Source organism: Nocardia sp. NPDC023733, from assembly GCF_040639775.1.
Taxonomy (GTDB): domain Bacteria; phylum Actinomycetota; class Actinomycetes; order Mycobacteriales; family Mycobacteriaceae; genus Nocardia; species Nocardia rosealba.
Map to the genome: position 1 here is coordinate 113,496 of NZ_JBFAAN010000007.1, position 115,343 is coordinate 228,838.

The 115,343-nt window shown below is 68.3% G+C and carries 77 protein-coding genes and 3 pseudogenes (2 of these 80 cut by a window edge); 44 read left to right on the forward strand and 36 right to left on the reverse strand.

The annotated features are described in order from the left end of the window. From AB0F86_RS24430 to AB0F86_RS24460, 7 genes are all read left to right on the forward strand, one after another. Positions 1-167 carry the 3' portion of a M23 family metallopeptidase gene (locus AB0F86_RS24430; protein ID WP_356985962.1) on the forward strand. The gene continues 694 nt to the left of window position 1, outside the view, so only the last 167 of its 861 coding nucleotides appear in the window; its start codon lies off the left edge, out of view; its stop codon occupies positions 165-167. A 235-nt stretch (positions 168-402) separates the two neighbouring features. Further along, positions 403-7,680 (forward strand): amino acid adenylation domain-containing protein, encoded by a 7,278-nt coding sequence (locus AB0F86_RS24435; RefSeq protein ID WP_356985961.1) that lies wholly within the window; start codon positions 403-405, stop codon positions 7,678-7,680. A gap of 45 nt (positions 7,681-7,725) precedes the next feature. Next, on the forward strand, positions 7,726-13,557 hold the full coding sequence (locus tag AB0F86_RS24440) for an amino acid adenylation domain-containing protein (RefSeq protein ID WP_356985960.1): 5,832 nt from the start codon (positions 7,726-7,728) through the stop codon (positions 13,555-13,557). 140 nt (positions 13,558-13,697) lie between these two features. After that, positions 13,698-21,035 (forward strand): amino acid adenylation domain-containing protein, encoded by a 7,338-nt coding sequence (locus AB0F86_RS24445; RefSeq protein WP_356985959.1) that lies wholly within the window; start codon positions 13,698-13,700, stop codon positions 21,033-21,035. A gap of 62 nt (positions 21,036-21,097) precedes the next feature. Further along, on the forward strand, positions 21,098-38,785 hold the full coding sequence (locus AB0F86_RS24450) for an amino acid adenylation domain-containing protein (RefSeq protein ID WP_356985958.1): 17,688 nt from the start codon (positions 21,098-21,100) through the stop codon (positions 38,783-38,785). A gap of 205 nt (positions 38,786-38,990) precedes the next feature. Beyond that, positions 38,991-40,013 carry an alpha/beta hydrolase family protein gene (locus AB0F86_RS24455; RefSeq protein ID WP_067491167.1) on the forward strand — a complete coding sequence of 341 codons (1,023 nt, stop codon included), beginning with the start codon at positions 38,991-38,993 and terminating at the stop codon, positions 40,011-40,013. Between the two features lie 181 nt (positions 40,014-40,194). Beyond that, positions 40,195-41,433 (forward strand): TetR/AcrR family transcriptional regulator, encoded by a 1,239-nt coding sequence (locus AB0F86_RS24460; RefSeq protein ID WP_225281827.1) that lies wholly within the window; start codon positions 40,195-40,197, stop codon positions 41,431-41,433. Here AB0F86_RS24460 and AB0F86_RS24465 read toward each other — a convergent pair. Then, complete coding sequence (locus tag AB0F86_RS24465; protein WP_356985957.1) at positions 41,416-42,915, reverse strand: aldehyde dehydrogenase family protein; 1,500 nt, start codon at positions 42,913-42,915, stop codon at positions 41,416-41,418. The two genes, AB0F86_RS24460 and AB0F86_RS24465, sit on opposite strands and share 18 nt — an antisense overlap. 211 nt (positions 42,916-43,126) lie before the next feature. Here AB0F86_RS24465 and AB0F86_RS24470 point away from each other — a divergent pair, with 211 nt between their 5' ends. The 3 genes from AB0F86_RS24470 to AB0F86_RS24480 are packed head-to-tail and all read left to right on the forward strand — an operon-like array spanning position 43,127 to position 45,761. Then, positions 43,127-44,128: an ATP-binding cassette domain-containing protein gene (locus tag AB0F86_RS24470; RefSeq protein ID WP_225281829.1), complete on the forward strand. Its 1,002-nt coding sequence runs from the start codon at positions 43,127-43,129 to the stop codon at positions 44,126-44,128. A gap of 5 nt (positions 44,129-44,133) precedes the next feature. Beyond that, positions 44,134-44,937 carry an ABC transporter permease gene (locus tag AB0F86_RS24475; protein ID WP_356985956.1) on the forward strand — a complete coding sequence of 268 codons (804 nt, stop codon included), beginning with the start codon at positions 44,134-44,136 and terminating at the stop codon, positions 44,935-44,937. Then, a complete protein-coding gene (locus AB0F86_RS24480) occupies positions 44,934-45,761 on the forward strand; it encodes an ABC transporter permease (protein ID WP_067641594.1) in 828 nt (275 codons plus the stop codon). Before AB0F86_RS24475 ends, AB0F86_RS24480 begins: the two co-directional genes overlap by 4 nt. A gap of 39 nt (positions 45,762-45,800) precedes the next feature. Here AB0F86_RS24480 and AB0F86_RS24485 read toward each other — a convergent pair whose 3' ends face one another. From AB0F86_RS24485 to AB0F86_RS24500, 4 genes are all read right to left on the reverse strand, one after another. Continuing rightward, entirely contained in the window at positions 45,801-46,976 is a 1,176-nt protein-coding gene (locus AB0F86_RS24485) for a lycopene cyclase family protein (RefSeq protein ID WP_356985955.1), read from the reverse strand. Between the two features lie 48 nt (positions 46,977-47,024). Further along, on the reverse strand, positions 47,025-48,188 hold the full coding sequence (locus AB0F86_RS24490; RefSeq protein ID WP_356985954.1) for an ABC transporter permease: 1,164 nt from the start codon (positions 48,186-48,188) through the stop codon (positions 47,025-47,027). Positions 48,189-48,258: 70 nt separating this feature from the next. Continuing rightward, positions 48,259-49,131, reverse strand: a complete 873-nt coding sequence (locus tag AB0F86_RS24495; protein ID WP_356985953.1) for an ATP-binding cassette domain-containing protein — start codon at positions 49,129-49,131, stop codon at positions 48,259-48,261. 49 nt (positions 49,132-49,180) lie between these two features. Continuing rightward, positions 49,181-49,657 (reverse strand): hotdog fold domain-containing protein, encoded by a 477-nt coding sequence (locus tag AB0F86_RS24500; protein ID WP_067491156.1) that lies wholly within the window; start codon positions 49,655-49,657, stop codon positions 49,181-49,183. A 448-nt stretch (positions 49,658-50,105) separates the two neighbouring features. On the opposite strand from AB0F86_RS24500, the gene rpsJ reads away from it, so the two are divergent. The 12 genes from rpsJ (at position 50,106) to AB0F86_RS24560 (ending at position 55,680) form a co-directional block, all read left to right on the forward strand. Next, the gene (rpsJ, locus tag AB0F86_RS24505; RefSeq protein ID WP_003938093.1) at positions 50,106-50,411 is read left to right on the forward strand and encodes a 30S ribosomal protein S10; all 306 of its coding nucleotides are present in this window, start codon (positions 50,106-50,108) and stop codon (positions 50,409-50,411) included. Between the two features lie 14 nt (positions 50,412-50,425). Then, positions 50,426-51,091 (forward strand): 50S ribosomal protein L3, encoded by a 666-nt coding sequence (rplC, locus tag AB0F86_RS24510; RefSeq protein WP_067491154.1) that lies wholly within the window; start codon positions 50,426-50,428, stop codon positions 51,089-51,091. Then, positions 51,088-51,777, forward strand: coding sequence for a 50S ribosomal protein L4 (gene rplD, locus AB0F86_RS24515; protein WP_225281835.1), 690 nt, complete (start codon positions 51,088-51,090; stop codon positions 51,775-51,777). The genes rplC and rplD overlap by 4 nt, the downstream gene beginning before the upstream one ends. Then, positions 51,774-52,079 carry a 50S ribosomal protein L23 gene (gene rplW, locus AB0F86_RS24520; protein ID WP_019045018.1) on the forward strand — a complete coding sequence of 102 codons (306 nt, stop codon included), beginning with the start codon at positions 51,774-51,776 and terminating at the stop codon, positions 52,077-52,079. The genes rplD and rplW overlap by 4 nt, the downstream gene beginning before the upstream one ends. A 33-nt stretch (positions 52,080-52,112) precedes the next feature. Further along, positions 52,113-52,949 (forward strand): 50S ribosomal protein L2, encoded by an 837-nt coding sequence (rplB, locus tag AB0F86_RS24525; RefSeq protein WP_067491152.1) that lies wholly within the window; start codon positions 52,113-52,115, stop codon positions 52,947-52,949. 15 nt (positions 52,950-52,964) lie between these two features. Further along, on the forward strand, positions 52,965-53,246 hold the full coding sequence (gene rpsS / locus AB0F86_RS24530) for a 30S ribosomal protein S19 (protein WP_067491151.1): 282 nt from the start codon (positions 52,965-52,967) through the stop codon (positions 53,244-53,246). After that, positions 53,243-53,656, forward strand: a complete 414-nt coding sequence (gene rplV, locus AB0F86_RS24535; protein ID WP_067491149.1) for a 50S ribosomal protein L22 — start codon at positions 53,243-53,245, stop codon at positions 53,654-53,656. Before rpsS ends, rplV begins: the two co-directional genes overlap by 4 nt. Next, the gene (gene rpsC, locus AB0F86_RS24540) at positions 53,657-54,454 is read left to right on the forward strand and encodes a 30S ribosomal protein S3 (protein WP_067491148.1); all 798 of its coding nucleotides are present in this window, start codon (positions 53,657-53,659) and stop codon (positions 54,452-54,454) included. It begins immediately after the preceding gene. A 3-nt stretch (positions 54,455-54,457) separates the two neighbouring features. Beyond that, on the forward strand, positions 54,458-54,874 hold the full coding sequence (gene rplP, locus AB0F86_RS24545; RefSeq protein ID WP_067491147.1) for a 50S ribosomal protein L16: 417 nt from the start codon (positions 54,458-54,460) through the stop codon (positions 54,872-54,874). Next, positions 54,874-55,113, forward strand: a complete 240-nt coding sequence (gene rpmC / locus AB0F86_RS24550) for a 50S ribosomal protein L29 (protein ID WP_019045024.1) — start codon at positions 54,874-54,876, stop codon at positions 55,111-55,113. Before rplP ends, rpmC begins: the two co-directional genes overlap by 1 nt. Beyond that, positions 55,110-55,379, forward strand: a complete 270-nt coding sequence (rpsQ, locus tag AB0F86_RS24555; RefSeq protein ID WP_067491145.1) for a 30S ribosomal protein S17 — start codon at positions 55,110-55,112, stop codon at positions 55,377-55,379. Before rpmC ends, rpsQ begins: the two co-directional genes overlap by 4 nt. A 109-nt stretch (positions 55,380-55,488) precedes the next feature. Continuing rightward, entirely contained in the window at positions 55,489-55,680 is a 192-nt protein-coding gene (locus AB0F86_RS24560; protein ID WP_225281836.1) for a ribbon-helix-helix domain-containing protein, read from the forward strand. Between the two features lie 77 nt (positions 55,681-55,757). Here the strand turns inward: AB0F86_RS24560 and AB0F86_RS24565 are convergent, their stop codons facing one another. The 6 genes from AB0F86_RS24565 to AB0F86_RS24590 form a co-directional block, all read right to left on the reverse strand. Beyond that, positions 55,758-57,875 (reverse strand): hypothetical protein, encoded by a 2,118-nt coding sequence (locus AB0F86_RS24565; protein WP_356985952.1) that lies wholly within the window; start codon positions 57,873-57,875, stop codon positions 55,758-55,760. Positions 57,876-57,997: 122 nt separating this feature from the next. Next, entirely contained in the window at positions 57,998-58,834 is an 837-nt protein-coding gene (locus tag AB0F86_RS24570; RefSeq protein WP_356985951.1) for an SDR family oxidoreductase, read from the reverse strand. 10 nt (positions 58,835-58,844) lie between these two features. Further along, complete coding sequence (locus AB0F86_RS24575) at positions 58,845-59,573, reverse strand: CPBP family intramembrane glutamic endopeptidase (protein ID WP_133733959.1); 729 nt, start codon at positions 59,571-59,573, stop codon at positions 58,845-58,847. Positions 59,574-59,619: 46 nt separating this feature from the next. After that, positions 59,620-60,561, reverse strand: a complete 942-nt coding sequence (locus AB0F86_RS24580; RefSeq protein ID WP_356985950.1) for an RluA family pseudouridine synthase — start codon at positions 60,559-60,561, stop codon at positions 59,620-59,622. 48 nt (positions 60,562-60,609) lie between these two features. Continuing rightward, a complete protein-coding gene (locus AB0F86_RS24585) occupies positions 60,610-61,188 on the reverse strand; it encodes a putative glycolipid-binding domain-containing protein (RefSeq protein WP_225281840.1) in 579 nt (192 codons plus the stop codon). 35 nt (positions 61,189-61,223) lie between these two features. Continuing rightward, positions 61,224-61,415 carry a hypothetical protein gene (locus tag AB0F86_RS24590; protein ID WP_067491136.1) on the reverse strand — a complete coding sequence of 64 codons (192 nt, stop codon included), beginning with the start codon at positions 61,413-61,415 and terminating at the stop codon, positions 61,224-61,226. A gap of 180 nt (positions 61,416-61,595) precedes the next feature. Between AB0F86_RS24590 and AB0F86_RS24595 the strand changes: the two genes are divergently transcribed. Continuing rightward, positions 61,596-63,434: an ABC transporter ATP-binding protein gene (locus AB0F86_RS24595; protein ID WP_356985949.1), complete on the forward strand. Its 1,839-nt coding sequence runs from the start codon at positions 61,596-61,598 to the stop codon at positions 63,432-63,434. Further along, on the forward strand, positions 63,431-65,167 hold the full coding sequence (locus tag AB0F86_RS24600) for an ABC transporter ATP-binding protein (RefSeq protein ID WP_356985948.1): 1,737 nt from the start codon (positions 63,431-63,433) through the stop codon (positions 65,165-65,167). Before AB0F86_RS24595 ends, AB0F86_RS24600 begins: the two co-directional genes overlap by 4 nt. 50 nt (positions 65,168-65,217) lie before the next feature. Here AB0F86_RS24600 and AB0F86_RS24605 read toward each other — a convergent pair whose 3' ends face one another. Together AB0F86_RS24605 and AB0F86_RS24610 are read right to left on the reverse strand one after the other, a co-directional pair. Continuing rightward, on the reverse strand, positions 65,218-65,637 hold the full coding sequence (locus AB0F86_RS24605; protein ID WP_356985947.1) for a TIGR03667 family PPOX class F420-dependent oxidoreductase: 420 nt from the start codon (positions 65,635-65,637) through the stop codon (positions 65,218-65,220). 63 nt (positions 65,638-65,700) lie between these two features. After that, entirely contained in the window at positions 65,701-66,408 is a 708-nt protein-coding gene (locus AB0F86_RS24610) for a siderophore-interacting protein (protein WP_067641069.1), read from the reverse strand. 105 nt (positions 66,409-66,513) lie between these two features. On the opposite strand from AB0F86_RS24610, the gene AB0F86_RS24615 reads away from it, so the two are divergent. Continuing rightward, a complete protein-coding gene (locus tag AB0F86_RS24615; RefSeq protein WP_356986026.1) occupies positions 66,514-67,788 on the forward strand; it encodes a SidA/IucD/PvdA family monooxygenase in 1,275 nt (424 codons plus the stop codon). Positions 67,789-67,908: 120 nt separating this feature from the next. Here the strand turns inward: AB0F86_RS24615 and AB0F86_RS24620 are convergent, their stop codons facing one another. Further along, complete coding sequence (locus AB0F86_RS24620) at positions 67,909-68,583, reverse strand: GNAT family N-acetyltransferase (protein ID WP_356986025.1); 675 nt, start codon at positions 68,581-68,583, stop codon at positions 67,909-67,911. 254 nt (positions 68,584-68,837) lie between these two features. Here AB0F86_RS24620 and AB0F86_RS24625 point away from each other — a divergent pair, with 254 nt between their 5' ends. The 7 genes from AB0F86_RS24625 (at position 68,838) to AB0F86_RS24655 (ending at position 85,073) form a co-directional block, all read left to right on the forward strand. Beyond that, entirely contained in the window at positions 68,838-69,590 is a 753-nt protein-coding gene (locus AB0F86_RS24625) for an alpha/beta fold hydrolase (protein WP_356985946.1), read from the forward strand. After that, a complete protein-coding gene (locus tag AB0F86_RS24630) occupies positions 69,587-70,900 on the forward strand; it encodes a polyketide synthase (RefSeq protein ID WP_356985945.1) in 1,314 nt (437 codons plus the stop codon). Before AB0F86_RS24625 ends, AB0F86_RS24630 begins: the two co-directional genes overlap by 4 nt. Beyond that, positions 70,893-74,150: a nocobactin polyketide synthase NbtC gene (gene nbtC / locus AB0F86_RS24635; RefSeq protein WP_356985944.1), complete on the forward strand. Its 3,258-nt coding sequence runs from the start codon at positions 70,893-70,895 to the stop codon at positions 74,148-74,150. Before AB0F86_RS24630 ends, nbtC begins: the two co-directional genes overlap by 8 nt. 13 nt (positions 74,151-74,163) lie before the next feature. After that, entirely contained in the window at positions 74,164-79,323 is a 5,160-nt protein-coding gene (locus AB0F86_RS24640; protein ID WP_356985943.1) for an amino acid adenylation domain-containing protein, read from the forward strand. A 112-nt stretch (positions 79,324-79,435) separates the two neighbouring features. After that, positions 79,436-84,046 carry an amino acid adenylation domain-containing protein gene (locus tag AB0F86_RS24645; protein ID WP_356985942.1) on the forward strand — a complete coding sequence of 1,537 codons (4,611 nt, stop codon included), beginning with the start codon at positions 79,436-79,438 and terminating at the stop codon, positions 84,044-84,046. A gap of 61 nt (positions 84,047-84,107) precedes the next feature. Further along, positions 84,108-84,623: a hypothetical protein gene (locus AB0F86_RS24650; RefSeq protein ID WP_356985941.1), complete on the forward strand. Its 516-nt coding sequence runs from the start codon at positions 84,108-84,110 to the stop codon at positions 84,621-84,623. 117 nt (positions 84,624-84,740) lie between these two features. Then, complete coding sequence (locus tag AB0F86_RS24655; protein ID WP_067491115.1) at positions 84,741-85,073, forward strand: VOC family protein; 333 nt, start codon at positions 84,741-84,743, stop codon at positions 85,071-85,073. A 1-nt stretch (position 85,074) separates the two neighbouring features. On the opposite strand, the gene AB0F86_RS24660 is transcribed toward AB0F86_RS24655, so the two are convergent. Next, complete coding sequence (locus tag AB0F86_RS24660; RefSeq protein WP_356985940.1) at positions 85,075-85,776, reverse strand: TetR/AcrR family transcriptional regulator; 702 nt, start codon at positions 85,774-85,776, stop codon at positions 85,075-85,077. 55 nt (positions 85,777-85,831) lie between these two features. Between AB0F86_RS24660 and AB0F86_RS24665 the strand changes: the two genes are divergently transcribed. Further along, the gene (locus AB0F86_RS24665) at positions 85,832-86,452 is read left to right on the forward strand and encodes a DUF998 domain-containing protein (protein WP_356985939.1); all 621 of its coding nucleotides are present in this window, start codon (positions 85,832-85,834) and stop codon (positions 86,450-86,452) included. A gap of 114 nt (positions 86,453-86,566) precedes the next feature. Then, a complete protein-coding gene (locus tag AB0F86_RS24670; RefSeq protein ID WP_356985938.1) occupies positions 86,567-87,271 on the forward strand; it encodes a histidine phosphatase family protein in 705 nt (234 codons plus the stop codon). A gap of 56 nt (positions 87,272-87,327) precedes the next feature. Here the strand turns inward: AB0F86_RS24670 and AB0F86_RS24675 are convergent, their stop codons facing one another. The 9 genes and pseudogenes from AB0F86_RS24675 to AB0F86_RS24715 all read right to left on the reverse strand — a co-directional run. Then, positions 87,328-88,101 (reverse strand): ESX secretion-associated protein EspG, encoded by a 774-nt coding sequence (locus tag AB0F86_RS24675; RefSeq protein WP_356985937.1) that lies wholly within the window; start codon positions 88,099-88,101, stop codon positions 87,328-87,330. Next, positions 88,098-89,477, reverse strand: a complete 1,380-nt coding sequence (locus AB0F86_RS24680) for a hypothetical protein (RefSeq protein ID WP_356985936.1) — start codon at positions 89,475-89,477, stop codon at positions 88,098-88,100. Before AB0F86_RS24680 ends, AB0F86_RS24675 begins: the two co-directional genes overlap by 4 nt. Then, positions 89,477-89,836 (reverse strand): hypothetical protein, encoded by a 360-nt coding sequence (locus AB0F86_RS24685; protein WP_356985935.1) that lies wholly within the window; start codon positions 89,834-89,836, stop codon positions 89,477-89,479. Before AB0F86_RS24685 ends, AB0F86_RS24680 begins: the two co-directional genes overlap by 1 nt. 46 nt (positions 89,837-89,882) lie before the next feature. Further along, positions 89,883-90,431: a DUF3558 domain-containing protein gene (locus AB0F86_RS24690; protein ID WP_356986024.1), complete on the reverse strand. Its 549-nt coding sequence runs from the start codon at positions 90,429-90,431 to the stop codon at positions 89,883-89,885. 172 nt (positions 90,432-90,603) lie between these two features. Further along, positions 90,604-92,031, reverse strand: a complete 1,428-nt coding sequence (locus AB0F86_RS24695) for an ATP-binding protein (protein ID WP_356985934.1) — start codon at positions 92,029-92,031, stop codon at positions 90,604-90,606. Positions 92,032-92,696: 665 nt separating this feature from the next. Next, positions 92,697-93,785, reverse strand: a complete 1,089-nt coding sequence (locus AB0F86_RS24700; protein WP_356985933.1) for a hypothetical protein — start codon at positions 93,783-93,785, stop codon at positions 92,697-92,699. Positions 93,786-93,799: 14 nt separating this feature from the next. Next, on the reverse strand, positions 93,800-94,195 hold the full coding sequence (locus AB0F86_RS24705) for a hypothetical protein (protein ID WP_356986037.1): 396 nt from the start codon (positions 94,193-94,195) through the stop codon (positions 93,800-93,802). Between the two features lie 1,088 nt (positions 94,196-95,283). Next, entirely contained in the window at positions 95,284-95,739 is a 456-nt protein-coding gene (locus AB0F86_RS24710; protein WP_356986036.1) for a hypothetical protein, read from the reverse strand. Between the two features lie 184 nt (positions 95,740-95,923). Continuing rightward, a pseudogene (locus AB0F86_RS24715) lies at positions 95,924-96,334 on the reverse strand (toxin glutamine deamidase domain-containing protein); the annotation flags it as partial. Positions 96,335-96,370: 36 nt separating this feature from the next. On the opposite strand from AB0F86_RS24715, the gene AB0F86_RS24720 reads away from it, so the two are divergent. Then, complete coding sequence (locus AB0F86_RS24720; RefSeq protein ID WP_356986035.1) at positions 96,371-96,709, forward strand: hypothetical protein; 339 nt, start codon at positions 96,371-96,373, stop codon at positions 96,707-96,709. A 515-nt stretch (positions 96,710-97,224) separates the two neighbouring features. On the opposite strand, the gene AB0F86_RS24725 is transcribed toward AB0F86_RS24720, so the two are convergent. The 5 genes and pseudogenes from AB0F86_RS24725 to AB0F86_RS24745 form a co-directional block, all read right to left on the reverse strand. Further along, a complete protein-coding gene (locus tag AB0F86_RS24725; protein WP_356986034.1) occupies positions 97,225-97,755 on the reverse strand; it encodes a hypothetical protein in 531 nt (176 codons plus the stop codon). 100 nt (positions 97,756-97,855) lie between these two features. Further along, positions 97,856-98,590, reverse strand: a pseudogene (locus AB0F86_RS24730) (toxin glutamine deamidase domain-containing protein); the annotation flags it as partial. A gap of 506 nt (positions 98,591-99,096) precedes the next feature. Further along, a complete protein-coding gene (locus tag AB0F86_RS24735; RefSeq protein WP_356986033.1) occupies positions 99,097-99,627 on the reverse strand; it encodes a hypothetical protein in 531 nt (176 codons plus the stop codon). Positions 99,628-99,657: 30 nt separating this feature from the next. Beyond that, positions 99,658-100,188 (reverse strand): hypothetical protein, encoded by a 531-nt coding sequence (locus AB0F86_RS24740; RefSeq protein ID WP_356986032.1) that lies wholly within the window; start codon positions 100,186-100,188, stop codon positions 99,658-99,660. Between the two features lie 100 nt (positions 100,189-100,288). Continuing rightward, positions 100,289-101,023, reverse strand: a pseudogene (locus AB0F86_RS24745) (toxin glutamine deamidase domain-containing protein); the annotation flags it as partial. Between AB0F86_RS24745 and AB0F86_RS24750 the strand changes: the two are divergent. Then, positions 100,958-101,164, forward strand: a complete 207-nt coding sequence (locus AB0F86_RS24750; RefSeq protein WP_356986031.1) for a hypothetical protein — start codon at positions 100,958-100,960, stop codon at positions 101,162-101,164. The pseudogene AB0F86_RS24745 and the gene AB0F86_RS24750 sit on opposite strands and share 66 nt — an antisense overlap. A gap of 2,433 nt (positions 101,165-103,597) precedes the next feature. Here AB0F86_RS24750 and AB0F86_RS24755 read toward each other — a convergent pair. The 6 genes from AB0F86_RS24755 to AB0F86_RS24780 all read right to left on the reverse strand — a co-directional run bounded on the left by AB0F86_RS24755 (position 103,598) and on the right by AB0F86_RS24780 (position 109,497). Next, positions 103,598-103,918, reverse strand: a complete 321-nt coding sequence (locus AB0F86_RS24755) for a type VII secretion target (RefSeq protein WP_067641115.1) — start codon at positions 103,916-103,918, stop codon at positions 103,598-103,600. Next, positions 103,915-104,418: a YbaB/EbfC family nucleoid-associated protein gene (locus AB0F86_RS24760; protein ID WP_225281863.1), complete on the reverse strand. Its 504-nt coding sequence runs from the start codon at positions 104,416-104,418 to the stop codon at positions 103,915-103,917. Before AB0F86_RS24760 ends, AB0F86_RS24755 begins: the two co-directional genes overlap by 4 nt. 95 nt (positions 104,419-104,513) lie before the next feature. Then, positions 104,514-105,863 carry a SagB family peptide dehydrogenase gene (locus AB0F86_RS24765; RefSeq protein WP_225281864.1) on the reverse strand — a complete coding sequence of 450 codons (1,350 nt, stop codon included), beginning with the start codon at positions 105,861-105,863 and terminating at the stop codon, positions 104,514-104,516. Positions 105,864-105,890: 27 nt separating this feature from the next. After that, positions 105,891-106,868, reverse strand: coding sequence for an ABC transporter substrate-binding protein (locus tag AB0F86_RS24770; protein ID WP_356985932.1), 978 nt, complete (start codon positions 106,866-106,868; stop codon positions 105,891-105,893). A 75-nt stretch (positions 106,869-106,943) separates the two neighbouring features. After that, positions 106,944-108,980 carry a M13 family metallopeptidase gene (locus AB0F86_RS24775; protein ID WP_356985931.1) on the reverse strand — a complete coding sequence of 679 codons (2,037 nt, stop codon included), beginning with the start codon at positions 108,978-108,980 and terminating at the stop codon, positions 106,944-106,946. Between the two features lie 97 nt (positions 108,981-109,077). Continuing rightward, on the reverse strand, positions 109,078-109,497 hold the full coding sequence (locus AB0F86_RS24780) for a hypothetical protein (protein WP_067491087.1): 420 nt from the start codon (positions 109,495-109,497) through the stop codon (positions 109,078-109,080). A gap of 301 nt (positions 109,498-109,798) precedes the next feature. On the opposite strand from AB0F86_RS24780, the gene rplN reads away from it, so the two are divergent. The 4 genes from rplN to AB0F86_RS24800 are packed head-to-tail and all read left to right on the forward strand — an operon-like array spanning position 109,799 to position 111,241. Then, positions 109,799-110,167 (forward strand): 50S ribosomal protein L14, encoded by a 369-nt coding sequence (gene rplN / locus AB0F86_RS24785; protein ID WP_019045060.1) that lies wholly within the window; start codon positions 109,799-109,801, stop codon positions 110,165-110,167. Between the two features lies 1 nt (position 110,168). After that, positions 110,169-110,486 carry a 50S ribosomal protein L24 gene (gene rplX, locus AB0F86_RS24790; RefSeq protein ID WP_067491085.1) on the forward strand — a complete coding sequence of 106 codons (318 nt, stop codon included), beginning with the start codon at positions 110,169-110,171 and terminating at the stop codon, positions 110,484-110,486. 1 nt (position 110,487) lies between these two features. Continuing rightward, entirely contained in the window at positions 110,488-111,051 is a 564-nt protein-coding gene (gene rplE, locus AB0F86_RS24795) for a 50S ribosomal protein L5 (RefSeq protein WP_067491083.1), read from the forward strand. Positions 111,052-111,055: 4 nt separating this feature from the next. Further along, positions 111,056-111,241 (forward strand): type Z 30S ribosomal protein S14, encoded by a 186-nt coding sequence (locus AB0F86_RS24800; protein ID WP_040731429.1) that lies wholly within the window; start codon positions 111,056-111,058, stop codon positions 111,239-111,241. Positions 111,242-111,381: 140 nt separating this feature from the next. On the opposite strand, the gene AB0F86_RS24805 is transcribed toward AB0F86_RS24800, so the two are convergent. Beyond that, entirely contained in the window at positions 111,382-112,953 is a 1,572-nt protein-coding gene (locus AB0F86_RS24805) for an alpha/beta hydrolase (protein WP_356985930.1), read from the reverse strand. A 390-nt stretch (positions 112,954-113,343) separates the two neighbouring features. Here AB0F86_RS24805 and AB0F86_RS24810 point away from each other — a divergent pair, with 390 nt between their 5' ends. The 4 genes from AB0F86_RS24810 to rplR all read left to right on the forward strand — a co-directional run. Continuing rightward, complete coding sequence (locus AB0F86_RS24810; protein WP_356986023.1) at positions 113,344-113,988, forward strand: YoaK family protein; 645 nt, start codon at positions 113,344-113,346, stop codon at positions 113,986-113,988. Positions 113,989-114,229: 241 nt separating this feature from the next. Beyond that, positions 114,230-114,628 (forward strand): 30S ribosomal protein S8, encoded by a 399-nt coding sequence (rpsH, locus tag AB0F86_RS24815; RefSeq protein WP_067491077.1) that lies wholly within the window; start codon positions 114,230-114,232, stop codon positions 114,626-114,628. Positions 114,629-114,643: 15 nt separating this feature from the next. Then, positions 114,644-115,183, forward strand: coding sequence for a 50S ribosomal protein L6 (gene rplF, locus AB0F86_RS24820; protein WP_067491075.1), 540 nt, complete (start codon positions 114,644-114,646; stop codon positions 115,181-115,183). 2 nt (positions 115,184-115,185) lie between these two features. Then, on the forward strand, positions 115,186-115,343 hold the 5' end (the start) of the coding sequence (rplR, locus tag AB0F86_RS24825) for a 50S ribosomal protein L18 (protein WP_067491072.1). The gene runs 250 nt beyond the window's last position; the window shows 158 of its 408 coding nt (coding positions 1-158); its start codon is at positions 115,186-115,188; its stop codon lies off the right edge, out of view.

Genomic DNA, 115,343 nt, shown 5'->3' on the forward strand with positions numbered 1-115,343 from the left:
AGCGGGTGAACGCGGGCCAGGTCATCGCGACCGTCGGCAACCGCGGCCAGTCCACCGGCCCGCACCTGCACCTCGAGATCTGGGATCAGGGCGGCGCCAAGATCGACCCGCTGCCGTACCTGGCTTCCAAGGGCGTTCCGATGGAATGGGGCCCGTCGGCTCACTGAGCGGATATCGCCCGCAAACAGGCACGATCTAGTGACGGTGGTTCGTATGAGCCCCGTCACTTTGCCGTTGAAGCGGCAACAGCGACAAAGCCGGCGCCGATACTCCTCTGGGCCCGAGATTCTGGGGGCTACCGGCGCGATCCCGGTATGTGTGTGGACGGTCGATATGATGGCTCGATCTGCACGGTGCGGTTGTGGCCGCGCGTCAGGCTCGATGAGAGGTGAATGATCCCGCATGGAAACTGCCCGTCGTTCTGCCCGCGGTAACCGCCGTCGCCGGTCGAGCAGTCCGACTTTCGGGCAGTTGCTGACCGCCGCTGTCGAGTCGTCGGCCGATCGGGTGGCAGTCCGGTTCAATCCCACGGGCGAGCCCGCCGATCAGCGCGAGCTCACCTATTCGGAGTTCGACCAGCGGTCGGCCCAGCTGGCGCGGGAACTGATCGGGCGCGGCATCGGCCCCGGCGACGTGGTCGCCATCGGCATCGCCCGCAGCATCGAATCGGTGCTCGCGGTGTGGGCCATCGCCAAGACCGGTGCGGCCTATGTGCCGGTCGACCCGAACTACCCGGCCGACCGCATCGCTCACATCCTGTCCGACTCCGGCGCGGTCCTCGGCCTCACCACCACCGCGCACCGCGCGGTCCTCGGCACCACGCTGCCGTGGCTCGAGCTCGACGACACCGCGACCGCCGAGCGGATCGCCGCCCAGCCCGCGCACCCGGTGTCCTACGCCGACCGCGTCCGCACGCTCGACGAGCGTCATCCGGCGTACCTGATCTACACCTCCGGCTCCACCGGCAAGCCCAAGGGCGTCGTGGTCACCCACACCGGCCTCGCCCCGCTGGTCGCCGCCGAACGCGAGCACTACGGCGTCACCGCCGACTCGCGCGTGCTGCACGTGTGCTCGCCGAACTTCGACGTGTCGGTGCTCGAGCTGCTGCTGGCGTTCTCGGCGGGCGCCACCCTGGTGATCGCGCCGCCGCAGGTGTTCGGCGGTTTCGAACTGGCCGACCTGCTGCGCCGCGAGCGGGTGTCGCACATGCTCATCACGCCCGGTGCGCTGGAATCGGTGGAGGCGGCCGATCTCGACGATCTGAAGGTCGTCGTGGTCGCGGGTGACAAGTTCGGCCCGGAACTGGTGGGCCGCTGGGCCGTCGGCGATCGCCGCTTCTACAACGGTTACGGTCCGACCGAGGCGACCATCCTCGCCACCAGCACCGCGCCGATGGATCCCACCGCCCCGGTGACGATCGGTTCGGCCATCGCCGGAATCGGTGCGTTCGTGCTCGATTCGCGGCTGCGACCGGTGCCCGCCGGGGTGATCGGTGAGCTGTACCTGTCCGGTCCCGCGCTGGCGCAGGGTTATCTGAACCGGCCCGCACTGACTGCGGAGCGTTTCGTCGCGAGCCCGTTCGGCGCACAGGCGGGCGACGCCAACGCCCGGCTGTACCGCACCGGCGACCTGGTGCGCCGCAGCGAATCCGGTGACGGTGTCATCGAATACATGGGCCGCTCGGACTTCCAGGTGAAGATCCGCGGCTTCCGCATCGAACTCGGCGAGATCGACAACGCCCTCACCGCCCACCCCGATATCGACTTCGCGGCCACCCTCGGCAAGACCCTGCCCTCCGGCGTCACCGCGCTGGTGTCGTATGTGCTGCCGCGCACGGGCGCCACCCTCGACATCCCCGCCGTCGACGCCTTCCTCTCGGAGTCGTTGCCCGGCTACATGATTCCGGCCGCCATCATGGTGCTCGACCGGATCCCGCTCACCCCGGTGGGCAAGCTCGACCGCAACGCGCTGCCGGAACCGGTGTTCGCCGCGCGCGAGTTCCGCGCACCGTCCACTCCGGTCGAGGAGATCGTCGCCGACGTCTTCGCCGCCCTGCTCACCACCGGTGGCGACGAGGAGATCCGGGTCGGCGCCGACGACGACTTCTTCGAACTCGGCGGCAACTCGCTGCTCGCGGCCCAGGCGGCCACCCGCATCGGCGCCGCGCTCGACACCAGGGTGCCGGTGCAGGTGCTGTTCGAGGCGAGCACCGTGTCGGCGCTTGCCGAACGGGTGGAACGCCACATCGGCACCGGTTCCGGTCAGGAGCTCGTGCCCCAGGAGCGGCCCGAGATCATTCCGCTGTCGTTCGCGCAGCAGCGGATGTGGTTCCTGAACCGGTTCGATCCGGCCAGTGCCGTGAACAACATGCCCATCGCGGTGCGGCTGTCGGGCGCGCTCGACGTCGACGCCTTGCGCGCGGCGGTACGCGACCTGGTGACCAGGCACGAGGTGCTGCGCACCATGTATCCGCAGGTCGACGGCGCCGGTCAGCAGCTGATCCTGCCGGTGTCCGATCCGCGCGCGGTGCCGGAGATGGCCTGCGAGCAGGTCACCGAGGAGCAGGTGCCCGGGCTCGTCGCCGAGACTGTGGGTGTCGGCTTCGATGTGTCGCTCGCGCCGCCGATCCGGCTGCGGCTGCTGCGGCTCACCGCGCAGGAGCATGTGCTGATCTGCGTGGTCCACCACATCGCCGGTGACGGTGTGTCGATGGGCCCGCTCACCCGCGACCTGATGACCGCCTATGTGCAGCGCAGCGCGGGGTCCGAACCCCAATTGCCACCGCTGCGTGTGCAATACGCTGACTTCACGCTGTGGCAGCGCGCCGTGCTCGGCACCGAGGACGACCCGGAATCGGTACTGGCTCAGCAGATCGGCTACTGGCGCACCCAGCTCGCCGGCCTGCCCGACCAGCTCGCCCTCCCGGCCGACCGGCCGCGCCCCTCGGTGGCCACCTACCGTGGCGCCACCTTCGACTTCCGCATCCCCGCCGACGTGCACGCCGGGCTGGACAAACTCGCGCACACCCACAACTCGACGCTGTTCATGGTGGTGCACGCGGCGCTGTCGGCGCTGCTCGCGCGGCTGTCGGGCAGCACCGATATCGCGATCGGCACGCCGGTCGCCGGCCGTGGTGACGCCGCCCTCGACGACCTCATCGGCATGTTCGTCAACACCCTCGTGCTGCGCACCGAGGTGGATCCGGCGATGGGCTTCGAGGAACTGCTCGCCCAGGCGCGCGCCACCGATGTGGCCGCGTTCGGCCACGCCGACGTGCCGTTCGAGCGGCTGGTCGAGCTGCTGGACCCGGCCCGTTCCACCGCTCGGCATCCGCTGTTCCAGGTGATGCTCGCCTTCCAGAACATGGCGCGCACCGCGCTCGAGCTGCCGGGGATGACCGTCAGCGGGGTGGACCTGAGCATCCCGTTCGCCAAGTTCGACCTGCAGTTCGAGATGGTCGAGGACACCGACCGTCACGGCGTGCCGCACGGCATCGTGGTCGGCCTGACCTATGCGACCGACCTGTTCGACGCGGCGACCGTGGAAGGTATCGCCGCCCGGTTCGTCCGGCTGCTCACCGCCATCGTCGCCGACCCGGCGGCCCCGCTCGGCGGGCACGAGCTGATGGAGCAGGCCGAGCTGGATCGAATCCTGCTGGGCTGGAACGACACTCGTCACGAGTTGGCGCCCGCGCTACTGCTCGACGGTTACCGCCGTGCGGTGGCCGAGTACCCCGACGCGGTCGCGCTCGCCTACGAGGGCAGCGAACTGACGTACCGGGAGTTCGACGAGCGGGTCAACCGGTTGGCGCGCAAACTCGTCGCCGACGGTGTCGGACCGGAATCGTATGTGGCGCTGGCCGTTCGGCGTTCGCTCGATCTGGTTGTCGGCATGTACGCCATCGTCACGGCCGGTGGCGCGTACGTGCCGCTCGACCCGGATCACCCCGCCGAGCGCATCGCCCACATTCTCGACACCGCGCAGCCGGTGTGCGTGCTCACCACCACCGCCGACGCGGTCGAGGTGCCCGCGGGAACGCCGGTGATCTCGATCGATACCGTTGCGCTGCAGGGCTTCTCGGCCGAACCGTTGACCGCGGCCGAGCTGGCGCGTCCGGTGCTGCCGCAGCACCCCGCCTACGTCATCTTCACCTCCGGCTCCACCGGCAGACCCAAGGGCGTCGCGGTGTCGCACGCGGCGATCGAGAACCAGATCGCCTGGATGCTCGCCGAATACCCGCTCGGCCCCGGCGATGTGTACCTGCAGAAGACCGCCACCACCTTCGACGTGTCGCTGTGGGGCTACTTCATGCCGCTGCGCACCGGCGCGAAGCTGGTCGTCGCCACCCACGACGGCCACCGCGACCCGGCCTACATCGCCGAAACCATTGCGGCACAACGTGTCACGATGACCGACTTCGTGCCCTCGATGCTCACCGTCTTCGCCGCGCACACCGCCCCGGGCAGCATTCCCACCCTGCGCGACGTGTTCGCGATCGGTGAGGCGCTGCCGCCGGAGACCGTCGCCGCCATGCGCGCGGTCTCGGATGCCCGCGTGCACAACCTGTACGGGCCCACCGAGGCCGCCGTCTCGGTGACCTACTGGCCCGCCGACGACCCTGGCCGCGGCTCGGTGCCGATCGGTGTGCCGGAGTGGAATACCCAGGTGTACGTACTGGATTCGCGGCTGCGCCCGGTTCCCGCGGGCGTCGTCGGCGAGCTCTACCTCGCCGGTGATCAACTCGCACGCGGGTATGTCGCCAGGCCGGACCTCACCGCCGACCGCTTCGTCGCCAATCCCTTCGGCGCGAACGCGCGCATGTACCGCACCGGCGACCTGGTGGTGTGGCGCACGCAGGCCGACGGCCGTGGCACGCTGGAATACTTGGGCCGCACCGACTTCCAGGTGAAGTTCCGTGGTCAGCGCATCGAACTCGGCGAGATCGAGACCGCGCTGCTCGGCCAGCCCGCCGTAAGCCAGGCCGTGGCGATCGTCGCGGATTCGCCTGCGGGAGAACAGCTCGTGGCGTACGCGGTGCCGAAGCCGGGCGCCACGATCGAACCGGCGCCACTGCTGGCCGCCATCGGTGAGATCCTGCCGTCCTACATGGTTCCGGCCGCGCTGGTCGCGCTCGACGAACTGCCACTCAACCCCAGCGGCAAACTCGATCGCAAGGCCCTGCCCGCCCCCACCTTCACCGCGGGTGAGTTCCGGGCACCGGCCACACCCACCGAGGAGATCGTGGCGGGCGTCTACGCCGAACTGCTCGGCATGGCCCGGGTCGGCGCCGACGACGACTACTTCGCCCTCGGCGGCAACTCGCTGCTGGCCACCCGCGCGATCGCCAGGATCAACGAGGCGCTCGACGCCGACATCAGCATCCGCGACCTGTTCGAGGCGCCGACGGTGACCGCGCTGGCCGCCCGGATCAGCGCGAGCGGTGCCGGCGCACGGCCCGCCCTCGTCCCGGCCGCCCGCCCACAGCGGATTCCGCTGTCGCTGGCACAGCAGCGCATGTGGGTGCTCAACCAGGTCGACCCTGGCTCGGGCGCCTACAACCTGCCCTTCGCGCTTCGCCTCACCGGGGACCTCGATGTGGCCGCGCTCGACGCCGCCATCGCCGATGTGCTCGGCAGGCACGAGTCGCTGCGCACCCGTTTCCCCGCCACCGAGCAGACCGGTGCGTACCAGGAGATCCTGGCGGTCATCGATGTGCTGCCCGACGGCCTCGTGGTGGAGACCACCGACGACGTGCTCGGCCGCGTCGCCGAACTCGTGAGCGCCGGCTTCGACGTCACCCGCGAGGTGCCCGTGCGGACGCGGCTGCTCACCGACGGATCGTCGGATTCGCTGCTGGTGTTCGTGGTGCACCACATCTCCGCCGACGGCGCCTCGCTCGCCCCGCTGGCGCGCGACCTGATCACCGCCTACGTCGCCCGCACGGGTGGGCAGAGCCCGGCGTGGACGCCGCTGCCGGTGCAGTACGCGGACTTCGCGCTCTGGCAGCGCGAAGTGGTCGGCGCCGACGACGAGCCGGGTTCGGTGGCCGCCGCCCAGCTGGACTACTGGCGCACCCAGCTGGCCGGGATGCCGCCGCTGCTCGAGCTGCCCCAGGACCGTCCGCGTCCCTCGGTGCCGAGCCTGCGCGGCGCGACCACCGAGCTGCGGCTGCCCGCCGAGGTGCACGAGCAGCTGAATCACCTTGCGCGCGAACACAAGTCGTCGCTGTTCATGGTTGTGCACGCGGCGCTGGCCGTACTGCTCGCCCGGCTGTCGGGCAGCACCGACATCGCGATCGGTACCGCGGTCGCCGGTCGTGGTGAGCGGGCGCTCGACGAGTTGGTCGGCATGTTCGTCAACACGCTCACGCTGCGCACCGCCCTCGACCCGGCCGGTTCGTTCGACGAGGCCGTCGACCTGGCCCGCGAAACCGACCTCGGCGCCTTCGCCAATGCCGATCTGCCGTTCGAGCGGGTCGTCGAGGTGGTGGCGCCGGGCAAGAGCAGCACGCACAACCCGCTGTTCCAGGTGGCGCTGACCTTCAGCAACAACGAGACCGCCGCACTCGAACTGCCCGGCCTCACCGTCGCCGCGCTCGACACCGGAGTGTCGGCCAAGTTCGACCTGCAGGTCGACGTGGAGCCGCGCTACACCGACGAGGGCGCGCCCGGTGAGCTGGTCGCGCTGTTCAACTACGCCATCGACCTGTTCGACGAGGCGACCGTTCGCTCCATCGGTACGCGCTTCGCTCGTATCCTCACGGCGGTGGCCGCCGACCCGCAGGTCCGCGTCGGCGACATCGACATCCTCGACGAGAGCGAACGCGCCCGGTTGCTCGCAGGCGCCGCCCAGGCGCCCGCGCCGACCACGGCGACCGGCGGAACCACGCTCACCCAGGCGTTCACCGCCGCCGCCGAGGACGACCCGGACGGTCCCGCGCTGGTCTGGGGCGACGAGCAGGTCGCTTTCGAACAGCTCGACGCCCGCTCCTCGCGCCTGGCACGCCTGTTGATCGCGCGTGGCTTCGGACCGGGTTCCGGTGTGGCCCTCGCCCTTCCGCGTGGCGCCGACTGGGCCGTCGCGGTGTGGGCGGTGCTCAAGGCGGGCGCGGCGATCGTGCCGTTCTCGCGGGAGACGGCGGCCGAGCCGACGGCCAAGATCGGCATCACCACCGGCACCGCACCCTCGTCCGAGCTGGACTGGGTGGTGCTCGACGATCCCGCCGTGCGCACCGAACTGTCCACGCAGTCGGCCCGCCCGGTGACCTACGCCGACCGCACCCGCGCCCTGCGTGGCAGCGACCCGGCCTTCGTCGGTGCCGAGGGTGTGCGCAGCTACGACGACCTCGCCACCGCGGGCGCGCGGGTGCGCACCGAGGCCGAGCTCACCTTCGAATCGCGGACCTTCGCCACCGCGACCGACACCTTCGCGGCCGTCGTCGAACCGGTCGCGGCCGGTGTGGCCGGTGCGTCGATGGTGCTGGTCACCGGCGATCCGTCGGCGGCGCTCGCCGAGGAATGGGTGAGCCACCTGTTCGGTGACCGGGCCGGTCTCGACTCGGTCGACACGGGCGAGCTCGAGGATCTGCGCGCGGTGATCGCCGACGACGCGGCACCCGGCGACGCGGGCCGGGCCGAGGTGGTCCTGGTACTCGCCGAGCTGAGCGCCGCCGCGGTCTGAAACCATGACCGAGGCAGTTTCGGTGACGGATGAGGTGGATTCGCGATGACACGACCGGTACGCACCCGCCCGGTGCGCACACGCCGCACCCGGGTGACCGCGCTGCCGCAGCTGCTGGCCACCGCCGTGGAGACCGCTCCCGACGGTGTCGCCGTGGTGCTGGCCGATGCCACCCGCACCCTCGGTAGCCTCACCTACGCCGAGCTCGACGAGCGGTCCAGCCGCATCGCGCGCCTGCTCATCGCGCGCGGGATCGGCGCGGGCGACCTGGTGGCCCTGGGGATTCCGCGCTCGATCGAGTCGGTGCTCGCGGTGTGGGCGGTGGCCAAGACCGGTGCCGGTTTCGTGCCCGTCGACCCGAACTACCCGCCGGATCGGGTGTCGCACATGGTCACCGACTCCGGGGCGGTGTTCGGGCTGACCGTCGCGAGCGCGGCCGAGCGGCTGCCCGCGCAGGTGCAGTGGCTGGCCATCGACGACGCGGCAACGGTGGCGCGGCTCGACGAGTTCTCCGGTGTGCCGGTCACCAACGCCGACCGGGTGCGCCAGATCCGCGCCGAGGACCTCGCCTACGTCATCTACACCTCGGGCTCGACGGGTCTGCCCAAGGGTGTGGCGGTTTCGCAGGCCGGGCTCGCCGGGTTCAGCGCCGAACAGCGCAAGCACTACGGGGTCGAAGCGCACTCGCGGACACTGCATTTCGCGTCCCCGTCGTTCGACGCGTCCATTCTCGAACTGCTGCTCGCGGTCGGTGCGGGCGCGACGATGGTGATCGTCGATCCGAGTGTGTTCGGCGGTGACGAACTGGCCGCGCTGCTGCGCCGCGAGCGGGTGAGTCACGCCTTCATCACCCCGGCCGCGCTCGCCTCGATCGACCCCGCCGGTCTCGACGACTTCCGGGTGGTCGCGGTGGGTGGCGAGGCGTGTCCGCCGGATCTGCTGCGGCGCTGGGCGATTCCGCTGGCCGACGGCAGTCTTCGGCAGTTCCACAATGTGTACGGGCCGACCGAGACCACCATCGTCACCAACATCAGTGTGCCGCTGAAACCCGGTGACCCGCTCACCATCGGCGGACCGCTGGCCGGTGTGGCCGAATACGTGCTCGACGACCGGCTCGGCCCGGTGCCGCCCGGCGTCACCGGCGAGCTGTACATCACCGGCGCCCAGCTCACCCGCGGTTACCACGCGCGGCCGGGCCTCACCGCGTCACGTTTCGTGCCGAATCCGTTCGAGCCCGCCGGTTCCCGGCTCTACCGCACCGGTGACCTGGTCCGCTGGACCACCGACGGTGCCCTGGAGTACGTGGGGCGCAACGACTTCCAGGTGAAGATCCGTGGTTTCCGGATCGAGCTCGGCGAGATCGACGCTGTGCTCTCCGCCCACGAGAGTCTCGACTTCGCCGCGACTGTCGGACATGAACTCGACAGCGGTGCGACGATTCTCGTGTCCTATGTGCATGCCGCGCCGGGCGCCGTCGTCGACACCGCCGAGCTCACCGCGTTCGCCGAACGCAGCCTGCCCGCGCACATGGTGCCGACCGTGCTGATGGAACTCGACACCATCCCGCTCACCCCCGTGGGCAAGCTGGACCGCCGGGCGCTGCCCGCGCCGGTGCTCGAGCACGCCGAATTCCGCCCGCCCGTTACCCCAGTCGAGCAGATCGTGGCAGGCACCTTCGCCCAGGTGCTCGACGCCGACACCCAGCTCGGCCTCGACGACGACTTCTTCGCCCTCGGCGGCAACTCGCTGCTGGCCACCCAGGTCGCGGCCCGGCTCGGCGCCGCCCTCGACACCGAATTCCCGGTGCGGCTGCTGTTCGAGGCGCCGACGGTGGAGGCCCTGGCGCGTCGGCTCGCCGAATCCGCCGGTGCCGGTGCGCGTCCGGCGCTGGTGGCCCGCGAGCGACCCGACGGGATCCCGCTGTCGCTGGCCCAGCAGCGGATGTGGTTCCTCAACCAGTTCGATCCGCAGTCGGTGGCCTACAACATCCCGATGGCGGTGCGGCTCACCGGCGCCATCGACGTGGCCGCGCTCGACGCGGCCGTCGCCGACCTGGTGGCCAGGCACGAAACTCTGCGCACCGTCTACCCCGAGACCGACGAGGGGCCGGTGCAGCGGATCCTCGATCCGTCGGAGGCGACACCCCGGCTCGAGGTGCGCACCCTGACGGCCGACGAATTGCCAACAGCCATGCGGGAACTCGGCTCGCACGGTTTCGATGTGCGCAGTCAGGTGCCGCTGCGGGTCGCGCTGTTCCAGCTCGGCCCGGAGGAATCGGTGCTCGCGGTCGTCGTGCATCACATCGCCGGTGACGGCAGCTCGCTCGCCCCGCTCAGCCGGGATCTGATGCTTGCCTACGGCGCTCGTTCGGCCGGTACCGCGCCGGACTGGGCGCCCCTGCCCGTCCAGTACGCCGACTACGCGCTGTGGCAGCGCGAGCTGCTCGGCAGCGAGGACGACCCGGATTCGCTGGCCTCGGCCCAGCTCGAGTACTGGCGCACCGCCCTGGCCGGTCTGCCCGACCAGCTCGACCTGCCCGCCGACCACCCGCGCCCGGCCGTCCAGTCGCTGGCAGGTGGCCGCGTGCCGATCGAGATCGACGCCGAGACCCACCGCGCGCTGCTCACCCTGGCCCGTACCCAGGGCGCCACCCTGTTCATGGTTGTGCACGCCGCGCTCGCCGTGACGCTCGGCAGACTGGCCGGTACCGACGACCTGGCCATCGGAACCCCCATAGCCGGTCGTGGGGAGGCCGCGCTCGACGACCTCATCGGCATGTTCGTCAACACCCTCGTGTTCCGCACCACCCTGAACGCAGGCGAACCGTTCACCGATCTGCTGGCGCGGCAACGGGAAACGGACCTGCAGGTGTTCGCCCACGCCGACCTGCCGTTCGAACGCCTCGTCGAGGCGATCAACCCGGCTCGCTCCACCGCGCGGCACCCGCTGTTCCAGGTGGGCCTGTCCTTCCAGAACCTCACCCGCACCGGGCTCGAGCTGGGGGAGACCGACGTCGAAGGCGTCGACGTGGACCTGGCGGTCTCGCAGTTCGACCTGCACGCCATCGTCGCCGACGCCTACGACAGCGAAGGCGTCGCCCAGGGCATCAACGGTGTACTCACCTATGCCACCGATCTTTTCGAGCCCGAGACCGCACGGGTGTACGCCGACCGGTTCGCGCGGGTACTCGCCGGGATCGCGGCCGCACCCGAGCGGCCCGTCGACGAAATCGATCTGCTGTCCGAGGACGAACGCGCTCGGATCCTGCACGACTGGAACGACACTCGGCACGAAGGCCCGTCGACCACGCTGCCCGCGTTGTTCGACGAGACGGTCGCACGGCATCCCGGTCGGGTGGCGTTGGCCGCTCCCGACGGTGCCGAGCTGACCTACCGCGAATTCGCGACAAGGGTGAACCAGCTTGCACGGCACCTGATTTCGCAAGGCGTCGGTGTGGAGGACCGGGTGGGGCTCGCCATCCGGCGGTCCGTGGATCTCGTGGTGGCCATGTACGCGGTGGCTCAGGCGGGTGCGGCCTATGTCCCGCTCGATCCCGATCAGCCCGCCGACCGGGTGCGCCACGTCCTCGACACCGCCGCGCCGGTGTGCGTATTGACCACCGTGCGTGACGGTTTCGGCGATGCCGTCGCGATCGACACGCTCGACCTCGCCGGGTATCCGGCGAGCCCGATCGGGGCGCGTGAGCGGCGGGGTCACCTGCGGCCGGAGAACACGGCTTACGTCATCTTCACCTCCGGGTCCACCGGCAAGCCGAAGGGTGTCGCGGTGCCCCATGGCGCCATCGTCAACCAATTGCTGTGGAAGACCGAGCATTTCGGTCTCACCAGCGACGACTCCGTGCTGCTGAAGACCGCCGCCACCTTCGACCTCTCGGTCTGGGAGTTCTGGACCACCGCCGTGAGCGGCGGGAAACTGGTGATCGCCGCACCGGACGGGCACCGTGACCCGGCGTACCTGCTGCGGGTGCTCACCGATCAGCAGGTGAGCACGCTGCACGTGGTCCCGTCCATGCTCGACGCCCTGCTCACCGAATGCGCAGGCGCACTTCCGGTTTCGCTGCGCCGCGTGCTCGCCATCGGTGAAGCCCTCCCGGCCGACACGGCTCAGCGGTTCCTCGCCGCCACCGACGCCGCGCTGCACAACCTGTACGGGCCGACCGAGGCGGCGGTCTCGATCACCGACCACCGCGTCACCGCCGCCGACCGCACCACGTTGCCGATCGGCGCGCCCGAATGGAACAGCCGCGTCTACGTGCTCGACGCCCGCCTGCGGCCGGTGCCTCCGGGCGTGGCGGGGGAGCTGTATCTGGCAGGCGACCAGCTCGCCCGAGGCTACTTCGCCCGCCCCGATCTCACCACCGACCGCTTCGTCGCCAACCCCTTCGAACCGGGTGCCCGCATGTACCGCACCGGCGACCTGGTGGCCTGGAACGCGATCGGCGAACTCGACTACCGGGGGCGCACGGACTTCCAGGTGAAGATCCGCGGTTTCCGCATCGAACTCGGCGACATCGAGTCGGCCCTGCTCGCGGCGCCGCAGGTGGCCCAGGCGGCGGTGCTCGCCACCACCGACCCGCAACTCGGTGACCGGCTCGTGGCGTATGTGGTGCCCGCCCCCGGCGCCGAACTCACCGCGACCGTCGCCAGAAACGCGGTGGCGCAGGTGCTGCCGTCGTACATGGTGCCGTCGGCGTTCGTCGTCCTCGATCGGCTGCCGCTCAACGCGAACGGCAAGCTCGACCGAGCCGCCCTGCCCGCACCGGTCGTCGAACCGCGCCGGTACCGGGCGCCGGAAAGCGGCGACGAGATCGCGGTCGCCGAGGTCTTCGCCGAGGTGCTCGGTGTCGGCGACCCGGGCCTCGACGACGACTTCTTCGCCCTCGGCGGCAACTCCCTGCTCGCCACCCGCGTGGTCCACCGCCTGCACGAACGCACCGGAACCGCGCTCACCGTCGCCGCGTTCTTCGCCGACCCCACCGTGGGTGGCCTCGCCGAACGTCTCGGCGGTTCGGGACAGCAGGATCTGGCGGCCGCGCTGTCGGTCGTCCTGCCACTGAACGACGCCGCCCGCGGCGGCACGCGGGCAGGCGGTCCGGCGAGCGCGGAACCGCTGTTCTGTCTGCATCCGGTATCCGGGTTGGCCTGGGCGTATTCGTCGCTGGTCCCGTACCTGCCCGCCGACCGGCCGGTGATCGGCATCCAGTCACCCGCCCTGAGCGAACCCGGCTTCCGGCCCGGCACGGCCGACGAACTGATCGACCGCTATGTGGCCGAAATCCGCGCCGTCCAACCGCACGGCCCGTACCGGCTGCTCGGCTGGTCGCTCGGCGGTGTGCTCGCCCACGCCGTCGCCACCCGACTGCAGGCAGCGGACCAGACGGTGGCCTCGCTGACCATGCTCGACAGTGTGCCCGGCGCCGACCTCACCGACTTCCGCGCCGAACTGCGTCACGCCCTGCTCGACCTGGGCATCCCCGACGACAAGCTCCCCTCGGCCGACGACCTGGCCGACCTCGGTGACGACGCCGTGGCCGCGCTGCACACCACCCTCGCGGCCGACCTGCCGATCTCACGGGACGATTTCGTGGCGATGTACCGGGGCGCGCTGCGTTCGGTCGCGCTGGTGACCGAACTCGTGCCGGACCGGTTCGACGGCTCGCTCACTTACTTCACCGCCATGAACACCGGCGGCATCGACCGCGGCGGCGCTTCGCGGTGGCGGCGCCACATCAGCGGTGTCATCGTCGATCACCCTGTCGCCACCACTCATCAGCTCATGCTCGCCGACCCGGCACCGACCGTCATCGGACCGGTTCTGGGCCAGGTCATCAGCGGGTCTGGGCATAGCACCACGTAACGGGCCAGCGGCAGATTACGATTCTGTTGCCAGAGAGTCGGTGTGTCATGGCGCACACCTCGGCGACGGTCGGCGGTGCAATGTAGAGATCTATGCTGTGTCCCGTTCGGCCTCGTCGGACGCGAGAGGTGTATTGGTCTGTGGAAAGCCCCCGCCGCGCTGGCCGTGAACGTCGTCGAACCGGCGGCCGAGCGCTGTTCGGCCAATTGCTCACGGCTGCTGTCGAGTCCGCAGCCGATTCCGTCGCGCTGCGCTACAACCCGACCGGCATGCCCGGTGCCGAGCAGGTGCTCACCTACCGTGAGCTCGACGAACGCTCCTCGCGGCTGGCCCGTGAACTGATCGGCCGTGGTGTCGGCGCGGGCGACGTGGTCGCCGTCGGCATCTCCCGCTCCATCGAATCGGTGCTCGCGGTGTGGGCGATCGCCAAGACCGGCGCCGCCTACGTGCCCGTCGACCCGGCCTACCCCAGCGACCGGATCGCGCACATCGCCGTCGATTCCGGCGCCACCTTGGGCCTCACCACCGCCGCCCACCGGGCGAGCCTCGGGACCAGCCTGTACTGGATCGAACTGGACGACCCTGTCGTAGCCGAGCGCATCGCGGCCCACCCCGCGCACGCGGTGAGCTACGCCGACCGGGTGCGCCAGATCGACCCGGCCCACCCGGCCTACGTCATCTACACCTCCGGCTCCACCGGCAAACCCAAGGGCGTGGTGGTGACCCACGCGGGTCTGGCCTCGCTGGTCGCGGCCGAACGCGAGAACTTCGGGGTCGGCCCGGATTCGCGAGTACTGCACGTGTGCTCGCCGAACTTCGACGTCTCGGTGCTCGAGCTGCTGCTCACCTTCGCCACCGGTGCCACGCTGGTGATCTCGCCGCCGCGCGTGTTCGGCGGTTTCGAACTGTCGGATCTGCTGCGCCGCGAGCGCGTGACCCATCTGCTCATCACGCCCGGCGCCCTGGAGTCGGTCGACCCGGCCGGGCTGCCCGACCTGCGCACCGTCGTCGTGGCGGGCGACCGGTTCGGACCGGAACTGGTCGGCCGCTGGGCGGTCGAGGGCCGGAACTTCCACAACGGTTACGGGCCGACCGAGGCGACCATTCTCGCCACCAGCACCGCCGCCCTGCACCCGCACGAGCCGATCACCCTCGGCACCGCCGTGCCCGGCATGGGCCTGTTCGTGCTCGACGCGCGGCTGCGGCCGGTGCCCGCGGGCGTGGTCGGCGAGCTCTACCTCTCGGGTCCGGCGCTGGCGCAGGGGTATCTGGGCAAGCCAGGGCTCACCGCGCAGCGGTTCATCGCCTCGCCGTTCGGGCCGGGCAGGCTCTACCGCACCGGCGACCTGGTGCGTCGCGTGGAATCCGGTGCCACCCTGGAGTACCTCGGCCGCACCGACTTCCAGGTGAAGGTGCGTGGGTTCCGCATCGAGCTCGGCGAGATCGACAACGCCCTCACCGCCCATCCCGACCTCGACTACGCCGTCACCCTCGGCAAGTCCATGCCGTCGGGGGCCACCGGTCTCGTGTCGTATGTGCTGCCGCGGCTCGGACGCACGGTCGACACCGGCGAGCTGGCCGAATTCCTCGCCGAATCACTGCCCGCGTACATGATCCCGGCCGTCATCATGGTCCTGGACAAGCTGCCGCTGAACGCGGTCGGCAAACTCGACCGCGCCGCGCTGCCGACCCCGGTGTTCACCGCTCGCGGTTTCCGCGCGCCCGCCACCCCCGCCGAGCAGGCCGTCGCCGATGTGTTCGCCGCGCTGCTGTTGCGCGACGGCGCGGGCAGGGTCGGCGCCGACGACGACTTCTTCGAGCTCGGCGGCGACTCGCTGCTGGCCGCCCAGGCCGTCGCCCGCATCGGTGCCGCACTCGACGTGCGGGTGCCGGTGCAGGCCGTCTTCGAGGCGCCGACCGTCGCCGCGCTGGCCCAGCGCGCCGAACAGCAGCGGACCTCGGCGGGCGCGCTGGCGCTCGTCGCCCGGTCGCGACCCGCACAGATCCCGCTGTCCTACGCCCAGCAGCGGATGTGGTTCCTCAACCGGTTCGACCCGTCCTCGGCCGTCGACAACATCCCGCTCGTCATCCGCCTGAACGGGCGCCTGGATCTGCCTGCCCTGCAAGCCGCGATCGGTGACCTCGCCACCCGGCACGAGGTGCTGCGCACGGTGTACCCGGCCATCGAGGGTGTCGACGGGCCGGTGCTGGAAGGCCACGGCCACCAGCTCATCCTCGCGCCCGGCGATCCGCTGGCCACCCCGAATTTCGAGGTCGTCGCGATCGACGAGACCGAGCTGGCCGACGCTGTCGCCGACACCGTGCTCACCGGCTTCGACGTCACCGCCGCACCGCCCGTGCGGATCCGCATCTTCGAACTCGACGAGTCCGAACACGTCGTGGCGTGCGTGATTCACCACATCGCCGCCGACGGGTTCTCCTTCGCCCCGCTCACCAGGGACCTGCTCACCGCCTACGCCGAGCGACGCGGCGGCGGCGCACCGCAGTGGCCGCCGCTGCCGGTGCAGTACGCCGACTACACGCTGTGGCAGCGCGAACTGCTCGGCCGCGAAGACGACACGCATTCGCTGCTCGCCACCCAGATGGCGTTCTGGCGCGACACCCTCGCGGGCCTGCCCGAACAGCTGGAACTCCCCGCCGACCGGCCGCGCCCCGCCGTCGCGAGCCACGAGGGCGACCTGCACCACATCCACGTCCCGGCCTCGGTGCACGCGGGCCTGCAGAACCTCGCGCGCGAACACAACGCCACCGTGTTCATGGTGGTGCACACCGCGCTGGCGTTGCTGCTCGCGCGCCTGTCGGGCACTCGTGACATCGCCATCGGCACTCCGGTCGCGGGGCGCGGCGAGCAGGCGCTCGACGAGCTCATCGGCATGTTCGTCAACACCCTCGTGTTGCGCACCGAGATCGACCCGGCGGTGTCGTTCCGGCAACTGCTCATCGACGTCCGCGCCCGCGACCTGGCGGCTTTCGGCCACGCCGACGTGCCGTTCGAGCGTCTCGTCGAACTGCTCGAGCCGGTCCGTTCGACGTCGCGGCATCCGCTGTTCCAGGTGATGCTCACCTTCCAGAACCTGGCCCGCACCGACCTCGAATTGCCCGGGCTCACTGTCAGCGACGGTGATTTCACGGTGCCGATCGCCAAGTTCGATCTGCAGGTGGAGGTCGCCGAACACATCGGTGACGACGGCGCACCGCAGGGCATGGCCGTGTCGTTCGGGTACGCCACCGACCTGTTCGATCGCGGCACCGTCAGTGATTTCGCCGACCGCTGGGCGCGCGTACTCGGCACCGTGGTCGCCGATCCGACCCTGCCCGTCGGGGATATCGACGTCCTCGCTCCCGGTGAGCGTGAACTCGTGCTCCGGGAAGGCAATTCACCCGGCGTGCCGGTTCCCGAGGTGACCCTGGTCGACCTCCTCGCCGCCCAGGCGCGGCAGCAGCCCGACGCCGTCGCGGTGCGGGCGGGGGAGCGGTCGCTGAGCTTCGCCGATCTGTTCGGTCAGGCCTCGGCGCTGGCCCGCGCGCTCATCGCCCGCGGCGCGGGCCCGGAAACCCTTGTGGCCGTTGCTGTGCCACGAACCGAGGAGCTGCCGGTCGCGCTGCTCGCGGTCTTGCTGTCGGGCGCGGGCTATCTGCCGATCGACTCCGGGTACCCGGCGCAACGCCTCGCGTACGTGGTCGACGACGCGAAACCCGCTGTGCTGCTTGCCTCGTCGTCGGAATACGAAATCCTGCGCGCGGCCGGACACGGCTGGGCCTCGGCCTTGCCGGTGGTACTGCTCGACGAGCGCGCCCTGCATTCCGACGCCCCGCTGCACTCGTCCGAACGTCACGCCCCGCTGCGTCCGGACCATCTGGCCTACGTCATCTACACCTCCGGTTCCACCGGTCTGCCCAAGGGTGTGGCGGTGAGCCACCGCAATGTGCTCGAGCTGTTCGCCAATACCCAGGTGCTGTTCAGCTTCGACGTCGACGACGTGTGGACGGTGTTCCACTCCTTCGCCTTCGACTTCTCGGTGTGGGAGCTGTGGTGCGCGCTGGCCGGTGGCGCGTCGGTGGTGGTCGTCGACCACGTCACCTCGCGCTCGCCGATCGAGTTCCGTGCCCTGCTCGCCCGCGAACAGGTGACGGTGCTGAGCCAGACACCGACCGCGTTCGCCCAGCTCGACGAGGCCGACCGCGCCGCCCAGGCGGCGGGTGCCGCCCCGCTCGCGCTGCGCTACGTGATCTTCGGCGGCGAGGCGCTCGACCCGCGTAAACTCGTCCGCTGGTACGACCGGTACGGAAACAGCCCGGCCGCACCCGAACTGGTGAACATGTACGGCATCACCGAGACCACGGTGCACGTGTCGCACCTGGCCCTGGCGCCGCAGCCGTCGGCGACCGCGGGCAGCGTGATCGGTCGCGCCCTGCCCGGTCTTTCGGTCGCGGTGCTCGACGACCGGTTGCGCCCGGTGCCCTTCGGCGTGGCCGGCGAGCTCTACATCGCGGGCAACCAGCTGACGCGCGGCTACCTCGGCAAGCCGGGACTGACCGCGACCCGTTTCGTCGCCGACCCGTACGGGCCGCCCGGATCGCGGCGCTACCGTTCCGGCGACCTCGGCCGCTGGGTGAGCTTCCGAGGCGCCCCGACCCTCGAATACGGCGGTCGCGGCGACCAGCAGGTGCAGTTGCGCGGCTTTCGGATCGAGCCGGGCGAGATCGAGTCGGCGCTGCTCGGCGTCGCCGGTGTCGGGCAGGCCGCGGTGGTCGTGCGTGCCGACGAACACGCGGGCGACCGGCTGATCGCGTACGTGGTCCCGGTGGCGGGGGCAGACCTCGACCCGCTGACCGTCCGCGCGACCGTCGCCGAATTCCTCACCGGGTACATGGTTCCCGACGCCGTGATGGTGGTGGCCGGGTTGCCGCTGACCGCGAACGGCAAGCTCGACCGGGCCGCGCTGCCCGCCCCCGAGTTCACCTCGGCGGCGACGTTCCGCGCGCCGACCACCCCGATCGAACAGAGCGTGGCCGAAGTGTTCGCCACCCTGCTCGGCGTCCCCGAAGTCGGCCTGGACGACAACTTCTTCGATCGCGGCGGCAACTCGCTGCTGGCGACCCGGGCCATCGCCCGCATCGACGCCGCCCTGGCCGCCGACCTGGTGGTACGCGACCTCTTCGAGGCGCCGACCGTGGCCGCCCTGTCCGCGCGGGTGCGGCCCGGCGCGGTCACCAACCCGCGCCCGCCGCTGGTTCCCGCCCAGGATCGGGGCGTCATTCCGCTCTCGCCCGCCCAGCAGCGCATGTGGCTGCTCAACCGCATCGACCCGGATTCCCCGGCCTACAACATCCCGCTCGTGCTCCGCCTGCGCGGCGCGCTCGACACCTCGGCACTGCGCTACGCCGTGGCCGATGTGCTCGAGCGGCACGAGGCGCTGCGCACCCGCTTCCCGGCCGACGCGCCGGGCGAGCTGCCCTACCAGGAGGTCCTGCCGGTGAGCGCGGTGCTGCCGGGCGGGCTGCCGATCGAGACCTGCGACGACCCGGCCGAACGGTTGATGCGGCTGCTGGCCGGTGGTTTCGACGTCACCGAGCGAGTTCCGTTGCGCGCGTGCCTGTTCACCGTGCCCGACACCGACCCGCTGGCCGAGGAGGAGCATGTCCTCGCGGTGGTGGTGCAGCACATCATCGCCGACGGTGCCTCCCTCGCCCCGCTGGCCCGCGATCTGGTGATCGCCTACCGCGCCCGCGTGGAGGGGCGCTCGCCGAGCTGGGCACCGCTGCCGGTGCAGTACGCCGACTACGCGCTGTGGCAGCGCGCGGTGCTCGGCGACGAGAACGACGAGACATCAACCGCCGCACGCCAGCTCGCGTTCTGGCGGACCACCCTGGCCGGTCGCGCCGGCACCATCGAATTGCCGCACGACCACCCGCGTCCACCGCAGGCCTCGCTGCGCGGTGCCGATGTGCGAAGCACGCTGTCCGCCGACGTGCACGCCGGGCTGGCCGAGATCGCCCGCGAGCACAACGCGTCGCTGTTCATGGTCGTGCACGCGGCGCTGGCGGTGCTGCTCGCCCGGGTGAGCGGCGACACCGACATCGCCATCGGCACACCCATCGCCGGGCGGGGTGAACCGGAACTCGACGACCTGGTCGGCATGTTCGTCAACACCCTGACCCTGCGTACCGAGGTCACGCCGCAGCGCGGATTCGCCGAATTCGTCGACACCGTGCGCGAAGTCGACCTCACCGCGTTCGCCCACGCCGACCTGCCGTTCGAGCGGATCGTGGAGGAGGTGGCGCCCACCGGCGCCGTCTCGCACAACCCGCTGTTCCAGGTGGTGCTGTCGTTCCACAACAACGAGACACCGATCCTGCGGCTGCCCGGACTCACCATCGAGGCGGTGGACTCCGCCGCGCGCTCGGCCAAGTTCGACCTGCAGGTGAACGTGGAACCCATGCACACCGCCACCGGCGAACCCGCCGAGGTCGGTGTCGTGTTCACCTACGCGACAGACCTTTTCGAGGAACACACCGTCGCCGCGCTGGCGCGTGGCTTCGCCGAGATCGTCGCGGCCGTCGCCGCCGATCCCGCGGTGCGGGTGGGCGATATCGACCTGCGCGATGCCAGGGAGAAGGAACGCGAGCTCACCGCCGCGGCCTACGCGCCCGCCCCGTCGGCCAACGGTGCCGCGCTGGCCCAGGAACTCGCCGCAGCGGTGGAAGAGGATCCCGACGCGCCCGCCCTCGACCTGGGCGATACCGAACTCAGCTACCACCAGTTCGACGCCCGCTCCTCACAGCTGGCGCGCTCGCTGATCGCGCGCGGTGCGGGGCCGGGCAACGGTGTCGCGATCCGGCTCGACCGGGGCGCCGAGGCCGCCATCGCCGTGTGGGCGGTGCTCAAGGCGGGTGCGGCCGTGGTGCCGCTGCTCACCATCGACGCGCCGCTACCCGACGGGCTGGAGGTGAAGCTCGGACTGAGCCTCGACATCCTCGACCCGCCCGACGGTCTCGACTGGTACGACCTGGCCGACCCGGCCCTGCGCGCCGAACTGGCCGCCGAGTCGCCGCGTCCCATCGGCTACGCCCACCGCACCCGCGCCCTGCGCGGTGACGACGTGGCCTTCGTCGGTGGTGGCCGGGTGCTGAACTACGACGAGCTGGCCGGTGCGGCCGAGCGGATCGGGCAGCGTACGGGTCTGAATTTCGAATCACGGACCCGCACGGCGGGCAGGCCGGATTCGGTAGCCGGGGTACTGGAACTTGTCGCCGCCGGAATCGCCGGTGCGGCAGTCGTTCTGGGGTCCGGTGACGACGGCGCCGACGAGGTGAGCCATGTGTTCACCGAATCGGCGGTCGCTGTTGCCGAACCAGGGGAAGGTGCCGGTGCGACGATCGTCGCGTTGAGTGAGATGATCGGCAACGCCGGCCGGTCGCAGCAGCGGCGTGCGGTGGCTGGGATGGATGGATAGGTACGAGGTGCGTGCATGACCGGGCAGCGGCGAGTCGACTCCGGCGATCGGATGGGGCTGTCGTGACCAGGGCGTCGCGGGCGTCCGGGACCCGAGCCAGACAGCGGGGCAAGACGCTGCCGCAACTGCTGTCCGTCGCGGTGGAGTCCAACCCGGGTGGGTTGGCGCTGAGCTGGTCCGACGGTGTGTCGGCGCCGGTTCGCCTGACCTACGGCGAACTCGACGAGCGCGCCAACCGGTTGGCCCGGTTGCTGATCGAGCGTGGGGTCGGTCCCGAGGACGTGGTCGCCGTCGGTATCGGCCGCTCACCGGAGTCGGTACTCGCCATGTGGGCGGTGACCAAGGCCGGTGCGGCCTTCCTGCCCGTCGACCCGAACTACCCGCAGGCGCGGGTGTCGCACATGCTCGCCGACGCGGGCGCGGTGGTCGGGCTGTCGATGTCGGCGGCCGTCGATCGCCTGCCCGCCACCGTCGACTGGTTGTGTCTGGACGATCCCTCGGTGCGCCGCGCCGCCGAGGAACACCCCGGCGACCCGGTGACCTTCGCCGACCGGGTGCGCCCGCTGCGGCTGCAGCATCCCGCCTACGTGGTGTACACCTCCGGATCGACCGGTCTGCCCAAGGGCGTCGTGGTCACCCACGCCGGTCTCGCGGGCTACTGCGCCGAGCAACGCGCCCACTACGGCATCGAACCCACCTCGCGCACTCTGCATTTCGCGTCGCCGTCGTTCGACGCCGCCGTGCTGGAACTGCTGATGGCCGTGGGTGCGGGGGCGACCATGGTGATCGCGCCCGCGGGCATCCTCGGCGGTGCCGAGCTGGCCGAGGTGCTGCGCCGCGAGTCGGTGACGCACATGTTCATCACCACCGCCGCCCTTGCCTCGCTCGATCCCACCGGCCTCGACGAACTGGCCGTGGTCACCACCGGTGGTGAGGCGTGTCCGCCGGATCTGATCCGCCGCTGGGCTACCGGCACCCGGCGTTTCCACGATTGCTACGGGCCGACCGAGACCACCATCGTCACCAATATCAGTGCGCCGCTGGAGATCGGCGACACGGTGAACATCGGTGCCCCGCTGCGTGGGGTCACCGAGTACGTGCTCGACGAACGCCTCGTCCGCGTGCCCGACGGCATGATCGGCGAGCTGTACATCGCGGGTAACGGGCTGGCACGCGGCTACCACCGCAGGCCCGCACTCACCGCGTCCCGATTCGTCACCGATCCTTTCGACCCGGCGGGTGGGCGCATGTATCGCACCGGCGATCTGGTGCGCAGACGACCCGACGGCGCCATCGAATTCGTGGGACGCAACGACTTCCAGGTGAAGGTGCGCGGATTCCGCATCGAGCTCGGCGAGATCGACACCGTGCTCACCGCACACGAGTCCGTCGACTTCGCGGTGACCGTCGGCCACGAACTCGACAACGGCACAACGATTCTCGCCGCCTACGTGCATGCCGCGCCGGGTGCCTCGATCGATCTCGACGAGGTGCTCGCCCACGCCAAGGCCGGTCTGCCCGCCCACATGGTGCCGACCGCGCTGACGGTGCTCGACACCATCCCGCTCACGCCCGTCGGCAAGCTCGACCGCGCCGCGCTGCCCGCCCCCACCCTGCGCGCCGCCGAGTTCCGCAGGCCGTCCGGTGCGATGGAGGAGCTGGTCGCCGCGGTCTTCACCGACCTGCTGCACCCGGCCGACCCGATCGGCGCCGACGACGACTTCTTCGCCCTCGGCGGCAACTCCCTGCTCGCCACCCGGGTCGCGGCTCGGCTCGGCGCCGAACTGTCCACCCGTGTTCCGGCCGGGCATGTCTTCGAAAGTCCCACTGTCGCAGGGCTTGCCGCGCTGCTCGAGCCGCTGAAGGGTGCCGGAGGACACGCACCGTTGACCCGGCGTGGCCGGCCCGAGCTGATTCCGCTCTCGCCCGCGCAGCGGCGGATGTGGTTCCTCAACCAGTTCGACCCGAACTCCACGGCCGAGACGATCCCGTTCGCCCTGCGCCTGACCGGGCCGTTCGACGCGCACGCGCTGTACGCGGCGTTGTCGGATCTGGTCGGCAGGCACGAATCCCTGCGCACCTGGTACCCGGTGCTCACCGCCAATGAAACCGCCGACGGCGACGGTGTGGCCGAAGGTGTCGGGCACCAGGTGATCCTGCCCGCCTCCGAAGCGGTGCCCGAGGTGCTCGTAGACAGTTTGTCCGAGGACGAATTGCCGCTCTGGCTGGCCGAATTCGCCGCCAAGGGTTTCGATGTGGCGGCCGGGGTGCCGCTGCGGGTGGCGCTGGCCGAGCTCGGCCCGCGCGATCATGTGGTCGCGATCGCCCTGCACCACATCACCGCCGACGGTGCCTCCATCACCCCACTGCTGCGCGACCTGCTCGGTGCCTACCTGGCTCGGCGCAACCGGTCCCGGCCCAGCTGGGCGCCCCTGCCGGTGCAATACGCCGACTACACGCTGTGGCATCGCGAACTGCTCGGCGCCGAGGACGATCCCGACTCCCTGGCCGCCGCCCAGATCGCCTTCTGGCGCAACACCCTCGCCGCCCTGCCCGACCGCCTCGACCTGCCGACCGACCGTCCGCGGCCCCCCGTATTCAGCGGTCGCGGTGCCGAATTCGGCTTCCAGATCCCCGCCGCCGTGCACACCGCCCTCGCCGACCTGGCCCAACGTACCGGCACCTCGGAGTTCATGGTCGTGCACGCCGCGCTCGCGGTGCTGCTGAGCCGGGTGGCCCACACCGACGACATCGCCATCGGCACCCCGGTGGCCGGGCGCGGTGCCCGCGAACTCGACGACCTGATCGGCATGTTCGTCAACACCCTGGTCCTGCGCACCCAGGTGGACCAGCGGGCGAGCTTCCTCGAGCTGCTGCGGGCGACCAAACGCGCCGACCTGGCCGCGTTCGCCCATGCCGACCTGCCCTTCGAACGGCTCGTCGAGCTGCTCGACCCGGTGCGCTCGCAGGCGCATCATCCGCTGTTCCAGGTGGCGCTGTTCTTCCAGAACCTCGACCTGCCGACGCTGCGGCTGCCCGGCATGGAAGTGGCACCCGTCGAATTCGGTGGCGCGGTCGCACGTTTCGACCTGCAACTGACCGTCGTGCCCGGTACCGATCCGGCCGAACCGATGGCGGCGCTGTTCACCTACGCCACCGATCTGTTCGACGCGGCGTCCATCGAGAACCTGGCCGGCCGCTTCACCCGCCTGCTCTCGGCGGTGACCGCCGAGCCGTCGCTGAGTGTGGCCGAGGTCGACCTGCTCACCGACGAGGAACGTCACCAGAGCATCGTCGCCTGGAACGACACCACCCACCCGGTGGCGCCGGAGCTCGTGCTCGACGCCTATCGCCGTGCGGTGCAGGCACATCCGTCGGCAACGGCGCTGGTGTACGAGGGCGTCGCGCTCACCTATCGGCAGTTCGACGAGCGGGTCAACGCGCTGGCCCGCGTGCTGATCGGTGCGGGTGTCGGCCCGGAAAGCGTTGTCGGACTGGCTGTTCGGCGCTCGCCGAAACTGGTGATCGGCATGTACGCGGTGCTCACCGCCGGTGGCGCCTACGTGCCGCTCGACCCGGATCACCCGGCCGACCGCATCGCCTACATCCTCGACACCGCCCGCCCCGCCTGCGTGGTGAGCACCCGCGCCGACGCCACAGCCCTCCCCACGGGGATCGGCGTGGTGCTGGTCGACGAACTCGACACCACCGGTGTGTCCGTCGAGCCGGTGCGCCCCGAGGAACTCCTCGCCCCGCTGCACCCCGAGCACCCCGCCTACGTCATCTTCACCTCCGGTTCCACCGGCAAACCCAAGGGCGTGCTGATCTCGCACGCCGCCATCCACAACCAGCTGGTGTGGATGCTGGCGAAATACCCCCTGGTCCTGGGCGACGTCTACCTCCAGAAGACCGCGACCACCTTCGACGTGTCCCTCTGGGGTTACTTCCTCCCCTTGCGCGTGGGAGCCACTCTGCTGCTGGCCACCCCCGACGGCCACCGCGATCCGGCGTACCTCATCGATCTCATCGACACCCACCGCGTCACCGTCACCGACTTCGTGCCGTCGATGCTCACGGTCTTCGCGGCACAGGCTCGCGCCGACCGGCCGGAAGTCGAGTCCGCGACGAGCGGGTCGGCACCTGGCGACAACGCTGCCGGTGTGGTCGCCGACGCCACGCAGGCCTCGGGCGGACCCGCCGACTCGGCATCGCCGCGGGGCGTGGCGGGTGGGCTGCCGCAGCGTGTGCCCGGGAATTCCGCGGGGCTCCGAGGTGGTTCGGCGACGAGCGGTGGCGATGCCGGTCAGGCTTCGTCCGGGCTCGGTGGCTCGACGCGGTCCGGTTCGGGTTCGCGACAGGCGCACGGTCTGGGTGGTCCGTCCCCGGCGGCCCCGTCGGGATCCGTCGGGGATCGTGTCACCCGTGAGCGGCTCTTGCGTTCCGCGCTGGCTACCGCGCCCGCTCAGGAGGACGAGCCGCCCGCGTGGTCGCTGCGGGCCTCGCGGACCTCGGCCAACCCGCTGCCCGGGCCGGTCGGAGCCGAGCCTGCCAGCTTGTCGACATTGCGCGACGTGTTCGTGATCGGTGAGGCGTTGCCGCCGGAAACCGTCGATGCCATGGCCGAGGTGTGTTCGGCGCGGCTGCACAATCTGTACGGGCCGACCGAGGCCGCTGTCTCGGTGACCTACTGGCCCGCCAGGGCGGGGGAGCGGTCGGTGCCGATCGGCCTGCCGCAGTGGAACACCCGGGTGTACGTGCTCGACGAGCGGCTGCGGCCGGTGCCGCCGGGCGTCGCCGGTGAGCTCTATCTCGCGGGCGATCAGCTCGCGCGCGGGTATGTCGCGCGGCCCGGTCTCACCGCCGACCGGTTCGTCGCCGACCCGTTCGCCGCCGATTTCGGTGGCTCGGTGACCGGTGCCGCCCGCATGTACCGCACCGGTGACCTGGTGGTGTGGCGCAGGCCGACCGCCGGGGAGCCCCAGCGGCTCGACTACCTGGGACGCATCGACTTCCAGGTGAAGTTCCGTGGCCAGCGCATCGAGCTCGGTGAGATCGAAACCGCGCTGTTGGCAAGTGAATCCGTGAGCCAGGCAGTGTCGGTGGTTGCCGGGACCGAACTGGGCGATCAGCTGGTGGCCTATGTGGTTCCGGCGCCCGGCCACGCCGCCGATCCGGATCGTCTGCTGGCCCTGGTCTCCAAAACGCTTCCGGCGTACATGGTTCCGGCCGCCATCACCGTGCTCGACGAATTGCCACTCAACCCGAGCGGCAAACTCGACCGCAAAGCGCTGCCCACACCACATTTCACCACGCGCGCCTTCCGCGCCCCCGCGACCGCGGCTGAGCGGCTGGTCGCCGCGCTCTACGGAGAAGTGCTGGGGCGCAAGGACATCGGCGCCGAAGACGACTTCTTCGCCCTCGGCGGGAACTCCCTTGTCGCGACCCGGCTGGTCGCCCGTCTCGGCGCCGCCACCGGTAGCCGCATCCCCGTGCGCACCCTGTTCGAGCACCCGACGGTCGCGGCGCTCGCCGCCACCCTCGACCCGGCCGCCGTCGATGCGACGGCGGACACCGTCTCCACCCTCGGCAACCTGGACCGCCCGGCCGAACTCCCACTGTCACCGGCCCAGCGCCGCATGTGGTTCCTCAACCGCTTCGACCAGGGCGCCACCGGCGACGGCACCGCCGCCTACAACCTCCCCTTCGCCCTGCGCCTCACCGGCAACCTGGACGTCGCGGCCCTCACCACGGCCCTGCACGACGTCCTCGCCCGCCACGAGGTCCTGCGCACCGTCTACCCCGACACCGGCGACGGCCCGATCCAGCGGATCCTGCCCGCCGACGACGTCGACCTCGGCATCACGGTCCACCGCATCGGCGAACCCGCCGACCCCTTCGCCACCACCAAGCTCCCGGTCGTGAACATTGCCGCCGGTGCGGATCACCCGACCTCCGGCGTTTCCGGCTTCGGGGACGATCAGCCCGCCGGTGTGGGCGTCGCCGAGTCCGGGTCCGGCGCGGAGCTGGTCGAACAGATCACCGCACTGGCTTCGACCGCCTTCGATGTGACGGCCGAGGTGCCCTTGCGGGTGCGGTTGTTCGAGGTGACCGGTGCCGATCCGGACGCGCCGACGGAATACGTGCTCGCGGTGGTGGTGCATCACATCGCGGCCGACGCCTCGTCGAGGGCGCCGTTGGTGCGCGACATGACCACCGCCTATCTCGCACGGGCGGCCGGTCACGCGCCCGACTGGGCGAGTCTGCCGGTGCAGTACGCCGACTACGCGCTGTGGCAGGTAGACCGGCTGGGCGCCGAAAGCGACCCCGAATCGCTTGCCGCACAACAGGTTGCCTTCTGGCAGGCGGAACTGTCCGGGCTGCCGGACCTGCTGGAACTGCCCGCTGATCGCCCGCGCCCCGCCGTCGCCTCGCTCGCCGGTGACCGGGTGCCGGTGCGGATCGACGCCGACACCCACGCCGGGCTCGCGCGGATCGCGCAGCAGACCGGTTCGACGGTCTTCATGGTGCTGCACACGGCCTTCGCCGTGCTGCTCGCGCGGCTGGCCGGTACCGCCGACGTGGCGGTCGGGACACCCGTCGCCGGACGCGGGGAACGCGAACTCGACGACCTGATCGGCATGTTCGTCAACACCGTCGTCCTGCGCACCCGCTACGACGGGAGCGCGGCCTTCACCGAGCTGCTCGCCGACCAGCGCTCCCGCGATCTGGCCGCCTTCGCCGCCGCCGATGTGCCCTTCGAACGGCTCGTGGAGGTCCTCGATCCGCCGCGTTCCACGGCACGTCACCCGCTGTTCCAGGTCGGCCTGTCCTTCCAGAACGTGGACCACGCCACCCTCGAGCTGCCGGGTCTGCGGATCGCCGCGGTGCCCGCGGATCTCGCGGTCTCGCAATTCGACCTGCACCTGATCGTCGGTGACGGGTACGCCGCGGACGGCACCCCCACCGGTATCGAAGGATTCTTCACCTACGCCACCGACCTGTTCGACACCGCCACCGTGGCCGGGTTCGCCGAGCGGCTGAACCTGCTGCTCGACGCGATCGTGCGTGAACCGGCCCGGGTGGTCGGCGATGTCGATCTGCGCACGGCCGTCGAGCGGGCGAGCGAAATCGTCAGCGGTGCCGCCGATCTCGCGATGCCGACGGGCACCCTCGCCGATCTGCCCGCCGCCGCGCGGCCCGAAGCGATCGCCCTCGTCGCGGACCTGCCCGAGGGCCGTCTCGAACTGACCTATGCCGAGTTCGAGGCGCGCGCGAATCGTCTTGCCCGCCATCTCATCTCGCTCGGTGTCGGCCCGGAGTCGCTGGTCGCGCTCGCCCTGCCCCGCTCGGTGGACCTGGTGGTCGCCATGTACGCGGTGGCTCGTTCCGGCGGCGCCTACGTGCCGATCGACCCGGATCAACCCGCCGACCGCACCGACTACATCCTGCACACCGCAGCCCCGATCTGCGTGCTCACCAACGGCTTCCGTACCGACGCGGCGCCCGTGGTCCGGATGGACCATCCGGCGGTGCAGTCCGCCGATCCGGCCCCGGTGACCGATGCGGATCGTCGCGCGCCGCTGCGTCCGGAGAACACGGCCTACGTCATCTTCACCTCCGGGTCGACCGGGCGACCCAAGGGTGTCGCGGTCCCGCATGCGGCGGTGGTCAACCAATTGCAGTGGCTTCGAGCCGAATTCGAGACGACCGACGCCGATGCGTTCCTGCTGAAGACGCCCGCCACCTTCGACCTGTCGGTGTGGGAGTTCTGGTCGGCGGCCGTCTGTGGTGGACGCCTGGTGATCGCCGCACCCGACGGGCACCGCGATCCGGCCTACCTGGACGCGCTCATCGCCGACGCGGACGTCACCACCCTCACGGCGGTCCCGTCGCTGCTCGACACCTTGGTCGGCTACTGGGAGGCGGCAACGCCCCCGCTGCGCCGCATCCTGGCCATCGGCGAAACGCTGCCCGCGGCGCTGGCGCAGCGATTGCTGAATGCCCTGCCGGGCACCAGGATCGACAACCTCTACGGCCCCACCGAGGCGGCCGTCTCGATCACCGACCATCGGGTGACTTCCGCCGATACCGAGACCGTCCCCATCGGCGCGCCCGAGTGGAACAGCCGCGTCTACGTTCTCGACGAGCGTCTGCGTCCCGTCCCACCCGGCGTGCGTGGCGAGCTGTACCTCGGTGGTGTTCAGCTGGCCAGGGGTTACCTGCGCAAACCGGCCCTCACCGCTGAACGCTTCCTGGCCGACCCCTTCCAGCCGGGTGCCCGGATGTACCGAACCGGCGACCTGGTCGCCCGCACACCGGTGGACAGCGCGTCGCGTGGCGAACTGATCTACCTGGGCCGCACCGACTTCCAGATCAAGGTCCGTGGCTTCCGGGTGGAACCCGGCGAGGTCGAAGCCGCGCTCCTGGGCCTCCCGCAGGTCGCGCAAGTCGCCGTCCTGGCACGCACCGACGCCCACTACGGCGACCGCCTCGTCGCGTACGTGGTGCCGACGGACTCCCGCGCGGCCGAAGGTGGAGACATCACCGGGGCGTCCGGCGGCACCGCTCCAGGGGCGAGCACGTACCCGGCTGTCGGCGGCACCCGCTCTGAATCGGCCGCCGACCGCGCCGCGCATTTCGGTGCTGCCGAGAACTCGGTCGCGGCATCTGCCCCGGCCGTTCGCCCGGAACTCGATGTGGCGCAGGTCAAGTCCGCGCTGCGGGAGAAGTTGCCCGCGTACCTGGTACCCGAGGCATTCGTGGTGCTCGATGCGCTGCCCCGCACCGTCAACGGCAAACTGGACCGCAATGCGCTGCCCGCACCGGTCTTCGAATCCGCCGCTTTCCGGGCGCCCACGACGCCGACGGAACAGTTGATCGCCGGGGTCTACGCCGACATCCTCGCGGTGGACGAAGTCGGTGCCGATGACGACTTCTTCGCCCTCGGCGGGAACTCGCTGCTCGCGACCCGTGCGGCCGCCCGCATCGCCGAGGCGTTGAACCGCGCGGTTGGCGTGCGACTGCTGTTCGAGGCCTCGACGGTCACCGACCTCGCGTTGAGGGTGCACCGGGCCGACGAGTTGTCTGCCGCGCGCCCGGTCGCGGGACCGCGCCCGGCCCAGGTGCCGCTGTCGCTGGCCCAGCAGCGCATGTGGCTGCTCAACCAGCTCGACCCCGACGCGACCGTCTACAACATCCCCGCCGCCATCCGCCTCACCGGCACCCTCGACCTGCCCGCCCTCGAGGCCGCCGTCCGCGACCTGTTCACCCGCCACGAAGTCCTGCGCACCCGCTACCCGGCGACCCCGCACGATCGGACCCGGCAGCCTGCGGCGCTCACCAGGGGAACCGCCGTCGGGCAACCGGCGACCGGTGCGTCGGTGGATGCCAGCACAGCGCACCGTGGCACGGGGACGGCTGGGCAATCGGCGACCGGTGCGTCGGCGGGCGCCAGCACAGGGCATCCCGGCACGGGGACGGCTGGGCAACCGGCGACCGGTGCGTCGGCGGTCGCCACGGCCGGGCGCGGCACCGAATGGGGGCCTGCGCAGGAGGTGCTGACACCGGGCGCGGTCGAACTCGACCTCACACCTGTACCGGTCACCGCCGACGACGTGCTCGCCGAAGTGCGGTGCACCGCCTCGACCGGGTTCGATGTCACCGCCGCGCCACCGGTCCGGTTGCGTCTGCTCCGGCTGAGTGCCGACGAACACGTGTTGGTGTTCGTCGCGCATCACATCGCCGCCGACGGCTTCTCGATGGGCCCGCTCACCAGGGATCTGGTGCTCGCCTACACCGCGCGCACCTCGGGTGCCGCGCCCGCGTGGACGCCCCTGCCCCTCCAGTACGCCGATTACGCGGTATGGCAACGCGATACGCTCGGCGACGAGGCGGACCCGGCATCGATCGCCGCGAACCAGCTCGCCTACTGGACCACCGAACTCGCCGACCTCCCCGACGAGATCGACCTGCCGACCGACCGGCCGCGCCCGGCGGTGCAGTCCTTCGCCGGTGCCACAACAGGTTTCGACATCGACGCCGACCTGCACGCCGGACTCGCCGCACTGGCCCGCCGCGAAGGCGTCACCGTTTTCATGGTCGTGCAGGCCGCGCTCGCCACCCTCCTGGCCCGCCTGTCCGGCACCGACGATGTCGCCATCGGCACCCCGATCGCCGGTCGCGGCGCGCGCGAACTCGACGATCTCGTCGGCATGTTCGTCAACACCCTCGTGCTGCGCAGCCGCGTCGCGGGCGACGAACCGTTCACCGCGCTGCTCGCCGCCACCCGCGACACCGACCTGCGTGCCTTCGCCCACGCCGACGTCCCGTTCGAGCGGGTCGTCGACGCGGTCCGACCGGCCCGCTCGACCAGCAGGCACCCCCTGTTCCAGGTGGCGCTGTCGTTCGAGAACCTCGCCCCGGTGACCGTGGAACTGCCCGGTCTCGCCGTGCACGCCCTCGACGCCCGCACCGCCGACGCCAAGTTCGACCTGCTGCTCACCGTGCGCGAACAGCAGCGCAACGGCGGCATGTACGCCGAATTCACCTACGCCACCGACCTGTTCGACGAATCGACGGTCCGTACCCTCGGCGCCCGTTTCGCACGCCTGCTCGCCGCAGTCGTCGCCGACCCCACCGTGCCCGTCGGCGATATCGACTTGCTCGACGACCAGGAACTCGCCGCGCAGACAACCTTCGCGGGCCCACCCGCCGCGTCGCCGCGCACCCTCGCCCAGCTCATGGGCGACGCCGTCCGCGCCAACCCGTCGGGAATCGCGCTGCGCGGCGAAGGACGCGGCTTCACCTACACCGACCTCGACGCGGCCGCCAACCAGTTGGCCCGTGCGCTCATCGCGCGTGGCGCGGGCCCGGAAGTGCCGGTGGCCGTCGCCATCCGGCGATCGGTGGAATCCGTCCTCGCGCTGTGGGCCATCGCCCGCACCGGCGGGGTGATCGTGCCCATCGACCCCGGCTACCCCCTCGACCGGATCGCGCACATGGTCGCCGATTCGGGTGCGACCCTCGGCGTCACCCTGGCCGCCGAACTGGCCGACCTGCCCGCGTTGCCCGCCGCCGGTGGCTGGGTGGCGCTCGACGACCGCGCGTTCACCGCCGAGGTCGCCGCTAATCCCGGTGTCGGGCTGCGCGAGATCGAGCTCCTCGGCACCGCGCGCCCGGACGGCGCGGCGTACATGATCTACACCTCCGGGTCGACCGGTCTGCCCAAGGGCGTCGTGGTCACCCATGCCGGTGTCGCCAACTTCTGCGCCGAACAGGTCGAGCGCTACCGGCTCGACAAGTCCACGCGCGCACTGGCATTCGCCTCGCCATCGTTCGACGCGTCCATGCTGGAACTGCTGCTCGCCCTCGGTGGTGCGGGCACGCTCGTCGTCGCCCCGGCCGACAGTGTCGGCGGCACCGACCTGGCCGAACTGATCCGCACGGAAGGGGTGACCCATGCCTTCCTCACCCCGACCGTGCTCGCCACCCTGGAGCCCGAGGGCCTGCCCGACCTGCGCGTCCTGATCGTCGGCGGCGAGCACCTGCCCGCCGACCTCGCCGCCGGATGGGACGCGCTGCCGCAGCGCCGCCTGCACAACGCCTACGGCCCCACCGAGGCGACCATCGCCGCCACGATCAGCGCACCGCTGCACGGCACCGACGTGCACATGGGCGGACCGATCCGTGGCATCCGCGCACTGATCCTCGATCCGCGCCTGCACCCGGTGCCCGAAGGCACCACCGGTGAGCTCTACGTGGGCGGTATCCAGCTGGCCCGCGGTTACCACGAGCGGGCGGGCCTCACCGCCACCCGCTTCGTCGCCGACCCGTACGGGCCGGCCGGGTCCCGCCTCTACCGCACCGGCGACCTCGTCCGCCGTCGCGGCGAGGTGCTGGAATTCGTGGGCCGCAACGACTTCCAGGTGAAGATCCGCGGCCTGCGCATCGAACTTGGCGAGATCGATGCCGTGCTGGCCGGCGTCCCCGGCGTCGGCTGGGTCACCACCGTCGGTCGCGACAACGGCACCGGATCCACCATGCTGGTGTCATACGTGCAGGGCACCGACCTGGAACCGAGCGCGCTCACGGCCGCCGCCGCCAAGGTGCTACCGGACTACATGGTGCCCGCCGCCGTCGTCGTGCTCGACGACCTGCCGCTCACCCCGAGCGGCAAACTCGATCGCCGCGCCCTGCCCGATCCGGTGCTCGGCCGCCGCGAGTTCCGGTCGCCGCGTAGCTCGGCCGAACGCGCTGTCGCCCGCGTGATCGGTGAGGTGCTCGGCCACGACCGGGTCGGTGTGGACGACGACTTCTTCGCCCTCGGTGGCGACAGCATCACTGCCATCCAGGTGGTGTCGCGGGCCGCCGACGCGGGCGTCACCCTCCGTCCGCGCGACCTGTTCGCCGCGCGCACCGTGGCCGCTCTCGCCGAGCGCGCGCAACTCACCGCCGAGGCGACCACCCGCACCGGCGCCTTGCCGCTCACCGCCACCGCCGCCCAGCTCCTGGAAGCGGGGGAGCAGGCCGTCGAACCACGCGCACTGCTGCTCGACGTGCCTGCCGACTGCCCCCACGAGGCCGTCGCCGCCGTCGCGGCCGCGGTGATGAACCAGCACCCCATGCTGTGGGCGGTCCTCGACCGCACCGAACCCGACCCGGTACTGCGCATCCCGCCGCCTGCGGAACGCACCGGCGGCGCCTTCCGCAGACTGGCCGGTGAGGACGGCGAGGCCTCGCTGCCCGTGGACGACATCGTCGCCGCCGCGGCCGCCGCGCTCGACCCCGACGAGGGTCGCAACATCCACTTCATCCTCACCGGCGACGGCCCGTCCACCCTCGTCGTGGTCGCCAACGCGCTCGTGCTGGACGAGGTTTCCTGGCGAGCCGTGGTCGATCAGCTCACCACCGCCTGGAGCCGGGGCCGTCACGCCGCACCCTCGGCGCCCGACGCGGGTCTCGACGACCTGATCCGCCGCCTCGCCGACTACCCGTCCTCGCCCGCCGCCCGCGCCGAACGCGAGTACTGGCACCGCGCCGTGCGCGCCAGGGTGGCCGATTCGGGCGACCTGCGCCAGCGCCGCCGGGTATCGCTGAGCATCACCGGCGAGGGCACCGCCGCCGTCGGCACCGTCGCCGAGGCCTACCGCGCCACGGTCGACGAGGTGCTGCTCACCGCCGTCGCCCTCGCACTGCACACCGCAGCCGATTCGGCGGCCGTCCGCGCGATCGGCAGCGTCGTCCGGCTGCGCGCCGACCAGCGCGTCCTCGGACGGCACGACGCGGAGAACGTGGTCGGCGGATTCACCACCGACTTCCCGCTCGCCCTCCGCCTCGACGGCGTGGACCCGGCCGACGCGCTTGTCGGTGGCCCCGCCGCGGGCACGGCCCTGTCCCAGATCAAGGAACTGTGCCGCACCGTGCCCGCCCACGGCGCCGGCTTCGGACTGCTGCGCTACCTCGACGCCGACGCGGCCGACACCGTGCGCACCGTCGACCGCGGCCGCTTCGCGCTCCGGGTGCGCGACCTACGACCCGCCCGCGTCCACACGGACGTGGCCGTCGACGACCTGGTCCTCGTACTCACCGTCGACGCCACCGCCGACGGCATGGTCGCCCGCTTCGACTACGCCGCAACAGTTCTCGATGCCGAAGCGGTGAAGCACTTCGCCGAGCACTGGATCCGCGCCCTGGGCGGACTCGCCGAACACGGCCTGCGACCCGACGCGGGCGGATTCACCCCGTCGGACTTCGCCCTGGTCCGCCTCGGCCAGACCGAACTCGACCGCCTGGTGCGCCGCTACCCCCGGCTCAGCGACATCTGGCCGGTGACACCGCTGCAGTCCGGGATGCTGTTCCATGCCCTGCTCGCCGAGAACTCGGTCGACCCCTACATCACCCAGTTCGTGCTCGACCTCGACCCGGCCGTCGACACCGAACGCCTGCACACCGCTGCCCAGACCGTGCTCGACCGGCACGACAACCTGCGCGTCGCCTTCGCCACCGACCCGTCGGGCACACCGCTGCAGGTGGTCCTCGACGACGTGGACGTGCCGTGGCAGGTGATCGATGCCGACGAAGCCACCTACGAACGCATCCGAAGTGCCGACCTGGCAACACATTTCGACATGGCCGTGGCGCCACAGCTGCGTTTCACCCTGGTCCGCACACCCCAGCGCGCACACCTGCTGGTGACCAGCCACCACATCCTCATCGACGGCTGGTCGATGCCGCTGCTGCTGCAGGAACTGCTCGCCGCCTACACCGTCGGACGCACCCGTCGCCTGCCGAAACCGGCGCCGTACCGCGACTACCTGGCCTGGCTCACCGAACAGGATCTCGACGCCGCCCGGCAGGCCTGGCGTGGCGCGCTCACCGGCCTGGCCGAACCGACCCCGCTGGCCCCGGTCGAGAAGGGCCGCGAAATCGCCTCGGGCACCGGGGAAACCGGCTTCGCCCTCACACCTGCCGACACCGCGGCGCTGACCCGGCTCGCCGCCGACCTCGGCGTCACGGTGAACACCGTGGTGCAGGCGGCCTGGGGTCTGCTCATCGCCCGCCTCGTCGATCGCGACGACGTGGTGTTCGGTGCCACCGTCTCGGGCAGGCCCGCCGCGCTGCCCGGCGTGGAACGCATGGTCGGGCTGTTCCTCAACGCCATTCCGGTGCGGGTGCGGGTGCGGCCCGAGCACACCGTCGCCGAACTGCTGCGCACCCTGCAGGACGAGCAGGCCGCCCTGTTCGACCACCACTACCTCGGTCTCGGTGAGATCCAGGAGATCGTCGGTGTCGACGCGCTGTTCGATTCGCTCGTGGTGTTCGAGTCGTTCCCCGTCGACCGGGCGGCGATCGACCGGGCCGCCAGTGGGTCGGCCGCGATCACCGGTCTCGACGCGACCAACGGCACCCACTACCCGCTCACCGTGCAGGTGGTGGCGGGTGACCAACTGCGCGTGTCGGTGAAGTACCTGCGCGACGTGTTCGACGCCTACACCGCACACCTGCTGTCCCAGCGGTTCTCACTGCTGCTGGCCCGCTTCACGGCCGACCCGCAGTCCCGCCTCGGCGCACTAGACGTGCTGCTGGCCGACGAACGCGGCACCCTCACCACGCTCAACGCCACCGACGCACCGGAACTGCTCGACGACTCGACGCTGCTGACGCTGTTCGACGCCCAGGTGGCCCGCACACCCGACGCGGTCGCGGTGATCGACGGTGAGCACAGCTACACCTACGAGCAATTCGACGCCAGATCACGGAAACTGGCCGCCGCGCTGAGCGCGCTCGGAGCCGGTCCGGAGGTGCTGATCGCGGTCGCCATACGGCGCGGTATCGACCTCGTCACCAGCATCTACGCGGTGTTGCGCACGGGGGCGGCCTACGTACCGGTCGACCCGGACCATCCGGCCGAACGCACCGAACGCGTGCTCGCCGCCGCGGCACCGCTGTGTGTGCTCACGACCACGGGCACCGGATTCCACAGCAGCGCAAGGATCGTCGAGATCGACACCCTCGCCCCCGCGTCCGCACCGCTGGCCGAACCGGCGCCGGACAACCTCGCCTATGTGATCCACACTTCCGGCTCCACCGGAAAACCCAAGGGCGTCATGCTCACCCACCGTCAGCTCGTCGCCCAGTTCCGCTGGGCGCAACGCGACTACCTGCACAGCCCCGGCGATGTGGTGCTGCACAAGACACCGGTCACCTTCGACATCTCCACCTGGGAACTGCTGTGGCCGTTGCAGACCGGTGCGGCGGTGGTCATCGCCCGGCCCGACGGTCATCGCGACCCCGACTACCTCGCCGAGGTCATCACCGAAAATTCCGTCACCACCGTGCACTTCGTGCCATCCATGCTCGACGCCTTCCTGACCGACCGCCGCGCGGGCGAACTGCCGTCGCTGCGACGGGTATTCGCCGCCGGCGAGGCACTGCAGGCACCGACCGCACGCCGGTTCGCGGAGGTGCTCCCCGGAGCCGACCTCGTCAACTGGTACGGCCCGGCCGAGGCCACCGTCGTCACGGCGACCGAAGTAGCTACGGGGGAGCACATCCCGATCGGCAAGCCGGTCGCCAACACGCGCGTCCACGTACTCGACCGGCACCTGCGGCCGGTCCCGCCCGGCATCGCGGGCGAGCTGTACCTCGAAGGCGTGCAGCTGGCGCGCGGGTACCTCGCCGCGCCGGCGCTCACCGCCGAACGGTTCGTCGCCCACCCGGGTGGCGGCAGGCTCTACCGCACCGGCGACGTGGTCCGGCTCGACGCCGACGGCGCACTGGAGTACCTGGGGCGCAGCGACTTCCAGGTGAAACTCCGGGGCCAGCGGATCGAGCTCGGTGAAGTCGAAGCGGTCCTGCGCGGGCATCCGGCGGTGCGGCACGCCGCCGTCACCCTGGTGCACGGTCCGACCGGTGACCGCCTCGTCGGCTATGTCGTCCCCGCCGAAACGCCTGTCGAGCAGCCGGGAACCGCCACCCCGGCGGCGGGCTACTCCATCGAAAGCGGTGCAGGTACAGGTGGATTGGACGAAGCCGAAGTGCTGTCCTATGCCCGCACCGCGCTCCCGGCGTACATGGTCCCCGCCACGCTGGTCGTGCTCGCCGCGCTGCCGCTCAACGCCAGCGGCAAGCTCGACCGCAAAGCCCTACCCGTCCCGGCGGCGACCACCCGGCCCTACCGGCCACCGACCACCCCGGTCCAGCGCGCGGTCGCCGAGGTCTTCGCCGAGGTGCTCGGCGCGGGCAAGGTCGGCCTCGACGACGACTTCTTCGAGCTCGGCGGCAACTCGCTCGTCGCGACCAAGGCCATCAGCAGGCTACGCACCCGCGTCGGCGCCGACGTGCGCGTGCAGTGGTTCTTCAGCGACGCCACCGTGGCCGCGCTCGCCGAACGCATCGACGCCACCCAGGCGGGCGCCGGTGACTACGACCTCGAATCCGACGACGCCCTCGGCGTGCTGCTGCCCATCCGCAACCGCGTGCCGCACGGCACCGAAGCGGGTGGCCCGCTGTTCTGCGTGCACCCGATGTACGGGCTGGCCTGGTGCTATGCCGGGCTGGCTCAATACATTCCGGCGCGCCGACCGATCTTCGGTCTGCAGTCACCCGCGCTCAGCGAGTCCGGGTACCTGCCGGGCACCCTCGCCGCGATGGCCCGCCGCTACGTCATCGAGATCAAAGCCGTCCAGCCACAGGGCCCCTACCGGCTGATGGGCTGGTCGCTCGGCGGTGTGCTCGCCCACGCCGTCGCCACCGAACTGCAGGCGGACGGCGAGCAGGTGAGCATGCTCGCCATGCTCGACTCGCACCCCGACATCGACGTCCCCGATTTCCACACCGCCGTGCGCGACGCGCTGGCCGAACTCGGGGTCGACCTGAGCGCCGCCGTGGCGACCAACGGGGTGCGCGAACTCAGCGACGAGGCGCTGGCCGCCCTGCACGCGATCATCCCGGCCAACATGGCCGTGCTCACCCCCGAACGGGTGCGCCGCATCTATCGCAGCGCGGTGCGTTCGGCGGAACTGATCGCCGAGCACCGGCCCGCCGTATTCCGGGGCAGGCTGGAGTATTTCAGCGCCCTCGGACACGAGAAGGCGGCCGCGAACTGGGCCCGGTATGTCGACGGCGAAATCCGTGATCGGCCCATCGCCGTGGTGCACGATCAGATGACCTCACCGCAGGCACTCGCCGAGATCGGGCCGCGGCTCGCGGAGCTGCTCGACGCGGGTGACCGGGCAACCGGGCCGCGATGAGGCGGCTGTGGCTGATGCGGCATGATGTGACCGCGCTGTTGTAACGATTACTACTGTTGTATCGAGTGCATAACCCGTAAGGTTCTGCCGTGGTGCAACTACGCCCCGGGAAACCGGGTGCGGACCGAGTCGGAATTCGAGACGAAGCGAAGGTGCGAAAGTGATCCGTCGGCACACCCGGCGTCGTGGCCTCCGAGCCGCGGCGATGATCGCGGCAACGGCAGTGGCCGCCGGACTGTTGTCCGGCCTCGGCATCGCACCGGCTTCGGCCGACCCGATCATCGATTCCAAGAGCCTGCTCGCCAACCCGGTCTCCGAGGACGGTTCCAAGATCGTCAAGGCCGAGGTGAAGGATTCGCGCAGCCTGCGGTTGCACGTGTACTCGGCGGCCATGGACCAGAACATCATCGTCGACGTGCAGCGTCCCGCCGACGCCTCGGTCCCGCGCCCCACCCTGTACCTGCTCAACGGTGCGGGCGGCGGCGAGGATTCGGCGTCCTGGGTCGCCAAGACCGACGCGCTGGAATTCCTGTCGGACAAGAACGTCAACGTGATCCAGCCGATCGGTGGCTCCTGGAGCTACTACACCGACTGGATCAAGGACGACCCGGTCGTCGGCCGCAACAAGTGGAAGACCTTCTTCACCGAGGAACTGCCCCCGCTCGTCGACGGTGCGCTCGGCACCAACGGTGTGAACGCCATCGCGGGTCTGTCGACCTCCGGCACCACCGTTCTCGCGCTGCCGATCGCCAAGCCCGGCCTGTACAAGGCGGCCGCGGCCTACAGTGGCTGCGCGCAGACCTCCGACCCGGTCGGTTCGGAATTCGTGAAGCTCACGGTCGAGACGTGGGGCGGCGGCGACACCATGAACATGTGGGGCCCGCAGGGTTCCGAGGAATGGGTCAAGAACGACCCGTACGTGAACGCCGAAGGCTTGCGCGGCGTGGAACTCTACGTCTCCACCGGCAACGGCCTGCCCGGACCGTACGACACCCTCAACGGCCCCTACGCACTGCCCGGTGCCTACGGTCTGGCCAACCAGATCGTCATCGGCGGCATCATCGAGGCGGGCACCAACTACTGCACCAACAACCTGGCCAACCGGCTGAAAGAGCTGAACATCCCGGCCACCTTCAACTTCCGTCCCAACGGCACCCACTCGTGGGGCTACTGGCAGGACGAACTGAAGCTGTCGTGGCCGACGCTGGCCCGGGGGCTCGGCCTCTAAGTTCCCCACGATTCACTCGAACCGTCCCGCTCGCACCGTCGCGAGCGGGACGGTTCGCGTTTGCCCGACTTCGTCACGCCGTTTGCGAATTGTGGTTAACTTAGGTTGACTGGTCCAGCGCCGTTGCGGACGGCGCCGAACCGTCGACGACGGTTCGCGCAACGGGAAGTGAGCAACGTACATGGTCGCCGATCGCAGGGAGTCCCACAGCGGCCCCGAGCAGGCGACCACCCAGGCCAAGGTGGTCCGCCGCAGGCCCAAGGACCGCAAGATGCAGATCATGCGCGCCGCCGCCAGGGCGTTCAGCGCGCGCGGCTACTACCCGGTGGGCGTCGACGAGATCGCGGCCGAGGTCGGCATCTCCGGGCCCGCGCTCTACCGGCACTTCGCCAACAAATACGCACTGCTCGTCGCCGCCGCCGAAGAGGGCGCACGTGGGCTGCGCGATGTGGCGAAAGCAGCCGATGACCCGGCGCTGAGCCCGCACGACCGGCTCGACGCGCTGCTCACCGCCGTGGCCGAGCACAATATCGACATCCGGCGCGAAGCCGGTCTGTACCGCTGGGAACGTCGCTACCTCGAGCGCGAGGACCGCGTCCGCATCCGCGCGTTCTACCGCGAACTCGAGGCCATGGTCGCCACGCCCATCGCGGAATTGCGGCCGGACGCGAGCCCCGAGGACATCACGCTGCTCGCCGTCGGCGCACTCAGCGCCCTGGCGAGCATCGCCGCGCACCGCACCACACTCTCGCATTCGCGCATGCTCGCCCTACAGCTCGACATGGCCTGGTCCATCGTGCGCGCCGACCTGCCGCCCGCACCGGCGCCGGCCGAGCCGGGCAAGCAGAATCGTGGGCTACCGGTGACATCGAAACGTGAACAGCTGCTCACCGAGGCGATCCGCATCTTCGGCCGCAACGGCTACCACGAGTCGGGTATCGAGGAGATCGGCGCCGCCGTCGGCATCAACGCCTCCAGCGTGTACCGCCACTTCGACAGCAAAGCCGACCTGCTCGCCGCGGCCTTCCACCGTGCGGGCGACCGCCTCGCCGTGGGGATCAGCGAGGCGCTCGCGCAGTCGAACGACCGCGCCGACGCCGCCCGTCGCATCGCCGACGAGCACGCCCGCCTCACCTTCGCGACGCCGGAGATCATGCCGGTGTACTACGCCGAGTTCAGCAATCTGCCCCAGGCCGAACAGCATCGGCTGCGTGCGATCCAGCGCCAGAACATCCTCGAATGGGCCAACCTGCTCGACGGCGACCCGATCGAGGCGCGGTTCCGGGTGCATGCCGCGATCGGTCAGATCATCGACGTGGGCAGGCTGCTGCGCTTCGACTCCCGGCCCGAACAGCTCGCCCGGCTCGGCGCGCTCACCAGCGCGGTGCTGCTCGGCGGGCAGTCAGCGCCCGTGGCGTAACCGGAACGCCGCCTTGGCCAGGCGCAGATGTCCCGGCCTACGATCGAACGTCGACAGGCGCACCGGCGCGCGGAAACGTCTGCGTGCGATCGACATCGTCCGGCTGAATTCCTGCAGACCCTGCGCGCCGTGGCTGTGCCCCTGCCCGTACTCGCCGACCCCGCCGAACGGAAGAGCCGGGATACCGGTGAAAGCGGTCGACGAATTCACCGTCACCACACCGACTTTCAGCTGTGCGGCGATGAACTCGGCGCTGACGATATCGCGGGTGAACACGGTGACGGCGATGCCGTTGCCCGCCGCGTTCACCCGGGTCACCGCATCGGCCAGGTCCGACACCCGGTTCACCACCAGCACCGGGCCGATGCCCTCGCCGGTGATCGCGATGCTCTCCTCCGGCACCTCGGCGAGCACGATCGGCTCCACATACGGGTCACGGAAGGAGTCGAGTCCGCCGAGCACGGCGTGCCCGCCGCGGGCGATGGCATCGCGCACCTGGGAGCGCACCACGTCGACCTGGTCGGCATTGATCATCGGGCCGTAGGCAGCACGGTTGTCGGCGCCGGGCCGCAGCTTGGCGGCCCGGTCGGCGGCGCGGGCGAGGAAATCGTCGAAGACCGAGTCGGCCACATAGCAGCGCTGGATACCCGAGGCGTTCTGGCCGGAATTGGCCATCGCCCCGAACACCGCGGCCTCGGCGGCTTCGTCGAGAGCGGCGTCGACGTGCACGATCATGCTGCCCTTGCCGCTGTGCTCGACGACCACCGGCGTGAGCGAGCGCGCACACTGCGCGATCACCTCGCGGCCACCGGCCTCGGGACCGGCGTAGGCGATCTTGTCCACCTCCGCGCCGCACAGCGCTGTCGCGGTGCGCGCGTCGCCCGTCACGGCCTGCAGCACCGGATAATCGGGTACCACGCGCGACCAGCTCGCGGCCAGCCAGAGGCCGACGCCGGTGGTGATCTCGTGCGGTTTGAACACCACCGTGTTCCCGGCGGCCATGGCATAGGCGATGGAACCCATCGGCGTGAACACCGGGTTGTTCCAGGCACCGAGCACGCCGATCACACCGAGCGGCAGATAACCCACCGACGCGTATTGATTGCGGGTGAACCAGCCCGAACGCAATCGTTTGCGACCGAGTGCGCGTTCGGCATTGCGCGCGGCCCAATCCAGGTTCTCCACCGCGAGCATCACCTCGAGCGCGGCATCGGCCTCCGGCTTACCCGTCTCGTTGCGCAGGATCTCGACCAATTCGCCACTGCGCCGGGCGATATGGCTTCGCCAATCCAGCAGCAGGCTGCGGCGTTCACCGAAATCCAGTTCCCCCCACCAGTTCTGTGTCGCCCTCGCGGTGCGGACCGCGCGCGTGACCTCGGCACCGCCCTGCACCGGATATTGCGCGAGCTGTTCGCCGGTGCGCGGATCGAACGACATCAGCAGATCGGTACGGCCCGGCAATGCGGCGGCCGATTCGGCCATGGTCACCTCCCTCTACCCGGATGCCAGGGTATGGGCGTGTCGTCGCGGCGACAAGGAATCGGACCGAATCTTCCCGGGCCCGCTCAGTCCCGACCCGGAAAATCGCCGGACCGGTAACATCGCGCCGAACGGTATGGATCACTTACCGGGAAGAAAAATTCCGTGGCGCGCCCGTTCGATCGGCGCCGCCGCGGCCGATGGTGGAGAGTTGATGCCGAGTTCTATCTCAGTGGATTCGCCCGTGGGTGGCGTCGCGTCGCACGGCGGTGAGCCCGCCGTGCTCGTTTCCGACGTGCGCAAATCCTTCGGCGACGTGCACGCGCTGCAAGGCATCAGTTTCCAGGCCGAGAAGGCCAGCGTGCTCGGCATCCTCGGACCCAACGGCGCGGGCAAGACCACAACGGTCAAAATCCTGTCCACGCTGCTGCGCCCCGACTCCGGCACCGCCGTCGTCGCCGGGCACGACGTGCTCACCGACGCCGCGGGCGTGCGCCGCTCGATCATGATGACCGGCCAGTACGCCGCGCTCGACGAGAACCTCACCGGACGCGAGAACCTCGAACTGTTCGGTCGCCTGATGGGTTTGACCAAGTCGGCCGCCCGCAAGCGCGCCGAGGTGCTGCTCGAGGAATTCGACCTGGTCAGCGCCGGTAAACGGGCCGTGCGCAACTACTCGGGCGGTATGCGTCGCCGGGTCGACATCGCCTGCGGGCTGGTGGTCCGCCCCGAGGTGGTGTTCCTCGACGAACCGACCACCGGGCTCGACCCACGCAGCCGTCAGGGCGTGTGGGATCTGGTGACGGCACTGAAGAACCAGGGCATCACCGTGCTGCTCACCACGCAGTACCTCGAAGAAGCCGACGTGCTCAGCGACAACATCATCGTCATCGACAAGGGCACCGTCATCGCCGAAGGCACCGCCGACCAGCTCAAGGCCAAGACCGGCGGCAGCTATTGCGAGATCATCCCGCTCGACCTCAGCCGCATCGCGGCCGCCGTGCAGGCCCTCGGTGATCTGGTCCCGGCCGCCGTCGCCGCCGAGATCGCGGGTGCCGACAAGCTGTCCATCCCCGCGCCCGACGGCGCGGCCACCCTCGCCGAGGCGCTGCGCAGGCTCGACAACGCGGGCATCGACCTGGCCGACATCGCCCTGCGCCGCCCCTCCCTCGACGACGTGTTCCTGTCGATCACCGGTCATTCGGGCGGCCACTAGTGAGCGTGTCGACCCCCGCGGCGACGGGGTTGTTCGCCGACCTACCCCAGGTGCACCAGAGCAGTTTCGCGCAGTGGCGCGCGCTGACCGGTCGCATCGTGCGGACCATGGCGACCAAGGGCGAACTGATCGTCGCCGTGCTCACCCCGCTGGTGGTGACCGTCGCGTTCTACCTGCCGCTGCGCTACGTGATGAAGGTGCAGGGCATCGATTACGCCCAGTACGTGATGCCCATCATCGTGCTGCAGACCATGGCGATGACCATGATGTCGAACGCCCAGCTCGCGGCGTTCGAGGCGCTCACCGGGTTGAGTACCCGGTTGCAGACCATGCCGATCGGGTCGCTGGTTCCGCTGATGTCACGCATCTGCGCCGGGCTCGTCCGGTCGGTGGTCTCGCTGGTCGCGACCGTCGGCTATGGGTACATGATCGGCTTCCGGTTCACCGGTGGCTGGCTGCAGGCCCTGGCGTTCTGCGGATTCGCGCTGGCGGTCGGTGTGGTGCTCACCCTCGGTGCCGACGCGCTGGGCAGTCTCACCAAGAACCCCGAGGCGCTCAGCCAGGCGCTCACCCTGCCGATCCTGATCTTCGGCATGATGTCGACCGGGTTCGTGCCCGAGAACAGTTTCCCCACCTGGGCGCGCGGGTTCGCCCGCAATCAGCCGATCTCGCAGTGGGCGCAGACGCTCAGCGACATGGCCGCCGGTCAGCTGTCGTGGGCGGGCACCTGGGTATCGCTGGTGTGGCTCGGCATCGCGGCAGTTGTATTCCTCCCACTGGCAGTGTGGGCGAGTGTGAGGCGATCATGACGACAACGGAAACGGCGGCCCAGCTGCCGGTGGTGCACGCCAAGCCGGAGAGTTCGGTGTCGGTGTGGTTCAGCCACAGCCTCATCCAGACCAAACGACTGCTGATGGTGTGGTTGCGTGACCCGTCGACCACCATCCAGACCATCGCGTACCCGGCCGTGACGCTGCTGATGTTCCGCATCGTCCTCGGTGACTCCATCACCGCCGCCACCGGCACACCGAGCATCTACGGCCAGGCCGCGCTGCTCACGCTCGTCGCGGCGATGACCGGTGCGGTGGTGAGTGCGCTCGGCTTCAAACGCGAGAAGGCCTCGGGCCTGCTCAGCCGCTTCTACACGATGCCGCTGAACAAGGCGTCGCTGCTCACCGGGCGCCTGATCGCGGAGGCGTTGCGCATTCTCATCACCACGGTGATCGTGCTGCTCGTCGCCGTACCGCTGGGCTTCCTCTTCATGGAGGACCCGCTCACCAATATCGCGCTGGTCTGCGTGCCGATCCTCTTCGGGCTCGGGTTCGCGGTGATGGTGACGGCGCTGGCGACCATCACCGAGGGCGTGATGCTCATCAGCCTGATCGGCATCCTCAACACGCTGCTGATGTTCTTCAACACCGGTTTCGTCCCGATCATCGCCTACCCAACGTGGTTGCAGACCGTGGTCGCGAACCAGCCGATGAGCTGTGCGATCGACGCGATGAAGGGGCTGTCCTACGGCGGTCCTGTCGCGGACCCGCTGCTCAAGACGGTGCTGTGGACGGTGGGGATGATCGCGGTGTTCGCCTACCCGGCCATTCGCGGCTACAAGAAGGCCGCCGAGACCGCGTAGTTCTGTGGAAGGCCGCGCCGTTGCCCGGCGCGGCCTTTCTCATGCCGGTGCCGCGAACGGGTAGTCGACCCAGCGGTTGCGGTTGGTCCAACCGACCAGGTCGTAGCGCCAGCGGAACGGCCAGGTGTGGGCGACGGTGTTGAACAGCACCGCGCCCAGGGCGGTGTAGTCGTCGTGGGCCGACAGCAGTGCGCGTCGGCCGCGTTCGGATTCGGTGAAGAACGCCTCGAACATGGCGATCGACTGGTCGGTGGTGAGCCTGCCGAGGCCCCACAGGCCACGCATCCGCATCCAGTACACCGCTCGCGCCTGCCACGGCCACAGCGCCTCGACGGGGTCGGTGCCCTGCTGCACGGCCGAGACGGCGGTGTCGATGAGGGCGAGCGAATCGGCCACGCTGTAGCCGGTGCACGGGTGCATCATGCCGCCGCGGGAACCGAACGGGATCGCCGCCGCGGCGCCCTTCTTCGGTGGCGGCTGGTCGAGCGGGTAGTGGGCGGCCTCGTGCGGTTCGTCGCCGGTGAGCCGAATACCGTGGGCGGCAAGACGATTCAACGTCCGCTTGCGCAGTTCGTGCTGGGGCATACCGCCGCGCAGGCCGAGGCTGGTCTCTTCGAAGATGACGGTTCCGTCGCCGAGCGGCACCGCGTACAGGAACGACGGCGGCTCGTCCGGACCCGCACCGTTCTCCGGTCGCCAGTCCAGCAGCAGACCCTCGCCGTCACCCACCATCGGCGCCGCGGTCTCGGCATCGACGAAGATCCCGTGCGCCGACGCCGCCCGCCGCTTGCCGAGCGTCGGCAGCCCACGGGTGTCGAACACCGTGCCCGCCGAGATCACCGTCCCGTCGGCCAGCTCCACCTCGTGCTGGTCCACCCGCCCGGCCCGCTGCGCGAACACCGTCGCGTCGTCGAGCGCGAGCGCCGCGTGCAACCCCGCCTTCGACAGCACACAGTAGGCCCGCTCGATCCGGTGCTCGGTCTTGGTCCACACCGTCGGCGCCGCGATCCGCTGCGCGACGGCACTCTCGGGCAACCAGCCCGGCAGCTCGTCCACCCAGCACGAGAACGTCGGCGGAAACAGCCGCTCCGGCCGCGGATCCACCGCCGCAACCCGCAACCCGGCCCCGGCAGCCCGATGCGCCAACCCCCGCCCAGCCGGCCCCAACCCGACCACGCAAATATCGAACTCCCGCACACTCACCCCCGCATTCAATCCACACCCCACACCCGGGCGCAAGGAGACGTGACCGGTGTCCCGGTGTCAGTCCTCGAGGGCGAGGGCCTGGCGGAGGGTGAGGCGGCCCTGGGTTTGCATGAGGGAGCGGCGGTAGATCTTTTCGGCCACGATGACGATGGCGTAGGTGGCTGCGGCCATCAGGGTGAGGGCGATGAGGGGTTCCCACCAGGCGGCGGTGCCTTCGGCCAGGCGGCTCGGCATGGCGATGATCGAGGTGATGGGGACGTAGGAGGCGATCACGCGGGCGGTTCCGGAGAGGAAGATGCCCGCGAACAGCACGATCATGATGAGCATCGACAGGGGAGTGGAGGTGGACTGCAGGTCCTCGCTGCGCGTCGACAGGGAGCCGGCCACCGCCCACAGGCTGGCCAGGGCGAGGAAACCGACCACGAAGAACACGATGAACCAGCCTGCGGCCCCGGCGATCCGGCCGAGCTGGTCGGCCTTGCCGAGGAAGACCAACCCGCCGAGCCCGGCGACCACGAACAGCACGAGCTGCCCGAACGCCAGCACCGCGTTGCCGACCACCTTGCCGATCAGCAACTGCCGCAACGGGATCGCGCTCGCCAGGATCTCGACGATGCGGTTCTGCTTCTCCTCGATCACACTCTGCGCGATCGACATCCCGAACAGCAGCGACGCCAGATAGAAAAGGAACGCGAAGACGAACGCGACGATCTTGGCCAGCCCCGGATCGATGGCGTTCTTCTCCAGCAGCGTGTAATCCACACCGGCGCCCTGAGCGAGTTCGTCCATGGTGACACCGGCAGCGGCGGCATTGCGCTGCAAGGCCAACTGCTGGGCGGCGGCGGTGATGTAGGTGGCGGCGGCGTCGTTCTCGGCGGTCTTGCCGATCAGCTGCCAGCCGTCGGGCTCGGCGGCGACCAGGCCGACATCGACCGCACCGTCGCGCACCTGCTGTTCGACAGCGGCACGGTCGGCTACCGCCTGCCCGGTGAAGCTGACGTCCTTCTCGGCCCCCAGCTCGTTAGCCCGGTCGAGCACCACTACGGCAGCCGTTCCGGTGATCGCGACATCGACCTTGTCGGGCCTGCTGTTGAGGAACCCGCTCACCGCCACCGACGCGATGATCGCCACGATGGTCACCACCGTAGAGACCACGAAATTGCGATCCCGCAGCTTCACCACGATCTCGCGAGCCGCGACGATCCGCCACACCCCCGTCATGCTGCGCCTCCCTGGCATGATCGGGCGCCGTCCGTGGTCATGCGAGCTACCGCCGCCAGGCACTGACCTCTCACGCCGTCACCTCCCGATAGATCTCGGCAACGGTCGGCCTGACCTCGGTGAACTCACGCACCGATCCACGCGACAACGCCTCTTTCAAAATGGCATCGGTCTCCGACGCCTCGAAAACCGCACGCCCACCGTCTATTTCCACCGACCGAATACCGGGATGGGACCGTAACCATTCCGCGTCACCGTCGACGACGAGCCGATATCGCAACCCGCCAGCCGAACGAAGCTCATCGACCGACCCCTGCCCGACCACCCGCCCCGAGGACAGAATGACGAGCCGATCACACAAACGCTCGACCAGATCGAGCTGATGCGAGGAGAACAGCACCGGCACACCCTTCGCGGCGAACTCCCGCAGCAACTCGACCATCGAGTCGACGGCCAGCGGGTCGAGCCCGGAGAACGGTTCGTCGAGAATCAATGCCGTGGGCTGCGCGATCACCGCCGCCGCGATCTGCACTCGCTGCTGGTTGCCGAGCGAGAGCGATTCGAGCTTGTCCTTGCCACGGTCGGCCAACCCGAACCGTTCGAGCAGGCCGAGCGCGCGGGTCTTGGCTGCCTCGGCCGTCACATCACGTAATCGCGCGAGGTAGACGAGCTGATCGAGCACCGGTTGCTTGGGGTGGAGCCCGCGTTCCTCCGGCATGTACCCGAAGGAACGGCGATCCAGCGCCGTGACCGGCCGGTTGTCCCAGCGCACCTCGCCGGACTGCACGGCGAGCACGCCCATGATCATCCGCATGGTCGTGGTCTTACCCGCCCCGTTCCCGCCGACGAACCCGGTGAGCACCCCCGGCGCCACCGTGAACGACACGTCGTCGACCGCGACCTTGTCGCCGAACCGGCGGACCACATGCGCGACTTCCAGCATCGAACCTCCCCGTCTGTAGCCGTGCTCACAACCGTACCGGCCCAACGGGTTACCGCGGCGTGACCCAGGTGGTGATCTCGGCGTGCACCACCTCGACGCCGTCCTTGTCGAAGATCGACACCGGCACCGTCAGCTCACGCCCCTCGGTGATCGCCGCGAAATCGGGGATCTCGGCCAGCTTCGCCACCGCGCGCAGCCCCGACTCGGCTTTCGCCAGGTACTGCACATTCATGCCCTTGGGGATCCAGCGATGGGTGGTCGGCACCGTCGCCTCGCTGAGCATGCCCATCGCCACCTCGGCCAGATTGCACGCGGCGATGGCGTGGAAGGTGCCGAGATGATTGTGGATGCCGAACCATTTCGGCGAGGTCACCTCGCACAGTCCGGGCTCGAGCCGCACCACTTGCGGCAGCACCGTGCCGAAGTAGGGGACCCGGGCCACCATCCCGAGTGAGAACAGCGCATGCCCGATGCGGTTGTCGGGCAGCTTCTTCCAGCCGCGGTACGTTGCGGTTTCCTGTGCCATCCCCGTATCTTACTCAAAAGTAAGATAAGCGGGAAGCCCACTGACCAGCGCTGGTGACCCGCCAGCTACCATGGTCGAGCACAGTCCGATCAGTGACCGATGCCTCATGCCCCCCGATTTGAAGAGCTTTGTCGGCATGGTGCATACTGTTCGGGTTGCCTTGCGCAGGATCGTCGCCCTTCGGGGCCGACGGGTCGAGCAGGGCAGGCAGCAGTTGTGTATCCCACCGGTTCGCCGGTGTGGATACGTTCGGGACCACGTTGTAGCAAAAAGGGCGACACGCCCGACCGCGTGGACCGGAGAACCATGACAGATGAACAGCGGCGAGGACTGGGCGGTGCCCGGTGGCGATCTCGAAACCTCACGTGTGTTCGGGCTGTGCAAATGAGGGTGGTGCGGGAGCTTGCTCCTGTGACCACGAAGGAAAGCGGAGAAAAGGACACTTAGCGTGGCGGGACAAAAGATCCGCATCAGGCTCAAGGCCTATGACCACGAGGCGATCGACGCGTCTGCGCGCAAGATCGTGGAGACGGTGACCCGCACCGGCGCCCGTGTGGTCGGGCCTGTGCCGTTGCCCACCGAGAAGAACGTGTACTGCGTCATCCGTTCGCCGCACAAGTACAAGGACTCGCGCGAACACTTCGAGATGCGTACACACAAGCGCCTCATCGACATCCTCGACCCGACGCCGAAGACGGTCGACGCGCTCATGCGCATCGACCTGCCGGCCAGCGTCGACGTCAACATTCAGTGACGGGGACTCGAGATATGACTGACAACAAGAACCGGCCCGCAGCCGGCATCCTGGGCACCAAGCTCGGCATGACCCAGGTCTTCGACGAGAAGAACCGCGTCGTCCCGGTCACCGTCATCAAGGCGGGCCCGAACGTGGTCACCCAGATCCGCACCGTGGAGCGCGACGGCTACTCGGCCGTCCAGATCGCTTTCGGCGCCATCGACCCGCGCAAGGTGAACAAGCCGGTTTCCGGTCAGTTCGCCAAGGCCGGTGTCACCCCGCGCCGCCACGTCACCGAGATCCGCGTCGCGGATGCCTCCACCTTCGAGGTCGGCCAGGAGCTTTCCGCCGACGTCTTCGAAGAGGGCACCTACGTCGACGTGACCGGAATCAGCAAGGGCAAGGGCTTCGCAGGCACCATGAAGCGTCACGGCTTCAAGGGCCAGGGCGCCTCGCACGGTGCGCAGGCTGTGCACCGTCGCCCGGGTTCCATCGGTGGCTGTGCCACTCCCGGCCGCGTGTTCAAGGGCATGCGCATGTCGGGCCGTATGGGTAACGACCGCGTGACCACGCAGAACCTGTCGGTTCACAAGGTCGACGCCGAGAACGGCCTGCTCCTGGTCAAGGGTGCCATCCCCGGCCGCAAGGGCAACGTCGTGATCGTCAAGAGCGCCGTGAAGGGTGGTGCGCACGCATGACCAGCTCCGCAGTTAACACGGAGAAGAAGGCCGCTAATCTCACGCTGACCGTCAAGGCTGCAGGCGGCAAGACCGAAGGCACCGTCGACCTCCCCGCGGAGATCTTCGACGTGACCGCCAACGTCGCGCTGATGCACCAGGTCGTCATCGCGCAGCTGGCCGCCGCTCGCCAGGGCACCCACGCCACGAAGACTCGTGGCCAGGTCTCCGGTGGTGGCAAGAAGCCGTACCGCCAGAAGGGCACCGGCCGCGCCCGCCAGGGTTCGACCCGTGCGCCGCAGTTCGCCGGCGGTGGCACCGTCCACGGCCCGCAGCCGCGTGACTACAGCCAGCGGACCCCCAAGAAGATGAAGGCCGCCGCCCTGCGCGGTGCCCTGTCCGACCGGGCCCGCAACGAGCGCATCCACGTGATCACCGAACTGGTCTCGGGTCAGACCCCGTCGACCAAGGCCGCGAAGAGCTTCCTGTCCGAGCTGTCGGACCGCAAGAAGTTCCTCGTCGTGGTCGGTCGCGAGGACGTCGCCGCGTGGAAGAGCGTGGCGAACCTGCAGAACGTGCTGCCGATCGCCCCGGATCAGCTCAACACCTACGACGTCCTCAACAGCGACGAACTGGTGTTCAGCGTCGAGGCCCTGAACGCGTTCGTTCACGGTCCCGCCGAGGCGGCCCAGGAGGAGAGCAAGTGAGCACCATCGCCGACCCCCGCGACATCCTGCTCGCACCGGTCATCTCGGAGAAGTCCTACGGACTGATCGAGGAAGGTACCTACACCTTCCTGGTGCACCCGGATTCGAACAAGACGCAGATCAAGATCGCCGTCGAGAAGGTTTTCGGCGTCAAGGTCACCAGCGTCAACACCGCCAACCGTCAGGGCAAGCGCAAGCGGACCCGCTTCGGTTACGGCAAGCGCAAGGACACCAAGCGCGCGCTCGTGACCATCTCGGCCGACAGCAAGCCCATCGAGATCTTCGGAGGACCGGTCGCGTAAGCGGCTGGCGATCCAGAAAGCAGAGAAGAACTCATGGCAATCCGTAAATACAAGCCGACTACACCGGGCCGTCGTGGCTCGAGTGTCTCGGACTTCGCCGAGATCACCCGGTCGACGCCGGAGAAGTCGCTGCTGCGCCCGCTCACCAAGTCCGGTGGTCGTAACGCGCACGGTCGCATCACCACGCGTCACCGCGGTGGCGGTCACAAGCGTGCCTACCGTGTCATCGACTTCCGTCGACTGGACAAGGACGGCATCCCGGCCAAGGTCGCTCACATCGAGTACGACCCCAACCGCACCGCCAACATCGCACTGCTGCACTTCGCCGACGGCGAGAAGCGCTACATCATCGCGCCGAAGGGCATCAAGCAGGGCAGCCCGATCGAGTCCGGCCCCACGGCCGACATCAAGCCGGGTAACAACCTGCCGCTGCGCAACATCCCGACCGGTACCACGATCCACAACGTGGAGCTGCGTCCGGGCGGTGGCGCCAAGATGGCCCGTGCCGCAGGCATGAGCATTCAGCTGCTGGGCAAGGAAGGGCCGTACGCGACCCTTCGTATGCCCTCCGGTGAAATCCGCCGTGTCGACGTGCGCTGCCGCGCCACCGTCGGCGAGGTCGGCAACGCCGAGCAGTCGAACATCAACTGGGGCAAGGCCGGCCGTATGCGCTGGAAGGGCCGTCGTCCTACCGTCCGTGGTGTCGTCATGAACCCGGTCGACCACCCGCACGGTGGTGGTGAGGGTAAGACCTCCGGTGGTCGCCACCCGGTCTCCCCGTGGGGCCAGCCTGAGGGCCGTACCCGCAAGCCCAACCGCCCGAGCGACAAGCTCATCGTCCGCCGTCGCAAGACCGGCAAGAAGCGCTAAAGGAGGAGGTAAGAAATGCCACGCAGCCTCAAGAAGGGCCCGTTCGTCGACGACCACCTCCTGAAGAAGGTGGACGTCCAGAACGAAAAAGGCACCAAGCAGGTCATCAAGACCTGGTCGCGTCGCTCGACCATCATCCCCGATTTCATCGGTCACACTTTCGCCGTCCACGACGGTCGCAAGCACGTCCCGGTGTTCGTCTCGGACAACATGGTCGGCCACAAGCTCGGTGAGTTCGCGCCGACCAGGACGTTCAAGAGCCACGTCAAGGACGACCGGAAGAGCAAGCGGCGATGACTGAAACCAACACCGAAACGGTTCAGAACCCGACTGCCCGCGCTACCGCTAAGCATGTGCGGGTCACCCCGATGAAGGCGCGTCGCGTCGTGGACATGGTCCGCGGCAAGCGTGTCGAGGACGCGCTGGCCATCCTGCGGTTCGCCCCGCAGGCCGCCAGCGAGCCGGTGGCCAAGGTCGTGGCTTCGGCCGCGGCGAACGCCGAGAACAACCTCGGCCTCAACCCGGCCACCCTGGTCATCTCGACTGCTTTTGTCGACGAGGGTGCCACCATGAAGCGTTTCCAGCCGCGGGCCCAGGGCCGCGCGTTCCGGATTCGCAAGCGCACCAGCCACATCACCATCGAGGTCGAGAGCGTGCCCACTGCCGGCGCTGCCACTCGTAGCCGCCGGAAGGGAGGGGCAAAGTAAATGGGACAGAAAATCAACCCCCATGGCTTCCGCCTCGGTATCACCACCGACTGGAAGTCGCGTTGGTACGCGGACAAGCAGTACGCGGAATACGTGAAGGAAGACGTTCAGATCCGCAAGCTCCTCGCCACTGGCATGGAGCGGGCCGGCATCTCGAAGGTCGAGATCGAGCGCACCCGTGATCGCGTCCGTGTGGATATCCACACCGCGCGTCCCGGCATCGTGATCGGTCGCCGTGGCGCGGAGGCCGACCGCATCCGCGCCGAGCTGGAGAAGCTCACCAAGAAGCAGGTTCAGCTGAACATCCTCGAGGTCAAGAACCCCGAATCGGATGCGCAGCTGGTTGCTCAGGGTGTTGCCGAGCAGCTGTCCAACCGTGTGGCGTTCCGTCGCGCGATGCGTAAGGCCATCCAGTCGGCCATGCGTTCGCCGAACGTCAAGGGCATCCGTGTGCAGTGCTCGGGCCGCCTCGGTGGCGCCGAAATGTCGCGCTCGGAGTTCTACCGTGAAGGTCGCGTCCCGCTGCACACGCTGCGCGCGGACATCGACTACGGCCTCTACGAGGCCAAGACCACCTTCGGTCGCATCGGCGTGAAGGTCTGGATCTACAAGGGCGACATCGTCGGTGGTCGTCGTGAGGTGACCGCTGCCGCTGCTGCTGCTCCGGATCGCCAGCGTCGCGAGCGTCCGAGCCGCCCCCGTCGGTCCGGCGCCACTGGCACCACCGCGACCAGCACCGAGGTCGGTCGCGCCGCCACCGCAGTGGCGGAGGCTCCGGCAGAGAACAAGGAGGGCTGACGCATGCTGATGCCCCGTAGGGTCAAGCACCGCAAGCAGCACCACCCCAGCCGCTCCGGCATGTCCAAGGGCGGCACCGCGGTGGCGTTCGGTGACTACGGCATCCAGGCTCTCGAGCCTGCCTACGTCACCAACCGTCAGATCGAGTCGGCGCGTATCGCGATGACCCGCCACATCAAGCGTGGCGGCAAGATCTGGATCAACATCTACCCCGACCGCCCGCTCACCAAGAAGCCTGCCGAGACCCGCATGGGTTCCGGTAAGGGTTCGCCGGAGTGGTGGGTCGCGAACGTGAAGCCCGGTCGGGTCATGTTCGAGATGTCTTACCCCAACGAGGAGACCGCTCGCGAGGCCCTGCGCCGCGCGATGCACAAGCTCCCCATGAAGTGCAGGATCGTGACCAGGGAGGAGCAGTTCTGATGGCTACCGGAACACCGGCCGCAGAGCTCCGCGAGCTCAACGAAGAAGAGCTCGTGGCCAAACTGCGCGAGTCGAAGGAAGAGCTGTTCAACCTGCGCTTCCAGATGGCGACGGGTCAGCTCGACAACAACCGTCGTCTGCGCGTCGTCCGCCACGAGATCGCGCGCATTTACACGGTCATGCGTGAGCGCGAGCTCGGCCTGGCCACGGCGCCCGCGGGCAAGGGAGATGCGGCATGAGCGAGAAGAAGGAAGAGCGCGGCAGCCGCAAGGTTCGTAGCGGCTACGTCGTCTCGGACAAGATGAACAAGACGATCGTCGTCGAGCTGGAAGACCGTCACCGGCACCCGCTCTACGGCAAGATCATTCGCACCACCTCCAAGGTGAAGGCGCATGACGAGAACGAGATCGCCGGCGTCGGCGACCGCGTTCAGCTGATGGAGACCCGTCCGCTGTCGGCCACCAAGCGCTGGCGTCTGGTCGAGGTCCTGGAGAAGGCCAAGTAAGGTCCCTCCTCGATCCATCGAGATCGTTGCCACGAAGGCCCGTTTCCCTCTGGGGAAGCGGGCCTTCGTCGCGTCGCGGGCTAGGTGATATTGCCGGATATCATGCGGAATGGCCATAACACTGCATCTCGACGGCGATGATGGCCGGCGCATGACCGAGCTGGCCGAGCGTCTCGGACTGAGCGAGCAGGATTTGGCGCAAGAGGCAATTCGCAGGTACGTCGCTGGGCACGAGGCGTTCGGTGCGGTGGTCTACTCGATCATGGACGAGCACGCCGTGCTGATGCGGCGGCTTGCGTGAGCTACCTCGGTTGCACCGAGAGCGTCGTTGTTGCCCGCGAGGAGCTTGGACTCTTGGTCCGAAAGGGATCGCAGGCCTCAGCCGGTGAAGGCGTAGGGGTGGCGGATTTTTCGGGCGAATTCGACGACGTTGGTGACGGTTTTGCCGGGGACGCCTACTTCGGCGCCGATGCTGCGGGCTGACCAGGACTGGTCGGTGAGTTCGAGGATTTCCTCGATTTGTTCGAGGGTCAGGCGCAGGGGGCTGTGGGTGGCGATGCGGCGGGCCAGGGCGCGGACCTCGGTGTCGTCGTAGTCGAATTCGTCGACGGGGTGGTCTTCGAGGAGGTCTTCCTCTGGGGCGGATTCCTGCGCGGTGAGCGGTTCGTCGGCATCTGAGGTGTCAGTTGGCAGTGTGACCGGTGCCGTGGGCTCGGGGTCTTCGGCGGACGTCTCGGTCGGTGCGACCGGCTCAGATGTTTGGGCCGACGGTTCGACCCCTGCGATCGACCCGGATTTGCGGGTAGACGGGGCGGCCGGCGCGACGGTCTCGGTGACCGGGGTGGCCGGTGCCGTGGGCGTGGTGACTGCGGTGGCCGACGCGATCGGCTCGGTGACCTCAGTGACCGGTGCGACGGGCTCGGTGACTGCGGTGGGCGATGCGACGGGCTTGGTGACTGCGGTGGGCGATGCGACGGGCTTGGTGGCCCGGGCGGGTTCGGTCTCCAGCAGCAGTTGCTCGGCGGGTTCCGTGGCGAGGGTGAGCTGTTCGGGCTCGTCGGCGAGGGCCGGTGAATTGTGTTGCGCTACCACCGGAGTGGGGGCAGCCGTGTCGCCGTTGCGGTCACGGGCGACGGTGCCGGCGTGCGCCGTCGCCTCGGGAACGGGGTCGGTGCCGGTCGCTTCGCCGGGAGTGGGTTGGGCGGCGGCGGTGACAGGTATTCGCCGCAACGAGGGGGTGACACCGTTGGTGTCGGCGTGGCCGTTGCGCCGGTGGTCGGCGGCGGCCCGGTGGATGAGTTCGAGAGTGCCGGGAGCGGTCGACTTTTCGGCAGCAGGGCGGCGGGTGATATGCGGGCGCTTGGGGTTCGGGCGCTCGCCGGGCGCGGCGTCGTCAGATCCGGCGACCAGATCGTCCTCGTCGCTGCGCGGCGCTTCGATATCGCCTGCGGCGTCGTGCCCGGTTCTGCCGCCGAGTACGACGTCGCCATCGAGAGTGGCTTCGTCGTCGAGACCGGCGTCGCTGCTGGGCATGGCGTGATCGACCTGCCCGGCCTCTGTGCTGTGTGTGGCGCGGTCGGCCTGCGAGGCGTGGTGGTTGAGCCCTGCGCTGCCGCCGGCCTGAGTATCGGTGTCGACGGCGGACAAGCGCGCGCCATTGCCGATCGTCGACAGTGAGTCCGGCTGGGCGACAGTGGAATCCACTCGTTCGGAGGGGGAGTAGCTCCCCGGCAGTTCCACCGAAGCGCTCTCGATCAACATCGCGTACCGCGCCGAAACCCAGGCGTGCAACCAGATCACGACACCGACCATCACGGGCGCGATGGAGAACTCTGCCGCCCGCCCCCATGCACCGGAGGCCAGGTGGGGCCCGGCGTTGAGGGCGACGGTGGTGCCGAGGAGGGCGAGTTCGAACACGATGACCTTGCCGCGTTCGAGTTCACGCCCCCAGCGTGCGGCGGTGGTCGCGGCGATCATGATGACGATGATCGGGATGGAGATCATCGCCTCGATGCCGAAGCTGAGCCAGTACAGCGGATCGCTCATGTCCCCGCTCGGCACCAGGTTGTGCTGCACATTCACCCCGGCCCACACCATGCCGAGCAGCACCACGCCGATCAGTGCGCGCGAGGACCATTCGGCGCGACGGTAGAGCTGCGCGAGCCGCGCGTCGGCACTCGATACCCGGCGTCGTGCGGCCAGTGCTTTGCGGTGCCAGCGGGCGTCGGCTTCGTCGGTATGCCGGATCAAAGCGCCAGTGCGACGGTCACGTTTGTCGGCGGCGAGTTCGTCGGCGACAGCGCGACGCCGCTGTTTGCGGCGCTGGGCCCGGATCCATTCGGCGAGTTCGCGTTCGGCGCGGATCTCGGCTTCCGAGAGGGCGTCGTAGAGTGCCGTGTCGTGCTGCAGCGGCAGCTTGCCCCTGGCGGTAGCGACCTGCTTGGCGAGGGCCGTGATCTCGGTATCGGCAGGGTCGATCGACCGATCGTCGGACATCTCGCGCCTTCCGCGTCACTCGAACATATGGACTATCGAACATATGTGTGATTGCAGAGAGCGTAAACGCCGACCGTTCCCGGGTCAACGATCATGGTGTGAAAATGGAGCGGAGAAAGCCCTCATGCCCCGGAATCGCCGTCGAGTAAACGCTTTTCGTAAGTGGCTCGTGCGGACGAACCGTCAACGGCCGCAAGCTGATTCGGGACGGTCCTGCGCAGGATCAGATCGCGGGCCCACTGTGGAAGCACTCCGGCCCAGCGCAGCATCGGCCCGAGCGATCCCGGCACCGTCACCTCGAAGCGTGGCCGCTGGATCACCTCGACAACGGCCCGCGCCACATCGGCGGGCTGCAACAGTGGCGCCGCCCCGCTGGACGTGCCCTTCGCGAGTTCGGTATCGACGACCCCCGGCATGATCGCGCTCAACCGCACGCCGCTGCCGCGCAGTTCCTCCCGCACGCCCGTCAGGTACCCGAGCACACCGTGCTTGGTCGCCGCGTAGGTCGCCTCCCCGGCGGGTGAGACCTTCGATGCCACCGAGGCGATGGTGACGATATGTCCACGCCCCCGTGCGCGCATGGCGGGCGCAGCCAGCCGCACACCCCGGATCACCCCGTGCAGATTCACCGCGAGCATCCGCGCGGTAGCACTGTCGGGTTCGTCGTCGAACGCGCCGACCCACATCACCCCGGCATTGTTGACCAGCACATCGACCGGCCCGAGCAGCGCCTCGGTAACGGCGAGGAAGTCGTGAAACGACCGCTCGGAGGTCACATCGAGTTCGCACCCGTGCACCGTCCCCGGCAGCTCGGCCGCCGCCGCCCGGGCCGCGTCACCGGACAGGTCTCCGATACACACCAAGGCGCCCGCGGCCCCGAGTTCCCGGGCGATCTCCCGCCCGATCCCGGCCGCCCCACCGGTCACCGCGACTACCAATCCGACAAGCACACGTTTCACCGGACCGATGCTAGGCCAGTGCGGTGTGCCAGACGAGGGCTGCGGCGAGGGCGCCTGCTCCGTTGAGGGACCAGTGCAGGGCGATGGGGGCGAGAAGGCTGCCGCTGCGGCGGCGGAGCCAGGTGAAGACGACGCCCGCGGCGGCGGTGGCGGCGACGGCGAGGGTGATGCCGATGACCTGGCCCGCGAGGCCGCCGCCGACGATGCCGGACAAACCGGTATTGCTCGCGGTGAGGCCGAGGGAGGAGGCGATGTGCCAGAGGCCGAAGAGCAGCGAGCCGGCCGCGAACAGGCCGCGCACACCGAGCACCCGGTCGAGGGTGCCGTGCAGGACGCCGCGGAAGGCTAGTTCCTCGGGGATCACGGTCTGCAAGGGGATGACGATCATCGACGCGATCAGTGCGCCGGAGATGGTGGCGTACCGGTCGGCAAGGAAGAAGGGCCTGGTGATCGGCAGCAATGCCCCGATCGCGACAGCCGTGAGCACGATCCCCACCGCGCCGAGCGCGTAGACGGTGCCCCGGCGCCAGTGCCTGGGTGACAGTCCGAGTTCGGCCCAGCCGAGCCCGCGTTTGCGCATCAGTGCGAGCAGCAGGAATGCCGCGACGGGCACGGTGACGATATTGGCCCAAGCGGTGGTGAAGTGTGCGATCAGATTGGTTCCGGCGAGCACGACCACCACGACGGCGATATCGATATACGCGTGCAGTCCGGGTCGGGGATCGGCGGAGACGGGCACCCGGTCGAGTGTACGGATTTATTACAGAAGGGAAACGGTCCGTGAGCTACTCGACAGCCGATCCGGACCAACCCGGCAAATCGTGCCACGCCTGCAGAGTTCGCCGCGATTCGAATCGCCGGGGCACGCGACTGATCGGGTCGGTGAATTCGAGGGTGGCCGCCAGTAATTGCAGGGGCCGCGTGTAGTCGTCGACGGATTTGTCGGTGACGACCGGATAGAAATCGTCGCCGAGGATCGGTACGCCGAGGCTGTTCATATGCAGCCGCAGTTGGTGGGTGCGCCCGGTGTGCGGCCGCAATCGGTACCGGCCGAGCCCGTCGCGATGCTCGACGAGCTCCACGTGGGTCTCGGCATTGGGCACTCCGGGCACTTCCTGCGCGGCGAGCACATGCTTTTCCTTGATGATCCGGCTGCGCACGACCCTCGGCAGCTCCAATGTGGGGTCGTAGGGCGCGATCGCCTCGTATTCCTTGCGCACGGTCCGGTGCCCGAACATCGTCTGATACGCCCCGCGCACGGCCGGATTCACCACGAACAGGATCAGTCCGGCGGTCACCCGGTCGAGGCGGTGCGCCGGGATCAGGTCGGGCAGGTCGAGTTCGCGCCGCAACCGGACCAGCGCGGTCTGCAGGATGTGCTGGCCGCGCGGAATGGTCGCGAGGAAGTGCGGTTTGTCGATGACGAGGATGTCGTCGTCGCGGTGCACGATGCCGATCTCGAACGGTACTTCCTGCTCCACGGGCAGGTCGCGATGGAACCAGACCGCACCGCCCGCGACGTACGGCGCGTCGGGCGCGAGCGGCCCGTCCAGGTCGACGATCTCGCCCGCGCGCAGCATCTCGTCGATGCGCGCCGGATCCACCCGCGGCAACCGCTCGACGAGGTGGTCGCGCACGGTCGCCCAGTGTCCGTCCTCCGGGAGACGGAGCCGGGCCGGGTCGAGGCCGTGCCGCTTGGGCAGCGGCGGCTGCTGCCTGCGTCGCATACCGACAGTCTCGCCGCCGGACCACCCGGCCCCGCCACAGGCCCCCGTTCAGACCGTGCGCCGGGCCAGATCCGGGTAGTCGAGGATCAACCCCGCATCGTCGTAGGACAGGGTGGCGCGGTAGTCGAAATCCGACGAGGTGTAGTCGAAGCGTGGCCCGTCGTCGCCGTCGGTGGCCCGGCGGTAGTGCTGCGGCAGTCGCACCGTCTTCAGGTCGGCGGCGCGGATGTAGACCGCGGGCGCGTCGGCCGAGTCGCCGATGTCGAGTGCCAGCCTGCGCACCGGGAGCGAGTTGGTGAATACCGATGCCTCGAGGTCGACGTCGAGGCACCCGTCCAGTTCGGGTGCGGTGGCACCGTCGACCTGCCAGCGTCCGAGCCCGTCGGAGTGCACGGTGAGCGTGCGCCTGCCGTCGGGATAGCGTCCGGTGATCTGCGCCGAACGGGTGTGCCAGCTGCCGTCGAGCCGCAGCCGGTAGTCGATCACCCAGACGGCGCCGTCCTCGGTTCCGGTGGCGCACCCTTCGACGAGCACGCCACGATCACCGTCGCGGAAATACGTCACTTCGAAACCGGTTCGCGCCTGGTGCTGTATCCAGGCGGCCGATGGGGGCAGGTGAGTGAACACGACTGGGGCATGCCCCGAAATTCGGGTATCAATCCTCAGCCGGCGCGTTGATCCAGAACCATCAATTTCGCCTCGACGAGAATCTGGCGCGCACGCCGCCGCACCCGGCACAGGTCGACGCTGCATTCGAGGTGTATCTGCATGGCCCGATGCGCTTGTTCGGGTGTCATATTCCCGGGGTCGGTCCGGCAGTCCGCAATTGCCGAAATAATTGACGTGACAAACATTTTCGCACTCCCACCGTGTCGATGGATAACAAGGTAGGAGCAAATTACGCCCGATTCGGTGCGATATCGCCGGGGTTGACTGGCAGTTCACGCAACCTTCCCCACCCGGCCACAACCACTCAACTTAGGCTAACCTACATCGGCAGAGCTTGCTGTGGACAGGTCGAGAGGGCAGAACGTATGACGGTGCAGGTAGCGCCGCCGCCGGGGGTGGAGTCGGGCAACCGGCCGTCCAAGGCGGCCGCGAAAGCGCAGAAGCAACGAGAAGCGCAGGCGCGCAAGGACATCCTGGCCCCGGTGGCGGGCATGCTCACAGCGGCGAGCCTGATCGTCGGGGTGGCTTCGGTGTGCAGCGTGGTCCCGTTCCTGCTGATCGTGCAGGCGTGCCGGGAACTGCTCACGACCCCGGTCGACACCGACCGGGTGTGGTGGCTGTTCGGCGCGGCCGTCGCGGTGCTCGTCCTGCGAGCGCTGCTGCAGGCCGTCGCCCTCACCTGGTCGCACGCGGCCGACGCCGGCTACCAGCTCACCCTGCGCCGTCTGCTCGCGGCCAAGCTCACCCGGGTGCCGCTCGGTTGGTTCGGCGAGCGCAGCTCCGGCGAGGTGAAGACCTATCTGCGCGACGATGTGGAGGCACTGCACTATCTGGTCGCGCACGCGCGGCTCGAGTTCGTCGGCGCGCTGGTGGTTCCGCTGGTCACCCTCGGGTATCTGTTCACCGTCGACTGGCGGCTCACCCTGGTGCTGCTGATCCCGCTGATCGCCTACTTCGTGCTGTTCGGCCGGATCATGGACCGCGACGGTCGCGACCGCCTCGCCGTCTACACCCGGTGGGAGCGGCGCACCGCCGAGGCCACCATCGAGTTCGTCGACGGCATCCAGGTGGTTCGCGCGTTCGGTCAGGCGGGCAAGGCGCACAGTGAGTTCCAGGCCGCCGTCGACGGTCAGGTGAATGCCGCGCACCGGTTGAAGATGCCGATCATCCGGGTGCAATCGGCCTCCGACATCGTCGTCACGCCGGTGTTCGTGATGCTCGTCGTCGTGCTCGCCGGGCTGGCGTTCGTCGGCGCGGGTTGGGTGGAACCGCTCGACCTGCTGCCGTTCCTGCTGGTCGGGCTCGGTATCGGTAGCTCGCTGCTCGGCCTCGGTTACGGGTCGCAGGCATTGCGGGCCGGTGGGGCAGCGGCGCTGCGGTTGCACGAGCTGCGCCAGACGCCGGAACTCGAGATCGCCGAGTCGATCGGTGACGTGCCGGTCGAGCGCGGTGTGGTCCGCTTCGAAAATGTCGAATTCGGTTACCGCACAGGCCACAACGTGTTGCGCGGCATCGATCTGGAACTGGCGCCGGGCACCATCACCGCGCTGGTCGGCCCGAGCGGTTCCGGCAAATCCACCCTCGCCAAACTGCTGCCGCGTTTCTACGACGTCGGTGCGGGCCGAATCACCATCGACGGTCGCGATATCCGCGAGTTCAGCAGCGAAGCGCTGTATCGCACGGTCGGTTTCGTGTTCCAGGACGTGCGCTTGATCCGCGGTTCGATCCGCGAGAATCTGCTGCTCGCCCGACCCGGCGCCGACGACACGGCCATCGAACGAGCCGCCCGCGCCGCCCAGATCCACGACCGGATCGTCGCGCTGCCACGCGGATACGACTCCGAGATCGGTGTGGACGCCACGCTGTCCGGCGGTGAGGCACAGCGTCTTTCGATCGCCCGCGCCCTGCTGGCCGACACCCCGGTCCTCGTCCTGGACGAGGCGACGGCCTTCGCCGACCCCGAGTCGGAGGCCGCCGTGCAGGACGCGCTCGCCGCGCTGGTCGCGGGCCGCACCGTGCTCGTCATCGCGCACCGCCTGCACACCGTCACCGGCGTCGACCGAATCCTGGTGCTGGACAACGGAACTCTCGTCGAACAGGGCACCCACGACGAACTGCGCTCCACGGGCGGGCTGTATCAGCGCCTGTGGGACATCAACGAGGCCGCGCTCGGCACGCTCGCCCTGGTGGAGGAAACACGATGATCCGCAAGGTTTTCCGCCTCGTCCCCGGCGAGTTCGCCCCGCTCGTCCCGCGTCTGCTGGCCGCCATCGTGCTGCAGGCCGTGTGCCAGGCCATCGCGTACCTGTTGCTCGTCCCGTTACTCGAGGCGCTGTTCGGCGACGACCTGAGCGGCGCGTGGGCCTGGGCACTCGGCATGACCGCGGCCGTAGCAGGCGTGGTGGTGTTCGGCTACCTGCAGGCCGTCATCGGTCTGCGCATCGGCCTCGGTATGCAGCGTGGGCTGCAGACCCGCCTCGGCGACAAGCTCAACGAACTGCCGCTCGGCTGGTTCGAAGGCCGTGAGGCAGGCCCGCTCTCGCGGGTGATGGTCGAGCAGGTGCGCGAGATGCAAGGCCTGATCGCCTATCTGCTCACCAAGGTGCTCACCGGTGTGATCGTTCCGGTGGTCGTCGCGCTCGGCATGCTGTTCATCGACTGGCGCATCGGTGTCGCGATGCTGCTGGCCGCGCCGGTGCTGTACCTGGTCAACGCGGTCGCCAACCGCGCCTACACCGGTGCCGACGCACGGCTGCACGAGGCGGCGGCCGAAGCCGATTCGCGGGTGGTCGAATTCGCGCAGGCCCAACCGGTGCTCCGCGCGTTCGGCGCGGTCGGCACCGGCAACAAGGCGCTCGAGGCGGCGCTGGTCCGCCAGCGTGGCGCGGTGCGCAAGATGATGGTGGCCACGGTGCCCGGCCTGATCGTGTTCGCCCTGTTCGTGCAGGCGGTGTTCCTCGTGCTCGCCTACCTCGCGGTGGTCCAGGTAACCGACGGCACCATCTCGGCCGTCGCCGCCATCGCCCTGATCGCGGTGAGTTCGCGGTTCATCGAGCCGGTGAACCAGGCCGCCCAGCTCGGCGCCGCGCTGCGGTCGGCCGCCTCGGCCGCCGACCGCATCACCGAACTGCTGGCCGAGCCGACCCTGCCGATGCCGACCGAGCCGGTCACGCCCGGTGCGCCCGCCGTCGTCTTCGACAAGGTGAGCTTCGGCTACCGCCCCGGCGAACCCGTGCTCAGCGACCTGACCTTCACCGTCCCGGCGGGCACGACCACCGCCATCGTCGGGCCGAGCGGCGCGGGCAAGACCACCCTGCTGCGCCTGGCCGCCCGCTTCTACGATGTGGATTCCGGCGCGGTCTCGGTGAGCGAACACGATGTGCGCGAGCAACCGTCGAACACGCTGCTCGATCAGCTCGCCCTGGTCTTCCAGAACGTCTACCTGTTCAACCGCTCGGTGGCCGACAACATCCGCATCGGCAAACCCGACGCGAGCGAGGACGAGGTGCTGCGCGCCGCCCGTGCCGCGCGGGTCGACGAGATCGTCGACCGGCTGCCCGACGGCTTCGACACCATGGTCGGCGAGGGCGGTGCGTCGCTCTCGGGCGGTGAGCGCCAGCGGGTGTCGATCGCCCGCGCCTTGCTCAAGGACGCCCCGATCGTGCTGCTCGACGAGGCGACGAGCGCGCTCGACCCGCACAGCGAGGCCGTCGTGGTGCGCGGCATCCAAGAACTGGCGAAGGACAAGACCGTTCTCGTGGTCGCGCACCGCTTGGCGACCATCGCCCACGCCGACCAGATCCTGTTCCTCGACGGTGGTCGAATCGTCGAACAGGGCACGCACGCAGAGCTGCTCGCGCTCGACGGCCGGTACGCCGCGTTCTGGAACGAGCGGGAGCGGGCGTCGGGCTGGCGGCTGGAGCCGGTACCCGCCTGAGAACGACGACGGGCGCGACGGGTGTTCCGTCGCGCCCGTCGCTGTCGGGATCAGAAGCCGCGCAGGTGATCCGGGGTGATGTGGATCGGGACGGAGTAGGTGTCGAAGAACTCGTCACGCGTCATCTCGATGTCGACGAAGCCCCTGGTGTATTTGCTCGCGAACGCGGCGAGCGCGTCGTCGCTCACCGGTTCACCGACTCGGGCCGAGCCGGTGAACACGGCCACCTCGCCACCGCTCGAGCTGCTGTTGAAATTCAGCGAGGCCCGCGGATTGCGCGCCAGGTGCTGCAGCCGCTTCGCCTTCGGCATCGTGTAGATCAGGAAGGTGTCCTCGCGCCACAGGAACCACACGGGGTTCGGCTGCGGGGTGCCGTCGGCGCCGATGGTGGTGAGCCAGACGACGTGCTCGTCGGCCAGTCGTGCGGCGACCGTCGCGCCGAGCGGGGTACTGACGTCGAGAACGGACATGGAGACCTCCTCGGAGTAGGAGATCCCCAGTCTAGGACCGGCGCCCGTTCGGGCGCCGCGTTCTCACTTCCAGTAGGCCTGGTACTTGATGGCCGTCTTGGGCAGAGCGTGGTGGGTCTTGAGGGTCTTCACGATCGAGCGCGTGGTGTGGCCGTCGCAGGCGACCCAGGCGAAAGCGTCTGCGGGGCAGGTCATTTCGTTCGCGGCTTCACGCAGCAGGCGGCCGTCGTCGATGCGCTGCACCCAGGTGACCGTGTGGTGCGGCTTGTTGTGCACGGGGATCGTCGTGTCGGATTCGTACTGCCATTCCAGCCACACTCGCGCGGGGGTGTCACCGATGGCGTCCAGTAGCGAGTTGATAGCCGGGAGCGAGGCGGTGTCGCCGAAGACGACGTACTCGCTGGGGGTCTGCTCGGGCAGCTGGAAGTCGGAGCCGAGGACGCTGGCGTCGAGCGGGTCGCCGGGCTTGGCGCGGCGCGCCCAGTTGGCGGCGGGTCCGTCGTGCAGCGCGAAGTCGATGCAGACGGTGTCCTCGGCCGGGTTCTGGTTCACCAGGGTGTAGCCGCGGTGGTGCAGTTTGTCACTGTGCTCGTCGGGAATCCACAGGCGGATCCACTGCGTGGGGTGCACCGGGTTGTCGGCCAGCAGCCCGCCCGCGGTGAAACTGATCCGCACGAATTTGTCCGTGATCTGCTCGTTGGCAGTCACCGTGAGGCGGTAGTCCGAGCCACCCCAAGCCTTGACCATCAGGCCGTTGAATCCCTTACCCATGAACGTTAGGTTAGCCTAACGACACTTACTTGTCTGCCCCCGGTGGATAAATAAGGTAAGCCTATGCAACTATGGGCCGTGCTTGAGAGAGTGGAGAACGAACCGGTGCAAACCCTGCTGGTGGTCGGTGCGGGGCCGAAAGCCCTTGCGGTAGCGGCCAAATCGCATGTCCTGCGCTCGCTCGGCCTGCCCGCGCCACGTGTGGTCGTCGTCGAGGCGCATGCGGTGGGTGGCAACTGGTTGCCCACCGGTGGCTGGACCGACGGGCAGCACCGGCTCGGCACGAGCCCCGAGAAGGACATCGGCTTCCCGTACCACTCCACCTGGGCGCGCGGTCGCAATCGCGAGATCGACCGGGCCATGTCGGCCTACAGCTGGACCTCGTTCCTCATCGAGCACGGCACCTACGCCGAGTGGATCGACCGCGGCAGGCCGAGCCCGCAGCACCACGTGTGGGCGAAATACCTGCAGTGGGTGGCCAAGTCGATCGACCTCGAGCTGGTGATCGGCCGTGTCGAGCAGATCCGCCACGACGACCGCTGGCAGGTCCGCGTCGTCGACGCCGACGGCGCCGCCACCGAACTGAGCGCCGATGGCCTGATGATCACCGGCCCCGGCCGCAGCAGCCGCGCCCTGGCCGAACACCCGCGCGTGCTGAGCATCGCGAAGTTCTGGGACCTGGCGGGCAAGCGCAGTCTGCCCGCCGCCTCACGGGCCGCGGTGATCGGCGGCGGCGAGACCGCGGGCTCCGCGCTCGACGAACTCGTGCGCCACGAGATGCTCACCATCTCGGTGATCTCGCCCATGGCCACCATCTACACCCGCGGCGAAAGCTATTTCGAGAACTCGCTGTTCAGCGATCCGGTGAAGTGGAACGCGCTGAGCATCCAGGAGCGTCGTGACGTGATCCGGCGCACCGATCGCGGTGTGTTCTCGGTGCGCGTGCAGGAAAGTCTGCTCGGCGACAGCCGGGTCCACCACCTGCAGGGCCGGGTCACCAAGGTCGTGCCGGCCGGTGATTCGCTCGCGCTCACGCTGACCAACGAACTGCGTGCCGACCAGGTGCACAACTTCGACCTCGTCGTCGACGCGACCGGTGGTCAGCCGCTGTGGTTCCTGGAGATGTTCGATCAGCAGACCGCCGATCAGCTGGAACTGGCTGTGGGCGGCCCGCTCACGCAGAACCGCATCGAATCGTCGATCGGCTACGACCTGGCCGTCAACGGGCTGGCGAGCAAGCTGTACCTGCCGAACATGGCCGCCATGGCGCAGGGCCCCGGCTTCCCGAACCTCAGCTGCCTGGGCGAGCTGTCGGACCGAGTGCTGCGCACGGTTCCGGCGCGCAGCCACGTTTCCGCAGCGCAGGCAGTCTCACGCTGACCCGTGCGGTGAGTTACCCACTGATCTCGCGAGAACATGGATAACTCACCGGGGAACGGGCGACCGTGACCCTCGATCTCGTCTGGCCGCCAACGCAAATCGCGCCGCGCCTGGCCTGGCCTAAATTCGCGGGGAGACGGGAACAGGCAGATCCGCCGGGGTGCGCGGGACCGTGTACAGGAAGATGCGGCGGTCCGGGCGGACGTCGAACTCGCCGATGCTCTGCCAGCCCGACTTCTCGAGGCTGCGCCGGATCGGTTCGTTGCGATGGTCGGGATCGCCCATCATGCGACGGCAGTCGGGGTTGGCCGCGAACACGGCGGCGGGCAGGATCGAGATCCAGGCCGACATGATGCCCTTGCCGATCACCGCGGTCTCGGCGGTGGCGATGTGGAAGGCGATGTCGCCGGCGTCGGCGTGGTAGAGCTTGCCGATCTCGTCCTTGGCGGCACGGTAGAACTCGATGTAGGCGACATCGACCACGCCCTTCTCCGGTTGACCGATCACCGCGAAGTCGAGGCTGAGAATGCAGGGACGTGAATAGGTTCCGGCCAGCTGGGTGCGGAAATTCTCGCGACGGCGCTGCGCGTCCCAGTCCTGCTCCCAGGACTCGAGCAGGTGCGGCCGGGCCATCCACTCTTCGAGCATGTCGGGGTCGGTACCGTCGGGATCGGCCATCCGCAGAGAGAAGGGCGCCTCGAACACCGGCAGGTTCGGCGCGGGGGCGGCGGCTACGTCAGCGGGCAGGTCTGTCTGCTCGCGGGGTAGCGCGGTGGGGGTCCCGGCGGGGTTCATCTGCTGGGTGCTCCATTCCATCGTTACCTTGGTCACCTCGATTGGTAAGGCTAGCCTATACTAATGGGTTGATGCTACTGTTGCCCGACCGATCGCCCGGTGGTTGCCGGAGCGCGCCCGGAGCTGGTTCGGGCTCGGCGGCAACAACATTCGCCCCGGTCCCGGACGACTGCGCCGGGTAGGCCCGTGTCCGGGCCCGGCGAGAGATAGTGCGAAACGGCCGCTGCTAGGCGCGGTCGGTGAGGGAGAGCGACATGGCAAGAGAACTCGGCTGGATCAGGCAATTCCAGGCCCCCCGAACCGACTTCCTACCGCCACTGATCGTCTTCCCGCACGCGGGCGCGGGCGCATCGGCCTACCGGGTGTTCGCCAAGCGTATGGCGCAGGACTTCGACACCGTGATCGTGCAATACCCCGGCCGTCAGGACCGCCTTCGTGAACCGGCCGCCGAGACTCTGCCCGAACTGGCTCGCGGCGCCTTCGAGGCCTTCCGTGACTCCGCGCGCAACACCGGCGCCCCGATCACCGTGTTCGGCCACAGCATGGGTTCCATCGTGGCCTTCGAATTCGCCCGGCTCGCCGAGGCTGCCGGGTTGTCCGTGCGTTTGCTGGTGGTTTCCGCGGCCGCCGCGCCGCAGCGGATCGCCGAGCTACCTGGTCATCCGACCGAGGACGAGGAATTGCTCGACCACATGGCCGCCCTCAACGGAACCGGCGCCGACGTGATGGCCAGCCGCGAGGTGATGCGCATGGCGCTGCCCGTGCTCAAAGCCGACTACCGCGCCTTCGACGCCTACTCCTGCGATGCCGGCGTGCGCGTCGCCGCACCCGTGCTGGTGCTCGGCGGTGACGACGACCCGTTCGTCGGCCCGCGCGACCTCTACGGCTGGGACCAGGCCACCACGGGCGAGGTGGAAGTGAACCTCTTCGCGGGTGGGCATTTCTACGTCGACGAGAACATCGACGGCATCGCCGAGGTGCTGGCCGGACAGGCGCTGACCCGATGAGCGTGGATCCCATCGTCATCGTCGGGATGGGAATCGAGGCCCCCGGCGGCATCGAAACCCTGCCGGACTTCTGGTCCGCGCTCGCGGACGGCCGGGAATTGATCGGCCCGTTCCCGCGCGACCGCGACTGGGCGCTGGCCGAACTGTTCGCCCTCGGCAGGCTCGACGGCTGGGCGCCCGTGCGCGACGCAGGTGGATTCCTGGACGGCGCGACGGAATTCGACGCCCAGTTCTTCGGCATCACGCCGCGCGAGGCGGTCGCGATGGACCCGCAGCAGCGGGTGGCCATGCGGGTGGCGTGGCGCGCGCTCGAGCACGCGGGCATCAACCCCGGTGCGCTCGACGGTGATCCGGCCGGTGTCTTCATGGGCGTGTCGATCACCGAATACGGTCCGCGCGCGGCGGGTGTCAACGAGTACAGCGGATACCGGGGCACCGGCACCGCGCTCGGTGCGGTGGCCGGGCGGATCTCGCACGGGCTCGGCCTGGTCGGTCCGTCGATCAGCGTGGACACCGCGTGCGCGTCGTCGCTCACCGCCGTGCATCAGGCCGCGTCGGCGATCCGGGCGGGGGAGTGCGACTGGGCGCTGGCCGGCGGGGTGTGCGTGATGGGCACGCCCGGCGCGTTCTACGAGTTCTCCAAGAACAACGCCCTGGCCACCGACGGCCACTGCCGTTCCTATGCCGCCGACCCGACCGGCACCCTGTGGGGTGAGGGCGCGGGCGTGATCGTGCTGGAACGAGAGTCGCGCGCGAAAGCGCTCGGGCATCGGATCTACGGACAGCTGCTCGGTTCCCGCGTGAACCACAACGGCGCCGGTGCGCCGATCGCCGTGCCGAGCGCGGACGCACAGCAGCGACTGATCGAGGCGACCGTGGCCGCCGCGGGGGTGAGCGTCGACGATATCGGCCTGATCGAGGGCCACGGCACCGGAACCGCCGTCGGCGATCCGCTCGAATTGACCGCGCTCGCCGCGACTTACGGCAACCCTGATCGTTCCGATGCCCCGCTGCTCGGTTCGGTGAAGTCCAATGCCGGTCACGCGCAGGCGGCCTCGGGCATGCTCGGGCTCATCAAGGTGCTGTTGTGCGCCGAGCACGGCACCATCGCGCCGAGCCTGTGGGCGGACCAGCCGACCACCGATATCGACTGGAGCGCAACCACTTTGCGTTTAGCGGCCGAGGCGACCGAGTGGAAGCCGCGCCCCGACGGGCTGCGCTACGCCGCGGTGTCGTCGTTCGGTGTCGCGGGAACCAACGCGCACGCCATCGTCGGCCTGCCGGTGCTGGAGGAAACCAATCATGGCTGAGTACCGTCTGCCCGACGGCAGCGTTCCTGTGCTGCTGTCCTCCGACAGTGCCGACGGGCTGCGTGCCGAGGCCGCCGCCCTGCGCGACTACGTCGACGCGCACCCCGCGGTGACACCGGAACGGTTGGCCGACATGCTGTTCCGCACCCGGCTGCCGCGCCGTCGGCGAGCGCTGATCCTGGCCCGGCCCGCCGTGCACGGAAACGACGCCGAGTCGTCGAGTGAGCTGCGCGCCGCGCTGAATGCGATCGCGACCGGCGCCGAGCACGACACCGTGGTTCTCGGTGACGTCCCCGCGAGCTCTCGCCGCATCGGTTTCGTCTTCCCCGGCCAGGGCAGCCAGCGCCCCGGCATGGGTGCGCTGTTCTACGCGCAATCACCGGCCTACCGCACCGTCGTCGACGAGTGCGCCGCCATCCACCTCGAACGTTTCGGCCACTCCCAGCCGCTGCACTACCTGCTCGGCGACGAGGGGCAGTACGAGGACACGGTGTGGGAAGTACAGCCCGCCCTGATGTTCCACATGACCGGCCTCGCCGCGCTGTGGCGGGCCGCCGGCGTGGCGCCGCAGGCGACGATCGGGCACAGCCAGGGCGAGCTCGCGGCCGGTGCGGTGTCGGGTGTGATGACCCTGCGCGACGCGGTCCTCGCCGTCACCCACCGCGCCCGCCTGGTCGAGCGCATCTCCCCGCGCGGCTACTCGATGGCCGTGCTCGGCATGGACCGCGAATCCTGCGAGGCGTTGCTGGCCAGGCATTCGGGCTGGGCCGAGCTGTCGGTGGTCAACTCACCGCACATCCTTGCCATCTCCGGTGACCGCGAGACCATTGTCGACCTGGTCGCCACCGCGACCGAGCGCGGCCAGTTCGCCCGCGAGATCCGCGTGGCCTACCCGGCGCACACCTCCATCGTCGCCGAACTGCGTTCCGATTTCGTGGACATGCTCGGCGACGAGATGAGCGGTACGCACTTCACCGAATCCGAGATCGACTGCTACGGCGCGACTCTCGGCGCGAAGATCGGCTCCGACCTGAATCACCAGGACTACTGGTACTGGAACCTGCGCAACCGGGTGCGTTTCGACAAGGCCGTGATCGCGGCGGGCAGCGACGGCGTGGACCTGCTGATCGAGGTCGCCGAACACCCCGTGCTGCAGCTCGCCCTGCAGGAGAACCTCGGCCTCGTACCGTCGCGTCCCGGTCTGCCGCAGCGCGACTTCCGTGCCCTCGGAACGTCGCTGCGCACCGCCGAGGGGCTCTCGGAGTTCACCCGTAATCTCGCCCAGGTCGCGGTGCTCGACGCCGGGTACCGCTGGGACGCGCTGCGGGTGCACGACACCGTCACGCTGCCGCTGCGCGATTTCCCGCACACCGTCACCGCCCCGAAGCGGCTCTGGGCCGCCCCTGACGAGTCGGAAACTCCGCCCGAACTCGTCAGCACCACGCCGAAACCCCAACGGCTGATCGAACAGTGGACCCCGCTCCAGCGCCGCACCCTGACCGCCCCGCGCAGCCTGCTCGTCGTGGACCACACGGGTGAATGTGCGGCTCTGGCCGTCGCCCTGGTGAAGGCCGCGGACCGTCACGGTGCCGAGGCTCGGGTGCTCGGCCCGGCCGAACTGAAACCGGCTGTCGGCGCAGGCGCCGAGGCGAACGATCGAGGATCCGCCGCTGATGCGATGAGCTCCGCCGCACCCGGCGAAGAGCATGCCGCACCCGGCGACGCGCGCGGCCTGCCCGACTCGGTGCGCATGCAGCCGTTCGATTCCGTCGTTGTCCTGGTGCCACCGTCGGCGTCCGACGACACCGCGACGGCTGTCGCCGCACTGACCTCTTTTTACGCCGAACGAGGCTGGACCCCAGCGCTTTCCGTGCTGCGTCCGGGCGGGGAGTGCTGGTTGCTGACCGTCGGTGGCGAGGCTGTGCACGAGAGCGATCCGATCCCCTGTCTGTTCCAGGCAGGCGTCGCGGCCGGGTTCCGCAGCGTCGGGATCGAACACCCTGGCACCTTGTTCCGCCATCTCGACCTCGCCGCGAACGATGATCCGATCGCGCAGGCGCCCCGGATCGTCGGCGCGGTGCATTCCAGCGGTGAGGCGGAGCTGGCGCTGCGAGCGGGCAAGCTCTTCGTCAAGCGATTGGTGGTCGACGAGACCGCCGAAACCGGTTCGCTCGCCGAGGGTCTCGATCATGTGGTGATCGTCGGCGGTACCGGTCAGCTCGGTCTCCGTTTCACCGATCACCTGGCGCGCACGAGTACCGGCCGCGTCACCCTGCTCAGCCGCAGCGGTGAAACCCCCAGCCTGGCAACAGAACTGGCGCGTCTGCGTGGCCTCGGTGACACCGAGATCGTCGTGCGGTCCTGTGATGTGAGCGATCCGGAATCGGCGAAGGCCTTCGCCGCCGAGATCGCCGATCGCCCGGCCGATCTGGTGATCCACGCCGCCGTGAACTATGTCGACGCCGAACTCGACCAGGTCACCGCCGAGGCCGTCCACACCGCCGCCCGCGCCAAGCTGCACGGCCTCGACACCCTGATCGACACCGTGCCGCTGACCACCGATTGCCGTGTGCTGCTGTGCTCGTCGATGGCGGCGACCATCGGCGGACGGGGCCAGATCCTGTACGCGGTCACCAACCGCATGCTCGATGTCGCCGCTCGCAGGCTGCGCACCCGTGGCATCGCCGCGGCCAGCCTGCAGTGGGGGCTGTGGAGCGTGGCGGGTCCGCTCGACGACGCCGGGTTCGCCCGGGTGGAAGAGGCGGGCGTGTTCCCGATGGTTCCCGCCGACGCCATCGAGGCCGGCTTCGCCGCGCCGGTGCGCGACGGCATGATCATCGCCGCCGACTGGGACTTCCTGCGCGAGGTGCTCGGCGCGTTCGGTCAGGACAGTGTCCTCACCGGTCTCGAATCGCCTTCCACGGCTTCGGTTGTCACCCGAGCTGTTTCGGTCACTCCGGCTCCGGAGGCCGTGGTCGAGGCAGCGCAAACGCCGGTACAGCCCGACAGCTCTCCGCTCGACCTGCGTGTGCGTACCGAACTGCTGAAGGTGATCGGCGGCGACAGCGCCGAATCCATCGACGCCACCATGCCTTTGGTCGCGCTCGGCCTGGACTCGTTGCAGGCCTTGGACTTCCGCAAGCGCGTGAAGGCGGAGCTGGACCGGGACCTGCCGGTCGCGGCGATTCTCGGCGGCGCGTCGCTCGACGACGTCGTGCAGCTGATGGCACAGAACACCAACCAGGGCTAGGGGCCGAAAGAACATGTCAGACACCGAAGCCACCCTGTCCGTCGCGGAACGCCGCAAGCAGCTGTTACAGCAGAAGCTGCGCGAGCGCGGCATGGCCGCGTCCACCGCATCCGTCGCCGTGCCGCGCATCGCGGCGGGGGAGCGCCGCCCGCTCACGCCCGGTCAGCGCCGCATGTGGTTCCTGCAGACCCGCGACCCGCAGGACACCGCCCTCAACATCTGCGTGGCCTACCGCCTCACCGGCCCGCTCGACGCCGACCGCCTGCACACCGCGTTCGACGCCGTCGTCGCCCGTCACGACATCCTGCGCACCACCTACGGTGTGGACGCCGAGGGCGAACCGTTCCAGGTGTTCACCACCGCCGCCCGCGCCGAGTGGACAACCCACGACCTGACCGACCTCGCCGAATCCGGCCGTGACCTGCGGGTGGAGGTGCTGGCGCAGCGCGAGTTCAGCCGCCCCTTCGCCCTCGGCACCGAGCTGCCTTTGCGCGCCACCCTGATCCGCACCGGCGCCGACCAGCACGTGGTGCTGTTCACCATCCACCACATCTGCTGGGACGACGACTCCTGGGCGGTGTTCTTCACCGAACTCAACGCCGCCTACCGCACCATGCCCGCGCAGGACGACAGCGCGCCCGCGCAGGCCGACGCTGCGCCCGCACAACCCGACGGCATCCCCGGCCAGGCCAACAGCGTCCCCAAGCAAGCCGACAGCGCGTCCGCGCAGGCGGACACCGTGCAGTTCGCCGCGATCGCCCCCACCGCTGAACCCGCGGCCGACGACGTCGCCTACTGGCGCGACGCCTTGCGCCCCCTGCCCGAACCTCTAGAGCTGCCCGGTTCGGCCTCGGCCACCGCGGGCAGGCAGGCGCAGCGCCGCACCCACCGGCTCCCGGCCGACCTCGTCACCCGCACCGAACAGTTCGCGCGCGAACACGCCGCCACCCCGTTCATGGTGCTGCTGGCCGGTTTCGACGCCCTCGTGCACCGCTACACCGCCGCCGACGATTTCCTCGTCTCCATTCCCGTCACCGACCGCCCGGCGGGCACCGAGCAGCTCATCGGCTACTTCGGTAACACCCTGTTGCTGCGCGCGGGCATCGGCACCGGCGACGACTTCACCACCCTCGTCGCCGCCGTCCGCGAGACCTGCACCGGTGCGTTCGCGCGCCGCGGTGTCGGTATCGATCGCGTGGTGCGCGAAGCGAACCCGGACCGCGTCGCCGGTCGCGACGGTCTCGACCAGTTGGTCCGTCTCGGCTTCAGCGTGCGCAAGAGCGCCGACGGTTTCGCCTTCGACGGCGTCACCTCCACCCTGCTCGAACTCGGCGCCGTGAGCGCGCAGGTGCCGCTGGCCTTCGCTGTGGTGCTCGACGCCGACGGCACCGCCGTGGTCGAGGCCGAATACCAGACCGACGTGCTGTCCGACGCCCTGGTCGATCAGTTGCTCGGGCACTTCGGTGTGCTCCTCGACAGCGCATTGCGCGAGCCGACCCGCAGGCTGCGCGACCTCGAGATGCTCGCCGCCGACGAGCGTGCTGCACTGCTCGACCGCTCCCACGGTCTGCTCGTCGACCAGCCCGCCACCACCCTTGTAGCCCTGTTCGAATCAGCCGCTGCCGCATCGCCCGACGCACTCGCGCTGGTCTCCGATACCGCCGAACTCACCTACGCCGAGCTGCACACCCGCGCGAATCGCCTGGCGCACTGGCTGATCGGGCAGGGCATCGGCACCGAGGACATCGTCGGCCTGCGCCTGGGCACCTCGGTGGAGTTCATCGTCGCCGTGCTCGCCGTGCTGAAGGCAGGCGGCGCGTACCTGCCGATCGATCCGGCATACCCGGAAGACCGCATCGAGTACCTCATCGAGGACGCGAACCCCCGATTGTTGCTCGGCGCGGTCGAATTGGCCGCCGCCGAGGAGATGGCGACCGGGCTGCCCGGCTCGGCGCCGACCGATGCCGACCGGTTGCGCCCGCTGCGCCCGGCCAACCTCGCCTACGTCATCTACACCTCCGGCTCCACCGGCAAGCCCAAGGGTGTTCCGGTGCCGCACAACGCGATCGCCGAACACATCGTGTGCTTCTCCGCCGAGTGGGACATGACGCCCGCCGACCGCATGATGCAGTCGTCGTCGGTGAGTTTCGACGCCTCGCTCGCCGATATCGCCATCCCGCTGTCGGTCGGTGCGCAGATCGTGGTGCCGAAACCCAAGCCGTTCCGCGACATCCGCTACGTCGCCGACCTCATCACGCGGCGTCAGGTGACCGTGCTGCACATGGTCCCGTCGATGCTGAGCACCTGCCTGCTGCTGCCCGAGGTGAGCGAATGGCGTTCGCTGCGCCAGGTTCCCGTCGGCGGTGAAGCGCTGCCCGGCGAGGTGGCCGACCGCTTCGCCAACACCCTGGAAGCCGAACTGCGCAACCATTACGGGCCCACCGAGGCCGTGGTCTGCTCGACCTACATGCCGGTGCACGGGCCGCAGGGCACCGGCGTGGTGCCGATCGGCGTGCCCAACCGCAACGTCTACACCTACGTGCTCGACGAGGCGCTGCAGCTGGTGCCCGACGGTGTGGTCGGTGAGCTCTACCTCGGCGGCGATCAGCTCGCCCGCGGCTACCTCGACCGCCCCGCGCTGAGCGCGCAGCGTTTCGTCGCCGATCCGTTCACCCCCGGCGCCCGCCTGTACCGGTCCGGTGACCTGGTGCGCCGCAACAACTTCGGTGAGCTCGAGTTCGTCGGCCGCGCCGACGAACAGGTGAAGGTGCGTGGTTTCCGCATCGAACTCGGCGAGGTGGAAGCCGCCATCGCCGCGCATCCGTCGGTCGCCCAGTGTGTGGTCGTGGTGACCGAGGACCCGGCCATCGGTGCCATGCTCGCCGCCTACGTGGTGCCCGCCGAAGGGTTCATCGACCTCGAACAGATCCAGGCCTTCGCCGCGGCGGGTCTGCCGGACTTCATGGTGCCCAGCGCGTTCGCGGTGATCCCGGAGGTCCCGCTCACGGTCAACGGCAAGCTCGACAAGCGCGCCCTGCCCGCCGCCACCCCGGCCGTCGCGCGGACCCACCGCGCGCCCGCCACGGCCACCGAACGCAAGATGTGCGCGCTGTTCGGCGCCCTGTTCAATCTCGACGAGGTGGGCGCGGAGGACTCGTTCTTCGAACTCGGCGGGCACTCGCTGCTCGCCGCCCGTCTGGTCGCGCAGGTTCGTGCGGAATTCGGCATCGAACTCGATGTCCGCGTCATCTTCGACAGCCCGACGCCCGCCGCGCTCGCCGCGAATCTGGTCGCCCGATTCCTCGCCGAGTTCGACATGGACCTGGATGCGGTCGACTCCGATTTCGACGAGGCAGCCGAACCGGCACCCGCGGCGAGCACCGACGCGGTCGCTCCCGCACAGGCCACCCGCCCCGCGATCGGCGGGCGGCCGCGGGGCGAGCGCATACCGCTGTCGTACTCGCAGCTGGCGATGTGGTTCCAGTACCGCATGGAAGGTGCCGGTTCGGTCGGCAACCTCCCGCTGGCCATGCGCTTCGACGGCCCGCTCGACATCGCCGCGTTGCGCGCCGCGCTCGGTGATGTCGTGGCCCGCCACGAATCCCTGCGCAGCACGTTCCCCGAGCACGAGGGTGTGCCCTACCAGGTGATCCACCCCGCTACCGAGGTCGCGCTGCCGATCAGGAAGATCGCCGCCGACCAGGTGTCGGCCGAGCTGGCCGAGATCGCCCGCTACGCGTTCACCCTCGACGGTGAGCCGCTGCTGCGCGCCGAACTTCTCGAACTCGACGCGAACACCCACGTGCTGTCGCTGCTGGTGCACCACATCGTCGCCGACCACGCCTCCTTCGGTGTGCTGCTCGACGACCTGACCACCGCCTACCGCGCCCGCAGCGAGCAGGGCACCGCGCCTGCGTGGGAGCCGCTGCCGATCCAGTTCGCCGACTACGCCCTGTGGCAGCGCGAGCTGTTCGACCAGGCGGCGCCGAGCGAATTCGCGCAGACCCAGATCGAGTTCTGGCGCGCCGCGCTGGCCGGGGTGCCCGACGAGATCTCGGTGGCCCACGACCGTCCGCGTCCGCCGGTGCTCGGCAAGCGCGGCGAGGTGGTCACGTTCTCACTGCCCGCGAGCGTCCGCTCCGGTCTCGAGGCCCTCGCCAAGCGCAGTGGCGCAACCGAATTCATGGTGTGCGAGGCCGCGGTCGCGACCCTGCTGCACAGGCTCGGCGGCGGCACCGACATCACGCTCGGCACGCCCGTCGCGGCACGCACCGATCCGGCAACCACGAACCTGATCGGGTTGTTCGCCAACATGGTCGTGCTCCGCAACGATCTGTCGGGCGCGACCACCCTGCGCGACACCGTGACCCGTGCCCGCGATGTGGTGCTCGATGCCAACGCGCATCAGGAACTGCCGATCGAGCGTCTCGTCGAGGCACTCAATCCGCGCCGTTCGCGGTCGCGGAACCCGCTGTTCCAGAGCATGATCCACTTCCGCGGCGCGGACTGGGCCCCGACCACCTTGCCGTTCGCGACCTCGGGTGCCAGCACGGTCACCGTGCTGCCCGCCGACTTCGACGTCTCGTTCCTCGATCTGAACCTGAGCCTGAACGTGACCGCCGAGGGCGGCATGGACGTGCGCGTCGTCGTCAACGCCGACCTGTACGAACCGGCCACCGCCGCGCTCATCGCCGACGCCCTGGCCGCGACCCTGCGCGCCTTCGCCGACAACCCGGACCAGCCGATCGCGGACCTGCGGGTACTGCCGCAGGCCGACCTGGACCGGCTGCTCGCCGTTCCGGCGCCGGTCGCCACGACGGCCGCGGCCGGTGGCACGGCCGATTCGGACACCGAGCGCACGCTCATCGCCCTGATCGAGGAGCTCCTGGAGATCGACGACGTCACCGGTGACGACAACTTCTTCGCCCTCGGCGGCGACAGTGTCATCTCCATCCAGTGGTCGGCCCGTGCAGCTGCCCAGGGACTGCCGCTGACCCCGCAGATGGTGTTCGAATGCGCGACCATCACCGAGCTGGCCGCCGCCGTCGATGCCGCTCCCCGCGAGGCGGAAACCGAAGAGCCCGAGCAGGTCACGCACGCGCCGATGAGCGCGTCCGGCCTGGATTCCGATGCCCTGTCCGCCCTCACCGCGGCGTGGTCCGCGCAGGGATGAACAACCCGACATCCTCGCCGCACCTGCCGGGTACCCGCCCGGCACGGTGCGGCGCCGCATGTCGACCGGGTCTCGGCTCTCCGACGACCCGACCACTAGGAAAGGACGCAGCATGAGTGCGCCGCAGATCGAAGACGTACTCGCGTTGAGCCCCCTGCAGGAGGGGTTGTTCTCTCTTTCGCGGATGGCCGGGACCGAGATCGACCTCTACACGATGCAGTTCGTGGTCGACATCGACGGCCCGCTGGACGCCGCCCTGCTGCGCCGCAGCGCCCAGGCCATGCTCGACCGCCACCCGAACCTGCGGGCCGCGTTCTGGGACACCGACGTGCCCAAGCCGGTGCAGATCATCCCGTCCCACGCCGAGCTGCCGTGGGCCGAACGTGACGCGGTGGCAGCGGAATTCGACTCCATCGCCGAGTCGGAGCGGCGGGTGCCGTTTACGCTGAGTCGTGGTCCGGCCTTGCGGATCCTGCTGCTGAACGTCACCGACGCGCCGCAGCCGCGCAAGCGGATGATCCTCACCGCCCACCACATCCTGATGGACGGCTGGGCGGTTGCGGTGTTCTTCACCGAACTGCTCGCCGTGTACCAGGCGGGTGGCAGCCTCGACGGGCTGCCCGCCCCGCGCCCGTACCGCGACTACATCGGCTGGCTCGGCGCCCAGGACCACGAGGCCGCCGCGCGCCGCTGGGCCGAGTACCTGGGTCAGGTGAGTGCGCCGTTGGTGCTGGCCGACGGCACCGGTGCGCGCGATTCCTCGGTCCCCGAGACCACGCGACTTCGGCTCTCCGCCGGCGAAACCGAAGCTCTGCAGCAGTGGGCGCGCGCCAACGGCATGACGCTCAATACCGCTGTGCAGTTCGCCTGGACGGTGCTGCTGGGCCGGATCACCGACCGTACGGATGTCGTCTACGGCACCACCATCAGCGGCCGCCCCGAAAAGCTGGCCGGTGTCGAGGGCATGGTCGGGCTGTTCATCAACACCGTCCCCGTCGTGCACCGGCTCGCGTCGACCGAACCGGTCGTCGCGCAATGCGCTCGGCTGCAACGTGATTCGTCGACCATGCGCGATATCGGTTACCTGAGCCTGTCGACCCTGCAGCGTGCGGCAGGACACGGCGCCCTGTTCGACACCCTGTTCGTGTTCGAGAACGCCCCCATCGACGACGCGATCAAGACCGTCACCGCCGCCGACGGCGCCCAGTTCCGGCCCATCGAGATGGAAAGCCTCGCCCACTACCCGCTCACCGTGGTCTCGCACATGAGCGAAGGCGAACTGCTCGTCCTGGTCGAGGCGGTGCCTGCTCTGCTCGGTCACCTCGACCCCGCCGACCTCGGCGCCCGTCTGGTCACCATCCTGCGCACCCTGCCCACACTCGACGCCGAGGCGACCCTCGACGCCATCGACCTGCTCACACCCGCCGAGCACGCCGAACTGGCCAGTGCTGCCGCGGAACTCGTATCCGCGCCCTCCTCCACGCCTTGGGAGCTGTTCGAGCGGCAGGTCGCCGCGACCCCGGACGCCACCGCCCTCACGACCACCTCGGGCGAGCACTTCACCTACCGGGAGCTGCACGATCGTGCCTGCCGCCTGGGCGCCGAGTTCGCCGCACACGGTGTCGGCCCGGAAACCGTTGTCGCCCTGATGCTCCCGCGCGGCACGGACGCGATCGTCACCATCCTCGCCACATTCGCCGCCGGTGCGTCCTATGTCCCGGTCGACATCACCCTGCCCGCCGGGCGCATCGAATCGATTCTGCGCCAGTCGAATCCGGTTCTCGCCATTGTCCTCGACAAGGATCGTCACCTACTCGACGGGATTACGCAGCAGGACCTGCCGACCCGTCTGGCGGTGCTCGTGCTGGATGACGCCGAGGTTGTCGACCGGATCGCGAACCGCCCCGCGCAGGCTCCCGTCGTCCGCCGCGAACTCGACCACGCCGCGTACATCATTTTCACCTCCGGCTCCACCGGCGAACCCAAGGGCGTCGTCGGCACGAACGCCGCGCTGGCCGGGTACTTCGCCGACCATCTCGAGCGGTTCTACCGCCCGGCGATGGCGAAACTCGGTCGTCCGCTGCGCATCGCGCACGCCTGGTCGCTCGGGTTCGATGCCTCCTGGCAACCGATGGTCGGATTCTTCGCGGGCCAGGCCCTACATCTTTTCGATGCCGACGAGATGCGCGACGCACACCGAATCGTCTCGGGCATGGCCGAATTCGACATCGACATGATCGACACCACCCCCTCGATGCTGGCCCAGCTGGCGGCGGCGGGCTTGCTCGATCGTGAGCTGTCCGTCCTCGCTCTCGGTGGTGAGGCCATCGATACTGCCCTGTGGGCACGTTTGCGCGCGCTCCCGGGGACGGCTGTGTACAACTGCTACGGGCCGACCGAGACGACCGTCGAAGCCGTCGTCGCCCCGGTCGCCACCTCGGAAATCCCGACGATCGGCACCGCCAACGGCGGCATGGTCGGCTACGTCCTGGACTCACGGCTGCGCCCGGTTCCGCAGGGGATCGTCGGCGAGCTGTACCTGTCGGGTGTGCAGCTGGCCCGCGGTTACCTGGGTAAACCCGCCATCACCGCCGACCGGTTCGTCGCCGACCCGGCCCGCCCGGGGCAGCGCATGTACCGCACCGGTGACCTCGTCCGCCGCCTGCCGGGTGGTCGTTTCGGCTACCTCGGCCGCGCCGACGCGCAGGTGAAGGTGCGCGGGTACCGCATCGAGGTCGGCGAGATCGAGACCGCGCTGCGCCGCTCGGCCGATATCGACACCGCGGCCGTCACCGTGGTCCGTCGTGCCGGTGGCGCGTCGCTGGTCGGTTTCGTCGTCGGTAAGGCCGGACGCGCCGTGGTGGTGAGTCGGGTGCGCGCCGACCTCGCGCAGCGCCTGCCCGCGTACATGATCCCGGCGCGCATCGTCGTCCTCGACCGGTTGCCGGTGAACGTCAACGGCAAACTCGACGGGCACGCGCTGAACGAGCTCGCCGAACAAGCACTTTCGTCGGCCGACAGCAATGCCGCCGCCGAGACGCCCACCGAGATCGCGCTCAGCGAGGTCTTCGCCGAACTCTTCGACGGCCGCGCCCCCGGTATCGACGCCGACTTCTACGAACTCGGTGTCGACTCCATCGTCGCCATCTCCCTGGTGAACAAGGCCCGCCGCCGAGGCCTCGCGCTCAACCCGCGCATGGTTCTGGCCTGCCCGACCATCCGTGAACTCGCCGCCGCCGTCGACGACGCACCCGCCGCCGCCCAGGCGGGCGCCGACTCCTACGGTGTGGTTCCGCCGCTGCCGGTCGTGTCGTGGATGTACGAGTACGGCAACTACCGCCGCTTCACCCAGACCGCCCTGCTCCGCCTGCCCACCGGAATCGACCGTGCCGGCCTGGAGTCCACGCTCCAAGCCCTCCTCGACGCACACGACACCCTGCGTGCCGTGCTCACCGATACGCCCGATGGTCCGCGTCTGCTCACCCGCGCGCCCGGTGTCGTTGCCGCGGGCGACGTGGTGATCGAAGCGCCGGGTGGACTCGCTGGTTCCGAACTGGATTCCGTCATCACGGAATACGCGCGTATCGCCAACGACGCGATCGACCCGAGGTCGGGGGAGATGGTGCGCGCGGTGTGGTTCGCGGGTGCACCGGGCTCGTCGGAAGTCGACCAGAGCTCGGGCGACGCGAACAATTCCAGGGACGACGCTGATGGCGATCCCGGCGACATCCTTTTGCTCGCGGTACACCACCTGGCTGTCGACGTGGTGTCCTGGCACATCATGATCGACGGTCTCGCCGCCGCCTGGCAGCAGATCCAGTCCGGCGTCGCCCCGAAGATGCTGCCCGAGTTCACCTCCTACCGGCAGTGGTCCGAGGCCATGTGGCAGCGCGCCAGCACACCGGAAGTGCTTGCTCAGCGCGACTATTGGGCGTCCCAGGTGCGCCAACCCGACGCGCCCCTCGGTTCCCGGCACCCCGCCCCCGCGTCCGACACCTGGTCGAGTCTGCGCGTGAACACCGTCGCCACCCCCGTCGAGGTGACCCAGCGCCTCCTCGACCGCATCGGCAAGGACGAGGGCGTCCGCGAATTCCTGCTCACCGCCCTCACCATGACCATGGCCTCGCTGCACGCGAACAATGGAAACGATCCAGCCGCAGGCGCTTTGATCGCCCTCGAGGGCCACGGCCGCGCCGACGCCGAACTCGGCACCGACACCGCCAACACTCTCGGCTGGTTCACCAGTGTGTTCCCCGTCCGCCTCGGCGTCGGCGAGCAGTGCGTGGATGTCGCACGGGCCCAAGCTGATCCGGCCTCCGCGCGGTCGCTGCTCGACTCCGTCATCCGCCACCTGCGCGAAATCCCCAACCAGGGGCTCGATTACGGCCTGCTCCGCTACGTCGACCGGGCCCACGAACTCCGCAACGCCGCCGAACCGCAGGTGGAATTCAACTACCTCGGCCGAATCGACCTCAGCGGCAACGACAACGATCCATGGTCGCTGCTCGTGGGAGCCCACGACACCGCCCTTCCGCTCGATCCGGAACCCGACCTTCCCTTGCGGTACGCGGTAGACGTCATCGCCGGCATCGGCACCACCCCCGAAGGCCCAGCCCTGACGACCAACTTCCGCTGGAGCACCGCTCTGTTCACGGAAAAGCAGGCTGACCGGTTCGCCGAACTGTGGGCCCAGGCCGTTCGAATCCTGGCCGCTGCTCTCTGAGGACCGATCGTCGATGCCGGTGGGCCGGTAGAGTTGGCGGGCCGTTCAGGGGAGGAATGTGGTGCGCGTAGTCGCGGGGTTTTTCGCTTTGTCCTTGATGCTCACGTCGTGCGCCGTAACCGGTACGGCAGAGCCGCACTGTCCGTCGGGAACATTGAACGTGCAGACGAACGAAAGCCAGTTGGGTAACTTCGTCGCGCTGCAAGACAAGGTCCGCGACGTGGTGACCGTGCGTGAGGTGCCGATCACGATGCGCGAGATCGGCCGCCGCGCAGGCTGGTCGCCGGAATGGGACCGCATGATCCCGCTCCGACCAGGCGCGGCCCCGGAAAAGATCCTCGCGGCCGCAGGCATCGACGATCCGAATATGTGTGTGAACGGCATCCCGACCTTCGACCCCTTCTACGAAAGGGTCCACTACCCGAATTCCTTGTTCCTCGTCGGCTCCCGTCCGGTCCACCGCGTCGAGTGGTTCCATCCGCAACCCTTGATCGATTTCGGCGCGCAGGGCTTCCTCACACCGGATACGGAACTGATCATCGACCGCGGCATGCTCACACCCGCCCCCGGCCGATAACGCCAGGGCATATCCGCGATCACGCCCGGCTGCCGCATTTCGGGCTGACCACTGGTTACGCTGGTTGCCGACCGTTTTCCATTCGACGCAGTTCCGCTGTTTTTCGGAAGGAAGAATATGAGTCCCGCCATCGGCGCCGTCGTCATTCCCGTCTCCGACCTGGAAGCCGCCAAAAAGGTCTATACGGCCCTCTACGGCCAACCCCACACCGACCAGCCCTACTACGTCGGTTACAACGTCAACGGCTTCGAGATCAGCCTCAACCCCCAGGGCGACCGCGCCACCGGACCGGTCGCGATGACCGACGTCGACGACCTCGACGCCACCCGAAACGCCCTGCTCGCCGCAGGAGCCACCGAAAAATCGGGCCCGCAGACAGTTGCCCCCGACCTCCGCATCTGCACCCTCGCCGATCCCGACGGCAACCCCTTCGGCCTGCGCGGCAAGTAGGTCACCGACGCGCTTCGATGCCGTCGAGGGCCTGCTCGAGGCCGGTATCGAACTGCCAGCGCAGGTCGTCCTTGCGCCGTGCCTCGTGCACATAGCGCTGGAAGGTCGGATAGCGGCCGGTGCCGAGCAGCCAGGTCATCTGGGTGGACAGGCCGGTGCGCGCCTGTGCGCCGGTGGTCCAGCCGCGATCGTCCATGAGCGCGCGTAGGCCGATCTCGGCACCGGTCGCACCCTGCACATACGCGAAAACCGTTCGCGCGGCCGCCATCGCCGTATCGAGGTCGAGGCCGAGGTCGTCGTGGAGCGCGGTCAAGGCGTGCTCGGTCAGGGCCATGCGGTTGGGTGTGAGCTCGTAGACGAGCTCCGGCGCGGTGAGCCGGGTGAGCCACGGATGTCGCAGGATCAGCGCCTGAAGGGCCGTCGCCAGCTCACGCAGCGTCGCGCGCCAGCCGTCACCGGCCGTGCAGTCGACCTCGCCGTAGACGAGGTCGACCATCAGTTCCAGCACCTCGTCCTTGCCCGCCACATGCCGGTAGGCCGCCATCGGCGCCACCCCGAGTTCCGTGGCGAGCCGGCGCATCGTGATGGCGTCGAGCCCGTCGACGTCGGCCACCGCCACGGCGGTCTCCGCAATTCGCCTGGCCGACAAGGGTTTACCTGCGAGCCGGTCGGCCTCTGTCAGCCGTTCCCAGAGAGAAGTCACGCCTGTTCCGCTCCTGATGTGTACTTAGTACGCACGAGATGTGTACTTTGTATCTGTGAGCATACGCAGTACACATCTGCTGGTGGCGGGCGCCTTCGGTCCGGCCGTCTTCGTCCTCGGCTATCTGATCAACGGCGCACTCCAGGCCGGCTACGACTCCTCCCACGACACCATCAGCGCCCTCAGCCTGGCCCCCCACGGCTGGATCCAGAACAGCAACTTCGTCCTCTACGGCATCCTGACGGTGCTCTTCGCCGAAGGGCTCCGCCGCACCGCGTCCCTGCGCACCGCCGGGTACCTCGCCCTGCTGGTCGCCGCCGCCGGGCTGATCGTCATCGGGTTCTTCCCCACCGACCCGGTGCTCGGTTTCCCCGAAGGAGCCCCCACGGTCGTCACCGCGACCGGCAGCATCCACAACCTCGGCGCCCTCGTCGTGTTCACGGCCTTTCCCGTAGCGGCCCTCACCACCGTGTCCCGCCACGCCCGCCTGTGGTCGGCCTTCTCCTTCGCCACCGCCGTGTTGTCGCTAGCAGCGGTCGGAGCCTTCTTCGCCGCCGTGGAATCGACACCGGCCGGTGCCCAATCGGCGGCCGGCTTCTACGAACGCCTCCCGACACTGTTCATCGGCCTCTGGCAGATCGTCTTCGTCTACCGGGTCCTCGCGAAAAGTAGATAACGTGCCGTTCATCGGGAGACGACGTGGTGACCGGTCGGCCGCGAACCTACCGTCCCGGATCGGGTCGCATTCATGCACCAGCGTGGGCCCACACCGGTTACTCGAGGAGTCCCTATGCCCCAGATCGCGTCACGTCTGTCCGTGGTCATCGCCGCGGTTGCCGTCATCACAGCCGGCGGCGGTAATGCGGCCGCCGCACCGCAGACAGGTGAAATGACCCTCACCTTCGTCCGCCACGCCGAATCGGCCGGCAACGCATCCGGCCTGATCGACACGTCCGTGCCCGGCCCCGACCTCACCGAAAAGGGCTGGGAGCAAGCCGCCGCGGCCGCGCTACGCCTGGCCGACTGCAAGTTCGACGGCGTCTACGCCTCGACGATGGTGCGCACACAGCAGACCGCACTGCCCACCTCGGAACTGTGCGACCGCCCCGTTGTCGTCGAGGAGGGCTTCCACGAAATCGAAGCCGGAATCTACGAAGGCACACCCGAGAAGGACGCGATGGCGAACTACTTCGCCGCACCGGTCCAGTGGATGCAAGGCAACCTCGACGCCCGCATTCCCGGCTCGATCAACGGCTACGAATTCAAAAAGCGCGTGGACGACTCCATCCAGGACATCCAGGACCGCGGCGACAAGCGCGCCACGATCTTCTCCCACGGCGGCTCCATCATGGTCTGGACCCTCATGACCGTCAGCAACCCCGACATGACCAAACTGCAGTCCGACCCCATCCGCAATACCGGGCGCGTAGTCGTCAAGGGCAGCCCCGCGAAGGGCTGGAAACTCGTCACCTGGGACGGCACTCCCGCTGCCTGACACGCGCAGGCCCCACGGCTACACCCGCCGCGTCGAATCCGATCGACGGTGAGGGTTCATCTGCGATCGGTGAAGATGGCTATGTGCCTGGAGAGACGATGCTCCAACTCGGCGGGTGGGCCGGGGATCACCGTGAAATTGTCGGCGTCGTGGTGTTGCAGGAGGTAGCGGCCGTCATCGGGGTAGTCGAGCCAGAGGAACGCTTTGCCGTCGGAAGTGGGCCGGGAATCGACCTGGAACCCAGGGAAAACGGTGATCTCGCCCGTGCCGATTCGGGGGCGCCGGAAGAAGCGTTGCGTGTGCTCGACCGGGGACAGGCGGGTGGGGTGGCGAGCGAAGGTGGCCGCTTCGAGATCGCTGCGCCTGCCCTCGAAACGCTGTGTCGAACCACCTTGCAGGCGTGGCAGTTTCGCGACGATAGCCACTGCCAGATCGCCCAGCGGGACGACGGAGAGCGTGATGTCGCCGCCTTGCTCGCGCGTCGGCCCCGGGGCCTGAACGGCCAACGCCGCGTGATCCTCGACGATGCCCGCATAAACGCGCACGACCTCGGCCTGGCCCGGTCCGTGTAAGCCCTGGATCTCCACCCGGACCTCGGGCTCGAGAACGGCCCGGAACACCCTGTCCAGAACCGCGTCGTACACCTGCACCAACCGGTGCCGGGCAGCTTCCCGCCGCCGCCGGTGGATTCCCATGGTCTCGGCGAATTCGGGCTGGAAGGTCAGCGGGTACGGCATCCGGTCCCGGCCGTGCGCTTCCAGCCCGATGGCGAAGGCATGTGGATCGAGCACCCAGGTGTGATCAAGAGCCGGTGCTTGGGGTCGGCTCATGCGCCGATCACCCCACCCGGCGGCAGCGTGGGCGGCAACTGCCCGATGAGTTCGTGCTCGCGATCATGGATGAGGTAGTCCGGGGTGGTGTGCTCGTTCTCGTCGTCACGCCCACCGCCCCTTCCACCGCCGCCCATCATGCCGGGCATCCCGCTCATACCGCGCGCACCCGCCGCCGACGCCCCCGCACGAGCGCCGGAGTTCTGCGCCCCTGCGGCTCCCGGTGTTCCCGCGACGGAGCGTCCTGCGGCCGGTACTCCGGAACCACCGGGCACGCCCGAGCCGGGCGATCCAGACCCCGGCGATCCTGAGCCGGGAGACCCGGCTCCGGGAGACCCGAGTTTGCTGTCGCCGGGTGTGGCCGGTGTCGTCGTCGGCGTCGTAGCGGGCGTTGTGGCCGGTGACTCAGTGCCTGCCGGGCTGGTCGAGTCGTCGTCGGTGTCGTCGTCCGCTTGATCATCGCCGGGAGTGGTCGACTGCGGGGTCTCGGCGGTTGGATTCTCCGGCGTACCAGCAGGATTCGTCGACGCGCCGCCACCGTTGTCGGTGTTGTCGCCCCCGCCGTTCGGATCTCCCGCCGGACCGTCACCCGGCACTCCGCCGCCCGGATCCGTGACATTGTTCCGGGGGAGGGGTAGCACCGGAGTTTGCTGGTCGACGGTGAGCGCACCCGGCTGATAGGTGCCGATCATGAACAGCCGAGCGTCCGCCTCCGCTTCGTTCGCCCGATGCTGAGCGGCCTTGACCGTACCGTTGCCCGGGATATGGCCGACGAACTCGTCGAAGGCGCTGACCTCTTCCGGTTTCGGGATGGCGATTTTCGCTTGTCCGAGAAGGCCTTCCATGTAGTCGATACCGTTGGCGACCATCTGGAAGGTGGTCGGCAGCTTGGCAGCCTCGGTGGTGTAACTCTTCACCGCCTCGATGGCCGCGGAACCCGAAGCGCCGGACCACTTTTCGGTCAACACCCGTTCGAAGTTGGTGCGGTAGTTGTTGACAGCGGTTTCCGTGCCGGTGGTGAGCCGACGCCAACCGTCGGCCGTCGCATTGATCTGCCCGGCATCGACCCCGCCCTGACCGTCCTTGCCCTGCAAGGCCTCCCAGATCCGCTGATGCGGCCAGTCGCTGAACGGCTCGGGATCCTTCACCGCAGCCTCCTGCATGGTGACATCCGCGCCCGCACGCAACCGCGCCCACTCGTCGCCGATGATGGTGCGGTCGCCCTCCCACGTCAGCTTGCCCTGGTCATCGAGAGCACGCCGTTGTTCGTCGGCGTTGTCGGAACGGTCATGGTTGTCGAGCACCTTGAAGATTCCGAGAGTGCCCACGTGGAAGACACCCATGCCGACCGACTCGAGGGGATCCCAGAACCCCATCAGATCCCCGCCCCCGCATTGCCGATCGCGCCCGCGGACTGCTGATCGACAGCCTGCAGCTTGCCGATGGCGGCGAGGAAGGTGTCGCGCTGGTCGCGCGCGATGGCGATGTGTTGATCCAGGCGTTTCACGGCGGAGTCGTCGGGGTCGTGCGAGCCACCGGCTACAGCTTTGTTCTCGTATTTGCCGCGGATCGCGTCGGCGGAGGGGAGGCTTCCCCAGCCGGTCAGGCGCACGAGAGAACGAGCGAAGTCCCGCTGCCGCTCGAGATCGGTCACGTACTGATCGACCACAGCGGCGAGAGCTTGCCCCAAATCTTCCTCTAGTTTGAACTCCCCGTTGATCGCCTGGGTCTTCATGGTCTGCCAGTAATTGGCGTGGTCCTGTGTCATCTGCGCCCCCAACCTACTTCGGCAAGTGCGGCTCGAGTGCCGCCGCGTATTTTTCCGACATCTCACACAGATCCCCGACCCGGGGGCCTTCAGTACTCAACCAGGAGGTGCGGACCTCGAACATTCCCTGTTCGGCCTCGAAGGACACAAAGCAGGCATCGGGGTCGCTCGACTCCTTGGACACCAGTCCCGCTCGCTCGTTGACAGAGGTCTCGCGGATGACCACAGCGCTGGCCTTCTTCCGCGCGTCATCCAGTGTGTGACTGGTCGAGAACACACCGACCGTGCGCTTTCCCGAGCCGTAGCGATCATCGAGCGGGATCCAATTGCAGACGCGCCAAGCCGAAACACCAGCCGGCGGGTCGGTCAACACGCCTTTGGTCGACGGGTCGAGACCGACGCTGGTGAGCACCTCATCCGACAACGCCCCCCGGCACGGGTTGAACACCTCGATAGTGTCCGGATCCCGCACCGTCGTAGTAGGCCCGGCCGACCCCTCAGTGCTCTCCCCACACCCGGCAAGCACAGCCGCCCCGACCGCGCCACACACCACGGCCCGCATCACCACAACGCTACGCACAGCACTCCTACCTGATCGCCCACGGCAGAATCCCGCCGCTACAAACTTAGACGCACCCCGACCCCAACCGGTTCCCTCGATCAACCGGCAGCCCCCGCCCTCTATTTGTATTCGGTCCCGGGAAACCCTGACTGAGCCGGGCGAAGTCGAACCCTCATCGACCTCCGGGCGGCTGCCAGGCCGCGAGCAGATCCGCGGGACCGAAGCCGGCAGCGAGGTGGTCTGTGGCGAACCCGGAACGGCTGACAGCGATCAGCGGGATCGCCGCATCCGTCAACCGAAACCGGTGGTTCTGCAGGTCAGTCAGGTCATGGACGTCGAAGGGGGAGTTCTCGAGCCATTTGATGGAACCGAGGAACGCCAACTCCTGGGCTACAGGCTCCCGGTCGGCGCCAACGATATCGATCTCCACGTCGTTGGTCCGGGTCCAGTACCCGCCGATCACGGGGACGGCCGGTAGGCCCTCGGCCGGTAGGAGCCGGGAGAGCGACTCGCGAATCAGCGGCTCCACCGCGCGCCCACGCCAACTCGACCAGCCGCGGCGAATCCTGTGCAGAGTGAGATCGGCGCGCAGCCGGTCCAATTCGGGAAGGTAGGGACCGAGGAATGTCAGCCAGAATCGTAGATACGAGTCGGTGATCCGGTAACGGCGGTCCTTCGACGGAGTCAAGCTGACGGGCAGCTCCGCGGCGACAATTCCTTTGGCCACCAAGAGGCTCAGTGCGCGCGTCAGGCTCGTTGACGCCAGGCCCCCTGCTGCTCGGGCGATATTGGCGAACGTGCGTTCCCCGCTACCGATCGCCGAAAGGACCTGGCGTGCCAGTGTGTGCTCAGGAAATTCGGCGGCCAACGACAGTTGCGCCGAGACGACCAGCGGACTGACCGGGTCGGCCAGCTCGCGCTCCAGGAACTTCCACATGTCCTCGCCTGCCCGCCACCGTGCGCAGATGATGGGCAGACCACCGGTGATCAGGGCGGCGTCGAACGCAGGGGCGGGCTCTGCCCCGATCATGGTAGCGACATCGGCGGGGTCGAGCGGTCCTAGCCGCATTTCGGAGCCACGCTGGTGAAACGGGCGGCCATAGGATGTGAGCGCTTGCATCATCGCGAGATCCGAGCCGATCAGGATCAAGAGCACCGGCTTACGGCACAGTTCGCGGTCCCACGCACGCTGCAAGACACTCTCGAACGCGCCGGCCTCGTCCATCAGGTAAGGCAGTTCGTCGAGAACGACAATGCTCGGTTGGTCATCGGGCAGGATGCCCGCGAGCTGGCGCAGGCCGGCTGTCCAATTGGCAGGCAACGCCTCGGCGAAGATCTCGGCCTCCGGCAGCGTGGAGCGGACAACCGTGTCGGAGAACTCGGCGAGCGGATCGGCGCCCAGCCCGATCTCGCTGGTGTAGAACACATTTGGTACACCGCTGCGCTGAGTGAACTCCTCGACCAGAGCGGACTTCCCGATCCGCCGACGGCCACGCAGGATGAGGCAGCGCCCCGGTTTCGCGGTGCCGATCGAGGCACGAACCCCGTCCAACGCCTCATCGAGGGTTCGCAACTCGCGCCATCGGCCGACGAAGTCCATAGACCCTCCGTATCATTGATGTTAGTAACATTGATGATACTACTGCCAATGGGTGTCCTCTATGGGGCTGGCGACCATAGATCGCCGATGTCGCCGCAACTCAGGGCGATTCATCCCCGCCTCTCGCTCTCACTGGTCGGTGAACGGCTCTAGGTCTTCGGTCGACAACGGTGTGACCTTTGCCGGGTCAATTCGTGTGGTCGACAGCAGTTCGTTGATCGCTTCGTCCGGTTCGGGTTCATCGGTCGGAGATTTGTCGCTAGGCCTCGGTCACAATGGTGTGTCCGAGGTGTCGTACGTCTACATATCTGGTCTCGATCCGCATCGGAGGGATGGAGGAAGGGAATTGACGTACTTCTCCTTTTTCGCGTTCCACAACCAACGGGGTTGAACCCTTATTCTGTGTACGCGGTACGACACGCCAGCCGGAACTGAATTCATTGAGACTGAACTCGTCCGACCCCAGAAAGGCTTGCGCAATTTCTCTGGCCTGCGATTCCTCGATCATGGAAGTTCGCTTTCTCTCAGGTGGTCTCCGTCGGCATCAATGTGCACCCCTTCCACATTGAGCGCATTGAACCAATGTCCGCCGCCGCGACAGCCGGGTCGGCTAGCGGGGTAACTGCGGTGGGTGGGCCCGAAGCTCGCGGTGGGCGCTCAGTTCATTACTCGGCCGAATGGTGCTCGACTACGATCGGTGTCGTGTCCACACCTTGACGGCGAAGACTGTCCAAGACTTGCCGAGTGTATTTCCGAGTCGGCTGGTAATGAGTGCTGTGGTCACTGATCAGGCGCACTACGCCAGCTTTTGCCTCGATCTCTCCCGCACCCCCTACCGGCGCTCCCGCCAGAAAACTGGAATGGTGGAATTTGCCGAGAAGGTGAAAGGGTGCCGAATACAGGGCGCCATTGCGGTCCATGACGAATATTGCCCGCCCGCCGGGGGTCCATAGCGTTTTCGCAGCCGACGTGTCGAACAAGTCGCCTTTGCTGTCATGAAGTAGGCCGTCGTAGCCGAAGAGGCGGAACTCGCGTCGCGCAGTATCGTCGAGGTAGTCCACATGAGTGCCCTCCCATACAGTATTCCCGGGTTCGCTCTCACCGTGAAATGCTGGGATAATGCTCGTGGTCTCGTATCGCCCAGCGCTTTGCTGGGCTGATTCGGCGGTGAGCACGAAGATTCGTTCCGGTTCGAGCCGCCCGGAGTCGGTGAGTTCGCGGAGGATATCGGTGGCATCGCGATTCGAGTCGGCGCTGTAGACAACGACATCGGTGCTGTCGTCCCAATATGGAGAGAACATGCCGATGACTTCTCCCGAGCGCATTTTCAGCAGCAGAAATGGGCCGTCGTCACTGTCGTGACTGAATCTCCGAGCCAGGCGTGCTGACACTTCGTCGACGGTCAGGGCGAGCCGGGCGATGGGGCGGGAATTCGCAAATTCGGCCAGATACTCTGCCGGCAGCTTGGTGAAGGCAGGTGTCGGCCAGGGGCGGGTCGAATCCAGGTGTGCTACCACTCGGCCGATGAAGTTGCGCAGCTGTGGTTCGGTCTGGCGCATCGGAACAAGTGTGGGAAGGGGCTTTCCGTCGTTGAGCCCGCCTGCCAGAGATTCGTACTCCATCTCGGCGGTGAGGTATTCGATGGGTTCGAGCACCAGCGCTTCAGCGATTCTGCTCGCCAGTTCTTCGCTGAGCTCGGGCTCGAACTGGATCCGATAGAATATTCGCTGGACGATTCCGACCCAGTAATCCATACACATTCCTTTCATCACCGCGGTGCCTCGAGCCGTATCTGCGCTGCAGTGAGCTGCACTCCCAATGCTTGCAGGTGATTGACGGCCTGCAAGGTGTGGCCTCGTTCGGGTCGATAATGACCGCTGGAGTCGGTCAGTTGCTGAACTACTCCGTTGACAACGACGAGTTCGCCTGCCGCCGCGACCGGCGCTCCGGCGAGAAAGCTGGAATGATGGAACTCGCCGGGCGCGTGTTCGAGTGCAGCATACAGGTTGCCGTGTTCGTCCATCGCGAATATTGCGCGACCGGATCCGCCCCAGACCGAATGTCCAGCTCTGGTATCGAACAGTTCGCCGTTCGAATTGTAGAGACGTCCACCTCGGATTTCGATGCGAAATGCTTGACGTCTGTTGTCATCCAGGTAGTCCACGTGCGAAGGCGGCGATGTCCAAATGCTGTTTCCCGGAAGGTGTTCGCCGCGGTATGTGTTCTGCATATCGCGGGTTTCGAACGGAGGTCGCGGTCGGTAAGCCGTCGAACCGAGTTGCTCCTCGATCGACTGCGATCGGTGATCGTCGTTGTGGTGCTGTGGTGGAGCGGGTGCTGGAACGACCGCTGGTGTGGGCGTCGGATGGGGCTGTTGTACGGGTGCGGCCGGTGTGGGAGTACGCGGTGGCAGCCCGAGGATCCTTCGCCAGAGCGGTCGTCGGCCGGCCGCCGGTGGTGATTGAGCGGGACTGGCCATACCCCAGGACTGGCCGTCCGGAATCCATCGCGAAGTCTGATCCGGCCCGTCGCCGGCGGGCCATCGGGGCGCACTACCGCTCGTCGTCGAAGGCGGTGCCTGGCGTGCAGCCGGAATCGACTCGGGTGCACGGGAATCTGGCGGGGTTGGAGATGGGAACGGGGAGTTCGGCTGGGACACTGTCGCCGAAGCGTGGCCAACGGGCGGGTCGGTGAGCCATGGTGGTGTGGGAGGTGCACAAGTTGCTCGGTCTATGGCGCTACTGAGCTGCTGAAGGTCATGCGGCGAAAGCTGCTCGCCCCCGGGTTCGAGGCCCAATTGCGCACGCAGGTGAGCCGTGACCTCGCTCATGTCGGCTTCAGGGGCGATCGTGCCGGGCAGGCCTGAATTGTCTACTCGCAGTTCCATATCAGCCGCACTGGAGTTCGCCACCGGAACGAGATCGACCATGACCCAGTCGCCGTTCGCGAACCGACTGCCGCCATTGAAATGGAGGTCGACGGCTAGCTGAAGCCGCGCGTGGAGAGCCGCGAGCACCGCAGGATCGACGCCCCTGGCATCCATGCGGAGGCCGACTCGAAGTACAGAGACGGGGGTGTTGAAAGCGCTGACGTGCCGAGCCCAGGTGAAACGTCTGCCGCTTTCGACAACTGGCTGTACACCACCATCCGGCTGCCGTGTTCGCAGACTGGCACGCGCCGCACGCGCTCGGTTCGCGTTCTGAATTTGCTGCGGTGTGGGTGTGGCGGAGGCGACCGTGAATTGTTGGCCCGCTACTCCTCGATCGTCCCCTCCGCGGGCCAGGCTCCCGTGGTACGGCTCTTCATGGATGCCCACGATGTCACCACTGCTGAGACCCGATCCGTGGGTCGGTGGCGGATCGGGTTCTTGGTGATCTCGACTTCCTGGGTGATCCCCGGGTCGTCCGGTGCTTCCAGGAATGTCAGGTCGACCCGGTACACGATGGTGTTCGGTTCCTCCGAGATTCGTGTCAGGTGGATTCGGCGCTGTTTCGGATATATCTGATAGCCCTGGGGCGGTAGGCCCGCTTCCGTTGTCTGGTCGAATTCCTCGCCGATCGATGTCATGCCCATGCTCGAGTGCGCCGTGATCACCCCGGTGTGCTTGTTGATCACGAAACTCCCTCGGCCGAGGGTCGGCATCTGCTGGCGTGAAGTGCTGGCCTGGGAGCTCATCTCGCGGCATACCCAGCCGTGGTTGCTCTCCAAGATACTGAACGTCTTCTCCGGGCCAAAGACTTGGGCCAGCAACTGTCGGGCCTGTTCCCTGTCCGGCACTGGTTGCACCATTGTTCGATCCTCCATTGTTCGCGTCGATGGGTATGCACCACATCGCCCCGGCATCCTTGAGCAGGGCAGGCGGGGGTACGTCGGACGTTTCACCTGATTGAGGGTCCCACCAGACGGGCCCGGCCGCGCCAGGTGGAAACACGATGACGGTCGCGTGTCCTTCTTCGATGACCGGTGTTCCATCGGGGTTGTACCGTCGGGCGCCGTTCTGGTCCCGCGCGTGCCAACCCGTGGCGACCAAGGCTGCCGAGCCGGGGCCGAGACTGGCGATGTAGTTGTGCAGCGCCTGGTACTGCGCGACGACCGGCATACCCGAAGTACTCGAGTACGAGACCCAATCACGGCCGAGCCATGTTGCGGCGCGCTCGTTGCCGTCTTCCTCACCACTGCGGGAATCCGGTGTTCCGTCATCGTTTACGTCTGGCCAACGAGGTGCCGAAACACGGGGAAGACCGAAGAACGAAGACAATGCCGACAGGGAGCAGTCGAGGCAATTGTTTCCCCGCCCGGGCACTTCCCTGCCTCCGTCATTGATCGCTTGCCCATACGGGTGGGTGCGCGGATCGGCCCCGGTGACGAAGGAATTGCCGTCGCGAAGAAGGTCTTCGACCTCGTTCTGGTACGCGGAGTCTTCGATGTCATCGAGATGGTTGTGATCGACGACCCGGGAATCCGCCGGGTCGGAGAAGGGCGTCGGTGTGTTGGCGCGTGCGATGTCGTTGCTGATTTCTCGGAGGTCATCGGGACTCAACATTGTTCCGGGTGGACTGGGGAACAGTCCGATGTGCTCGCGGAGGATGTTGGCCTGGCGATTCGGGTGCTGGGCCGAATCCAACTCGAGGTCTGCGTCTTGCGGATCGGTGGTGAACTCCAGGTCGACGAGCAGTAGATCTCCACTCAACAGTCGGGACCCGTTGTTGAAGGTGGCATCCACCCGCGCCTGGATACTCTCCATCGCCTGCCGCAGGTCGGCAGGCGACATCAGGTGTGCGTTGGGGATGTGGGCGCGGATGGTGGCGACGGCGACCCGTTGGTTTCCGCCGAGGTGGAAGCGGCGGATGCGATAGGCGGGTGGGCGCTGGATGAATGGGCTGCGGTTGGCGTCGACCGGTACCGTATGTCCGTCCTGAGACGGCAACCCTCGAAGAGACTCGCGAAGAGCACGGGCGGACTGATTCGTGCTTGTCGCCGTGGTTGCGCTGATTGCAGGCAATGGAGTCTGCCCGAACGCCGGTTGATCGTTGGGGGGATGCGACGGCGTCGGGCTCGTCCCGAGCGACTGCTGCGGTACCGGCGACGGTTGGCCCGGTGGGGTTGTCGCCGACGGGCTCGTGGCGCCGTGTATGTCGCTGGCGGGTGAGGATTCCCGCGGAGTCGGAGATTCGACGGTCGACGGTGCGCTGTCTACCGGTCGATCGTTTCCTCCGTCGGCCAGGATCCCGTCGTTCTGCTGAGCATCTCGGCCCACGCCGTGGCCTGCGACAGTGGTCCACCGCTCGGCTGGAAGTGCAGGGTTTCCTTGTCGATCGTGATCAGTTCGGTCGTCGGCGGGTTGTTCGGTTGCTCCAGCTCCGTTACGTGGACCTGATATCGGACTGTTTGTGAATCCTCGAAGGTCTTCACCAGATGGATCCGATGGAGTGGGGGATACACCTGGTGACCCTGCACCGGTCGGCCTGTCTCGATCGCCTGGTCGAACTGCTCCCCGATCATCTGCATCGGCAGGCTGCTGTGCGCGGTGATCACCCCGGTCGCCTTGTTGATCACGAAGTTGCCCTGGCCGACCGTCATCCCCTGTTCGGCTTGCTCCGCTGTCGGAACCGGGTGGGCTACCCAACCCTGACGGGTCTCGATCAGATGGAATTCCCGGGTCGATTCGAACGCCGTCCGAAGGAGCTGCTGGGCTTGCTCCAGAGTTGGAACCGGTTGTGCCATGGGCCGTACCTCCGTAGGGAGTGATCGGGGTGAAGCTCAGCGAATAGGAATTGTCCACCATCCAAGCGGGCGGGGTGTCCGAGGTGAAGCCCTGCTGCGGATCCCACCACACCGGTCCCGTCGCACCGGGCGGAAACACGATCACCGTCGCATGGGAACCAGCGATGACCGGCGTGCCGTCGCCGTTGTATCGCAGGTTGCCCGCGCTGTCGCGAGCATGCCAACTGTTGACGACCAGGGCGGCCGACCCGGGCCCGAGCGCAGCGATGTGATTATGAAGTTCCGCATACTGGGCCGCTATCGGCAATCCGCCGACGAACGAACGCAAACCGTCCCCGAGCCACGTGCGGGCTCGGTCGAGCCCGGTACTTTCGCCGCTCTGCTCGTCGATTCCGCCGGTCGGCGCGGGATCGGGGAATCGCGGTGCCGACACCTGCGGAAGGCCGAAGAACGAGGCAAGGGCTGAGAGCGAACAGTCCAAGCAGTTGTTCCCACGTCCCGACACACTGGTGCCGCCGTCGTTTATCGCCGTGCCATACGGGTGTGTTCGGGGGTCGGCGCCCGAGCTGAAAGAATTGCCGTCTCGCAGAAGGTCTTCCAGGTCGGCCTGATAGGCGGGTGTCTCGATTCCCCGAAGCCGTTGCGGTCCATACGAGCGCAGAGCCCCCGGGTTGGTGACCGGGGGATTCGTATTTGCCCGTGCGACATCGTTACTCAGCGAACGAAGATCATCCAGGGTCAGTGGTGCCCCGAGTTGCGTTGTGACGCCGAGGTGTTGGCGCAGCGCAGATTCGAGCTGTTGGGGATTGGTGATCTGGCTCGGGTCGACAGCCATGTCTGCTTCGCCGGGGTCTGCGACCGGGACGATATCGATGACCAGGGGGTCGCCCGACCGTAGCGAAGCGTTGGGGTCTGCGAAGGAAGTGTCAGCGATCCAGGACAGATGATGCGCGATGTCGGCACGGATATGTGGGGGGAGATTGCCGGCGATAAAGACCCGGAGTCGGATAACCGAGATGGGTTGGTCGACCTGATTGTCGTGCCGTTCCCAGAGGAACCGTCCGTTGGTCCGCGCATTCTGAACTTGGTTCGATTGCTGAGGATTCCGGTTTCGGAGTCGGTCACGACGCCGCCTGCTGTGTTCCGCAGAGCTTGTGATGGCGCTTTGGGCGGCTTGGTGCGGCGTGAGCTGCGGGCTTTGCTGCGAGGGACCGTAGTGCGGGGACGTACCAGGCTGAGTAGGAGTAGAGGCCTCAGAAGTTGTTGTGGTTCTGGGCGCTTCCGGTTGCACGGTCGCCTGGCTATCGGCGGGCAGAGTGGAGTTCGCGTCGCGTGACCCCGCTAGACCTCGAACGTCTCCGTTGTCGGCCACGTGCCGTGGCGTTCCCGGCTCCACGCCGCTCGGGCGGCCACCATCGGTGCCAGTGGTGTGTACGGGGTGGTTTCCAAGGTTGTCTTGTTGATCGTCAGATGCAGGTCCTCGGTGGTCGGAGGTGATGTTTCCATCGACTCGACCGTCACCCGGTACTCGATCGTCTCGGAGTCCTCCCGGATCTGATTGAGCGTCAACCGGTTCAGTGGCGGGTAGACCTGCTCGGCTTGGAGCGGCCTCTCCTCCTCGATCGCCGTGTCGTACATCTCCCCGATCGTTTCCAGCGCCAGGCTCGACTGCGCGATGACTACCCCGGTCGTCTTGTCCACTGCGTAGCTCGCCAGGCCGAGACCCATTCCCTCCTCGATCTCCTTCGGGGTCAGGATCTGGCGACAGATCCACGCGTGACGGCTCTCGACTATCGTGAATTCCTCGGTCGGAAAGATCTGAGCCAGGTACGCCCGCAGTTGTTCCGTTGTGCGAAGTTGTGGCGGCTGCATCGGACCCTCCCTGCTGGTCGACCGTGCTTGTTACCGGTCGATCGTTTCCTCCGTCGGCCAGGATCCCGTCGTTCTGCTGAGCATCTCGGCCCACGCCGTGGCCTGTGACAGCGGTCCACCGCTCGGCTGGAAGTGCAGGGTCTCCTTGTCGATCGTGATCAGTTCCGTCGTCGGCGGGTTGTTCGGTTGCTCCAGCTCCGTCACGTGGACCTGATACTGGACTGTTTGTGGGTCCTCGAAGGTCTTCAATAGATGAATTCGATGGAGTGGGGGATATACCCGGCTGCCCTGCACCGGTTGGCCCGTGTCGATCGCCTGGTCGAACTCCTCCCCGATCAGGTCCGGCGGCAGGCTCCGATGCGCCGTGATCACCCCGGTGTGTTTGTTCAGGACGTAGTTCCCCTGCCCGAGTCCCATCCCCTGCGACGTCTCTTCCGCCGTCAAGATCCCACGACCCACCCAGCCGTGTTTGGACTCCACCACCCGGAACTCCCGATTCGGGCCGAAGACCTTGGCCAGCAGTTGTCGGGCCCGTTCCAGAGTGGGAACTTGTTCCGGCATGGTGCATTCCTCCATTGGCGTCGACAGGAAAGAAGTGCAGCGCCACCGATCTCGCAACCATCACGGGAGGTGGAGTGTCAAAAGTTTGGCCGGACTGCGGATCCCACCATACCGGGCCGCTCGCGCCGGGCGGATAGACGATTACGGTGGCGTGAGCACCATCGATCTCCGGCGAACCGTCCGGGTTGAATTGCGGAATTCCGTTTTTGTAGGCCTGCCAGGTGTTGATCAGGAGCGCAGAGGAACCTGGGCCCATTGCCGCGACATGATCGCGTAGCGCCTGGAACTGCGCCGGAATCGGCACACCTCCGAAGTGGAGCGGCGTCTCGCCGAGCCATGCGGCCGCGCGCGCGGTTCCGCCGACTTCGCCGTTGCGGTCGTCCCGAGTGCCGTCGGGAAGGGAGTCCGGCCACCGCGGGGCCGATACCTGGGGGACACCGTAGAACGAAGACAGTGCCGACAGCGAGCAGTCGAGACAGTTGTTGCTTCGGCCGGGAACGTGGGGTCCACCGTCGTTGACCAGCCGCCCGTACTGATTTGTACGTGGATCGGCGCCCACAACAAAGGAATTGCCGTTGCGGAGCTGATCTTCGACGTCGTGCTGATATGTCGCCTGCTCGACAGGCTCGAGACGATTCGGGCCGTGTACCCGGGTATCGGAAGGGTTCGGGAAGCGAGCCGGGGTGTTGGCTCTCGCGATGTCATTGCTGATCGAACGCAGGTCGTCGGGGCTCAGCGGGGAATTCGGCGCGCTCGGTGGTAGCCCCATGTGCTCGCGCAGGCTGTTGGCGAGGTCGTACGGGTGTTGTTGAGTATTGACGCGGAGATCGGCCATGGTCGGGTCGGTGGTGAAGTCGATGTCCACCAGGAATTGGTCGCCGCCCAGGAGTGCCTGCGCGTGGTTGAAGGTGGCGTCTATCGCGGCCTGGGCGTATTCCATCTCGACCTGCAACTCGGCAGGCGTCATCAGGTGTGAGTTGGGGATGTAGGCGCGAATGGTTGCGACCGAGACCCAGCGGGTGCCGACCTGGAACCTACGAATTCGGTACGAAGGGCGGGGCGTGGTCGGCGTTGTGCCCGCGGCTACCGGAGTGGTCCGGCCGTCGTGTGGTGGCTGGTTGCGTAATGCCTCGCGGAGCGGACGGGCGTTAGGGCTGTGTCCAGGATCGGGCAGGTGATTCTGCGTGACCGCGCTGGGTGTCGGAGTTGTTGTCGCGGGGGTACTTCGTGGTGATTCTTGGTCAGCGGCGGAGGGGAGCGTGCTGTCCGGCTGTCGGCTGTCCACCTCGGGCGAAGGCGCCGGGGCCGAAATCTCGGCAGTTGTTCGACTCGACGTCGGCGACGGCGTAGATGGTGCGGCGGGGTGACTGGGCGTCCCGGGGAGGGCCCCGACGGGCTCGTTCTGTGGAGCCGGACGGGACGAAGGTGCCGGGGCCGGTTTCTGGGTGGTCGGGGTAGTGGTGGGCGGTGTCGTCAAGCCGTGGGTAGGCGGTGTTGACACCGTCGGTTGATTGGTCGCAGCACTCGGAGGTGTTGTGGTTCCGGGCTGAGTGGTCGGCGCAGTGGCGGGTTGTGAACTGGAAGTGGTTGTGGCCGCCGATGTTTCGCTGGACGCGGGTGCGGTGGTGGGGTTAGCGGTCGGTGGCTGGGTGGTGCTGCCGACGGCTGTTGGTACCGAGGCGGGGACGGTAGTGGTCGGCGTTTGCTGAGGTGACGATTCGGGCGCTGTGCTCGGGGGTGAGGTGTTCGGATTCTGTTGCGCCACCAGCGGGTCGGTTGTCTCGGATTCCGGAGCGACGGTTGTCGGTGACTGTTGGGGCGGAAGGTCGAGGGTGGAGGTGTCGGTGGTGAGCGGTGTGGACTGAGCAGGTGCGTCCGGGACAGTGGTGGACGGCGGGTTCGACGGAGGGGCGTCGTCGTTGGTAGGTGGGCCGTTGTCGGGAGCCGGATCGCCTGTCGGTTGCGCGGTCTCCGTGGCGGGTGTTGGTGGTGTATCGGCGGTGGGATTCGACTGAGGTTCTTCCGCCGTCGGGGGATTCGTAGACGGAGACGAATTATCGGTGATCCCTGGGTCATTGGTGTTCAGCCCGGCTGAGGGAACGTCCCCATCATCGGAAGGTATGGAGGCGCTGGAGTCCGGGTTGGTGGTGACCGGGGCCTCGGGCGCGGCGGTAGCGGCGGGATCGGTTCCTGTGGCAAGTGCGGAAACACCGGTGTCGGCTGGTGCGGATGTCGCGGGTTCGCCGGTGGCGGCTGGGGCAGTCTGGGCGGGATCGCCGGCGGCGGGTGCCGATGTGGCCGGATCGCCGGCGGCTGCCGGGGCGTTGTTGTCGACTGGTGCCGACGTCGACGGGGAGCCGTTGTCGGGAGCGGACGTCGAGGGTTCGCCGGTGGCAGCGGGCGCGGTGGCGGCGGGAGCCTCGGTAGTCGAGGCGGCAGGGACACCGGTGCCGAGGTCGGGGACCGTGGGCGCCTGACCCGGCGAGGAACCCGATTCGAGGGCGGTCTGGACACCGCCGGCACCGGCACTGGTGAAGGTGTCGACACCGAGGTCGAGGTTGAATTCCTGGCCGAGGAAGGCGGCACCGACTCCGGCGGCCGCGGTTTGAGCAGAGATGTCGGCGCCCAGTTCGGTGACGGTGCCGCCGACGACCTTTCCGGCGAGTTTGCCCACGGTGGAGCCTGCGGTGTCGGCGAGAGCGCCTGTGCCGCCGCCCAATACACCACCGACCGCACCACCGACCGCCCCGCCGAAGGTGGCAAGACCGAGGTCGGTCCAGCCGAACTTGTCGGCGGTGCGGTCGCCGTTGGAGACCTGGATCAGGCGGGCTGCCAAATCGACGCCGCCCTCTTCCAGGGCTTCGAAAGCGGCACCGCGCAAGGCGAGTCGGGCTGCGGCTTTGGCGGCACCCCGGGTGAGCATGCGGGCGATGAGTTGTTTGATCGCCATGCGCACCGCGATCTGGCCTGCGACGCGCGCGGCGACACCGGCGACCGCACCCACACCCGTCCAGGAGGTCGCCAGCGCCACGGAGAGCTCGACCGCCGTGACGATCATCGTTCCGATGATCACCAACTTGGTGTGCTCGATATCGTTGGCACCGTCTTCGAGCAGCGTGGCTTGGGTTTCACACCATTTGCGTACCGCCGTCATCGTCGCCTGGTCTCCGGACAGCAGCTTGTCGCGGAAAGTGGCTATGGCGGTGTGGGTTTCACCTTCGGAGATCGCTGTCAGCGCGGCGTTCAGCGCCAGCGCGGCCGCGTCGTCGACGGTGTCGAGAGTGCCGGCCACCGCAGTCCACCCGTCGGCGACGCGGCGCATGGCGGTTTCGTCGCCATCGGGCCAGTCACCGGCGCCGAGGATGTACTTGGCGACCCATTGCAGTTCGTCGGGGATCTCGATGCCCATTTACAGAGCACCCTCGGCCTGGGCGATCTGCCCGGCGTGGCCGGTGTCCTGGTTCTGGAATGTGTCGGCGATGGTCACCATGTTGGTGCCCAGCTGCGTCATCACGGTGGCCAGACCGGTGATCGCCTGCTGTCCCGGCTCGACGCCGGGTGTGTAGTTCTTGGCGAACGCGGCGCCGATCTCGTCTCCACCCCAGCATTCACCTTCGGCCGCGATCACCGCCGCCAGCTGCTGAGCCGCTGTGGTGATGGTCGACGCGACCGATGTGAAGGCCGGCTGGGTGTTGCGCAGGCCGTCGGGGTCGACGTTCAGCGAACTCATCGCAGGTAGTTGCGGTTGCGGAAGTAGCCGTCTTCGTCGTCTTCATCGTCGACGAGACCGCGCGGAGCCTCGGCGACCGGTTCCGGTTTCGGTGGCGCGGGCGGGGCGAGCTGGGCCATCAGTTCTTTCATGCTCGGTGCGCCGGGAACCAGGTCGGACAGGTCGGGCATGGCTGCCGAGATCGGGCTCAGTGCCTCTTCCTGGGTACGGGCGGTCTGCCGGCCGAGCTCGCCGAGGGCTTCGGTGACGGAGCGGCCGAGGGACTCAGGAGTGGAGCGTTTGAAGGCGTCCGGTTCGATGTGCACTTCGGACACCCCGGCGATATTGCCCGAAGCGCGCACCAGCCCGTCCTCGGACCACACGCTCACCAGTTCGGCCGCACGCGCCTGCATTCCGAGCAGCGCCGACTTCTCCGACGCGAACATCTCGAGCATCGAATCGATCTGCGCACGCAGGGCGTTGTTCTCCGCACGAGTCGGCGCCGACCAGTCGTCGTTCATGAAACCCTCGCTCCGATAGAAAGCACGTCGATTGGTTGGACGCACTCCCCGCGTCGCGGGTTGCATCTTGTGACGTAGCTCTCACGCGAAGTTTCTCAGCGTGCGGGGGAGCCGACGATGATGCTGCCGACGTTGCACTCCTCGAGTTCGTCGAGGCCGGTGGCGGTGGCGAAGGCGGAGGTGTCGGAGAAGCCCTGGGCGACGACGCCGAGGTTCATGGCGGTGGCCGAGAGGTAGACGGTCTGCATGAAGACGCCGACGTGCTTGAGGATGTTGGCGTAGGCGACCTGTTCGTAGCTCCACATCACCCGGCCCGCGCGGGCCGAAACCAACAGGACAACTTGGGGTTCCGCGCCACCGGCCAGGGTGGCCGAGGTGGACTTCACCAGTTTCTGAACGGCGGGGGAGTCGAAGGGGGCAACGTGGCGCAGGGCGTGGTCGACCGAATCGTAGTGGTACATCCCGCTTTCCAGGCCTGCCACATTGCGCACCACGGGGTAGACCTCGAGCTCGTAGGCACCGCCGCCGGAGGGATAGGGGCGGGAGCCGTCCTCGCGGGTGCGGGCGCTGCGGAAGAGCAGCTCGCCCAGCTGGGCGGTGGTGACGGGGGCGCTGTCGTCGAAGGCGCGGGTGGAGACGCGGTCCTCGAGGGCGGCCGACAGGCTCGGGTCGCCGACGCGAAGCGCGACCAGATCGGGCTTCGGCAGGAAGATCGGGTCACCGGCGAAAGGCGCTCGGCGAGCGGGCAATTCGGGGAACTTGCCCTCGGCCCAGCGGGTCGGTCCGAAATCGTCCCAGGTGACCGTGCGGGCGCCGAGCGTGCTGCGCCGGTGGAACCACAGGTCGGGCGCGTTCCAGGAACGGGTGGTGAACTCGTGCTCCTCCTCGTCACCGTCGACGAGGAACCCGCACCACTGCAGGTCGGCCATGAACTGCGTCTTCACCGCGGCGGCCACCGGTGAATCGGCGGCCAGCGGCCCGTCGAGCAGGGCTAGCAGGCGCGGATCGTGGATGCGCAGATCGCACCACGAGCGCGGATGCTCGAGCACGAAACCCTGCGCGTCGCGGTGCAGCACGGCGAATTTCGACAGCGTGGCCGACCAGGTCGGCAGTGCGACCTCGGGCCGGGGCGCGGGCTGGGCGAACGGGCGGATGCTGTAGAGATCGCGGCCGCCGTCGCGCACGGTCACCGCGAGCCAGCCGCCGTCGGTGAGCTTGCGCATCAGGCCGGTGATGTCGTCACCGGCGGCCGCGGTCGCCATCTCGGCGGCCGTCGCCGGGCCCTGGTTGAGGGTTTTCAGTGCCTGCAGTGCCCCCGCGCCCAGACCGGTCAGCTTCTCGTTGCGCGGCGGATTGAGCAGCACCGCACCGGCCGGCGTGGTCAAACAGGTGACACCTGCGCGGAGGGCGAACCGAGTCTGGGCGGGATATGGGGAGGCAAGCACGGTGAATCCTCGAGTTGTGGGTGGAGCTTATTTCGCGGCGGCGGCGAACGCGGGTTCGAGCTTGTCGAGCATGTACGGCACCGACAGGGCGCTCGGCTGGTTGATCGCGCTGATCTCCTGCGTGGTCAGGAACACCACCGAACCCTTGCGCACCGACGGCAGTTCGGCGTAACCCGGCAGCTGGCGGTACTTCTCGTCGAGACCGGGGGAGTAGCCGGCCAGCAGCAGATCGGCGGTGAGCTCGTCGACGCGCTCCGGCGACAACGCCAGCCGGCCCTGGTTGGCGGGCTGCGCGGTGAGGTTCGCCGGAATCGACATGCCGAGCTGGGTGAACACCTTGGCCGAACCGTCGTTGGGGTCGGTGAGCACCATCAGCTGAGCGGGGCTGGCCAGCCAGGTGCTGGCGAAGGTCTTGCCCTTCAGGCCCGGGTTGGCGGTGGTGATGGCGGCGATCTTGTCGTCGACCTTCTTGATCGTCGCGGTCGCGTCGGATTCCTTGTGCAGCACCTTGCCGAGGGCCGCAACCTGGTCCTGCCACGGCGTGACGGCGTCCTTGGTGAGCGCGGGGATGGTCGGCGCCACCTTCGACAGGTCGTCGTAGGTCTTCTGATCGGCGATGAACGGGTCGGCCAGGATCAGGTCGGGTTCCAGCGCGGCGACCTGCTCGGCGACGCTGCCCTGGGTGTTGAGCGCGGTCGCGGACTTCAGGCTGTCGGGCGTCCACGGCGGGGTGCTCTTGGACAGCGCGGAGACGTTGTCGATGTAGCCGACGGGCACCACGCCGAGCGCCAGCGTGGAATCGAGCCACTGATTGCCGAGGGCGACAATCTTTTTCGGCGTCCCGGTGACGGTGGTCTCGCCGCGGGCATGGGCGATGGTCACCGCTTCGCCCGAGCCCGCCTCGTCCTCGGTGGAACCACAGGCGACGACACCGAAGGCGAGCGCACCGGCGAGCGCGGCCACCGCGGCGCGCCGCCAGCCGCGTGAAGTCCGAACTGACGTCATGAGCGCATCCTCCATCGAGCAGGTTTAGGTCAGCCTAGGCTAACCTACGGCGAATCGGGAGGGTGCAAGCCCCGTCTACAGGGCGACGCGCTGGTCGGCGGGCATGAACAGCTTGTCGCCTTCCTTCACATCGAAGGTCGTGTAGAACTCGTTGATATTGCGTACCACCTGGTTGCAGCGGAATTCGTTGGGGGAGTGCGTGTCCTGCAGGCCCTGCAGGGTGGCCTCGACGGTCTGCTTGTCGCGCCACTGCCGCGCCCACGACAGGAACACCGAGCGGAAATCGGGCGTCTCGCCGGACCGCTGCGCCACCTTCTTGTACGCCTCCAACGCGATCTGCAGGCCGCGCAGGTCGGCCAGGTTCTCGCCGACGGTCAGCGCGCCGTTCACGTGCTGACCCTCCGGTGCGCCCTCGGGGACGAGCACGTCGTACTGCGCGATGATCTGCTCGGTCTTGGCCTCGAACGCGGCGCGGTCCTCCGGCTGCCACCAGTCGCGGCGGTTGCCGTCACCGTCGTACTTGGAGCCCTGATCGTCGAAACCGTGCCCGATCTCGTGGCTGATCGTCGAGCCGACGGCGCCGTAGTTCACCGCGTCGGTGGCGTCCTTGTCGAAGAACGGCGGCTGCAGGTAGGCGGCGGGGAACACGATCTGGTTGGTGGTCGCGCTGTAGTAGGCGTTCACCGTCTGGGGCGACATGCCCCACTCCGAGCGGTCGACCTCGGTGCCGAGGCGGGCGAAGGCGCGCTTGGACTCGAAAGCGTTGATCGCGAGCAGGGATTCGATCAGCTTGCCGCGCTTGATCTGCACCGAGGAGTAGTCGACCCACTTGTCGGGGTAGCCGATCTGGGCGACGATCTTGTCCAGCTTGGCGATCGAGGCCTGGCGAGTGGCCTGCGATATCCAGGTGGAGTTGGTGAAGTTGTCGCGCCACGCGGCGGTGACATCGGCGACCATCTCCTTGGCGCGTTCCTTCGCCGAGGGCGGAAAATGCTTGTCCACGTACAGCTTTCCGAGCGGCTCGCCCAAATTGTCGTCGACCACGCCCACCGCGGAGCGCCACATCTCCGGCTTCTCCTCCAGCCCGGCCATCGCCCGTCCCACGAATTCGAAGCGCGCGTCGGCGATCGCCTTGGGCAGGAACCGCGCGTAGGTGTCGGCGACGTGCAGCTTGAGGTAGTCGCGCCACAGGGCGATGTCGACCTCGCTCCACAGCTGCGCGGCCGCGGTGACGAACGACGGCTGCCCGACGACCATCTTGTCGAACAGCGACTTGGGTCGGTCGGTCATGCCCGAAAGCCAGGGATCCCAGTCGAACTGCGGTCCCAGCTTGGTGAGCTCGTCCCAGCTCATCAGGTTGTAAGTGGCGTCGGTGTCGCGCAGCCGCACACTGTCCCAGTGCGCCACCGCGATGCGCTTCTCCAGGTCGAGCACGCGCTGGGCCACCCCGGCCGGGTCGGGCAGGCCGATGCCCTGCGCCAGCTTCTCCAGGTACACCTGGTAGCCCGCCAGCTGCTCGGCGAACTCCGGCTTGCGGTAGTACTGCTCACCGAGCATCAGGCCCGACTGGCCGACGCTGGGGATATAGGCCTTGGAGTTCTTCCGGTCGATGCCGATGCCCATCCCGATCAGGCCGGCGATCGGTGCGATCGCCATCTCCTTGGCCAGCTCCGGCTTGCCCGGGGCTTTGTCGATCGCGGCGAACAGCCCGGCAAGCGGCGTGATGCCGAGGCGCTCGATCTCGTCGAGATCCAGGCGCGCGTCGTAGAGATCCTTGATCTGCTGCGCCTCCGAACCCGGCTCCGGATCGGAGATGGATTCGATGATCGCGCGCAGCTGATCGAGGGTCCGGTCGTTGGCGTCGGTGATCGCGCCGACCGAGGCCTTGTCCGGCGGCAGCTGGTAGTCGCGCAGCCAGGCGCCGTTGACGTGGCGGTACAGGTCGTCCTGCGGGCGAATCGCCGGATCGCCCCCGCTCAGATCCACACCGTTCAACTGCGCCGCGGGCGCATCGGACGAGCACGATGCCAGGGCGACGGCCACCGGCACCAACCCCATGGCGGCCAGGAATGCGCGGCGGTCGACAACCGACGGACGGCCGGACTGTGTCACAGGACTTCCTTCCCCGATGCGGCAACCGCACCCATGCTCGTTGCGATCCAGCTCGCACAGGCTACCGGCGCGGCTGCCGTCTCGGGGGCTGCGGCGATCAGGAAGAGCTGCCCGCGCTGCCGGTCGCCAGGTCACAGGCCAAACCACTGCCCGCGTTGATGATTCGCATGACCGTCGGTACGCGCTTGGAGACCAGCGGCATGCCGGTGGCGTGCAGCAGCGCCGTCAACTGCACTTCGACCTCGGATTCCACGTGGTAGAACGCGGTGGCCTTGGCAACGGTGACGCCGCCGACGGTGACCTCGAGGTCGACGGTGTCGCTGGCGAAGAACTTGCCGTTGGCGACGAAGTCGACCTGGGCACCGACGTAGTCGTCGAGGCCGACGACGTCGATCTTGGAGGTGCAGCCGACCGTGAGGGTGTCGGTGAGCATGTCGATGACGGGCCCGGCGGCGGCCTGCGGCGCGAGCACCGTGAGGACGGCGGCGAAGGCAGTGGAGGCAAGGGTGAGTTTCATGGTGGCTCCTCGTCGGCTCGTCCCCGCGACGAGCCTGGGGACCGTAACAACGGGGCGCACGCGCGCACGGCAGTTTGAAACATATTCGCTTCAAATTGGCCGACGACCCCCGATTTGGGTCGACCTGGGGATTCACCTACACTAGACCGGTTGCCTGCGGGAGCTCTGCCCTCGCAATCCGGCCGTGAACCCCCAGTGGTGGACAAAACCGCTGGCAGGCGCGCGTCTGGTGGGTGACTGACCATGTGCGTCGGGTCGGCAATCCGGCGTACGTATACATCCAGGTCCAGGAGGTGCTGAAGTGATTCAGCAGGAGTCGCGACTGCGCGTCGCCGACAACACCGGGGCGAAGGAAATCCTTTGCATCCGCGTGCTCGGTGGCTCGTCGCGTCGCTATGCCGGTATCGGTGACATCATCGTCGCCACCGTCAAGGACGCCATCCCCGGCGCGAACGTCAAGAAGGGCGACGTCGTCAAGGCTGTCGTCGTGCGCACCGTCAAGGAGCGCCGCCGTCCGGACGGTTCCTACATCAAGTTCGACGAGAACGCCGCTGTGCTGATCAAGGCGGACAACGATCCGCGCGGCACCCGCATCTTCGGCCCCGTCGGCCGTGAGCTGCGCGACAAGCGTTTCATGAAGATCGTTTCGCTGGCCCCGGAGGTGCTCTGACATGAAGGTGCACAAGGGTGACACCGTGCTCGTCATCTCGGGCAAGGACAAGGGCGCCAAGGGCAAGGTCATCCAGGCCTACCCGGCGACCGGCAAGGTTCTCGTCGAAGGCGTGAACCGCATCAAGAAGCACGTCGCGGATTCCGCCAACCAGCGTGGCGCCTCCTCGGGTGGCATCGTGACCCAGGAAGCCCCCATCCAGGTTTCCAACGTGATGGTCGTCGACTCCGACGGAAACCCGACTCGCGTCGGCTACCGCACCGACGAAACCACCGGCAAGCGGGTTCGGATCTCCCGTAAGAACGGGAAGGACATCTGACATGACCACCTCTGAGCAGACTCAGCCCCGGCTGAAGGCGCGCTACCGCGCCGAGATCAAGGACGCGCTGAACAGCGAGTTCGAGTACGCCAACGTGATGCAGATCCCCGGCGTGGTCAAGGTCGTCGTCAACATGGGTGTCGGCGACGCCGCCCGTGACGCGAAGCTGATCAACGGTGCCGTCAAGGACCTCGAGCTGATCACCGGCCAGAAGCCGGAGATCCGCAAGGCCACCAAGTCGATCGCGCAGTTCAAGCTCCGTGAGGGCATGCCGATCGGCGCCAAGGTCACCCTTCGTGGCGACCGCATGTGGGAGTTCCTGGACCGCCTGGTCTCCATCGCGCTGCCCCGTATCCGCGACTTCCGCGGCCTGTCGCCGAAGCAGTTCGACGGCAACGGCAACTACACGTTCGGCCTGAGCGAGCAGTCGATGTTCCACGAGATCGACGTGGACTCCATCGACCGCCCGCGCGGTATGGACATCACCGTGGTGACCACGGCGACCAACAACGAAGAAGGCCGCGCGCTGCTGAAGCACCTCGGCTTCCCGTTCAAGGAGAACTGAGCACATGGCTAAGAAAGCACTGCGCATCAAGGCGGAGGCCAAGCCGAAGTTCGCCGTCCGCGCCTACACCCGCTGCCAGCGTTGCGGCCGCCCCCACGCGGTCTACCGCAAGTTCGGCCTGTGCCGCGTGTGCCTGCGCGAAATGGCCCACCGCGGTGAGCTCCCGGGCGTGCACAAGAGCTCCTGGTGACCCCGCGCTCCTCGTGAGCGCAGCCACCAAGGCGAATACCGAACGAAGGCACGGACTTCCCACCGAAGTCCGTGCCTTCGCGCGTTTCGGGGCCGGAGTGTTGTCCGGGTTGTGGAGATGCTGTCGCTCGACGACTCCACCTAGCTGAAGGGGGAGTGGTCGATGCCGCAGTGCAGGTTTTCGGGTGGGAGTTGGCCGGTGAACAGGTAGTCGCGTTTGGCTTGTTCGGCGCAGGTGCTGGGGACGTACATGCTGCTGTGGCCGGCGCCTTCGATCACCAGGACTCGTGCGGTGGACAGTTGGGCAGCGCCGGCGTAGGCGCCGTGCAGTGGGGTCGCCGGGTCGTAGCGGCTGTTCATGACCAGGATGGGGGCGGCGGTCTGCCGGTTCCATGGGCCGGTGTAGCGGTCGGCGTCGCGGGCGGGCCAGAACGCGCAGGGCATGGCGTTGAAGACGGCGGTGCGGCCGAAGTAGGGGTTGTGTAGGTCTTCGACGGCGGCGACGCGACTGTAGGCCGCGGGTTCGGTCGGGACCATGCTGTCGGCGCACTGGATGGCGTAGAACGCTTCGGCCCGGTTGGCGGGGTAGGCGGGGTCGAACAGCGAGTCGGGTACGAGGGTGGGGGCGCTGGTCGCCGCGTCGAACAGCTGCTGCAGCAAGTTCGCCAGATCGGCGTAGGTGTCGGGGCGCGACAGGCTGCCCGCGGCGGTCACTACCTGCGAGAACGTCCATGGTGTTCCGTCGAGCAGGATGGGGGCGTGGCGGGCCCGTTCGGCCAGCGCGAGCCACTTCAGCTTCGGATCGCCGGCCGAGAACGCGCAGCGCGGGCCCGCCGCCGAGCATTCGCGCAGGAACGCGTCGAAGGTCTCGGCGATGCCGACCGCGACACCCTGCCTGGTGTCTAGGGGAAGGTGGGTGCCCTCCGCGCCGTGCCCGTCGGCGTTGCCCTCGAAGTCGAGCGAACCGTCGAACACCATCGCGCGCACCCGGCGCGGAAACATGTTCGCGTAGACCGCGCCGACCTGTGTGCCGTAGGAGATGCCGTGATACGTCAGCGCGTTGTCGCCGACCGCGCGACGCAGCAGGTCCAGGTCACGGGCGGTATTGGCGGTGGAGGCGTGATTCAGGATCGGGCCCGCCGCCTGACCGCAGCGCGCGGCGAGATCGGCCGAACGCGCGAAGAATTCCGCTTCCTGACTCGCGTCGGTGGGCGTCCCGGGGAAGGTGCCGAAGTATTCGGCCTGTTCCTCGGCAGTGGCGAAACAGCGCACCCCCGCACTGCGTGAGACCCCGCGCGGATCCCACGACACCAGGTCGAAGCGCGCGCGAAGCTCCTCGGAGAACAGCCACGGCCAGCGTGCCCGTTCCCGTAACCGGTCGACGCCCGAGGGCCCAGGACCACCGAAGTTCACGAACAAAGTGCCGAGGCGCTTGCTCGGATCGCTCGCGGGAAGCCGGATGGTGGCCAGTTCGAGCTGCGCACCCGCCGGCTCGTTGTAATCCATGGGTACGCGCGCCAACGCGCACTGGAAACCGTCGTCGCAGTCCGACCAGCTCAACTCGGGAGTCGCCGCGGATTCGGCGAGCCGGTCGACATAGGCGTCGGCGGCGCGAGCGGGGGAGGGGAACGCGAATGTGCCGACACCGAGCAGAACAGCCAGCGCGTAGAAGCCGCCTCGGCGAGTTCCACGGCGCACCGAGCGCGAAAACACCTGCCGAGCCTCCTGCACAGATCCGACGAACTCCGTGAAGCTACCACACCCCTCACCTGGGGAAATCGGTTGTCGCCGAACCTGTTTCGACACCACATCGTGTAGTGCGGTCGATTCACAAAAGTCACACAGAATTCATCGGGAATTACCGGGTTACCTGTGTATTACCGGAACCTGATAATCCTGTGTCTTCTCCGAGAATGTGATCCGAGCAATGGCCCGCAATTCCACTTGTCGCTACCGTCGGGGTTGTCACGACAGCGGGAAGGGTCAAAGTCGATCCCCGATTCGATTCGATGCGAAGGATGTGGGATTGTGACTGCGACCACAGTAAAAAGTGCACGTGACCTGGACAACCGCCAGCCGCTGCGGGGTATCCCGGCAGGCGCGATGACAATGGTGGCGTTTCTTTCGATATTGGCGGGATTTATCGGCGCGGCAGCCTATACACATTCCGCCGGATACTTCGTGACATTCATGACCGGAAATACCGAACGCGCGCTCCTCGGCTGGTTCGACGGCGACTATCTGCTGGCCATCGGCGCGATATCGCTGCTGTTCGCCTTCGGCCTCGGCGTCTTCGTGGCCTCACTGCTGCGACGGCGGCTGTGGCGCAACGGCCACTACGGCGCCTCGGTGGTGACCACGGTCGCGCTGGCCGCCGCGGTGGTGGTCGACTACGTGGTCAGCCGAACCGGCGGGCAGGAACTGGGTTTCGTCCCGATCATGTTCGTCGCGTTCGCGGTCGGCGCGCTCAACACCGCCTTTGTCAAGAACGGTGAGGTCAGCGTCCCGCTCAGCTACGTCACCGGAACGGTTGTGAAACTGGGCCAGGGCATCGAGAGTCACGTCAGCGGCGGCAGTGTGCGGGATTGGCTCGGTTACGGCCTGCAGTACGCGGCCTTCGCGACGGGCGCGCTGCTGGGCGGTGTGATGAGCATGCTGGTCGGCGGCGAGATGATGCTGATCGTGGCCACCGGGGTCTCGGCTTCGGCGATTCTGGCCACCTCCCGCGCGAACCAGCCCGCGTCCTGAACCCCGGATTTTGTCCTGACCACGGCGTTGCCTACACTAGAGCGGTTGCCTGGGCAGATCTGTGTCCGCTCCACGCTCGACGTGGGTGGATCGTGCCGGGCGCCGAGCGCTCGTGAAGAGTACTCATCCGGTCGGTAAGTGCCGCCCGGACCAGCCGAATTGTTGTAGGCCCACGGTCGCCTCGCGAAAGCGGGGAGATGCTGCATGGGAACCGCAGCGAGAAAGGTGTCGAGGTCTAACCATGACCATGACTGATCCGATCGCAGACTTCTTGACGCGTCTGCGCAACGCCAACTCGGCGTACCACGATCAGGTGAAGGCTCCGCACTCCAAGCTCAAGGCGAACATCGCCGAGATCCTGAAGCGCGAGGGTTACATCGCCGATTACCGCACCGAAGACGCGCCGGTGGGCAAGGCCCTCGTCGTCGATCTGAAGTACGGCCCGAGCCGTGAGCGCAGCCTGCAGGGCCTGCGTCGCGTCTCGAAGCCGGGTCTGCGTGTGTACGCGAAGTCCACCAACCTGCCCAAGGTCCTCGGCGGCCTCGGCGTGGCGATCATCTCCACGTCGACCGGCCTGCTCACCGACCGGCAAGCGGCCAAGCAGGGCGTCGGGGGCGAAGTCCTCGCCTACGTCTGGTAAGGGAGGTCTGGACTAATGTCGCGTATTGGTAAAAACCCCATCGCAATCCCGGCCGGTGTCGACGTCAGCATCGACGGTCAGGTCGTCACGGTGAAGGGTCCCAAGGGCACCCTGTCGCACACCGTTGCCGAGCCGATCACCGTCAGCAAAGACGAAGCCAACCAGCTCGTGGTCGCCCGTCCCAACGACGAGCGCGCCAACCGTTCGCTGCACGGCCTGAGCCGCACCCTGATCGCCAACATGATCGAGGGTGTCACCAAGGGCTACGAGAAGAAGATGGAAATCTTCGGCGTCGGTTACCGCGTTCAGGCCAAGGGTTCGAACCTCGAGTTCGCCCTCGGCTACAGCCACCCGGTGCCGATCGAGGCCCCGGAAGGCATCACCTTCGCGGTGGAATCGCCCACCAAGTTCTCGGTTTCCGGGATCGACAAGCAGAAGGTCGGCCAGATCTCCGCTGTGATCCACGGACTGCGTAAGCCCGACCCGTACAAGGGCAAGGGCATCCGCTACGCCGGCGAGGTCGTTCGCCGCAAGGTCGGAAAGACGGGTAAGTGATCATGGCGCAAACTGCTAACCAGAAGGCCAAGCGGATTCCGCTCGGCAAGGACGCATCGACGAAGCGTCGTCTGTCGAAGACCCGCCGTCACTTCCGTCTGCGTAAGAAGGTCGTCGGCACCACCGAGCGTCCCCGCTTGGTCGTCAACCGTTCCTCGCG

Coding starts and splice junctions, on each gene's coding strand:
- AB0F86_RS24435 (WP_356985961.1), top strand. CDS start 403: ATGGAAACTGCCCGTCGTTCTGCCCGCGGTAACCGCCGTCGCCGGTCG.
- AB0F86_RS24440 (WP_356985960.1), top strand. CDS start 7,726: ATGACACGACCGGTACGCACCCGCCCGGTGCGCACACGCCGCACCCGG.
- AB0F86_RS24455 (WP_067491167.1), top strand. CDS start 38,991: ATGATCGCGGCAACGGCAGTGGCCGCCGGACTGTTGTCCGGCCTCGGC.
- AB0F86_RS24460 (WP_225281827.1), top strand. CDS start 40,195: ATGGTCGCCGATCGCAGGGAGTCCCACAGCGGCCCCGAGCAGGCGACC.
- AB0F86_RS24465 (WP_356985957.1), bottom strand. CDS start 42,915: ATGGCCGAATCGGCCGCCGCATTGCCGGGCCGTACCGATCTGCTGATG.
- AB0F86_RS24470 (WP_225281829.1), top strand. CDS start 43,127: ATGCCGAGTTCTATCTCAGTGGATTCGCCCGTGGGTGGCGTCGCGTCG.
- AB0F86_RS24480 (WP_067641594.1), top strand. CDS start 44,934: ATGACGACAACGGAAACGGCGGCCCAGCTGCCGGTGGTGCACGCCAAG.
- AB0F86_RS24490 (WP_356985954.1), bottom strand. CDS start 48,188: ATGACGGGGGTGTGGCGGATCGTCGCGGCTCGCGAGATCGTGGTGAAG.
- AB0F86_RS24495 (WP_356985953.1), bottom strand. CDS start 49,131: ATGCTGGAAGTCGCGCATGTGGTCCGCCGGTTCGGCGACAAGGTCGCG.
- AB0F86_RS24500 (WP_067491156.1), bottom strand. CDS start 49,657: ATGGCACAGGAAACCGCAACGTACCGCGGCTGGAAGAAGCTGCCCGAC.
- rplC (WP_067491154.1), top strand. CDS start 50,426: ATGACTGACAACAAGAACCGGCCCGCAGCCGGCATCCTGGGCACCAAG.
- rplD (WP_225281835.1), top strand. CDS start 51,088: ATGACCAGCTCCGCAGTTAACACGGAGAAGAAGGCCGCTAATCTCACG.
- rplB (WP_067491152.1), top strand. CDS start 52,113: ATGGCAATCCGTAAATACAAGCCGACTACACCGGGCCGTCGTGGCTCG.
- rpsS (WP_067491151.1), top strand. CDS start 52,965: ATGCCACGCAGCCTCAAGAAGGGCCCGTTCGTCGACGACCACCTCCTG.
- rplV (WP_067491149.1), top strand. CDS start 53,243: ATGACTGAAACCAACACCGAAACGGTTCAGAACCCGACTGCCCGCGCT.
- rpsC (WP_067491148.1), top strand. CDS start 53,657: ATGGGACAGAAAATCAACCCCCATGGCTTCCGCCTCGGTATCACCACC.
- rplP (WP_067491147.1), top strand. CDS start 54,458: ATGCTGATGCCCCGTAGGGTCAAGCACCGCAAGCAGCACCACCCCAGC.
- rpmC (WP_019045024.1), top strand. CDS start 54,874: ATGGCTACCGGAACACCGGCCGCAGAGCTCCGCGAGCTCAACGAAGAA.
- rpsQ (WP_067491145.1), top strand. CDS start 55,110: ATGAGCGAGAAGAAGGAAGAGCGCGGCAGCCGCAAGGTTCGTAGCGGC.
- AB0F86_RS24560 (WP_225281836.1), top strand. CDS start 55,489: ATGGCCATAACACTGCATCTCGACGGCGATGATGGCCGGCGCATGACC.
- AB0F86_RS24565 (WP_356985952.1), bottom strand. CDS start 57,875: ATGTCCGACGATCGGTCGATCGACCCTGCCGATACCGAGATCACGGCC.
- AB0F86_RS24580 (WP_356985950.1), bottom strand. CDS start 60,561: ATGCGACGCAGGCAGCAGCCGCCGCTGCCCAAGCGGCACGGCCTCGAC.
- AB0F86_RS24590 (WP_067491136.1), bottom strand. CDS start 61,415: ATGTTTGTCACGTCAATTATTTCGGCAATTGCGGACTGCCGGACCGAC.
- AB0F86_RS24595 (WP_356985949.1), top strand. CDS start 61,596: ATGACGGTGCAGGTAGCGCCGCCGCCGGGGGTGGAGTCGGGCAACCGG.
- AB0F86_RS24600 (WP_356985948.1), top strand. CDS start 63,431: ATGATCCGCAAGGTTTTCCGCCTCGTCCCCGGCGAGTTCGCCCCGCTC.
- AB0F86_RS24605 (WP_356985947.1), bottom strand. CDS start 65,637: ATGTCCGTTCTCGACGTCAGTACCCCGCTCGGCGCGACGGTCGCCGCA.
- AB0F86_RS24610 (WP_067641069.1), bottom strand. CDS start 66,408: ATGGGTAAGGGATTCAACGGCCTGATGGTCAAGGCTTGGGGTGGCTCG.
- AB0F86_RS24620 (WP_356986025.1), bottom strand. CDS start 68,583: ATGAACCCCGCCGGGACCCCCACCGCGCTACCCCGCGAGCAGACAGAC.
- AB0F86_RS24625 (WP_356985946.1), top strand. CDS start 68,838: ATGGCAAGAGAACTCGGCTGGATCAGGCAATTCCAGGCCCCCCGAACC.
- AB0F86_RS24630 (WP_356985945.1), top strand. CDS start 69,587: ATGAGCGTGGATCCCATCGTCATCGTCGGGATGGGAATCGAGGCCCCC.
- nbtC (WP_356985944.1), top strand. CDS start 70,893: ATGGCTGAGTACCGTCTGCCCGACGGCAGCGTTCCTGTGCTGCTGTCC.
- AB0F86_RS24640 (WP_356985943.1), top strand. CDS start 74,164: ATGTCAGACACCGAAGCCACCCTGTCCGTCGCGGAACGCCGCAAGCAG.
- AB0F86_RS24645 (WP_356985942.1), top strand. CDS start 79,436: ATGAGTGCGCCGCAGATCGAAGACGTACTCGCGTTGAGCCCCCTGCAG.
- AB0F86_RS24655 (WP_067491115.1), top strand. CDS start 84,741: ATGAGTCCCGCCATCGGCGCCGTCGTCATTCCCGTCTCCGACCTGGAA.
- AB0F86_RS24670 (WP_356985938.1), top strand. CDS start 86,567: ATGCCCCAGATCGCGTCACGTCTGTCCGTGGTCATCGCCGCGGTTGCC.
- AB0F86_RS24675 (WP_356985937.1), bottom strand. CDS start 88,101: ATGAGCCGACCCCAAGCACCGGCTCTTGATCACACCTGGGTGCTCGAT.
- AB0F86_RS24680 (WP_356985936.1), bottom strand. CDS start 89,477: ATGGGGTTCTGGGATCCCCTCGAGTCGGTCGGCATGGGTGTCTTCCAC.
- AB0F86_RS24685 (WP_356985935.1), bottom strand. CDS start 89,836: ATGAAGACCCAGGCGATCAACGGGGAGTTCAAACTAGAGGAAGATTTG.
- AB0F86_RS24690 (WP_356986024.1), bottom strand. CDS start 90,431: ATGCGGGCCGTGGTGTGTGGCGCGGTCGGGGCGGCTGTGCTTGCCGGG.
- AB0F86_RS24695 (WP_356985934.1), bottom strand. CDS start 92,031: ATGGACTTCGTCGGCCGATGGCGCGAGTTGCGAACCCTCGATGAGGCG.
- AB0F86_RS24700 (WP_356985933.1), bottom strand. CDS start 93,785: ATGGATTACTGGGTCGGAATCGTCCAGCGAATATTCTATCGGATCCAG.
- AB0F86_RS24725 (WP_356986034.1), bottom strand. CDS start 97,755: ATGGCACAACCGGTTCCAACTCTGGAGCAAGCCCAGCAGCTCCTTCGG.
- AB0F86_RS24735 (WP_356986033.1), bottom strand. CDS start 99,627: ATGCAGCCGCCACAACTTCGCACAACGGAACAACTGCGGGCGTACCTG.
- AB0F86_RS24740 (WP_356986032.1), bottom strand. CDS start 100,188: ATGCCGGAACAAGTTCCCACTCTGGAACGGGCCCGACAACTGCTGGCC.
- AB0F86_RS24755 (WP_067641115.1), bottom strand. CDS start 103,918: ATGAGTTCGCTGAACGTCGACCCCGACGGCCTGCGCAACACCCAGCCG.
- AB0F86_RS24760 (WP_225281863.1), bottom strand. CDS start 104,418: ATGAACGACGACTGGTCGGCGCCGACTCGTGCGGAGAACAACGCCCTG.
- AB0F86_RS24770 (WP_356985932.1), bottom strand. CDS start 106,868: ATGACGTCAGTTCGGACTTCACGCGGCTGGCGGCGCGCCGCGGTGGCC.
- AB0F86_RS24780 (WP_067491087.1), bottom strand. CDS start 109,497: ATGAAACTCACCCTTGCCTCCACTGCCTTCGCCGCCGTCCTCACGGTG.
- rplX (WP_067491085.1), top strand. CDS start 110,169: ATGAAGGTGCACAAGGGTGACACCGTGCTCGTCATCTCGGGCAAGGAC.
- rplE (WP_067491083.1), top strand. CDS start 110,488: ATGACCACCTCTGAGCAGACTCAGCCCCGGCTGAAGGCGCGCTACCGC.
- AB0F86_RS24800 (WP_040731429.1), top strand. CDS start 111,056: ATGGCTAAGAAAGCACTGCGCATCAAGGCGGAGGCCAAGCCGAAGTTC.
- AB0F86_RS24810 (WP_356986023.1), top strand. CDS start 113,344: ATGACAATGGTGGCGTTTCTTTCGATATTGGCGGGATTTATCGGCGCG.
- rpsH (WP_067491077.1), top strand. CDS start 114,230: ATGACCATGACTGATCCGATCGCAGACTTCTTGACGCGTCTGCGCAAC.
- rplF (WP_067491075.1), top strand. CDS start 114,644: ATGTCGCGTATTGGTAAAAACCCCATCGCAATCCCGGCCGGTGTCGAC.